Below are 115,343 nucleotides of genomic sequence, written 5' to 3' on the forward strand. Positions count from 1 at the left end.
ACTGTAATTTGGTATCTCACTCTTTTGTTTTTATACTATTTTTTGATATAACTTATTCACGGATTAATAGTGTTTATACCAACAAAAAGGTTGTTTAGGCAAAAGATTCAATGAATAGTTAAACTATAACTTTATAATCGAGTGGGTATCAATTGATTTCTGGGCAGCTAGGGCTAACTTAGCAACAATGGTGCTTGTGGTTAGATTTGATAAAGGCTGTTTACCTGATTTTATTGATTGAATGAAATCTTCCAATTGCTCTTCATCACCAGCTTCCATTTTCAGTTCTAAATGTTTATTTTTATAAATGAACTCATCTCTTCTTACGCGATCATAAATCCTAATTTCGTTGGAACTATCATCAAAACGAAGTTCTCCTTTAGAGCCAAAAATTGTAAATTCACGTTTGTAATATGCATCAAACAGACAAAGCTGATATGATAGTTGAACACCGTTTTTATATTCAACGCCTACTGTTTGATGATCATCTATATCAATTTCATTATTGAAAACACAGCTGTCTGGCCAACTATCTGACCAGCAGATATTTTTTTCGAATTTAAGATTCGCAATACTTTCTTCACATTCTTTACTAATGGAGCAAGTTGAACAGTGGAGGGTATCTGGTACCTCATGACCAAATTTTTTAAGAGCTCCTGCTTTTCCCATGGTAGATAAGTTTCCAAAAGCAAAAACAGAGATTGGATAGGAATCAGCATACCAATTAGCCAAATCAAGTGAGTGCGTTGCTTTTTGTAATAGAATACTTGTTGCTTGTTTTCTGGTCCTGTGCCAGTCGTGGAAGAAAGCATATCCACCATATGGAATATGATCTATAATATTTATCATTAAAACATCACCAATGATACCTTGTGATAAAAACTCCTTAACTTTATTGAAAGAGCGTGCATATCGTAAAACATAACCAATTTCAACAGTATTATTATAATCTTTTAGTTTACTACATAAGTCATCTAAACTATCGTTAGTTATCTCTAGTGGCTTTTCACATAAAATATGTTTCTTTTTTTGGGCTGCTGCTAAAATAATCTCTCGATGGGTGTTATCAGGTGTGGCAATAAATACAGCATCTATTTCAGGATTGTTAACAATGTCATGGTAGTTAGTTGTGTGACTTATACCAGGGAATTTATCAAAATTGTTTTTTTTATAATCGCATACGGCTTCAATGGTGCATTCTTTATGTGACTTAATGATACTTGTTGCGTATTTGAATCCTCTGTTTCCTAAGCCAATAATCCCAAATTTAATGGTCATAATTTTCTCCCCTTAATTGATTGATGGCATTTTCCACCAATGTATTTTCTTCGTTCTCAATTGATTTTGAATATTCACTTGGTGACATTCCTGTACATTGTTTAAATGCATAAGAAAAATGGTGTATTGAATTAAAAGCTAATAAATCAGCAATTTGTGTGAAATTTAAGTTACCTTCTCTGACTAGTCGCTTTGATAACTCTATTTTTAATAATTTGAAATATTGCATTAACCCTATGCCAGTGGTTTGTTTAAATATTTTTTGTAGTTTTGATTTATTCAAAAAAAACTTTTCGGAAAAGTCATCTAAACTCAATTTTTTTTCTAATGAATCAAGCATAAAGTCTATGATTGCTGCAACTTGCTCATCTGAGTAACGCATATTCAATAGATTTTCGTTTGTCTTGTTCTTATTAGAAGAAAAAAATGTACTTAATATCAGTAATAATAATTCCTTTAGTTTAGTATAGATGCTATCAATTTTTAGGTAAGTTTCAATGTTTTGAATATAGTTGCTTGGAACATCAAGATATCCAAAATGATTAAATGTCGTATGAACTAGGTTAAGATAATCTCGAATAATCTGTTGCATTTGTGAAGTCGCTTTAATTTGTACGTTTTCTAATGTGTGTATAATTGGCGAATCAGTTGTAAAGGTCACAACTAAAACATTGGATGCTTGAACACCATTAGAGCCGATTTCATGAAATTCATTTGGTTTATGAAAAATTATTTCTTCTGTATCTAAGATGATTTTTTTACCATTCACATAAACTTCTATAGGGCCGCGGTCTACATAAACCATTTCCCAGAAGTCATGACGTTCACCAGGAAAATGATAGTTTTTCGAAAATTCAAAATAATACGTAGTAATAATCGAGTTTATTTTAAGAACGCTTTCATAATTTTGCTTGATTATCTTTTTATCAAAACTTGTTGGCATATGATTAGTGCTCCTTTTCTATAGTTAAGTTAGAACATTATTACTTGTTAAGCAAGTCTTTTTCTTTTTTTTGTAAGAAACCGTTTCATTTTTATAAATATTAATTTCTCTTTTTAGTATATTCTTTTTTTAAAGAGATAAAAACTCTTTGAAATATGAATATGGGAGGGATTACCATTTTTAAAGAAAAAATAATTCAGCTTTGTCAGCAAAGAGAGATAGACAATATTGATTTTATTCGAATGACTTATTTGTTTCCTGAAGGAACCCCTAACGAAATAGACGAATACTTAAATGCTTTAGTGCAGTCAGCCTTTTCGATTTATCAAACTGTTACAAAAGCACAGGTCGAATTTAAGGATTTAAAAATTCTGAAAAATGAGAAAGCCTCTTTATTGCTAGGAGTGATAGGCAAAGATTGCTTTATAAATTTAAGTGTAGCAACATACTATGGAACGCAAAATCATAACCTACACATAGAAATTAGTAGTAACCAAGGACTAATTGAGTTTGACCCTGAAAATGATAAGGCTTTCACTGGGCCAAATGAATTATTTGATTATTTTGAAGGGACAAAAACAAATAAGTTATGTATGCATGATTTTATTAAGGCAGTAAGGGAGTGATTAGATTTTGAAGATAGGTATTTTGGGTATAGCACATATGCACGTGAACAGTTATGTTGATATTTTAAAAAAACAAGGAGTTAAAATTGTAGGGGTATATGATCATAATGAAGTAGCGGGAAATAACTTTTGTCAGCAAGAAGGATTGGAATTTTATCCATCGCTAGAAGAATTATTAAATCTTGATTTTGATGCAGTCTTGATTTGCTCAGAAAATGTCTATCATAAAGAATTATCTTTGAAAGCTTGTTCGGCAAAAAAACACATTTTAGTTGAAAAACCGATGGCATTGAATTCCAAAGATTGTCTAGAAATGATTGTAGCAGCAAAAAAAGAGAATGTTCAACTAATGGTTGCCCATCCAGTTCGTTTTTCCAAACCGGTAAGGGATTTAAAGAAAATCGTAGATAAAAAAATGTTAGGATGTGTTATTTCAATCAATACATCAAATCATGGGAAAAATCCTGGTGGCTGGTTTATTAATCCAGTTCTTTCAGGAGGTGGTGCATTAATTGACCATACGGTGCATATTTTGGATACTATCAATTATTTATTTGGATTATCGCCAAAATATGTAAGCGCTTTTTATAAAAAAAGCGATCCTTCCTTGCAAGTTGAAGATAGTGGGTTGGTGGGTATTAGTTTTTCGGATGGTGTTATTTTATCTCTAGATACTTCATGGAATCGGCCGAAAAGTTATCCAGTTTGGGGAGATGCTGTTTTAGAAGTTGTTTTCGAAAAGGGTTATGTAATCATTGATGGTTTTGGTAGAAAGATGAAATTTTTTGATAATCAATCAATGGAAATCTCTGAAGTGTTTTATGAAGAAGATATGGATAGTTTAATGATTGACGGATTCATAGAAGCAATTAAAAACAATACAGCTGTTCCAGTGACAGGAGAAGATGGGTTATATACAGTAAAAATCGCTGAAACTGCATTAAAATCAGCGACGCAGCAAAGAACAATTCCAATAAATTAAATGAGGTGTATTTATGAAAAAAGGAATGAACGTTTGGTCGTTGCCAGAAACATTATCGTTAGAACAACAATTTTCTATTACTAAAAAGGCAGGCTTTGATTCAATTGAATTAAATGTCACTGAAGAAAGTCTATCCGCTAGTACTGTGATTACCAGTGATTTAGGATTATCTGAAAAAAAAGATCTTATTTTAAATACTTCACAAGAGCAATTAGATAGGATTAAGTCATTGGCTAAAAGTTATAATCTGACAATCGAAAGTTTATCCACTGCGCTACATTGGCAATATCCTTTAACCTCAAAAAATACTGAAATCCAGAGTAAGGGAATCTTAATAGCCAAAAAAATGATTGACTATTGTGCATTTTTTGGTGGAAAAACGGTTTTGATTGTTCCAGGGATAGTTACCGCAGATCAAGGGTATGATCAATGCTATGCATTAGCTAAGAAAAACATACGGTTATTAGGGGAATATGCAGCAACAAAAAAAATTGAAATAGGTATCGAAAATGTTTGGAACAAGTTTTTACTGTCTCCGTTAGAATTTAGGAATTTTATTGATGAAATTGACAATGAATATGTTGGGGCATATTTTGATATTGGAAATGTTTTACAGTATGGCTATCCAGAACAATGGATTGATATATTGGGCACTAGGATAAAAAAAGTTCACGTCAAAGACTTTAAGACAAGCATCGGAAGCATTCAAGGATTCACTTCTTTGTTACAAGGTGATGTCAATTGGAAAAAGTGTGTGCGCAATCTGAAAAAAATTGGTTATGATGGACCACTTACATGTGAGCTAGAACCATATAAAATAAATGGTGAGCAGTTAGCAGTAGATACAGCAGCAGCACTTGATTATATTATAGATTTATAAAATTGGAGGAAAAATAATTATGTTAAAAGTTGGATTAGTTGGTTTAGGCTTTATGGGAAGCTCTCATTTAAGTGTTTATAAGCAGTTGATGGATGAAGGATACCCAGTTAAATTAGTAGCAATCTGTGATGTAAATGAAGAAAAAAGAACTGGTAAATTAACACAAGGAAATATTGATGTTAGTGATAAGAGTATTGATTTTACAGAATTTTCTTTTTATACAAATATGGAGGAAATGATTGAGAATGAAGAACTTGATTATGTAGATATTTGTTTGCCAACATACTTGCATGCACCATATGCAATTAAAGCTATGGAAAAAGGCTTACATGTATTTTGTGAAAAACCAATGGCTATAAGTACGAAAGCTTGTCAAGAAATGATTGATGCACGAAATAAATATAATCGCTATTTAATGATTGGTCAAACATTAAGATTCTTTCCATCTTACCAATATATTAAAAAAATTATTGATGACAAGACTTATGGCGAGTTAAATGAAGTAGCGCTATTTCGTGGAGGAACTACACCGCTTTGGTCTTGGGATAATTGGTTACTTGATAAAGAACGTTCGGGTGGATGTTTATTAGATCAACATATTCATGATGTAGATACAATCAATTGGTTGCTTGGCACACCTAAAGCTGTCTATACAAATGGGAAAGTATATTTTGATGGTAGTGGCTATGATATGGTATCAACGAATTATATTTTTGATAATAAAGTTGTTAATGCGCAGGATAACTGGACAATTAATAATGATGATTTTGGATTTGAAATGCGTTTTCGTTTTTCTTTTAAGAAAGGTACAATCATTTTAGAAAATGGGAAACTAACAGATTATCCCAATAATAAAAAGAGTTTTGCACCACAAATTGATGAGAGAAGTGGATATTATTTAGAAATCAAGCATTTTGCACAATCTATTTTAGACGATGTAGACCCACAATTAGCTTGTCCTTTGGAAAGTACAATGGAGACAATTCGCATTGCTGAAGCAGAAATTGTATCAGCTGATACTAATAAAATTAATTTTCTAGATAAGTAATTTAATATAGGCATGCAAGTAATGTCTATAATCAAAAAGCTTTTGGCTTATTTAGATTATAAGGGGGTGAAGGTAATCAATCTTTTGAAAAGGGATTGATTATCACAGATTATGAAAATAAAATATTTAGGGACCGGTGCTGCAGAGAGAGTACCAGCAATCTTTTGTAAATGTGCTGTTTGTCAAAACGCATGGGAGAAGCAAGGAAAGGAAATGCGAACCCAGACACAAGTACTGATAAATGATGGGGATTTAATGATTGATTTTCCTGGGGACAGTTATCATCACATGATGAAATATAATCTATCATTTAATGATATTGATTCTTTGCTTCTCACTCACTGGCATTCAGACCATTTATATGCGGAAGATTTAGCTTATCGTATGAGTGACTATGCGCAGAAGCTTACAAATAAACTTGATGTATATGGAAATGAAGCCGTAAAAGACTTCTTTGACCGAGCATTTATATTAGAGCAAGCTACGGATAACGAAAGAATTCAATATCATAAAAGAGCAAGCTATGAAAAATTTCAAATAAAAGATTACCAGATTTATAGTTTGCCAGCGCAACACGGTCACTTTGAAGAAGATTGCTTTATTTATGTTATTCAGCATGAAGGAAAAACACTTCTCTATATGCATGATACAGGATATCCAACAGAGGAAATGTTTAATTACTTGAAATTCAATGAATTCAAATTTGATCTAGTTTCAATGGATTGTACAAGTCAAAAGATGAATGCAGGTAAAAGTCATATGAATATTGAGCAAAATCTTCAATTGATGAATCAGCTAAAAAAACTAGGACTAATAAAAAGAGAAACACTTTTTGTTGCAAATCATTTTTCGCATAATGGAGGAGCCACCTATAAAGAAATTAAAGAAGTTTTTGATAAATATAATGTAATAGTTTCTTATGATGGCATGGAACTTGAGTTTTAAAAAGGGGGGGTAAGTAGTGAATACCAAGGGCAATCTCTTTACAACTTTTAAAAAAATGAAAACGCTACCTTTGACATCTAGGCAGCTTGAAGATTATTTACTCGTAGTGGGTGGAGTAACTACTATTTATTTAGTAATTGGTGTTCGAGATGTACTGTATGAACCATTTAGGTCATTGTTAAGTGTGAGTAATACGCAATTAGGTATTTTATTAAGTGTTTCTGGTTTTGTGCAAATATTTGGATATCTACTTTTTGGTTGGTTGCTTGATTCAGCAAATGTTCGTAAACTATTTACTATTGACTTAATTGGCTATGCATCAACGGGGATATTTTTAGCTTGTTTCCACGGATTACCATTTCCGGTTTTAGTTGGAGCGTTCATCTTATTCGGCTTTTTTGGAGATGCGATTTATTGGCCAGTAGTTCAAAAAGCTATAAAATATTTAGGCGGACAGCATAACCAAGGAAAAGCTTTTAGTATTATGGGGCTTTTTCGTTCGTTAGGTGGAACTGTCGTTACAGCAATCGATGTTTTCATCTTTTCGCTATTTACAAGTGCATTGTTTGGGATTAAAGTAGCTATGATTTTTAATGGGACGATTACAATCCTATTTGCAATTTTAATTTGGTTTAGAATGCCTGATGATTTTATGGCAGATGGAAGATCAGATAAAGAAAAAAAGAAAAAAGCTTCTCTAACATCATTAGTAAAAGTAATGAAAATTCCTATTGTTTGGACGACAGGGATAGCCTCTGCCTGTATTTATGTGACAAGTATCGGAATCACCACGTATTATCTTCCTTTTTTACAACATAATTATCATGTGTCTGCATCAGTTGTTGGTGCAATTGGTGTAGTAAATGGTTTAGCAGGAATGATGATTGGGCCATTATCTGGGATTATTTCAGATAAGTATTTCAAAAGCAGTGCTTCTTGGATGTCTTTGAGTTATGCTGTTTTGATGTTCTTTTTAGCTGGGATAATTATAATGCCTAAAGGAAATGAATACATGTATCTAGGCGTTGCAGGATTATTTTTATCTACAATTGGTTTAATTATGGTAAAGGCAGTTTACTATGCTCCGTTAGGGGAATTCGGAATTGATCATAATATATCTGCTACAGCCATGTCCCTCAGTTCGTTTTTAGGATATAGTCCATCATTTTTTGCTTATCCGTTAATTGGGAAGCTTTTGGATTCATATCCTACACAAAAAGCATATCATATTTTGTTTGTTTGTATGTTAATAACAAGTGGGATAGGGCTTGTCATCAATTTATATAACTCTAGTGTGATAAAAAAAATACGGCAAAAAAATAAAGTATAAATTGTTACTATAATGGAAATGTGAGCGTAAAGTTTTTCGATTAACTAACGGCGTTTTAGAGCATAAACAAATCCGTTAAAGGAAAAATATAATTACTGAATTAGTATGAAACTATTTAGTAGTAAGTAGACGATAAAAGTAATTAAAACATTAGGTGTTTTTGAGCAGTACGCTTTCAATATATAGGATATAGTTCCTCGTAACCGTATGTTTAAGAAATAGAATTCGGTTAGGAGGAACTGTGTTGTCTAAATAAACTTCTTGTTTGAAATGCCCCATTCTTACGATAACAGCTGAAGATTAAGCATAATTTTGATGATAGTTTACTACATTCAATTTAAACTATGGCTAATCAGAATGCTTAGTTTCTCTTTAATTTAAATATCCTACTTTTTTTACAATTTATAGAGTTCATTTTATTAAATGATATGAATAAAAGTTGCTAGAATATTATTTTTTTAAATTATTGCTGGCTTATTTTAGGTGTTCTGTGTGTATTTATCCCTTGAAATGAATGATAAGCCTTTCTACTATGTAACTGTTTAAATATACTTAAAAAGTTACTGAACCTATCATAACAATGTTGACAAAATTAAGATAAGGAAGGTTGTGAAGCAAGTTATAATAAACTATTTAAAAATATAAAGACTAAATCTATTTACAAGGTTTGTGCGGTATTAGTAATAATACGGCTAACAATCCATTTCCTTAAATTATTATTATAATGATAGTATCGTTGATCACTAAATTATATATGCTGAAAAAATAAGTTTAGATATTAGTTTTACAATAAGATAAGTCTTCTTTTTTTGAATTTAAGCTATTTTGGTAAATTAATAATATTAAATTGAAAGTACTTTTTTGGCACTTAAAAGGTAAAAATCCGATTGTCCCTTGTTATTGAGGAAGACAACCGGATTTTTGAATTTTAGCATGAATAATTTGAGTTATTGGTGAAAAATCAAGAAAAGCCCTTAAGTAAAGTATGATATGCCTTTCCTATAAACAAGGCTAAGAGAACTTGACTATGGGTTCTATATAATATATTATAATAGAGTATAATATATTATAAAAATTACAATACTTAAGTATCAATGACTAGTTATTGATGGGCAAAAATGCGGGGACAAATAACTAATCTGTAATTAAAGTAGCAATAGTAAAAAAGATAGCAGTTAGATTTCAAAAAGGGGAAATGTAATCGTTGCCAATTTGATGGCTAGCAATAGTTATGATAATTGTCCCACTGGTTACAAGGTATACATTATGGAAAATAAAATACGTGTTGGTATTTCTTGTGGATTTTTAACAGACTCTGGAGGAATGTTTCCAGGCTATAAACGTGATTATGTTAATGAAGATTACATTACATCGATTATTCAAAACGGTGGCTTACCTATTTTACTACCAATTTTAGATGATGAAGATGATATTAAACAACAAATTGATGGAATTGATGCATTACTATTATCAGGCGGACATGATATCGATCCAGTGAATTACAACGAAGAGCCTACTAACAAACTAGGTGATACTTCATTGAGACGAGATTCCTTCGATTTAGCTTTAATAAAATATGCTCGTCGCAGACAAATACCAATTCTAGGTATTTGTCGTGGTTGCCAAGTCATTAATGTTTTTAAGGGAGGCACTATATATCAAGACTTTGAGTATCGCCCAAAACAAAGCATTCGGCATTGGCAAGATCATAATCCAGCGCAGCCATCTCACAATATTACTTTTGAAAAAAATGGGTTGTTAAATAAAATTACTGGTATGAATACATGGCGGGTTAATTCGTTTCATCATCAAGCAATTAATAAACTTGGTAAAGATTTAAAGATAATTGCACAAGCTAACGATGGTGTAGTGGAAGCCATTGTTGATACTCAATATTCATGCATGATTGGCGTTCAGTTTCATCCAGAAATGTTATCATCAGTTGATGAAAATATGAATAAGTTGTTTAGGTATTTCATTCAACAAGCGGAGGGGAATTAACATGAAAAAAAAATTAGGTTTCTGGTCAATCGTATTGCTGGCTGTCAACTCAATTATTGGATCGGGAATTTTCTTGTCGCCAGGTGCAGTCGTTAAACTTGCTGGGACAAAAACCATTTATATCTATATTATTGCCGCTATTTTTGCCACAGTCTTAGCAATAACTTTTGCGGCGGCAGCTAAATATGTATCACATAGTGGTGCTGCCTATATTTATGCTAAAGCTGGATTTGGAGAAAATATAGGGTTGTATGTTGGTGTAACACGCTATATAGCTTCATGTATTGCGTGGGGGGTTATGGCGACGGCAGTTTCTAAAACAATCTTATTGATATTAAAACGGAATCCAGATAATTTTATGTCGACTACTAGCACCATCGCACTCATTATGCTATTTGTTTTAATCATAAATGTATTAGGACCAGTTTTTTTTAAATTTATAAACAATTTAGCAACGATTTGTAAAATATTAGTCCTTGTAATCTTTATTTTATTTGGTTTGTGGTATGTAATGACTAGTCATGTTAATCTCTTTTCGACAATTGATACTCTGACTGATGCTAACGGTCAAGCTTTAATTGCAAAGAGTAATTCGACGTCTTTAGTGATGGCGCTACTCTCAGCATTTTACGCATTTACAGGATTTGAATCCGTTGCTAGTGGTGCTGATGATATGGATAATCCTGAAAAAAATTTACCCTTGGCAATTCCATTATCTATTGCCATTATTGCTGTTATCTATGTCTGCGTTATTGCTGTATCGATGGTCGCTAATCCGAGTGCCCTAGTTGAATCTAAACAAGTTGTGGCCTTGGTTTCAGTATTTAATCAACCAATAGTTCAAAATTTAATTCTATATGGAGCTTTAATTTCAATGTTAGGTATCAATGTTGCTGCTTCGTTCCATTCACCAAGAATTTTGGAATCAATGGCGATACAAGGTCAATTGCCAAAATTCTTCTGTAAGAGAACTAAAGGTGATGTTCCATTAGTCGCTTTCTTAGTGACTGCTATCATCTCGATTGTTTTACCAATGACTTTTCAATATGATATGACTTCAATTATCGTACTGAGTTCAATATCAAGATTTATTCAATTCTTAGTAGTCCCTGTTTGCGTGATTAAATTTTTCTTTAAAAAAGGTGACACAAGTTTAATTAACCAAGTGACTACAAATAAATATACTGATATTATTGCACCAGTTTTATCGTTAATTATGACTGTTGCTTTACTCATTAAATTTGACTGGAGTGGGCAATTTACTATTTCAAATGGAACTACTACTAATCCGAATTGGTTTGCAATTAGTGCAATGATTGTCGGTTATTTATTTATCCCATTTGCAGTTATCGCTTTTAATTTTAAAAATAAGGAAGGTAAAGAAAATGCTTAAACGATTAACAAGTAAGAAAGCACCTAAAGCAATTGGTGCTTATTCTGCAGCAACACAGGTCAACAACTTAATTTATACATCAGGGCAATTACCAATCAAAGAGGGAGTTATTCCACAGGGAATTATTGAGCAAACAAAAGCATCAATGGATAATATTCAAGGTATATTAACTGATAACGGCTCTTCGGTTGATTATATTGTTAAGACAACTGCATATATTACAGATTTTGCAGATTTTGCAGATTTTGATAAAACTTATCAGGCTTACTTTAAAGAAGGTTTTCCATCTCGAACGGCTGTTTTAGTTTCAAAGTTACCTAAAGATGCTTTAATCGAAATTGAAGTTATTGCAAAAATGAAAGAGGGAAACTAACATGCAAATGAATACCAAATTATTACATGGATACCCCGTTATTGATCCTGCTACAGGAGCATCATCAATTCCTAAGTATCAAGCATCTACATTTAATAGCCCTGCGCTGGGTGTCAATCATGATTATATGTATACCCGTTTTGGTAATCCTACTGTGCATGCGCTAGAGGAAGGAATTGCTAGTTTAGAAAATGCAAAATACGCCTATGCTTTCAGCTCTGGTATGGCTGCTATTTCAACAACATTGATGTTATTAAAACAAAATGAACATATAATATTACCAATTAAAGTGTATGGTGGTACTGGAGAATTTGCACATAGCTTTTTATCACGATATGGAGTTGAAGTTTCATTTGTTGATTTTAGTGATATTAATAAAATTGAACAAGCAATTAAAGACAATACAGCTTTTATTTATTTAGAAACACCGTCAAATCCGTTACTTGATGTCACAGATATTCAAGAAGTGGTTGCCTTGGCTAAAAAGTATAATATTTTAACGATTGCCGATAACACATTTATGACACCGGTATATCAAAAGCCACTTGACTTAGGATGTGATATTGTTATTGAAAGCATGACTAAATTTATTAATGGACATAGTGATGTTATTGCTGGTGCAGTTGCTACTAACAATTCGCAGATTGCTAAAACATTATATGATTTCCAAAAAGAATTTGGCGGTATTTTAGGAGTGGAAGATGCTTGGTTAATCCTTAGAGGAATGAAAACACTTGGTCTTCGAATGTCGCAATCTGTAAAAAATGCGCAAGCAATTGCGGAATTTTTGCAAAAATCAGATAAAGTTAATAAAGTTTATTTTCCAGGCTTAGCTACTAGCAATGATTATGCTATTCAAAACAAACAAGCTAAAAATGGCGGATGTGTTCTTTCGTTTGAATTGAAAAAGTGTGATAAAATTAGCTTAAATAAATTTATTCATGCTTTGAAAATACCGATTTTTGCAGTTAGTCTTGGTGGGGTAGAATCTATTTTGTCACATCCTGCGACAATGTCACATGCTTGCTTATCGCCAGAAGAACGTGAAGCGCAAGGTGTCACTGATGGCTTATTGAGACTTTCTTGTGGTATTGAAGATACAGAAGATTTATTAGAGGATTTAACAAACGCTTTACAAAGTATTGATGACTAATTCACAAACGGAGGTGTGAATATGGTAATTACAGACTACATTCCCTTCTTAAAATTTCTTGCCGAATATCTTGGTGATTCAACTGAAATTATCCTTCATGAGATAGAGAATAACAATGGAACTTACACATCATCTATTAAATATATCGGTAACAATCTTTCCAATCGTAGTCTAAATTCGCCAAGTACTGATTTTATACTGAAAATAATTCATGGGAAGATATATGTAGACAATGATTATATGACAAATTATAAAAGCAAAGCGATGAATGGATCTATTTTAAATGCAACTAGCTTTTTTATTAAAGATGATAATAATCAATTGATTGGTATGATATGTTTAAACCATGACAACACTAAAGAGCAGGAAGTTAAAGCAGCCAGTATTAATTTAGCAAAACTACTCAATCCAACCATGACAATTGACCAAAATCAGATTCTTAATGATGTAAGCACATCAGAAAATTTATATATTCATGATGAAGATGCTATTGCGCAAGCTACTCTCGAAATAGCAGGGAGTCTTAAGCAACCTAAAAAATTATCAAAAGATCAAAAATTGATGATTGTCAAACGATTATATAATGGTCATTATTTTGATCTGAGAGATTCGATTGTCAAAGTTGCTGATTATTTTGGTATGGCACAAGTCAGTATTTACAAATATATTCAAATAATTAAAAAGGATAACGAATAGCCGTGATGTAGTACAAGAATTGAGCTAGATAATTACATTTGTAATATTTTGGTAAAGATTAAGAAATATAAATGAAATATTAGTGCAAAATATATATACTTATTCTTGGTTATTAACCAGGGGGAGGATATCTATATGAAAAAAGTATTAAATTTAGTATTATTAGCTTTTCTAACATGTTCAATGGCAATGGTTCCAGTTTCTGTATCTGCAAAAACGACGGTATCAGCTAAAAAAGGACAAATAAAAACGACGTATAAGTTGATATCTAGCGATTTTTATAAGAAAGCTAAGATATATCATACTAAAAAAACTAAAGTGCCAGTTTATACAGCATTAATTTCAGCGGATCGGCCTAAAGTAACACTTACAAAAGCAAGTACTTTGAAGGCTAAAACTAATTATAGCTTTACCAAAGAAATTAAAGTGAAGATTAGTAACCATAAGCAGCAAACATATATGTATGCTAAAGGACACGGCTGGGTTGTTAAAACAAGCTTGGTTTCTGGTAAATATTAACATTTTTAACGCGGTATCACCTTTAATAAAACTAACTTCTCATGAAATTAGTTTTATCTTAATTAATACATGCGAATAAACCACAAGTTTTACTTGTGGGGGTGAAAAAAGCTTTAGCGTAAAAAACTCCCTTTCGATATAATAATTTCGGCTACCACCCAAAACTATATCGAAAGGGAGTTTTTATCTTGCCACAAGATGGTAATAGCTTATCACATACAAGATGGAATTGTAAGTATCACATTGTTTTTACACCAAAATATCGACGGAAAAATATTTATGGTGAGTTAAAGAAAGCTATTGGTCGAATTCTACATCGATTGTGTGAATTAAAAGATGTTGAAATTATAGAGGCTCATGCAATGCCAGACCATATTTATATGTTAGTGCGTATTCCACCTAAGATGAGTGTTTCAAGTTTTATGGGATACTTGAAAGGTGGAAGCGCTGTTATTATTCATGAGAGACATGCACATTTAAAATATAGCTATGGTAAACGAAGCTTTTGGGCGCGTGGCTATTATGTTAGTACAGTTGGTTTAAATCAAAAAACAATTCAAAAATATATTCGAGAGCAAGAAGCAGAGGATCAACTCAATGATAATATTAGCAAAAGAGAGTATATAGATCCATTTAAAAGATCAAATATAAAGTAAATAAACGAGTTAGCGGTTGGTAGTGTTTTGAGGGACTAATTGCGTTGGCCCAAGCCCTTCTAGGACTATAAAAAATGGTGGATGCTTACTAGTCAACTATAAGTATTATCAATTGAACACCCCGGTGACATGGGGAAATAGTTAAACTTACGGCTCAAAGGTGATATTCATCAAATGCATTTTGACTGCTTTACACTAACCAGCAGCTCCTTAACGTTTAATATTGATGTCATCACTTGCCAATGATAAAAACTTTTCAAACAGCGATTGTCGGTTGCCAACATGATTAGCTAATTATTTGGCAAAAGGGTAATACGATTTATCAGTTGCAAACACATACGCCACAAACAGTTTTGAAAATGGTAGTTAGCATAAAATAAAATTTTCATTAAATATACATTAGCTATTTACATTGTGCACAATTGATTCTATAATAGGCGGTGGAATTAGAAAAATTCTAAATCACTATTAAAGGAAGGGTGCTCTTATGAACTTTATCAATCAAAAGTTAACCGACTTTAAGGTTAATGCTTATCAACAAGGTGAAACACATCCCGTAACTTTACAAGACGTTTTAGGTAAATGGTCGGTTTTCTTCTTTTATCCAGCCGACTTTTCATTTGTTTGTCCAACTGAATTAGGTGATCTGCAAGATCATTATGCTGAATTTAAACAAGCAAATGCGGAAGTTTATTCAGTTTCGGAAGACACTGAATTTGTTCACAAAGCTTGGGCTGAAGCAACCGATACGATTGGCAAGGTTCAGTACCCAATGTTAGCTGATCCAGCAGGAAAGTTGGCACGGTTCTTTGGCGTTTTGGATGAAGAAGCTGGTCAAGCGTTTCGCGGTGTGTTTATCGTTGATCCAGAGGGACAAGTTAAATCTTATACAATCAATGATATGGGGATTGGTCGAGATGCCGGTGAAATTTTACGAACTTTACAAGCAGCTCAATTTGTCGAAAAGCATGGCGATAAAGTTTGTCCTGCTCATTGGCATCCGGGTGACGACACAATTACTCCAAGCTTAGATTTGGTTGGCAAAATTTAAGAGGACTTGATGATGGCAGATAAAGAAATTTACGATACTGTGATTATCGGTGCTGGGCCAGCTGGATTAAGCGCAGCAATTTATGCGGGTCGAGCAACGATGGACACCTTAGTGATTGAGGCGAATCAAGTGGGCGGTCAAGTAACGACTACTTCGGTAGTTTGGAACTATCCAGCAGTCGAAAAGATTGATGGCACGGCTCTCATGAATCAGATGCAGCAGCAAGCTGCCAATTTTGGTGTTCAAATTGTCCATGATCAAATTACTGATTATGAATTAGAAGGTGATTTGAAAGTTTTGCATGGTAGGCATGATTATTATGCACGTAGTGTGATTATTGCCGCTGGTGCTAAACCGCGAGAACTTAGCTTCCCTGGAGAGCAACAATTTCGTGGACATGGGATAGCATTTTGTTCAACTTGTGATGGTGAATTATTTACGGGCCTGCAAGTTTTTGTGATTGGCGGCGGATATGCTGCTGCTGAAGAAGCTGATTATCTAACACGTTATGCTAAACATGTAACGGTGATTTCACGTGAAGCAGAGTTTACTTGTGCCCCCCTAACTGCGGCCCGTGCTTTAAATAATCCCAAGATAGATGTTAAATTTAATACGGAGATTGTTCGAGTTACTGGGAAAGATTATTTGGAAACAGCTGTTTTTAAAAATAATCAAACTGGAAAAGAGTTTTCTTACCAACCTGATTCAAGTGAACAGACATTTGGTATTTTTATTTATATCGGTACCCAACCAGCAACAGCTAAGTTGACTAAAATATTAAACCATGATGAACATGGTTATTTAAAAGCTGATGCTGCTTTGGCAACTAATTTGCCAGGTGTCTTTGCTGCTGGTGATATTGTTGTTAAACCATTGCGGCAGATTGTTACTGCAGCTAGTGATGGAGCAGTTGCGGCAACTAGTGCAGAGCATTATGTAACAGCGCTTAAACAACGGCTACAGATTCCGATTGAAAGAAAGCAAAAATCGGCAACTAAACCAGTTGGACAAACAACCAGATTGGCGGAAAAATCAACCGCAATAGTTCATCAAGGATCTTGGTTTGATGCTAAGTTGCAGCAGCAATTAAAATCAATTTTTGAAAGATTAAGTCAAAAGGTTACTTTGCAGGTTTTGAGTGATAGTAGTCAGAAGAGTCAAGAATTGCAAAGCTTTGTTAAAGAGTTCTGTGATTTAGATCGGCACTTGGACTATCAAGTTCGAACTGCTACGGGTGAAGAAAACTTTTTACCTCTGCTGGAGCTGTTAGACCAGCAACAAAATGCGACTGGTATTCGTTTTGCAGGTATTCCAACTGGCCATGAACTGAATTCGTTGGTATTGGCAGTTTATAATTTAGCTGGACCCGGGCAAGAATTAGCTCCGGAACTTATTGAACGGATTAAAGCTTTGCCTGTGACAAAGATAAAAATCGGGGTAGCTTTAACTTGTCATTTTTGTCCTGATGTAGTATCAACTTGTCAGCATATGGCAGCTATTAATCCAAATGTTTCGGCAGAAATGCTTGATTTACAGCTTTTCCCTGAACTTCGGCAAGCAAAACACATTATGAGTGTTCCAGCAACCATGATTAACGATCGGCCAGTAATTTTTGGCAGTCAAACTGCTGAACAGTTAGTAGCTGCTTGTGAATCAGCGACGGTTAAGTAATTAGTATTTTGGAAAAGCGATTTGATACTGAAGTTTGGCAGTATCAAATCGCTTTTTTGCTGATAGGTTTGTTAGTTTTTTTCAGCCTCTTTTTATTTGCTGATTATTAGTATCTATACCTGTGATTGCTAAAAATGAAATCAGTTTTTAGTATGAATCGACCTCCTAGAATTAGCTTTTAGGGGTTATTTTAGTATAAATAATTGTGATCTAGTCGCTTTTTGAAATTTAGTAGGAATAAAAAGTAGTATAATATTTTTAAAATCTAATGTTTAATTTAGGATAGGTGAGTAATTTGCTTTTATTATTCTTACTACTTTTACAAAGACTAGGAATTATTTTAGTCTTAGCATTTTTACTTGTAAATAACCATTTTTTTCGCCAGATTATCCAAGAACGCTCTCGTCGTTCACAAGTGATTTTAATTTTGATTTTTGGTGTTTTTGTAGTGATTGCTAATTTAACTGGAGTCGAGATTACCAATACGCAAGCTCTTGTAGAAAAACCTATTTTAACAGGTATTTCACATACAGATTCATTAGCAAACACAAGAACGCTAGTTATTACATCGGCAAGTTTAGTTGGTGGCCCAATGGTTGGTGCGGTTGTTGGCTTGATTGGTGGTATTCATCGCTATATTCAAGGTGGCTTTTCAAGTTCTTTTTATATTGTTAGTTCAGCTATTGTAGGCTGGATTATTGGTAAAGCGGGGGATTGTTTAAAGGGTTCACAGTTGTATCCAAGTGAAATGCAAGTGGCTTCTTTAGGTGTTTGTGCTGAGCTAATACAGATGGTATTTATTGGTATTTTTAGCGGCTGGGACTTAGTCAAGCTGATATTTATTCCCATGACGTTATTGAATAGTGTTGGAGCAACAATCTTTTTGATGATTTTAAAGACATATTTATCTAATGAACAGCAATTGCGCGCGGTGCAGACGCGTGATGTGCTTGAGTTAACGAATGAAACATTGCCATATTTGCGGCAAGGATTAAATCAAGCTTCAGCAAGACATGTGTGTGAAATCATAAAGAGCCATACAAATTTTGATGCAGTTGGGTTAACTGATCGAGTTAATGTTTTGGCTCATGTTGGTGCAGGGCAAAATCATCACATTGCTGGTCAACCGGTAAAAACCGATTTATCCAAGAATGCAATTGCAAAAGGTATGACTCAGATAGCATATTCGAAACAAGAAATACGCTGTCCAGATGATGCATGTCCGTTGTGTTCTGCAATCGTAATTCCACTAAAGATTAATAGTAAAACAATTGGTGCGTTAAAAATGTATTTTGTAGATACCGAAAAATTAACGGTTGTCGAAAAAAATCTAGCGGAAGGATTAGCACAGATTTTTTCAGGTCAGTTGGCAATTGGAATTGCGGAAGAAAAAACTAAATTAGCCAATGATGCTGAAATAAAAGCCTTACAAGCTCAAATTAATCCGCATTTCTTTTTCAATGCGATTAATACTATTAGTGCATTGATGCGTTTTGATGTCGAAAAGGCGAGAACAGCGCTATTTCAATTAAGCACATTTTTTAGAACTAGTTTACAGGGTGGTCAGGAAAAGGAAATATCTTTAAAACAGGAAAAAAGTCATGTAGATGCATACATAGGCTTAGAACAACTCCGCTTTCCGGATAAATATCAATTAAAGTATGATGTTCATGTTTCTGAGAATGTTTTATTGCCGCCATTTTTTTTACAAATTCTAGTCGAAAATGCGGTTCGTCATGCATTTAAAGAACGAAAAAAAGCTAATTGTATTAATGTAACAATTAAGCCTAAAACAGATACATTTATTGTCCAAGTTTCTGATAATGGAATAGGCATCAAGCCTGAGATATTACCACGATTGGGCGAAAGTATGATTAAAGAAACAACCGGAACAGGGACAGCGCTAGTGAATTTGAATAATCGGCTAACAGTATTGTATGGCAGTCGAAGTCGGTTACATTTTGAGAGCAGTTCAAGCGGAACAAAAGTCTGGGCTGAATTGCCAATAAGAGGTGAAAATGTATGAATATTCTAATTGTTGATGATGAGGCCTTAGCGCGAGAAGAGCTGAAATATTTAGTTAAACAAAGTCTAAGTATTAAGGATAAGGCTATTTTTTTAGCTGAGGATGTCCATGAAGCACAAGATATTTTGTTAAAAAAGAAAATAGATTTGATTTTTTTGGATATCTCTTTAAATGACGAAAATGGTTTTGATTTAGCTGACGAGTTAAACCAGTTAGCGCATCCACCGTTAGTGATTTTTGCGACAGCGTATGATGAATATGCTGTCCAAGCTTTTGAGATTGATGCAGTTGATTATATTTTGAAGCCTTTTGAACAAGGTCGAATCGACAAAGCATTGGCTAAAGTTGCTAAACTAATAGCAGTTCCTAAAAAACACGAAGAAGTTGGGCAAACAGAACATAAAACAAATGAGTTTATAACAATTAATCTTGTTGATCGTGGAATTGTTTTAAAAAAGTCAGATATTGTAGCAGGGACAATAGAACAAGGAGAGTTAACATTAACAACACTCCAACACGAATATAAGTTAAAAAATACGTTAGCGTGGTTAAAGAGTCGCTTGACAGATGAAAGATTTATTCAAATTCATCGAAATACTATGGTTAATTTGATGCAAATCAAAGAAGTACAGCCATGGTTTAATCATACAGCACTAGTGATTATGACGACGGGGTTAAAATTTCCAGTAGGTCGTTCATATTTAAAAAAGTTAAATATGAAATTGGGCTTGTAACCGTTTCATTAACCCTTGAGATTTTGCATTTCAAGGGTTAATTTTTGTATTTCAGAAGCAATCCGCACTCTTTTTGCACAATAAGCTGTAAGCTAAAAATGTAAAAGATACAGAAAGGATTGATTAAGATGAATAACGACAAACAAAAAACTAAAGCAGCTCCTATTTTGGCTCAAATGGCTATTTACGCAAGTATCTTATTTGTTTCAAATGTAATTTCAAGTTTAATGCCAAGTTCATTTCCAGTACCAACCCCTGTTATAGGATTAATTCTATTGTATATGCTATTAAATTTTAAAATTATAAAATTAGCGTGGGTAGATTCACTAGGAACTTTTCTAATTAGTTTGATTGGCTTTTTGTTTGTTCCGTCAGGAATTTCATTAGCCGCAAACCTTAATATTATGGCAACAGAAGGAATTCAATTAGTAATTGTCATTGCTTTATCAACAATTATCATGTTGGTTGTCACGGCTTATACTGCAAGAACGATCATAGCCTTTAAAAAGCATCTGCAAGAGACACGTAACAAAACAAGGAATACAAAAGTACAGGTTACAGTGTCACATGCGAAGGGTGGTAATTAAAATGACTGCGGCTATATACACTCCAATTTTTGGAATAGGACTATCACTAGTATTGTATCTTTTAGGACAATGGATTTTTAAAAAAAGTAAAGGATTATTTATTTTTCAACCCTTGTTTTTCGCAATGGTTTTTGGTATTTTAGCATTAGTAATCCTAGCTAGACTTTTTAAGACGGATACGGCTACTTTCTATACTAAAGCTTACAAACCAGGTGGTGATATCATTTTTTGGTTTTTAAATCCAGCGACGATTGCATTTGCTATTCCTTTGTATAAGAAAAATGATGTTTTTAAAAAATATTGGAAAGAGATATTTTTAAGCCTAATTATTGGAATGATTGTTTCTTTAGGAGCAATTGTAGTTGTATCTAAAGCGGTAGGGTTAAATAAAGTAGGTATTGCTTCAATGCTTTCTCAAGCAGCAACAACCGCAATTGCATTGCCAATTTCAACGGCAATTGGTGGTAATTCAGCAGTTACTGCGATGGCATGCATTTTGAATGCAGTTATTATTTATGCACTGGGTAAAAAATTAGTTAATTGGTTCCATCTAAATGACACTCCGATAGGTGCAGGTCTTGGATTAGGAACAGCAGGGCATACCGTTGGTTCTGCATTTGCATTAGAATTAGGTTCTGTTCAAGGAGCGATGGCAGCTGTCGCGGTAGTTGTTATTGGGTTAGTAGTCGATATAGTAGTTCCAATTTTTGCTCATATGATTGGAATATAGTTACAGTGGTGACATAAAAGAGAAGAAAGATTGAGTTGAAAGACTTGAGAAAACAATTATATGTTAGCTCAAGTCTTTTTGTAGTATTAATATAGATATAATGTGAAGGTATCCCCAAAACAGAGCGTATCTAAAAAAGGTAATAACAAATTCTAGGCTAAATTAATATTTAATGCTATAATAATACTATTATTTAGTAAGAAAAGAGGGTGCTAAAATGAATCAGGGAAGTACGCAAAAAATGATGATGTCATGTTCATGTTGTGCGATGTGCAACATGCCTTTTTGTGCTTTGGTTCTAAAAATTGACACCCATTTAAAATGAAGACTAAACTAAGTTGAAATTTATTAGAGGGATCAGTTTTTAGATAAACTGGTCTCTTTTATTTTTTGCAAAGGAGAATTATTATGGGAAAATATGTTGTTAATTCTAGTTTAAGGAACATTGGTTATCAAGTTGGTACACAAGCAGGAGTTCATCGCTATATAATGGATGAACCTACGTCTTCTTTAGGAACAGATGCTGGGCCTAATCCAGTTCAATATTTAATTGGGGCAGTTAATGGATGTTTAGCAATTACAGCGCGTGCTGTTGCGAGAAAGCATAAAATTAAGCTGGAAAAATTTGAGATACGCTCAATTGGAAACGTAGCTAAGTATGCTGATGGAACTTCAGCTGTTGATGAGATTACAGTTAACGTAACCTTTAAGGCAGACATTAGTGGTACGGACAAAGAGGAATTCATTAATGAAACACTAGCTAAATGTACGGTGCATAAGACACTAGAGGCAGGCGTTAAGTTTACATTTAATTTTGAACAGGAAGAATAGAAACGGGGATTTTTAAGTATGAACAAAAGTATAATTAAGTTTATTGCTCCAATAATGATTGGTATGTTTTTCTTAGCGGGATGCTCATCTAAATCAGCAACGACAAGTAAAAAAACAACGTTAAATTTAATGCAATCTTCTGATTTAACCACGCTAGACAACACCAATCAAGCAACAATGTCGGAGTTTTCGACTTTAACGAATTTAGATGAGGGCCTCTATAAGCTTAATTCTAAGAATAAAGTGGTTCCAGCCATAGCTAAGTCAATAGCGAAACCAACTAACAATGGGAAGACTTATACAATAAAATTACGCAAAAATGCGCGTTGGTCAAACGGAGATAAAGTGACAGCTCAGGATTTTGTATACTCATGGCGGCGGTCAGTAGACCCAGCGAATAATCCGGTATACACATATGTTTTTAGTGGAATTAAAAATGCGGACGCAATTGTCGCTGGTAAACTAGCCCCAACTAAGTTAGGCATAAAAGCTAAGGGTAAGTATACATTAGTAATTACCTTGGAGCATCCAATGCAATCATTTAATAAACTAGTGACAATGCCAGTTTTCTTACCACAGGATAAGACATTTGTTCAAAAAGTTGGAACAAAAAAATATGGAACAAGTGCTAAATATACAGTTTCTAATGGAGCATTTAAGATTACAAATTGGACAGGAACTAATAGCTCATACACCTTGGTTAAAAATGAGTATTATTATGCTAAAAAGAAAGTTGCGTTAACCAAGATAAACTATACAACTGTTAAGGATGATAATACGGCCTATAATTTGTTTAAAACAAATAAATTAGATGATGCTACGGTTTCAGGTGTGATTGCTCAAGGATTACAAAACAATAAGAATCTAAAAAAAGTTAGCCGCGCTTGGACATATTATTTGCAGGTAAATCAAAGTAGTAACTCACCATTAGCAAATGCTAAACTAAGAAAAGCAATTTCATTGGTTATTAATCGAAAGCAATTAACCCAAAAGGTTCTCGCTGATGGTTCTACTGCTGCTGGAAGTTTTGTCAGCCCTAAAACAGCAACTGATCCAACTACAGGTAAAGATTTTAGTGAAGAAACAGCAACTTCAACGACAGCCGATGTTAAAAAAGCTAAAAAATTATGGAAAGAGGGCTTAGCGCAAATCGGTAAATCTTCGGTAACACTTAATTTAATTGCTGAGGATACAGATACACAAAAAAATGTAGCTGAATATATTCAAAGTACTATTCAAAGTAAATTAAGTAATGTGACGGTTAAAGTACAAAATCTGCCGGCTAAATCATTATCCAGCAAGAAATCGGCTGGTGATTTTGATTTGAGCCTCTGGTATTGGTTAGCTGATTATGCTGATCCAATAAATTATTTAGGTATTTTAACAAGTGGTAATTCAATGAACCCAGGTAAGTATTCGGATAGCGCATATGACACATATATTGCAAAAGCGCAAACTGCACAAACAACAGCAGCATATTGGTCTAATCTTAGAAAAGCAGAGAAACAATTACAAGAATCGACTGGAATTATTCCACTGTACTATGTTAAGGAAGATCATTTAGTTCAATCAGGATTAAAAGGTGTTATCTATCATACCGCTGGTTTTGCTGATTATACGAGAGCGTATTGGAAATAAGTTAAAGAGATACAAGAAGAGTCCGAGATGGTTGTCTCGGACTCTTCTTGTATCCAAATGTTGTGTGCCTATCAAGGCAGCAAGGTGCGTTTAACGGTATAAATGTAGACAGTCTAAGTCCAGAACTTATTCAGGTAATACCTAGTCGACCGTCTTTTGTTTTTTTCATTAAACCTTGTTTATTTCCAATAGAAGTTCATCAGTAATATCAGCCAAGCTTATTTTTCGCATTTCTTTTTCAGCTGCAAGTTGAATACGGTTATATGTGTCATTTAATACAGGCGAGATATTGCTACCGATTGGACACTTTTGATTAGTTGTTGTATCGACATGCAGAAGATTTTCATCTGGATTAATGGCGGTATAGATATCTAAAAGCGAAATATCTTGTGGTTTAGAAACTAAGGTAGGATTAGCAATACCTTGTTGCGTGGTTAGAAGATTGTTTTTAGTAAGTTGAGTCATCAGTCTACGGACTAAACTAGGATTTGAGTTAATACTGCGTGCAATAGCTATGCTAGATAAGTTGTCATCTTTACATATTACTATATAGGCTAGAATATGGATGGCATCGCTTAGTCTATGCGAATATTTCATGTGATTACTTCGCCTCTCTTCATAGTTAGATTTCAGAGATAGCCTCTGTTAATGGTGTAAGTTTACGGCCTAAAATATCTGTTAAATCACTCGTTTTTTCGGTTAATTCACCATCGCGAATTAGTTTTTCAATCATTAAAATTACATCTGCAGCTTCACCGAGACCGTTTTTTTCAAGTTCTTGGCGGTATTTATCATCTGATAGTGATTTGATAGCAAAGGGATTATTTGAAATTTTTTTGATAGTTTCACCCAGTTCAGCAAAGGTTAAAGCTGGACCAGCAAATTCATAGATCTCTTTAGGATTATCGTGAATTAGTACTTTAACTGCTCCTTCAGCATACTCCCTTTCTAGAGCCCAGCCAACACGGCCTTCACCAGCTGAATATAGGAATGGTTGACCTGAAAGAGCACCTTTGATGAGGTCTTTTTGATTTTCTAGATACCAGTTATTTCTTAAAAAAGAGTGGGCAATTCCGCTGTCTAATAGTGCATTTTCAGTAATTTTATGGTCAGCTGCAAGAGGACTCTCAGCTTGGTTTGCATGGGGGAAACTAGTATATGCAATGAATCCAACGCCAGCAGCTTTAGCAGCTTGGACGACATTCAAATGTTGTTTGTCACGTGGATAATCACCACCAGGAAGAGATGAGATAAACAGCAAACGATCAATACCATTAAAAGCTTTTTCTAAACTAGCTTCATCTGTATAGTCAGCTTGACGGATTTCGATACCAGTAGGTAAAATCTCAGTAGCTTTTTTGGTATTTCTTGCAAATGCCACAATATCTGTTTTATCAACAAGATCGGAAAGGAAGGTAACAGCTTTTTGACCAAATTTGCCAGTTGATGCAGTAATTCCATATTTCATAGATAGAACCTCCAATATGAATAATATAATTCTTTTTGATGTTATTTATAAAGTAACATGAATGATTCAGGAATTCAATGAATATGATTGCAGTTCCATAAAGTTAATGTAATAGCGGATAAACCGTTTTATTGAAAGAATATTAAAATAGCTTTGCTTTTCAAAATGAACTATAATTAGGCGTTAAAGTATAAAATTTATATAAAAATGAGATAAGGAGAATTTTTATGGTAAAACTGACGGCACGTCAACAGAAACTGTTAACGGTCTTGACTGAAAATGAAAATGGCGTGTCATTAAAAACAATTGAATTTTTACTCAAAGTTAGTCGCCGCACAATCTATCGTGAATTTTCTGATTTGAAATTATATTTGCAAAGTCAAAATATTGAAATTGAAAATGTAAATGGATCATATAAACTTACAGGTGCAGTAGGCAGTATATTGCCAGATGTTTCAAAGCAACAGACAACAGATAATATTTCAACAGGACGAAGAGAAAACGTCTTAGCAAGTCGATTATTACTAGAAAACCAGCCTGAGAAAATAATTACGTTTGCTTTGGATTTAGATGTTAGTGAAGGTACAATTCAGCGTGATCTAACTAAAATAGAAGATTCATTACAAAAATATAATCTGCAGATTACGAAACAAAAAGGCGTTGGTGTTTATGTTGTAGGTTCAGAAAAAATGCGACGTCAAGTTTTATGTGGAATTTTGATGAATGAATTAAATGAGTATTATTTTTTACGCTATGTTCAAACAGATGAAGAAGTTAGGCAAGTACACAGCTTATTTGCCGGTTTGTTACCACGTGAATTATTACAGGAAGTCTATAGAGGCTTGCAGAAAGTGATTTTTCCTGTTATTGAAATTGCTTCAGATAGGAAAATGATTCAATTGATACTAATTACAGCAATCAGTATCTATCGTGCACAACAAGGCAATCATGTGAAAGTAAAAAAGAATAAGGATAGTTTACGTTATATTGCTAAAGTTTATGAGTTATTTGCAGCTTTTTTAGCGGATATGCGCACTAACTTAACGACGGATGAAGCATTATATATTGCTAGTCAAATTGAATTAAGAGATTATACGGTACAGGATTTTGATTTAGTAGAAGAAACAGAGTTACCAGTTTCTTTGCAAGTCCGCGAGTTTATTCGAAACGTTTCTGATGAGTTTGGTTGGAATTTCCAACGTAATCCAGATTTTTTTAAGCGATTATTGCGCCATATTTTAAATCTAGAAAAGAATAGTAAAGAACGTTTACCAAACGGGCATATTGAGACGCTGCAAAACTTAACAGTTAAATATAAAGCACTCTATAATGCGATTCTTAATTGTTGGAGTAAAACATTTGATATTCATCTAGTAATTCCTGAATACCAACTATTATTATTATATTTTGCAAATGAATATACAAATAGGAATTACGTGCGAGATGTAGCCGCGTTAATTGTTTGCGAAAATGGAATTGGAACAGCCAATATTTTAGCTAGTAGACTAAAAAAGGAACTGCCAGAAGTAAAAAAAATTGATATTTCACATTTAGCTCAATTAGCCCAATTAGATATTAAAAAATATGATCTTATTTTAGCTACTTTAGAGTTACCAGGGTTTCCAAGAGAATATCAGATTGTAAGTCCTCTACTATTAGATGATGAAGTCGCAAGGCTAAAAGATTACTTGAATAACTACCAACGACCAGATTATGATGATGTTAAAAGTACTTTTGTAAAACGAAAGAATGCTTCAGAGAAACTTGATCAGTTATATGAGTACACAAGATTAACAGCAGAACTAGTTAGGAACACTAAAGTCCATGAAATAAAAAAGGAAAGTGACAATATTACTGATTCTATTGTAACTGTATTGGATGTGCTAGATGATAACCTTATCTCAGATAAAGAACAAGTCAAAAATGCATTAGTCCATCGCATTGAATTGGCACCTATTGGAATTCCTGACACGAAGCTAGCGTTATTGCATACTAGTAACGCAGCAGTAAAACGATGCTACTTTGCTGTTTTTGAATTAACGCAATCTATCGAGATGTTAGGCATGGATAAAGAAAAAATGGCGGTTTCACGCTATACATTTATGATTGCTCCAAAAGAAATTACTCCATTTGAGCAAAAGGCATTAGGCATAATTAGTAGCGCTATTGTTATGAATAGTGAAAATACAAAGATTTTTGAAAAGGGAACGACAAAACAAATTCAAGAACTTTTGGCCAATCAGTTTTTAAATGAAATATTTACGAATTAATAAGGTATACCAATTCTACTTGACAACCATTGAATAAAAGATTATATTATTTATGTTTAAAGCGTTTATACAAAGGGATAACTCCTTTAAATTGTATATACCAATTTTAGAAAGATAATATTTAAAGAAATGAAAGGTTGATTCTTATGTGTGGAATTGTTGGTGTCACAGGTAATCCAGATGCTGTTGAAATTTTATTGGGCGGTTTAGAACAATTAGAGTATCGAGGCTATGATTCAGCCGGTATTTATGTCAATGATCAAGCTGGAACAGATTACTTGGTTAAAGAAAAAGGGCGTATCGCTGATTTACGAGCTGAAGTAGGAGCAGATGTTCACGGCTCAACTGGAATTGGGCATACACGGTGGGCTACTCATGGTGTACCAAGCAAGGAAAATGCACACCCACATGTATCAAACGATAAGCGGTATTATTTAGTTCATAATGGTGTTATTGGTAATTTTACTGAATTGAAAGAAGAATATTTACAAGATGTAACTTTAGTAAGTGAGACAGATACAGAAGTTATTGTTCAGTTAGTTGCTAAATTTGCACGTGAAGGCTTGGACACAGAGTCAGCCTTCAAAAAAGTTTTAAGTTTAGTTGATGAAAGTTCATCATACTCATTTTTACTACTTGATCGCAAAGACCCTGATACACTTTTTGTTGCAAAAAACAAAAGTCCATTGTTAATCGGAGTTGGAGACGGCTTTAATGTTGTATGTAGCGATGCAATTGCAATGTTAAAGGAAACGCATGATTTTATTGAACTGGTTGATGGTGAAATTGTAATTGTAAAACCTAACTCAATTGTTATTAAAAATCCAGCTGGTGAAATTATGCAGCGCAAGCCATTCCATGTGGATACAGATCCAGCGCAAGCACAAAAGGGTGCTTATCCATATTACATGCTAAAAGAAATTGATGAACAACCTGGTGTGATGCGCAATCTTATCAAAGAATATATTGCAGCAGATGGCTCAATCAAGATTGATCAAGATTTACTTAAAGAGATGTCTGCAGCTGATCGTTTATATATTGTAGCTGCAGGAACAAGTTATCATGCTGGTCTTGTGGGTAAAGAACTATTTGAAAAATTAGTTAAAGTGCCAACAGAGGTGCATGTTGCATCTGAGTTTGGTTATAATACACCATTGTTATCGAAGAAGCCTTTCTTTATCTTTTTAACACAAAGTGGTGAAACAGCAGATAGTCGTCAAGTTTTAGCACAGGTAAATAAAGATGGTTATCCAAGCTTAACAATAACAAATGTTATGAATTCAACTCTATCACGAGAAGCAACATATACATTATTATTATATGCTGGACCAGAAATTGCAGTTGCTTCTACTAAAGCATATACAGGTCAAATTGCATTAGAAGCAATTTTAGCAAAAGCATTAGGTGTTCATAACAATGTTCCTACGATTAAAGACTTTGATGTAGCAGGTGAATTAACTAAAGCAGCCAATGGTATGCAAGAATTAGTTGATGAAAAAAGTGAAATTGAAAAGATTGCAGCAGCTTTATTAAAAGATACCCGAAATGCATTTTATATAGGACGTGCAATGGATTATGCTATTGTGCAAGAAGCTGCTTTAAAATTAAAAGAAGTTTCCTATATTCAAACAGAAGGTTTCGCATCTGGAGAATTAAAGCATGGAACAATTGCTTTAATTCAGGAAAATACACCTGTGATTGCAATTATTACAGATAAAAGAACAGCTGCGCATACAAGAAGTAATGCACAAGAAGTAAAGGCTCGTGGAGCAAATATTCTGTATATTGCAAGTCGAGAAGTTGCAACGCCAACAGATCAAATTGTATTACCAGAGATTACACCGCTTCTTTCAGCATTAGTTGCGATTGTACCAGCTCAGTTATTAGCTTACTATGCAAGTATTCAACGGGGATACGATGTAGATAAACCACGTAATTTAGCTAAGAGTGTTACAGTTGAATAATTAGATAGATTTTATTAAAAAGCTTTCTAAACTACAAAATATATAGTAATTTTCAAGGATTAGTTGCTATTTAACCATATGAAGGTTCCTAACGTATGAATTTGTAGATTAGATGGCTTTTTTGCTACATTCAAATAAAGAGTGAGAGTGAACCATTCGCGTTGATTCAGGGACAGTTTATGCTAGATGAGCAGATTTTTGAAGATAAATATGCTATCATGAAACGGGAAATTACATAGTTAGGATGGGGTAATTTAGTATGAAAAAAGTAAAGGTAACGGTTGTAGGGTTAGTCGTTTTTTTTGTGATAATTGGAGCAGTTTTACTATGGCGCGGACATACACAAAAGAGTACGGAGAATAAGCAAACAAATAAATATAGTACAGAAAAAGCGGAGAAGGTAACAGCACTAACGCTAAGTGGGCGAGTGAGTCCTAAGGAACAGCGCAGTTTTTCAGTTACCAAGAAAAACTTGGCGGCAATGAAGGTCGAAGACGGTCAGCAAGTTACATCAGGCCAAGTTCTATACACTACATATAATCAAACTAACGCAACACAGTTGGCAGAGTTGAAAACAACATTGGCTAAGGAACAACGTGAGAAAACGGAAGCCACACAAAAGTTGCAAACAGCAAAAAATACATTGAGTAAACTACAAAAAAGTGATGATGGATATACAGATGCCCAAAATGATGTAACGAGTGCTAGCGATAGTTTGGATGATGCTAATGATAGCATTTCTTCCACACAAACTAAGATAAATCAGGTTTCAGATGAAGTTTCACCTAGTGCTACGGCCCCATTTGCAGGAAATGTAACAATAACATATGACAACAGTGGCAATGCTAAAGTAACTGTAGCCTCAACTGACTTACAAGTTATTGCACAAGTTTCCGAATATGATTATGCTAAGGTGAAAACAGAAGCTAGCGTAAGTGTTAAAGCTGTTGCAACAGGTAAAAAACAAGACACGATTGTTACTTTAGTATCACTACATCCAACAAGTACAAATTCAGCAGCTGGTTCAAAATATAACGTGTATGCTGACTTAGATGGTAGCAAATTTATTGATGGTCAGACGGTAAAAGTTACTGTCCCACAAAGTGGAGTAGTGATTTCAAAGAGTAGTGTTTATCATGGAAAAGTTTATGTAGTTAAAAATAACAAGATAGTGGGCCAAAAGGTTTCAGGTAAAAATGAAGACGGAACATATGTGGTAAAAACGGGTCTCACAGCTGGTCAAAAGGTAATCACTAACCCTGACAACAAGCTTAAAACGGGGGAGAAGTGGCCACAATGATTTCTTTGAAAAATATTAATAAATACTATAAACAAGGTGAACAAGAAGTCCATATCTTACATGACATAACGTTAGATATTCAGCAAGGTGAATTTGTTGGGATTATGGGACAATCAGGTTCAGGAAAATCAACCCTAATTAATATTATTGGTTTTTTGGATCGTGAATATAAAGGAGACTATGTCTTCAAAGAAGACAATATTGTTCATTATACGAATAAGAAATTCACATATTTACGGAACAAGAATGTTGGTTTTGTTTTCCAAAATTTTAAGTTGATTAATAATTTGAGTGTTGCGGAAAATGTTGCTTTGCCGCTAATGTATGCTGGTGTAAAGAAAAAAGAAGTTACGCAGCGAGTTAGTGAAGTTTTAGAAAAAGTGGGTCTTGGGGGCTATGAAAAGAGTATTCCCTCGCAACTTTCAGGTGGTCAACAACAAAGAGTATCAATTGCACGTGCAATTGTAGGAAATCCCACCTTTTTAATAGCAGATGAACCTACAGGTGCTTTAGATAGTCAAACATCTGCCGAAATAATGGCATTATTCAAACAACTAAATACGCTCAATCATACAACAATAATTATTGTGACGCATGATCCTAATGTTGGCAAACAAATGGATCGGCTATTAACGATTCTTGATGGACGTTTGATTTCGGATACGGAGGGAGAATAATGAACTATAGTGATTTATTTAAAGTAGCATTTAAATCATTATTAGCGAACAAGCGACGAAGTTTGTTGACAATGATTGGGATTGTCATTGGAATTGCATCGGTTATCACGATAATAGCTTTAGGCAATGGCGTTAAACAAAAAATGATTTCAGAGTTTAAAACAAGTAACTCTGGTGAACAAACAACGCAAATTACTTTTAGTGGCAAGGAAGACTCTACACAGGGATTCACTACAAGCGATATTGCAAAGATAAAACAACAGTTTTCTAAACAATTGACACAGGTTAAATTTAAAAAAGATTCTAGTGATATTTCTGTAAGTGATGTGAGTGTTGGAAATGCAACACTTAGTGGAACGGTAACACTTTTGAAAAAGCCAATGCCTAATAGCAAGTTAAAGTATGGTCATAATTTGACGCAAAGTGATTTAGATTTAAATCAGAAAGTAATTCTATTGAGTAGTGATTATGCTAAAAAAATCTATAAATATAGTCAAAATGCTATTGGAACAGCTGTTATTATTAATGGTATTTCGTATAAAGTGAAGGGGATTTATAAATCCGAAAGTTATACAAAATACAGTGCTAACTTTTTAGTTTCGAAGAAAACCTACTATGCAGGTAAAAAAATGGATCAGAGTAACACTTTGAAATTAACAGTAGCTAAGGGAAATGGTGCATCTAGCGTTACCAAAAAAGTAGTCAAATACTTAAAAAAGCACGGCGAAAACCGCCATCTTGGAAGTTATTCATATTTTGATGAAGGGGCTATTTTGAAGTCTATTTCAACTATAATGGATGTTTTAACATATTTCATTAGTGCAATTGCAGGAATTTCACTTTTCATTGCAGGTATTGGAGTAATGAATATGATGTATATTTCAGTTTCTGAAAGAACCCAAGAAATTGGTATTCGTTTGGCTGTTGGTGCAACCCAGAAGAATATTTTATGGCAGTTTTTACTAGAAGCAGTAATGCTAACGGTAAGTGGCGGAATTACTGGATTCTTGATTGGATGGGGGATTTCAAGTGTTATTTCGTTAGCAATACCGTACCATATCCATGCGGTGGTTACATTTAGCAATTTCTTATTAGCATTTGGTGTTTCATCAGCAGTAGGAATAATTTTTGGTATCTTACCAGCAACCCAAGCATCAAAACGGAATCTAATTGATATTTTACGTTAGTAATAAACTACGAGACTTAGAACGCAGAAGATTAATTTTTAGCGTTTTAAGTCTTTTTCAACCTATTCTCCAATGGAATAAGATACTATAATAATTCTAATTTTGGAATGTTCAAAAAAATCAATATATTTCATTGACATACTTTAAATTTAGATTATACTTATCATCATAAACTAATTTTCGAGAGGAGTCCTTTAAGTGATAGCAGTTAAAAAACAAAGTAAGATTGTAAGTGTTGAAAGCTTACTAGCCCTATTGCTACTACCATAGAAGGACTTTGACATTTTGGTCAAGTCCTGTTTGATGTAGAAGAGATAGGGCTTGATTGAGAAAGAATTATTGCATTGCTGATAATTTGTAAGATTAATACCCTATTTCTTGATTTAAGGAATTTGGGTATTTTTTATTGGAGGGAATCAGTAATGGAGCAAACGATTAATCAACAAATAAATGATAGAACAAAAGAAGAACAGTTACGAACACGAATTGATAAGGTTCAAGTGACACCAACTTTCAAAAGAGTTTTTGTATTGGTTGCAGCAGGAATGTTTCTTGACGCAATTGATGTATATTTAGCAAGTGGAGTTAGCAGTTATTTATTAAAGGAAAAATGGTCAACATTGGCCTTAAATTCAACTTTTCTTTCTGTAGGTTTTTTAGGTTTATTTATCGGTTCGATTACAGCTGGATTAGTTGGTGATTTTTTTGGACGTAAGAAAGCATATCAGTTAAATTTAATTGTTTTTGGCTTTTTTACATTGATTGGTGCTTTTGCGCCTAATATGATGTTTTTAATTGCCTGTCGCTTGATTGCAAGTATTGGCTTAGGCACTGAGATAGTTACAGGATATGCAATGATTAATGAGTTTGCACCTGTTAAACAACGGGGAAGATGGTGTGCGATGACATCGTTTGTAGCTAATTGCGGAGCGCCAATTACTTTATTATTATGTACAATCTTAATACCGCTGTTTACTTGGCGAGTTATGTTTATTATTTCAGGAAGTTTAGCACTTGTTTTATGGTATTTTAGACGCAGTTTGCCAGAATCTCCACGTTGGAATATAACACATGGAAACTATGGGGCGGCAGAAGACACTATTTCAGAAATTGAAATGGAAATGAAGGAAAATGGTATTAAACCAGAACATACAGATGAAGAAGTAATAGATTATACAAAGGCAAATGAGATGGATAACCACTTTATTAGAAATTTATTTGTAGCTATTGTTGCTGTTACAGCAACCATTGTTTGTCAATATACGTTTACTTCATGGGTACCAACATTGTTAGTTAAACAAGGAATTGATATTGTTTCGTCATTAGGCTTTTCAACCGTTATGATGATAGGTGCTCCTGTTGGTGCATTTATTGGTGCAATGATTGTTGATCGAGTAGGAAGAAAGCCAACAATTGTAGCTGCTTTTATTTCTGCAGCAATCTTGGGAGTTATGTATGGTCATGAAACAACAGCTATCGGTGTTATGATAAATGGCTTTTTGTTGACAACCTGTTTTTATATTTTGATGGCTTCAGTTGTTGCTGTATATACATCAGAACTTTTTTCAACTAGATATCGTTTTCGTGGGGCAGGTGTTGCTAATGGTATTTCAAAGTTAGTAACAGTTGGAATGCCTTATGCAGTTGCTTGGATGTTAACAGTTACTGATTCGGGAATGATTTTTACTACTATTGGAATTTTTGCTTTTATTGCTGGGGCAGTTGTTTTTCTTTTTGGCCCTGAAACAAATAATAAAATAATTTAAGAGAAGGGTTTGTAATAGATAATGGAAAAGAAAAAAATTGCGATTTTGCAAGGTGATTATTCGGGTCCTGAAATGATGCAAGCAGGTTTAGCTGTTTTAGATGCTGTTAGCCAAAATACTGATTTTGAATATGAATTAAATCAATATTATTTTGGAGGTGAAGCAATTGATGCAGTTGGTGAACCTTTACCTAAAGAAACAGTAGCTGGATGTAAAAAAGCTGATGCAGTTTTATTAAGTGCAATTGGTGGACCAAAATGGGAAAAAGAAACGAATTCACCAGAAAAAGGGTTGCTGCAAATTCGAAATGAGTTAGGGTTGTTTGCTAACATTCGTCCAACTAAAGTAATCAAAGCGCTAGAAAACCATTCACCTTTAAAACAAGATATTATTAGTGGAACAGATTTCGTTATTGTACGCGAATTAACTAGTGGAATATATTTTGGAACACCAAGGGTAGAAGAAAAAGATTATGCAGTGGATACTACAAGTTATACGCTAGAAGAAATTACGCGGATTTTAAAAGTTGGATTTGAGATGGCACAAAGACGTAAAAAACATGTCACTATTGTAGATAAAGCAAATGTTTTAGCTACTTCACGTTTGTGGCGAAAGACAGCAGAAAAGTTTAGCCAAGATTATCCAGATACTACAGTTGATTATATGTATGTTGATGCGACTGCGATGAAAATAATTACAGAACCAACTTTCTTTGATGTAATTATTACAGCTAATTTATTTGGGGACATTTTAAGTGACGAAGCAGCTGTCTTGACCGGCTCATTAGGCACTATTCCATCTGCTAGTGCAGGAACTAAAGGCCCTCGCCTATATGAACCAATTCATGGTTCTGCACCTACTTTGGCTAAGCAAAATAAAATTAATCCTCTTTCAATGATTCAAAGTATTGAGTTGATGTTAAGAGATTCATTTGAAAGAGAGGATTTAGCTAATCGTATTAGTAGGGCGATTGTAAAAACAATTGCTGAAGGGATAATAACAGCAGATATTGGGGGGCAAGCATCGACAACTGAAATGACAGCGGCAATAATTGAAAATTTGAAGGGATGAAAGTAAAAATGGCAAGTACAATTTTTGATAAAATATGGCAAAATCATGTTATTGAAGGCAATGAAGGGGAACCGCAGCTGTTGTATGTAGACTTACATCTGGTACATGAGGTTACATCACCGCAAGCATTTGAAGGTTTGCGTGAAAATAATAGAAAAGTTAGACGTCCAGATAAAACTTTTGCGACTGTTGATCATAATGTACCAACTAATCCTTCACCAGTAGATTCAATTGAAAACATCCATGATAAGATATCAAGATTGCAAGTAGAGACATTACAAAATAATTGTCAGGAATTTGGAATTAAAATGGCTGGTATTGGTGCAAAGGATCAAGGGATTGTTCATGTAATTGGACCTCAATTAGGATTAAGTCAACCAGGAAAGATAATTGTTTGTGGAGATTCGCATACGTCAACTCATGGTGGATTAGGTGCAATTGCATTTGGAATTGGTACATCAGAAGTAGAGCATGTTTTAGCGACTCAAACAATTTGGCAAATGAAACCTAAAAATATGGGAATTAAAATTCAAGGCAAATTAGCTAAAGGTGTTTCATCTAAAGATATTATTATGCATTTGATTGCTAAATATGGTGCAAATTTTGGGGTGGGATATGCTTTAGAATTTTATGGTGATACGATTGAAGACCTATCGCAAGAGGCGCGAATGACAATTACAAATATGGCAATTGAAGGTGGGGCCAAAGTAGGCATTATAAAACCAGACGAAAAAACTTTTGAATATGTAGCTGGTAGAAAATATGCACCTGAAGATATGGATGCAGCAATTGCATATTGGTCTCAATTATATACGGATAGTGAAGAAGCTTTCGATAAGATTATTACAGTAGATGCAACACAACTTGAACCATATGTTTCATGGGGGACCAATCCCGCAATGGCAGTATCTTTCAGTGAGAAATTACCTAAAATAACAGATAGTAATATAAAACAAGCCTATGAGTATATGGGGCTTGAACCAGGAATTAAAGTAGAAAATATTCCAGTAGAATGGATTTTTATAGGCTCTTGTACCAATGGAAGATTGGAAGATTTAAAAAAGGCAGCAGAGGTTATTAAGGGGCATAAATTAGCGCCAAATGTGACAGGTTGGGTTGTTCCGGGATCACGTTCTGTAAAAACACAAGCAGAAAAATTAGGACTAGATAAAATATTTATTGATGCTGGCTGTGAATGGAGAGATCCAGGTTGTTCAGCATGCTTGGCAATGAATCCAGATAAAATTCCAGCAGGAATTCATTGTGCTTCAACAACAAATCGTAATTTTGAGGGCCGCCAAGGTGCAAATGCACGGACGCATTTAGCAAGTCCTGCAATGGTTGCTGCAGCAGGAATTAATGGTCACTTTGTAGATATTAGAAAGATTAGCTAGGAGGAAGAACAAATGGATCCTATTACAGTTCACACAGGACGTACAGTTGCGTTAATGAATGACAATATAGATACAGATCAGATTATCCCAAAACAATTCTTGAAAAATATTTTGAAAACAGGATATGCAAATTCACTGTTTTTTGATTGGCGTTATGACGATGCTGGTAAGCCAAATAAGGATTTTGAATTAAACAAACCTGAGCGGCAAGGGGCGTCAATTCTAATTACAGGAAGTAATTTTGGATGTGGTTCATCTCGTGAGCATGCTGCTTGGGCTTTAAAGGATTGGGGCTTTAGAGTTATAATTGCAGGTGGTTATAGTGATATTTTTTATATGAACTGTACAAAAAATGGAATTTTACCAGTTGTCCTGCCACAAAATGCACGAGATTATTTGGCAAAAATTGCATCTCAAGAAGAAATTACGATAGATTTACCTAATCAGGAAGTATGCTGTGGTAAGGAAAAGTATCATTTTGATTTTGATCAGACTTGGAAACAAAAGTTTATTAATGGTGATGATGATATTGATATAACAATGGCATATCAACAGCAAATAGAAGAATATGAACAAAAGCTACCTGTTTTTTGGCAATAACAAATAGAAGAACAATAAGTGTCTTTTGGGTTTCAATATTAAAATTGATACCCAAGAGGCATTTTTTAATGTTAAAATATAAATGTATATATTTTTTTAATTTTTAAAAGTAACTGTTTAAAACTGATAGAAAGTTTATTATGCTATAGTAATAGATAATGCTATCAAATATATATCATAGGGGGATACAGTATGGCTTTAAAAGTTTTAGATCACACGAAAATATTAAAGGCAGCAATTTCGCTCATAGATGCTGAGGAAGCTTTAACTTTTAGCAGACTAGCGACGGTTTTAGGGACCCGCTCGCAAGCACTATATAATTATTATCCAAATGTTAGTGCAATTAGAGTAGCAATGGTTGACTATTTTTATAGTGGTTTATTTGAAACATTACAAAAAAGATTAGGGGAACTAGGAGATAAAGCAGATATTATTGAATATGGACTGATATGCAGAAAATATAGTCTTGAACACTATTCATTAATGCAACTTGCGTTAGCAACACCGGGAAAGAAAATACGAAAAACGAAACAGCAACAAGAATTACGTAAGAAATATTTGGCACTATTCAATTCGCTATTGGAACCACTGAATTTGGAGTATGGAGATTACTTGATAATTAGTAGAGCTTTAAGAAACCTAGTTGTAGGAGAAGTAAGTAATGTGGGAAGTGGTTGGTTTAGTAATACGAAGATGAGTTCAGAGGAAACTTTTAAAAAGACAATTGAATTGCTAATAAGAAATTGTAAGAAAAGAACTAAGTGAACATTTATTTAAAAGAATAAAAATAAGGCAATGTAGTCTAAACTAAAAAGTAGGGCTATTTGCCTTATTTTTAATGTGTTTTTAGATACATAAAAGTAGATAATACTTCTTGATTGAAAATAATGCGCGCTGATATTACAATATGTAATACAACCGAATTACAATATGTAATACAACTATAATCAATTAAATATATCAAAATTAAAAAATTAATTTAATTTAGTTATAAATGTTTTGGATTATAGAAGCATGAAATGTATGAAAACAGCGGCGAAACAGGGACTTTTGTTGCTTGGAGTATAGAAAAAAATAATGGAGTTGGCGAGGTGAACGAAATAAATGGTTTTTCATTTTTAACATTTTTAAAAAATGGAAAACTCCGCACGTGTAAAAAGATAATAACATATAATTGTGGGTATTATCATGATGTAATACGAATTTCAACTTTGATATTACAAACATATAAAATATCCTTTTGGATTAGCTTAACTAATCTTGGTCTAATTAGGAAGACCAAAAAAAATACTACAGTATTTAAGGGGAGTGCTAATATGACAGTCTTTGAAGTAATAAGGAACTTAGCAAGACAACACGACAAGAACTTACAGCAGGTGGCTGAAGATCTGAACTTTAGTAAAAATTTATTGTACAGATGGCAGGTAACGCAACCTAAGGCAAGAGATTTAGCTAAAGTAGCGGATTATTTTAATGTGTCAGTTGACTATTTGCTTGGACGTAATAACAGTGCTAGTAGTGTAGAAATAAGTGATAGGAGGGTTTCTATGACATACCATGGTATGCCACTTAATGATGAAGATAGAAGAATAATATTAAGAGTCATGCACGGGAAATAAGTTGAAAATTACAATTATTAGCTTGTAATTTAAGGAACATACTTCGATAATACAAAATTTTATTAGGAATATATACGTTTTTATAAGCTTAACTATTTTAAACTAACTAATTTATTATTTTGTAAAGTATTGTAATACGGTTATCTATAAGAAAACATAGCGATGTTTAAAGTCGATATATATATAGTTAAGTGGGGGGATAATATTGGAAATTTTAAATGTACTGAATGATTTTGAAAATGAAAAAATAAATTTATTTATTGCAATATTGGATAATCCCAATCGCGAGATTGAAATCAGGACACTTCAAGAAGTAATGGATATGTCACGGTACAAAATTCTAAGTTTGATTGATAGTTTGAACAATGATATTAAATTTTTAACTGACTATAACGGCGTTGTAGTAGATACCAAGATCGTTGTACCGAGTAAATGCTTCTCTAGATATTTGCTCAATGTTATTAAGAAGTACTATTTTGATTTAGCTCCTATAAAAGTTTTGATGCTTGAGACGCTTGAAGGTGGGGACTTTCCAAGCTTTCAGAAGATTGAAATAAAATATTCGTGGTCAAAATCATATTTTTATCAACAAAAAAATAAATATGAAGAGCTTTTAAGGGAAGTAGTATCAAAAGGAGATTTTGATAAAGAAGCAGCGTTGCGTTACTTTTTCTATGGTATTTTCGATTTTTTTAACTATTTTCCATATGATGCTGATACATCCTTAGATAAGGTAATTATAAATCGTAATACTTTGGATAGACTAGCAAATACACAAAGACATAAGGCAGAGTTAATGCTGTGGATTGTTAAAAAGAGAATTTTAAATGGTAAGCATATTTCTAAAAACAGTTTAGTTCTCAACGATGATTTTTCAAATTATATTAAGCTAGATTGGTTATCAGTCACAAAAGATAAGAAAGAAGAATTATTTTTAGCGCAATTTTATTATTATATTGGAGTCTTTAATATGAAGAACCTAAATAAAGAATCATTTAGAAAAAAAGAACAACTTGACTTCATAAAAATAAACAATATGGTAAAAAATAAGATAAAAGTAATAGTACAAAGAAAGTATAATCATCATGATAGAAATTTAGATAGATTGTGCCATGAAATTGTGGCTCAGGTTATTTTAGAAAAAGAGTGCTACGTAAAAATTGATAAATTCAGAATAAATGTGCGCTATTTTGCTGAGGTTTATCCGTTTTTAGATAGTGTAGTGAAACAAATAGTGGGTACATTGTCTGAGTATTGGAATGTTCCAGATAGTAGGAGGACATACTTTAATATAATGCTTGCAATGCTGTATTCAGGTGTTCCGTTTACACTAAAGGACAACATTAAGTTATGTATTGACTTTTCAGGTGGGCCACATGTCAACGATTATATTCTAAGATTATTTAAAAGTTATGTGAATATAAATGTTGAAGTTTCAAATAAATTGACGGCGGATACGGACTTGTATTTAAGTGATCAGTATATGGATTATCAAAAAATAGACCAAGTAATCTGGATAAAGCCACCTACACCACTTGATTGGGCTGAATTTGGAGAAAAAGTAGTTGAGATTAAGCAACGTAAATATTATTCGGTACATGGGAGGTAACAATTAGTTCCTGGAGGACAAATAGGTAGTGGGAAAAAAAGAAAAAGTTATTATAATCACAGGATTAACGATGGGGTTAGCAATGACAGAGCTGGCTGTGAATCATGTTCATGCAGCTACTATTGCTAATGGGGATGCTAATTTAAATAGAATAACAACGAATGATAATTACACAATTGTAACACCCGCAAATTTTTTGAAGTATTTTACGCAAAATGGTAATGCAATAAATAATTATGATGATTCAACGGGAATTCAGATTTTTACAACAACTACTAATCAAGTAGGGAATATAACATTTAATGGTGTATTAGATTTAAATGAATCATTCGAGATTAAGGGAGCTATAAATGTGGGACTAGCAACATCTTCGCACACTGTTGCAGATGGCATAGGTTTTGCATTTTATCAAGGGGAACGGGACCAATATAGTGATACAAGTACTGCTAGTAATATCTACGGGGGTAATGTTGGTATCTATGGTGTCCCAAATGTTTTTGGTTGGAAAGCTGATACTTATGCGAATAATGATGGAGTTGATGGGGATTCAGATACGGGATTACCTTCGCCATATGGCGCATTTGTTCAAACAAACTCAAGTGGATATGGAACAATCGACAAAGAATCGGTTAAGAATCTGGCAAATCTAACAGATGGAAAATTTCATCAAATTGATATTAAATACGATGCTTCTACAAAAATGATGCAAATCACATTAAATACAAAACAAGGTGATATTGTATTTAATAAGAATCTTGATAGTATTGTTGATACAAAAAATCCACAGTATTCTTTTTCTATTATAGCATCAACAGGTGCTTTATCTGCTACACAGTCTTTTCAGTTGGAGTCTATGGATTATGTAGCATTGCAGACGGCAACGATTAATTATGTTGATGAGAATACAGGTCAAATTTTAAAAGCTACTCAAATTACAGGAAAAAGTAATGCGGTAATTGATTATCCAACAAAACAAATTGAAGCTTATGTTCAACAAGGATATGAAGTTGACGCAGAAAAAAGCACATTGAATTCAGATTCTCAGTTTGATAAAGACGACACAACGAATCAGAATTTTTATGTATACCTTAAACATAAAACAAGTACAGTTAAGTCTACAAAAGATATTAAGCAAACAATCCATTATCAATATACAAATGGAACGTTAGCAGCTGCAGATATAATAAAAACAATTACTTTTGTCAATGAAACCACTACTGATGAAGTTACAAAAAAGGTAACAGATTCTTGGTCCGCACTGAATGGAGATAAGTTTGCGGAAACAGATTCTCCAATTATTAAGGGCTATACAGCATCTATAAAAGTAATTCCTGAGACAACAACACTTAGTTACGATAGTACAGATCAAGTATATACTGTCACATATGTCCCCAATGATGAGGAAGTAAAAATAAATTTTGTTGATAGCATTTCAGGTAAAAGCTTGTTTGAAAAAACAATTACTGGAAAATACGGAACAGTTGCAAACTATCAATTAGATGACGATTTAAAGGCTTTAGGACAACAAGGATATACTTTAGAAAGTAGTGATATTCCTGTTACAGGTATTCTTTTTAATAGGGATGATGAGATTCAAACGTATACCGTTAAAGTTGTTCCGAAACTAATGAATGCTAATAGTACAGATACGCTCGTTAATAATACATTTTTCTTAAAGAAAGTTGAATTTATTGATGAGTCGACTAATCAAGTTATAAAAAGTGACGAGTTATCAAGACAACAAAATTTTTATCCAATAAAAACAGTTACAGCAGTCCTTGCGCAACGAGGATATGTTGTTAATAGTACTTGGAATGGAACATACAGTTATCAAAATACAGAGCAAGCTAATGTGAAAGTAGCTGTTACTAAGACGCCGATGATTGAAGAAGAAAAGAGGTTATTAAAGAACTTTTTAAATAGTAAAGAGTACGAGACTAATAATAAAGCGATGGTTCAACAAAATAAATTATTGAAGCAATCTTTTACGACTCCTAGTAATGAGGCGGATGTTAATAGAGTATATTTCCCCAAGACTGGCGGTGGGGCTGATGGTACTCAATATGAAGTTGCCAAAATGTTGGCGGTATTGTCTCAAACAGTAAACTTTGGTCAGCGGTGAGACTTAGAAAAAGTAGATAGCTACTATCTTTAAACAAATAACTAAGTAAAGATGATATTTTTACTTATGTTATTTGTTTTACTTTTTCTAAAAATATTGCATAATGATTGAGTAAAATAAATTAGTATAAAAAATACGATTATCTTACTTGCAATAATTTTAGATTGAGGTGAAAAATTTGAAAGAAAAAAGAAAAGAAGTTCCAATTTTAGATTCTGCATTACGCTCAGATATTGTTAAGGCACCTACAGTGATAAAAAATGCTTCAGGAATTAATTTATATGGGAAACGGATTAAAAGTATTATCTACACAATGGATGTTGCTGTGATTGCAAATTGCAATGCCGATGCTGTATTGGCAGTATATCCGTGGACGCCTAATACTAAGATAATTGATGCTATCTCAACGATTTCACATGTGCCAATTCTCGCGGGAATTGGAGGTGGGTTAACCAAAGGCTTGCGTTCAGCCACGGTAGGACTTTTTGCAGAGGAACATGGGGTTCAGGCAGTGGTTTTAAATGCACCAACCACCATTGAAACGATTGCGCAGGTTGATAAATTTGTGGATGTTCCTATAATATACACAATTGTTAATCAAAATAAAGATTTAAAGGCAAGTATTAAAGCCGGCGTACAAGCTTTTAATATTGCAGGCGGTAAAAACACACCACAGCTTGTAACTTGGGTGCGTGAACAAATAAAAGATTATGCACCTAATTTTCCAATAATTGCGTCAGGTGGTAAAACAGAAGCAGATATTCAAGCAACTATTGATGCTGGAGCAAATGCTATTACTTTTACAGCATATGGAATGACAGAAGCAATTTTTCAACACAAGATGGAAGAATATCGAAAATTATAATGCAATAATAAACTTGAGAACCAGACGACAGATGACTGAAAAAATGCATTTTTTTTCTGGTTCTCGTACTCTACATATAAGAGTTTGAAGTGTTGCTTAATTAATGTTAGGGAGATTACTTGTCGTGGATAGTTGAACTTATCAACCAATAAATTAAAATTGCAAAAACGGCAATAGAAGAAATTAGTGGAATCAAAAAAGTAAGTGCGGTTGATAGAAAACCAAAGACAACCAAATGCAACCGTGTTTTATTAATTAGATAACATTTGTGCCGGCTATTGCTAGTTACTCTATTTAATGATACTTGTCCTAATACATAAAGACCTAAGACAGATAAGACATAAATTAAAATGTAGCAGACGCTTGGTGCAACTGCAGTTGGAAATTCACCATGCCATGCAGTTACGAGAGGTAATAAACTAATAGGCAAAAGAAGTAAGATGTTTGTCCATAATAATTTTTTATCAACGGTTTGGACAGGATTTATTATAGTATGGTGACTAATCCAAAAGCTAGCAATAAAAAAGAAACTTAGGATATAGGCTGATAAAGTTGAAAAAAAGGCGGGTTTTAACAACTGTTGCCACGACCCATCTGTAGGTGTTTTTAGTTCTAAAACCATGATTGTAATAAGAATAGCGAAAATACCGTCGCTGAATGCTTCTAGTCTGTTTTTTGACATGAAAATAACCTCATCTAAAATTATATATTTAAGAAAAATTTTAATACATTATAAATAATTTAAAATTACAATATATGGGTAAATAATACAAGTAAAAAATACATCAAATTTATGAAGGTGCAACTAGCTATATGTCTTTTGCCATTCTCTTTAATAGTAATTTTGGAATATAGGCTTATTTCTATTAATCACTCGGATGTTTTCCTGTATAATGAGCAATTGGAAACAAAGTAAAAAAGTGATGCCTTCTTAGAAGTAGCCATTTTAGTGCTGCTTTTAATTTTTTAGTGGTTTAGTCACTTAGAAAAAGAGTGTTAATATAAAAAATGAGTAGTAAACAAAAAGGAATTATTTTAGCAATTCTAGGAGCTTCATTATGGGGAACTTCTGGTGTAGCAGTTCAGTATCTATATGCACATGCCCAGATAAATACAGCGTGGTTGGTTGCGCAACGATTATTGGGAGCGGGAATTTTATTGAGTATTTGGTCACATTACAAATACCCTGGGGAAATTAGCCGAATAATAAAAAAGCGAACGAATTGGATTAGACTAATTCTTTTTTCCTTGATTGGAGTTGGAGGATCACAATTCACATACTTTGTGGCAGTTAGTTTAAGCAATGCACCCACAGCAACAACGATTCAATTTTTATCACCAATTATTATCATTGCATATACAGCTATCGCTAAAAAGGCTTTACCGCGAAGGATAGATGTTTTTTCAGTTGTAATTGCGATTATGGGAACATTTATGTTGATTACGGGAGGACATTTAGATAGGTTATCACTTTCTGTTGAGGCCTGTATATGGGGATTATTAGCTGCTTTTTGTACAGCAATGGAGGTTGTTATTCCAGAAGGTTTAATGCAACGTTATCAAACTGTATCGCTAATAGGCACAGCAATGATAATAAGTGAATTTGCTTTTTTACCAAATCTAGTTTTAAAGCCTTGGCCACAGTTAACATTTTTTGATTGGGGATTGGTTGTGTATATTGTAATTGCAGGAACGTTGTTTGCTTATTTATTTTTCTTGGCAAGCACTCGTTATATTTCAACAAGTTTAACTGGGATGTTAGGTGCTTTTGAACCATTGGTAGCAACAGTTTTAGCTGTCGCTTTGTTAGGTACCAGTCTTAGTGTGGATGAACTCATCGGTGGGGGTTGTATAATAGCAGTTACGATATTACAAGCATGGGCTGAGAAAAAGGGAATCCTTAAACAAAGTAGAGGCAACGCGTAAATGTATAGTAGCTTCCTTAAAAAATTACAACTAGTTTAAAATAAAAAGATAGATGTGATGTTATAAAAAAACTAGCGTTTAACACGCTAGCAGTAGGTAATATTATAGATGTAGATAAGTTGATTAGATAAAATATAAAGCAGCTAGATTTTGGACTTTTGAATTTTATATTGCCAACCTATATAATATGATGCCCATAAGAGAGAAAATAGAATAACAATATAAATACCGAGTGAATTAAGATCTATATTTGCTAGCCAAAGATTTAATTTACTGAGTTTTGTAAAAATAATTGTTCCAGATTGAAGTAGTTCGATACTACCAATAAGAAAAGCAACAATTATAGAAATAAAAGTAATTGTTAAGTTATAATGTAGCTTTCTTTCGGGCATTGAAAAGGCCCAATTATAGGCACCTGACATCATAACAGAATCTGTTGTATCCATTAGCATCATGCCAGCTGCAAAAAGCAAGGGAAAAACCATACTATTCCAACCTAAGGCGAAACGGTTACTTTCAGCAGAAATTGAAATTAATCCAATTTCTGTTGCAGTATCAAACCCTAAACCAAACAAAAAACCAATGGGATACATGTGCCATGCTTTAGTTACCATTCGCAAAAAAGGGGTTAAAATTTTTGTTAGTGGCCCACGGGAATTTAACAAGTTATTAAGCTGGTTTTCTTCAAGGCTGGTATGATTTAGTTGCTTTTTAATATTTAGTAAGATAATTAGGTTATTAACAGCTAAAAATAGTAAAAAAGTTCCAGAGATTATGCCACCTGTTTTATCACCTAAATTAGAAAGAAAAGATATTTTTTCTTTGAATAACGTAGCAGATAAATTTAACAATAATACAATAAAAATAACGACAGTTGAATGACCTAAAGAAAAGTAAAAACCAACTCCAGTAGCTTTTTGTTTTTGGTTAACTAATTTTCGAACAGAATTATCGATTGCGGCAATGTGATCGGCATCAAATGCGTGGCGTAAGCCTAATGTATATGCAACGAAACCTAATCCTAATTGGGTGGGCGATTGTTTAGCAATGATCCAAATCCAAGAAAAGGTGCAGAGATGTAGGATAGCAATTAGTAGATAATAGTTAGAAGATTTTTTAAATAACTTTTTTTTCATAGAATTTTCCTTTCAAAAAAGCAGCTCGGTATAAAGCACTAACCGAACCGCTTTTTACTTAATTAAAAACATTCTGATAGATGGTTGTGGCGGCGGTAGCTCCAAGAATAGGGGCTAAGATAGGAACCCAACTATAAGAGAACTGTGAACTGCCTTTAAGTTTAAAAGGCCATATTGCGTGAAGTAATCTAGGCCCGAAATCTCTAGCAGGATTTAAAGCGGGTCCAGTTGGACCACCAAACGAGATAACTAGACACATAACTAGAAAACCTAGACCGATAAAATCAGCACGTGAATCAACTTTATCAACGGTAATAAATAGCGCACCAAATACTAATAAAAATGTACCGATAAATTCATTGATGAAACCATTTAGTTTACTATGAGCAGCATCAATTGTTGCGAACGTACCTAATATTGCCTCTGAGTTAGTTGTTTTATTGTAATAAGGACTATAAGCTAAGATGATTAGCACCTGCCCCAGAATTGCTCCAAGCAATTGAGAGACAACATAGGGAATAACCTCTTTCCAAGGAAAACTACCTGTGACAGCTAAGGCGATAGTCATAGCAGGATTAATCTGAGCACCAGAAATTGTGGCAAACATCAATGCGGGAATCATAACACCTATTCCATAACCAAAGCCAATTAAAACCCAACCGCCATGAAACCCTTTAGTCCCTTTTAATTCAACGTTAGCAACTGAACCATTGCCTAAAGCGACCATAATAGCAGTACCAAAAAATTCCGCCAGACAACGTATAAATAAAGAATAGTGCATTCGATTATTACCCCACTAAAATACTTTCTTTTTCTGCATTTGAAAGTGATTGATTCATCCGACCACTAGTGAATCCTTGTAGATCAACTGTAATATACTCATAACCTATCATAGTTAACGTTTCAGTTACTTTGGTTCTTTCAGCGATTAATTTTGAAATGTCTGCGGCAGGAACCTCAATTCGGGCAACATTTTGATGAACGCGAACTCTAACGGACATAAAGCCTAGTTCCTTTAAAGCTTTTTCGGCTGAGATAACTTGACGTAACTTTGCACTAGTTAACTTAGTATTGTATGGGAAGCGAGATGACACTGAACAAGATGCAAGTTTGTTCCAGTTTGTAAGTCCTAAATCTTGTGCTAATTTGCGGACATCTGTTTTATACATATCGGCTTGTTGTAGAATTGAAAGAGCGCCTGCTTCATCTCTTGCACGAAGACCAGGACGAAAATCGGAGTTGTCATCCATAATCATGCCATCAAGAACAATATCAGCATTAAATTGCTTAGCTATTGCTAGCATTTGAGTATAGAAAATTTTTTTCATATAATACCATGAATCAGGGGTATTATTACTAATATGCTCATCAGCTAAGTAGTCTAGGTGTACCCCTTTTACTTGAGCACCTAATTTTTTGGCTAAATGGATGGCTTTTTCATATTCATCGTCAGAGAATAACTCTGAATTGGCAACGACAGCTAAAACATTTTCCTTACCAAGGACATCAAGAGCTTCATCTAAGACAAGGGTTGAATCAATTCCGCCAGAAAAGCCAACGATAACACGATTATAACTGGCTAAGCTATTTTGTAATTTTTTTTCTTTTTCGACTAATGTATTCATTTTTAAGATTCCTTTCACACTATTTAATCAGATTGAATAAGATTCATGATTTTAGTTTCTAAATTTTTAATAGGTAATTTATTTTTTTGAGCTAAGCTAACTAGATCATCATGCTCTAGTGAAACTTTTGTTATTCCTGCATAGGATAGGTATTTAACATGTAGATTACCAAACTTTGTTTTAAGTAATTTAAGATCTCGTTGCATAATCTTGCGATCTAGTAATTGTTGCCTGACACCAATTGATGATGTGTGTTCAAAAATGATTTTAGTTAATGTCTCGCTATTAGTCGGATCAGCTAATAAGCAAAGCTTATGAGCTGGACGCCCCTTTTTCATTGTAATTGGTTCGACCCAAGCATCTTTAGCGCCATTTGTAAGTAATATAGCCATGACATCGGATAATTCTTGTCCAGTAGTATCATCAAGATTTGTTTCTATTAAGATAATTTGATCTTTTGAGTGGATAACTTTTTGGTTACTAAGCAATGAATTATAAATACAGCTTCTTAGGGCGTTTAACCCATTTATTTGGCGAGTACCAAAACCGTAGCCAATTTTTTCAAGAATTAGATTTTCAGGAACTTCACCAAATGTTGTTGTTGCACATTTTATAATTCCAAATCCTGTTGGAGTAACCAATTCAGTATCTACATCCATTCTTTGTCTAAAAGGAATGGCACTATTTGTTCGCATTTGCATTACTGCGGGAACGGGGACAGGCATTACGCCATGGGCAACTTTAATCGTCCCTGTTCCATCGACTAAAGGCCCACAAATTAATTTATCTATTTTTAAAAGATTTAATCCAATGAAGAAACCAGTAATATCAATAATAGAATCAATGGCACCAATTTCATGGAAATGAATTTCATCAATCTTTTTTTCGTGGACATGAGCTTCTGCTTTAGCAATTTCTTCAAATACTGTACATGCTGATTTTTTGATGTGAGCATTTAAAGTAGAGTTGTTAATAATGTCTTCAATAGTTGCAAGATTTCTACCGTGATGATGAATTTTTTGTGCACCTTCATCAACATGATGATTTGCAAATTCACTAGTTAGACTAACTTCAAATAGATGTCCTGTAATTGCTGATTTTGTTGTTTTTGTTAATGACAAATGATAGCCGGTTAGTTTAAGTTTTGCTAACTCATTTTTAAACGCATTAAAATCTAATCCAAGATCAAATAATGTTCCAAGGAGCATATTACCACTTACACCAGAAAAAGGATCTAAATATAAAGTTTTCAATTTGTATACTCCCCTAAATGATTTATTTTACTTGCAGAGTAGCCAGCACCAAAGCCATTGTCAATGTTGACCACAGTAACACCGGTAGCACAACTATTTAACATAGTTAGTAAAGCGGATATTCCATGAAATGAGGTACCATAACCAATACTGGTGGGGACTGCAATTACAGGTGAGGTGACAAGTCCACCAACAACAGAAGCTAATGCACCTTCCATTCCAGCAACCACAATAACTACACGTGCCTCTTTGATAGCATCAATTCGTGCAAACAAGCGATGAATTCCAGCAACGCCGACGTCATAGATTCTAGTAACATTATTGCCAAACATTTCAGCTGTGAGTGCTGCTTCTTCGGCAACATGTAAATCTGAAGTTCCAGCAGTCACGACAGCAATTTTTCCTTTTGTTTTTTGCAGTGTATGTTTTTTCCACAATAACATTTTAGAGGAAGTATCATAGGTTAATTCAGGTAAATATTTGGTAACGTCGCTAGCTTTTTGAGGAGTAACGCGGGTCACGAGAATATTATTTTGACTTTGCAACATTGTTGTAACGATTTTAACTATTTGAGAAGCAGATTTCCCTTCGCCATAAACAATTTCAGGGACACCGGTTCGAACTTTTCGTTCAGTATCAACTTTAGCGAAGTCAAGATCAGTGAAACCGAAATTATTAATTATTTTAGTTGCATCTTCAAAAGTTATTTTTTGTTCAGAGAGAAGTTGGAATATCTGTTTTACTTTGTCTATTTCCATGGCTAGTTTTTACCTTTTACAATGACACCGAGTCCATCAGGAATGACAACAACTTTAGCGGCTTTGCCTTCACGCTGAAAGGCCTTTTGCATAGCCTCTTCTAACGATGTTGCAAGTTCCATATGCATGTCAGTTATTAATTTTGGATCTACAAGATCTGAAACAAAGATAACGTGGTGATTTACCAAAATACGTGCAAGAATTTGAGAGGTCCACTGATCAGGGACGGTTTTTAAGCGCGGAGTGTTAATTGCTTTATCTAAAAACTCCTTTGGATCAGCAACGTCAGCAATGTTATGAAAGAAACCTTCACCGCCATGCCCATCTCTACAACCAGCAACCATGATAATGGTTCCGCCAATTTTATTAGTTGCTTCAGCAGCAGTCATCCCTTTGACAGCTTGATAAACATTTTGATCAAGTGGATAGCCGCCATTAGTAGAAATAGTAATATCAGAATCAATAGCAGCAACTTGAGATAAGGATTCTACAAATTCAGTTCCTTTTTTATGGGCTTTTTCTAAATCACCAGCAAAGGAACCGATGATTCTTTTGTCTTCATCAAGAACAACATTTAAAATGAAGGCTAACTTAGCTTTTTTGGCTGCATAAACCATGTCTGCATGGATTAAATTATGGTTTAAATTACCAGTACGAGAATGTTTGTCTCCAATAAATTCACCTGAATGATTGGCCATAATTGTTTTGTAAGATGAGATACCAGGAAGAACAGATTTTCTACCACCTGAGAAACCAGCAAAAAAGTGTGATTCAATAAAGCCTTCAGAGATAAGTAAATCAGCTTCTACAGCAACCTTATTGATGATTAAGTCACCACCAGAAGGTAATTTACCGATTTTTACCATATCTTCATCATGCTCGGAATAGTGCATAACAATTTCTTCGTTAGCTACAATTTCTTTGCCGTATTTATTAATTAGTTCTTCTTTAGTTGAAGGACGGTGAAAACCAGTTGCAACAAGAATTCTGATACGTGCATTTGGTGCAGTCGAACGAAGCTTGCGTAACAAAATAGGGGTAATTATTTTTGAGGGTACAGGTCTAGTATGATCTGAGGAAATAATTACAATATTCTTTTTACCTCTAGCTAAGTCTTCTAGTGTAGGAGAAGCAATGGGGTTATCTAAAGATCTTTCGACTAGTTCACTTTCTGAGTATTTAGCATGATATGTCGCTGCCTGTGAAACTAAGGAACCTGCAAAGTTTTGATCCTCTATTTTTGCAGTGATGGTTCCATGATCATAAGGAAGTTCAATTTCAATCATTTGTACTTCATCTTCTTTCTTTTTTGTACACTAGTAATAATAAATGCTATGTGTAGAGTATTTATTGCCAAGTAATATTATTGAAAGTTGGCATCCTAATATATTATTATTAGATATTATCAAATGATAATGTTATATGAAGATATTCAGCATAGTATTATGTAGTATTAAGTAAAAACTAGGTTTTATAAGGAGACAAAATGACTAATAAGGATATAGATTATTTAGTTAATTTTTTAAAAGATAGGCAAATTTCAACTATTACAAAGGATTATCATACATATTTGACATTCCATGGACTTAAAGCGGCAAGTGTCTTTATATTAAAAGACGGGATAATTAAAACATCCGTTATTTTGCAAGATGGGCGTGAGTTCAATATTTCGTATATTAATCAGCCAGATGTAATTTCATTATTACATGATGAGGCATTGCAGTACGACGAGCAGCCATTCAATGTACGAATTGAATCAGAAAAAGCAACTTTTTACCAGATTAATCGAGTTAATTTTTGGAAGTATGTTAATAATAATTCACAGTTACAAAACTATGTAAAACAATATTACCGCCATCGATTATCTGAAAATTTTTCGCGATTACAACGCCTGACGATGAATGGAAAACTAGGAGCATTAGCTAACTTTTTGCGAGATATGGTTTTGAAGTTTGGAACATCGTTACCGAATAGCTCTAAAATACTAATTGACTTTGATGTTACAAATGAAGATATAGCTGGCTTTTGTGGTATTGCAAATTATGCAAGTGTTAGTAGAATGATGCGAAAACTAAAAGAAGAAGAAGTAATTGAATTTGGTAAGAATAGTAAGGGGAAGCGAAGGATAATTATTCGTGATGTTCAAAAGCTAGATGATTATATTGCATATTAAATTTGGAAGATGAATAAGGACTATTACACAGGATAAAACTACATTTATAAGTATAAATAGTCACAATATAGCATTTTTAATTAAAAATATTTAGTATTTAATCTAGCATGATCTGAGTAGTTCCCAAATGTAACTATTAATAATTGATTAGTATTCTAATAATACATATATATAAATTCACGTAGATTAGGTATTAAAATTTAACTTACGAAAAATGGCTTAACATGGTATTTTTATAGGGTGAGTTAAAAAAACTTTTATTTTTTTTTAAATTTTTTTGGTTAAAATATTTTTAAATAATATCAGAAATGATATATAAAAACAGAAAGTATGTGAAAAAATAAGAGGGAGTTTTTAAAGCACTTGAAATATAAAGATTTTTTTATTAAAAAGCTATTAGAATAGCAATGTGAAGTGTGTAACAAGGTTGCTAAGAACATCAACTTTCGTTTATGTAAGCCCTTGCAACTTCACAAAGTAAATGTTATCATTGCATATGGAATTAGTTAAGTTATATCCGGATTAGCTGACAGTTGCCCAACATGGAACAAAAATTCGAGTAAAATAATGTTGAAAACGATACCTTTTAGGGGTATTATTATTAGTGAAGAAATTCACATTATGATTTTGAGAATTCTGGAGGTAATGTTAGATGGCTGAGAACAAGACAATTAAAAAAGTTTCTACTCCTGAAGATAAGGCAGCAGAAATGGATAAAGCACGTGAATATACGAATACTTTGGTGGAAAAAGCGTTAAAAGCTGAAGCAATTTTTGCAACATATACGCAAGAACAAGTTGATAAAATACTTGCAGCTGCAGCTCTTGCAGGTTCCGAAGCAGCACTACTTTTAGCACACGAAGCAGTTGATGAAACCGGACGTGGCGTTGTTGAAGATAAAGATACCAAGAACCGCTTTGCAACTGAAAATGTGTATCATGCGATTAAAGATGATAAAACGGTTGGAGTTATTGAAGAAAATAAAGCAAAAGGTGAGATAAAAATTGCTGCTCCATTAGGCGTTTTAGCAGGTATCGTACCTACAACAAACCCAACATCAACAACGATGTTTAAATCGTTAATCACACTGAAAACACGTAATGCAATTGTTTTTGCATTCCATCCGCAAGCACAAAAGAGTTCAGCGCATGCTGCAAAAATTGTTTATGATGCAGCAGTGGCAGCTGGTGCACCTAAGGATATTATTCAATGGATTGACACACCGTCATTAAATAATACAACAGCATTAATTCAAAATCCGAAACTTGCTTCTATCTTGGCAACTGGTGGTCCTGGAATGGTTAATGCAGCTTTGAAGTCAGGTAACCCATCACTTGGTGTTGGTGCAGGAAATGGTGCAATTTTTGTAGATCATACAGCCCATGTTGATCGCGCAATTGAAGATTTACTTTTATCTAAGCGCTTTGATAATGGTATGATTTGTGCAACTGAAAACTCAGTTGTTGTTGAAGCTCCTATCTATAAAGAATGGCTAACAAAAATTCAAGAAAAAGGTGCTTATTTAGTACCTAAGAAAGACTATAACAAAATTGCAGATTTTGTCTTCAATGATAAACATGGTGTTAATGGTCCAGTTGCTGGTATGCCAGCAAGCTGGATTGCAAGTAAAGCAGGAGTAACTTTACCACAAGGTAAGGATGTAATGCTATTTGAACTTGATCCTAAAAATATTGGCGAAAAACTTTCATCTGAAAAGTTATCTCCGTTATTATCAGTATATAAAGCTAAAGATCGTGAAGATGGTGTCAGCATCGTAGCTAAGTTATTAGATTATCAAGGTGCTGGGCATAATGCAGCTATTCAAATTGGCTCTCAAGCAGATCCATTTGTAAAAGAATATGGAAACAAGACAAAAGCAGCACGTATTTTAGTTAACCAACCAGACTCAATCGGTGGTATTGGTGATGTGTATACAGATGCTTTACGCGCTAGTTTGACACTTGGGACAGGATCATGGGGGAAAAATTCATTGTCACATAATTTAACGACTTTTGACCTATTGAATGTTAAGACGGTTGCTAAACGTCGTAATCGTCCTCAGTGGGTTCGCTTACCAGAAAAAGTTTATTACGAGAAGAATGCGATTTCATATTTGCAAGATGAATACGAAACAATTACACGGGCATTTATTGTTGCCGATCCAGGCATGGTACAGTTTGGTTTTGTTGACAAAATTTATTCTCAGTTAGATGCACGTGATAATGAAGTTAAAACAGCTATTTATGGGACGGTACATCCTGATCCAACTTTGGGACAAACAATTGAAATTGCAAAACAAATGGAACAGTTTAAGCCAGATGCAGTTATCGCTATTGGTGGTGGTTCCGCTTTGGATGCTGCTAAGATTGCACGCTATATCTATGAATATTCATTAAATCAAGAAGATGGATTCTTGGATAGCTATGAAGCTGTTAGTGAGTTGTTTACTCGTTTACAACAGAAATATTTAGATATTCGGAAACGTATTGTTAAATTCCATCACTCAACAAATACAAAATTATTTGCTATCCCAACAACTTCAGGAACAGGCTCTGAAGTAACACCATTTGCTGTTATTACAGATGATTTAACACATGTTAAATATCCACTAGCAGATTATGAATTAACACCACAAGTTGCAATTGTCGATCCAGAATTTGTTATGACAGTTCCAAGAAGAACTGTAGCATTATCAGGATTGGATTCATTGTCGCATGCGTTGGAATCATATGTATCTGTTATGGCTTCTGATTTCACACGTCCATGGGCATTACAAGCAATTAAATTAGTTTTTGAGAATTTAGTAGATTCCTATAACTATGATCCAAAACAACCAACGCTAAAGGGCGAAAATGCACGTGAAAATATGCATTATGCTGCTACATTAGCAGGTATGTCTTTTGCTAATGCTTTTCTAGGTATTAACCACTCAATTGCACATAAAACAGGTGGTGAATTTGGTTTACCTCATGGATTGGCGATTTCAATTGCGATGAACCATGTGATTCGTTTTAATGGTGCTGCTGGCAATGTTAAGAGAACACCATTCCCACGTTATGAAGTATATCGTGGTCAAAAAGATTACGCAGATATTGCACGTTCTCTTGGGTTGAAGGGTAATAGTGATGCAGAGTTAGTTGAAGCTCTTTGCGCAAAAATAGCAGAGTTAATGAAGCAATTAGATGTAGAACCAAAATTATCTGCAAATGGGGTAACAAAAGAAAAATTTGATGCTTCTTTGGATAAATTAGTGGACTTGGTTTATAACGATCAATGTACACCAGCTAACCCACGTCAACCATATTTGAAAGAGATTCGTCAAATGTTGATTGATCAATTTTAATTAAGTTGTAGTATATGTTCTTTAAGAGAGTCCGTGATTAAACTATCCGGGCTCTTTTGTGTATTTAAAGTTATGTATAAAATAATTGCTCTGAATATTGATCTTAATAGAGCAATTAGGTTTGAGTCAAACGGTCATTGAAACTAATTAATTTTTATTTAATTGGCTCAGTTTTAAATTAATGATAATAGCTAAAAAGGCAAAGAATGCTCCACCAGGGCCGATACCACTTAAACCAGTATGAAGATAGAGAAGACTACCAATGGCTGAACCAGTAGCAATACCTAAATTAGCAAAAATTGAATTGAATGAAGATGCTAAAACAAGTGACTGAGGAAATTTATTTTCTGCAATTTGGAGATAGAACATTTGAGCAGGTGAATTAACTAAGTACATTAGAAAGCCTAAAAACATGATAGCAAATAAGCCGATGTATCTATTAGTCATTGTTAACGGAAGGCTAACTAATAGAAAAAACTGTAACAAAAAAACAATAGACATAGCTTTTAGACCATAATCATCAGCTAACCGCCCGCTGTAAACATTGCCTAATAATGACATAAAGCCGTATGTGAAGAGTAAAAGAGCAATCGTGTTGGTCTTGAAATGCATAGCTTGCGAAAAAAGCGGTTGGAGATAGGTATAAGCAACATAAATAGCAGCCATATTAAGTGCAGGCAAAAAAACACCTAATTTGATGCGATTATCAGTGAAAATTTTTAATTGACTTAAAAAATTGAGAGTTTTTTGTTGTCGCAGATTTCTAGGCAAACATTTTGCAACTAGCGCCAAGGTAATTAGCGCTAAAAAACTTATTATCCAAAAAACATTACGCCAGCTAGTATAGTTACTAAGCCAAGTACCTAAAGGAACACCAAAAACAGATGCGACACTAAAACCAGAAAAAATTAAGGCAATTAAGCTAGATCTTTTATCAAGTGGAGCTAAAAAAGAGCCAAAAGTAATAGCCAAAGAGACAATAGCACCTGAAACAAGAGCGGTTAGAATTCTTGAAAAAGCTAATATAGTGTAGTTAGGTGCTAGTGCAGTTAGTAAATTACCACTGATAAAAATGATTAATAAAAAAATCAAACAGCGATATAAACTATGTTTACCAATTAACAAACTAATGATGGGTGTTGCTATCGCATAAACAATTGCAAATAAAGTAACTAAAAGTCCAACGGCAGCTTCTGATACGTTGAATTGCGTGGCAACATTGTTAAGAATACCAACAATAATGAATTCACTGAAACCTAAGATAAATGATAATGAAACTAAAACGAAACTCTGAAATCTGAGCGTAGTCACTTTAATTCTCCTTAAAAGATTATTGGAATTTTTACGAGCAGTTTAAATATTACACTTATGGGATTACATTTACAACTCATTGTTCTTTTATAGGGAAACCTGTTTTTATCAGCATTGCCAGATGAATGGCAGATTGATAGTAGTGAAGATGTCGCTAATTTTGTAATTAAATATCTATTGGATATAAAAACAACTGGAACTATTTATACTGTTAATGACAAAGATATTGGTTGGTTATTAGAGTGAACCTAAATTGCATAGACTGAAGTTAAACTAGGAGTGATAGAAAATGGAATGGTATCAAAAGTTAGGTTTAAAGTTTCCGCTTTTCCAAGGAGGCATGGCATGGGCAAGTAATCCGGAATTAGTAGTTGCAGTATCAAATGCTGGTGGACTGGGTATTATTGGGAGTGGAGGAAGAAGTGCTGAACAACTACAACAAATGATTCAAAAAACACGCCAAATTACAGATAAGCCGTTTGGTGTTAATCTAATGTTATTAGAGGATAATATTGCAGAATTAATTGAAGTAATTTTTCAGGAGAAAATTCCTGTAATTACAACTGGAGCTGGCAATCCTAAGAAGTATCTAGAAAATTTAAAAAAGCATAATGTACAAGTTTTTCCAGTTGTTCCAAATGCTAAGATAGCACGGAAAATGTTGCAGCTACCAATTGCCGGTTTGATTGTAGAAGGTTTAGAGGCAGGCGGACATGTAGGTACAGAAACGACATTTACATTAGTACCACAAATTGCTAAGTTAACAACGTTACCAATTTTAGCAGCGGGAGGTATTTATGATCATACGACATATGAAGCTGCAAAGGCAATGGGGGCAATTGGTGTTCAGATTGGAACGGCATTTTTATTAGCTAAGGAATGTCAAATCTCACCAATTTACAAGCAAAAAATCATTGCTAGTCAAAATCCAGGGACAAAACTAGCAAAAACGGCGTCAGGGTATTATGCAAGGGTATTAAAAAATGTAGCTGAGACCACAAATCAGTCTTTAAAGGCAGCTGTTCAAAAAGGTGATATCAAGACAGGAGCTTTCATGGCTGGACAAATAGCTGATAGTATAGATGCCGAAATGTCAGCTGAAAAGATTGTTAATAGGATAATGTTTTAATTATTCCTTGTTTTATAAAAAAGCTTTCAATAGAAAATCATATTTTGTTCATACATGTTGGGTAGTATATAAACATACCCAATAACAAAACTTTTTTCATAACAATACTTTCCCCCTCTTCCCCAAGAAAGTTGATGAGAGCTTCAAGCGTTCTCCCCGACAATTGAAGTTAACAAGAAGTAATGGTTACTTTTTGAAAGTATAATAACTCCCTTGAGTCCGTAACATTATGTTGCGGATTCTTTTTGTTTCCCAAAGATCATTGTGAAAATATGTGCTAAGTGGTAGTTAGTCGCACTTAACTCCGTAAATTGGTTAATCAAAATCCCAGGTTGATAACTAATTCCTAGTTGACCATATCTCGATAGCATGCGATACTATTAATGGTGCCAAACCAAGGTGAAGGAATGCGATCGGCGCAAACGCGTTCGGAAGGTCGCTGCATCTCACCACGAAAGAGTCCGAGATTTTATCTTGGGCTTTTTTTATTTCTAAGTTTTTGGTATAAAAGAATATTCTAAAAGGTAGCTAGTGGCGCTTAATCTTTTTAAATCAGAAAACAGCAACTTTTAATTGCTCGATTTAGGACAATAGTACTTTCTAGCTAACTTTTTTTATTTAGAAACAACGCTATTCAAAAATTTGATGAAATGAAGCAAAATAGATTTTCTAATAATAAAATAGTAAAACGTTATGTTTGTTGTCACAGGATAGTCAATAATTATAAAATTAAAAAATAAAAAGTTTTGCTTGACAAAAATAAAAAATGCATTAGAATGAATCACATAGAACTTTTGATCGAGTTAAACATATTGAAGAGTAGAGTACAAAATTTATTTTTTCAGAGAACTTCTGGTTGGTGCAAAGAAGCAAAAAGAGATTTTGGAAGATGGACTCGGAGTGGCAATGGTGAATTTTTAGCTGTTGACGTGGTTGCGGACGTTACAATCGCAGAACTATTCTAATTCTGTAGTTAATTAGAGCAGTTCGCCGAGGCAGTTTTGATAACTGTAAATAAAGGTGGTACCACGGGTTTACCCGTCCTTGTTATAAGGACGGGTTTTTTTGTATCTTGAAAAAGTCGATTAGAAGTAAATTAGGAATGTGGGGGTAAAGCAGTTATGGAAAAGAAAATGTGTTGTTGTAAAAGTGTTGTTTATAGTTAAAAAAATAAATAATTGGGGTTGGTTAACATGAAAAAGAAAAATATTATTATTGGAATCATAGTTATCTTAGTAATTGCAGTTGCAGGATATTTTAGTTTTGGTGGTCAAACAACAACAAAAAGTAAAACAGTTACAATTGGAATTATGTCTGGAGTAAAACAGGATGATAAAATTTGGGCAAGTGTATCTAAAACAGTTAAAAAGAAATACAATATTACGTTGAAATTCAAAAAATTTACAGATTATACACAACCAAATAAAGCTTTAGCAGATGGAGATATTGATTTAAATGCTTTTCAACACTATGCTTTTTTGAAGTCGTGGAATAAAGCTAATAATACAAAGATTGTAGCAATAGGTAAGACATTTATCACACCAATTAGATTATATTCAAAAAAAGTAAGCAGTGTAAAGGATATTCCTGATGGAGCGGTAATCGCTATTCCTAATGACGCTACAAACGAGTCACGAGCATTATATTTATTGAAAAATGCTGGATTAATAACTTTGAAAAAAGGCACAGATTTAGCTACTGTAAAATCAATTAAGAGTAATCCTAAAAATATACAAATCAAAGAATTAGATGCCAGTCAGACAGCACGCTCGTTATCTGATGTTACAGCAGCTGTTATCAATACGAACTATGCACAAGCTGCAAACATTAACTATAAGACAGCCATTTACGTTGAACCTGTTAATAAAGATTCAGAGCAATGGATTAACATCATTGCAGCCAATAAGAAAGATAAGGACAAGCAAGCTTATAAGGATGTTGTTAAAGCATACCAAACAGCTAAAACAAAGAAAATAATTAAAAAAGAATATGGAACCGCTGAAATTCCAGCTTGGGATATTAAGTTGAAATAATAAAGAAACAACTAGAATATGAGGTGTACTATGAGTGAGGAAATCATTAAATTGGATAAGATTAACGTTACTTTTGAGCAGAAAAACAAGAGAATTGATGCTGTAAAAGAAGTAACATTGCATGTGAATAAAGGCGATATTTATGGTGTCGTGGGTTATTCTGGAGCAGGTAAATCAACTTTAGTACGCGTTATTAATCTGTTGCAACTACCAACCTCTGGGCGTGTTGAGATAGGTGGAGCAGTTTTATATCAAAAAGATGAGCAGACAGAAAATATAATAGATACAAAAACATTACGTGAAAAAAGGCGTAAAATTGGAATGATTTTCCAGCATTTTAATTTGCTTAATGAGCAAACAATTATCCAAAATGTAGCTTTTGCACTTAAACATAGTGGCCTTAAAGAAAAAGAGATTCAAGAAAAAGCGCAGAATTTATTGAATCTAGTGGGGTTAGATGGTCGAGAAAATTCCTATCCGGTTCAGCTGTCTGGTGGGCAACAGCAACGGGTTGCAATTGCTCGGGCATTGGCTAATGATCCAGAAATCCTAATTTCTGATGAGGCAACTTCAGCTCTTGATCCTAAAAATACGATTCAAATCCTAGATTTGCTAAAGGATTTAAATGCAAAACTTGGACTAACAGTTGTTTTAATAACTCATGAAATGGATGCAGTAAAAAGAATTGCTAATAAAGTAGCTGTAATGGATAGTGGTGAAATTGTAGAACGCGGAGATTTATTACAGATTTTTACTAATGCAAAAGAAAAAATAACTCGTGAATTTATTGGTGGTTCAGCTAAAGCTATTGCAACGTTACAAGATTATCAGCTAGCAAAACTACAGCAAGATGAGCAAATATTCCAACTGACGTATAGTGATAAAAATGTTAGTGAACCAATATTGATTAGGCTATATAAGGATTTTGGAGTTGAAGCCAATATTATTTATAGTAATATTGAGGTTTTACGCGGAACTCCTGTGGGCACACTTTTTGTTATTATTAAAGGTTCTCTAGAAAATCAGAAACAGGCACTTGAATATTTGAAATCACAAAGGATAATTATAACTAAAATTTCTGAGCAAACTCTTGTAGAAGGGGGCAGTGCTAAATGAGTGAATTATTTGCTAAATATTTGCCGAATGTAGTTTTTCAAGGCTGGACAGGTGATGGCGGATGGCTACCAGCAATTGGACAGACATTATATATGACATTTTGGTCAGCTTTGTTTGGCGGAGTATTAGGATTCATTTTTGGAATTGGACTTGTATTAACCGATGAAGACGGAATTTCAGCTAATCGCGGTTTGTTTAGTTTTTTTGATAAAGTTGTATCATTATTTCGTGCAATCCCATTTATTATTCTGTTAGCTTTTATTGCGCCACTTACTAATTTGATTGTAGGAACACAAATAGGAACAACAGCAGCTTTAGTTCCATTGTCGTTAGGAATTTTTCCTTTTTATGCTCGTCAAGTTCAAGTAGCACTGAAAAGTGTTGATCAAGGAATCATTGAAGCAGCACAGTCAGTTGGTGCAACTTTTAGTGATATTGTGTTTGATGTTTATTTACGTGAAGCTCGTTCAGAGTTAATTCGTATCACTACAGTGACATTGATTAGCTTAATTGGACTTACAGCAATGGCTGGAGCGATTGGTGCGGGTGGATTAGGGAATATGGCAATTGCATATGGATATAATCGTTTTGCTAATGACACTACGTTTGTAGCGACGCTACTAGTATTAATACTTGTTATAATAGTGCAATTAGTTGGTGATTTTTTAGCCAAAATTTTTAACCATAAAAATGCCTAAAGAAGGTGAGTTATTGGATAAAGAAGCTAAGTTAAAGGTATTAACAGATTTGATTGCTATTAATTCAGTTAATGGTAATGAAATTAAGGTCGCACAATATTTAGCAAGTTTTTTAAATAGCTATGGAATTGAAACTAAAATTGATCGTTTTGCTGAGAATAAAGCAAATTTAATTGCCGAATTTGGAAAACAAAGGAATAATAAAGTTTTTTGTTTAGCAGGACACCAAGATACTGTTGCGGTAAATGATGAAACTAAATGGCAAACTAATCCATTTAAAGCTCGAGTTGTTGGAGACAAAATATTTGGGCGAGGTAGCGCAGATATGAAAAGTGGGTTGGCAGCTGAAGTAATAGCATTGGCTGAATTGATTGAAACAGGCTGGCAACCAGATGGCATTGTACGCTTTGTTGCTACGGCGGGGGAAGAATTCGGAGCTCCAGGAGCATATCGATTAGCCAAGCAAGGCGTGCTTGATGATGTTGATAGAATGATTGTAGGAGAGCCTACGAATGGCCAAATCGTATATGCACATGCAGGAACAATTAATTACCAAGTTAAAAGTTATGGGCGAGCAGTTCATAGTTCGTTTCCAGAATCTGGAATTAATGCGATTAATGGATTAGTGAAATATATTGATGCAGAAAATACATTGTTTAATCAAGATCCAGGAGATGAGACTCTAGGAAAAGTAAAGCATAGTATAACGCTAGTTAACGGGGGTTCACAGATTAACATAATTCCTGATTATGCCGAATTATCTGGAAATATAAGACCGACACCTTCTTTTTCTAATGAACAAATAGTTGATATAATTGCAGAAAAAATAGCTCAGATTAATCAACAAACGGATTATAAATTAGTTTTTTCAGTGTTACATAATTTTTATCCAGTTAAAGTTAATCCACAAAGTAAATTTGTACAACAAGCAGAAAAAATAGCTGCTAAGCATTTTTCAAAGGCAATTAATCTAAAAGTAATTAATGGAGCGACTGATGCAAGTGTATTTACACAACGTAATCCGCAGATTCAAACTATTATCTTGGGGCCAGCTGCATGGGAAAATGCACATCAGATTAATGAGTTCACAACAATCTCAAGCTTTTTAGCAACGTGTGGAACCTATCAGGAAATAATAAAAGCATATTTTGAATAAAAATCTAGTCTAGTGATTTAATAAAATGACAATCTTTATTAGAAATTGATTCTATTAAATTTCACAAACAATTCATAGATGTTAGCTACTATATAAACATACCCAATAACAAAACTTTTTTCATAACAAAACTATTTCCCCCCTAAAGAAATAGATCGTAATTTTCAAGTGTTCCCCCGATACTTGGAAGATACTACAATAATAACTCCTTTTCTCCGTAGTTTTCCCGGCTACGGAGTTTTTAATGCGTAACGGTAAAAAAATTATAATAAAATTGAATTTACAGAATTAAAAGTAATAAATAGTAAAAAAACGAGTTAATATTACTGAATTTTTACTAAAAACTATTGCATTTGTTTTTGAAATCGTTTACTATAATCATTGTAAAGAAACTATATAAAAAGGGGACGGATATTATGGAAAAATCCAGTCAACTCGAATCTCCAAAAGGTAATAGTGCTCAATCAAGAATAGCGTATTCATTTGGGGCTTTTGGTCATGATGTCTTTTATGCGACATTATCAACATATTTTATTACATTTGTTACCTCACATTTATTCAACACAGGTAATGCAACTCAAAACGACCGAATGGTTTTATATATAACTAATATTATAGCCGTTTTGCGAATTATTGAATTAGTTATCGATCCATTTATTGGAAACGCTATCGATAATACACGCACACGTTGGGGAAAGTTTAAACCATGGGTTGTCATTGGTGGATTCATTAGTTCGGTAGCATTGCTAACGTTATTCACAAATATGGGTGGTTTAAACAAGACTAATCCAATTTTATACTTAATATTATTTGCTATTATTTACATTACAATGGATATTTTTTATTCGTTTAAAGATATTGGTTTTTGGTCAATGATTCCAGCGCTATCTTTTGACTCACAAGAGCGTGAGAAAACAGCAACATTTGCTCGTATTGGTTCAACTATTGGTGGGAATATTGTTGGTGTTGTAATTATGCCGATTATTTTATTCTTTTCTATCAATAGAAATGGCGGTGCAGGCGATAATAGAGGTTGGTTCTGGTTTGCTTTTATCGTTGCCTTAATTTCATTCTTAACGGCTGTTGCAGTTGGTTTAGGCACGCATGAAATAGATTCTGATTTACGTAAGAACACGGAAAAGACAGGCTTTAAAGATGTTCTACGTGTTTTAGTAAGTAATGATCAATTAATGGCAATTGCATTGTCATACGTGTTATATACAACGGGGGTAAGTATTCTAAATTCTTCGGAACTATACTACTTTACGTACGTTTTGGGTCATGCAGCTGAATTTTCAATCTTAGGCACAATAAATACGTTAGTCGGCTTGTTGTCAGTTTCACTTTTCCCTAAATTGGCGAATAAAATAAATAGACGAAATTTATTCTTTATTTGTATTACAATCATGCTTTGTGGGATTATCGTTTTTGCTTTCGCCGGCAAATCACTTGCAATTGTGTTAGTTGCAGCTGAATTATTCTTTATACCACAACCATTAGTTTTCTTAGTTGTATTAATGACAATTACTGATTGTGTTGAATATGGGCAATTAAAATTAGGACATCGGGATGAATCTTTGACATTATCTGTGCGTCCCTTATTAGATAAATTTGGTGGAGCTGTTTCAAACTCTGTTATTGGGGTTGCAGCAGTTGCCGCAGGTATGACAACGGGAGCAACTGCTTCAACAGTTACAGCACATGGCATTTCAGCATTTAAATGGTATGTTTTCGGTGCACCGTTCATCTTAATTATATTAGGTGGTTTGGTCTTCTTCTTTAAAGTTAAACTAACAGAAGAAAAACATGCACAGATAGTTACAGAATTAGAAGCAACGTGGGATGAATATCTTAGCGAAGGTGAAGAAACGAGTGTTGTTGAAGGTACCTTAAGCGTCAACTCACCAATTGATGGAACATTAATGGAACTTAGTGAGGTCAAGGATGAAACATTTGCATCTGGTAAATTAGGAAAAGGTTTTGCAGTTAAACCAAGCGATGGTCGTGTCTTTGCACCATTTGATGCAACTGTTCGACAAGTGTTTACTACTCGTCATGCGGTTGGCTTAGTTTCTGAAGATGGGATAGTTTTATTAATTCATGTGGGCTTAGGTACCGTCAAGTTAAAGGGTACAGGTTTTGTTTCATATGTCACTGAAGGACAAAAAGTTAAAAAAGGTGATGAGATACTTGAATTCTGGGATCCTACAATCAAAAAAGCTGGCTTAGACGATACTGTAATTGTTACAGTAACAAATTCAGATGAATTTAAGACGATAGATTTGGAACATCCTTCGGGAACTAAAGTAAGTTTTAAAGACACTATGTTGCATTTAGAAAGTAAATAAAATGAAATTATGTCTGGAAGTATCAAGACAAGAGTAACTAGTAAAGAAGGGCTTGGGATTTTTATCCCAAGTCCTTCTTTTGTTATAGTGTTGAGAACAACTAGAAATAAGTTTCTGAATGCGTAGGGGGGATTTTAGACAACAAAAAAGACTTAGAAATACTAAGCCTTTTTAGTTGATGCTACTACCACGTAAGGTTAATTTAGTGGAAATTTTTACCATTCGAGGGACCTTAGAATCATAACCATCTAAAATACGTTTTAGCAAGTCAACAGCAGTTTCGCCCATCTCTTCCGTGAAGACAGTAATTGAACTTAATGAGGGATAGACATATTTTGCAATCGAAGTGTCATTGAATGAAATTAGGCTAACACGGTTAGGAACTGCAATTTGTTCTTCTTGTAAGGCACGTAAAGCACCAACAGCTAAAGCATCATTAGCAGCAAAGAAAGCTTGTGGCAAATCTTCTTTTAAATCTTTAATAGCTTGTTTCATCATGTGATAACCAGCTTCTGTTGTAAAAGAATCAACATAAATATAGCGAGGGTGGTAAAGGCCTTGATCTGACATATAGTTTTTAAATGTGTTAAACCGAGGATCAATTAAAGATATTTTACCATCAGCTGTTGTTTCTTCACCGGCAAGCATTCCAATTTTTGTCTGTCCATTATTTAAAAAGTGGTGCAAAACGTTAATGACAGAATTATCAAAATCGGTACAAACACAACTATGACCGGCATTTAAAGTATCACTATCTACAAAAATAAGATTCGAGTTTATATTTTCAAGCTGTTTAATTTGGTCAGGACTAAATTTTCCAATAGCAATGATACCGTCAGTGTTTGCTAAATTTATTAAGGGTGCATTATTAAAGACACGAATAATATCAAAGCCTAACTCTTGAGCATGCTTTTCAAGACCCACGCGAATTGAATAGTAATATAAATCATCGAGTTCTTCTTTTTCAGTATACCATTGAACAATGGCGAGTTTATTCGTTGCTTTTATGGTTGGAGTACTTTTTTTATGTTTGGTGTAGTCTAATTTTTCAGCAATGTCAAAAATCCGTTTTTTCGTTTCATCACTAACCGACATAGACTTATCGTAATTTAAAACACGCGAAACAGTAGCTGTGGAAACGTGGGCTTGTTCAGCGATATCTTTAATTGTAGCCATAAGTTAATTGCGCCTCTTTTTCTGTTTTTAAAGTATTGTAGCATAATAAAGTAAAAAAAAGAAATGATTAACTAAATTTGTTGTTTTTTTAAGTAAAATATAGTAAAATAATCACGTAAAAGCGTTTTCTTTCAAGCGTATTCTTAGGAGGTTTAGCATATGCAAGATTTAATTGAATTTGACGAACAAAGAAAAGTATTTCATTTGCACAATACAAAAATATCATATTTATTTTCGGTAGAAGACGGTAATGTTTTAAGTCATTTGTATTTTGGAAAAGCAATTACGAAGTATCATGGACAATTGCGCTATCCGCGAATTGATCGTGGCTTTTCTGGGAATTTGCCAGGATCAACAGATCGTGGCTTTTCGCGAGACACTTTACCACAAGAATATAGTAGCAATGGTACAGGAGATTATCGAATTCCAGCAGTAATTATTCAACATAACAATGGGTCATATGCAGATGCTTTTTGTTTTAAAAATTATAAAATTGAAAATGGTAAGCCGCAATTAGAAGGGTTACCTCAAGCTTATGTAAAAAATCCTAATGAAGCTCAAACATTAACAGTTACTTTAGAAGATCAAATTAATCAAATTGAAGTAGATTTATTATATACGATTTATCGAAATCGTGCTGTAATTACCCGGGCTGCATGTGTAAAAAATAATAGTAAAGATAGTGTTACTTTAGAAAAGGTCGCTTCAATGCAATTAGACTTTGTAGCTAAAAAGTTTGATTCCATTTGTTTACCAGGGGCACATGCTAATGAGCGACATTTTGATCGTGCAAAAATAGATTATGGTGTTAAGTCCTTTGAAAGCCGGCGTGGAACTTCAAGCCATCATATGAATCCTTTTGTAGCTTTAGTAGACGAAAAAACGGATGAATTTAGTGGGGAAGCATATGGTTTTAATTTTGTTTATTCCGGGAACCATGCATTTCAAATTGAAAAGGATCAAATTGGACAGACTAGAATAGTTGTTGGAATTAATGACTATGATTTTAGTTGGAAATTGGATGCAGGCAAAACATTTCAAACACCAGAAGTATTGCTAGTTTATTCAGCTAACGGATTAAATGAAATGAGTCAAGAATATCATCACATAATTCGTGAACGAGTAGTACGCAGTAAGTTCAAATATCAAGAACGACCGATCTTAGTAAATAATTGGGAAGCAACTTATTTTGATTTTGATGAAGAAAAGTTAAAACCAATTGTAGATGAAGCAAAAAGTTTAGGAATTGAAATGTTCGTCCTTGATGATGGTTGGTTTGGAAAACGCGATGATGATACAAGTTCTCTGGGAGATTGGAAAGTATACCATAAGAAGTTCCCACAAGGATTGAAACACTTTAGTGATTATGTACATGAACAGAAGCTAAAGTTTGGTATTTGGTTTGAGCCTGAAATGATTTCAATTGATTCAGATTTGTATAGGGCACATCTGGATTATCTGATGCAAGTTCCAAAGAGAGATCCAAGCCCATCACGAAGTCAATTTGTGTTGGATATGAGTAGAGCGGAAGTTAGAGATAATATTTATACTCAAATGGTAGAAATTCTAGATGAAGGTATCGACTATGTTAAGTGGGATATGAATCGGCATTTATCTGATGTTTATTCACTGGGATTGCCTCCAAAGCAACAAGGAGAAGTTTATCATCGTTATATTTTAGGTGTATATGAATTATTAGAGAAGTTAACGCAAAGGTATCCAAATATTCTGTTTGAAGGTTGTTCAGGTGGCGGTGGACGTTTTGATGCAGGGTGGGCATATTATATGCCGCAATCATGGACGAGTGATAATACAGATGCTATTGCACGTTTAACAATACAGTATGGAACATCGCTAGCATATCCTATTTCAACTATAACGGCACATGTTTCAGCTATACCTAATCATCAAACCGGACGTAAAACACCGCTAAAAACTAGAAGTGATGTAGCAATGAGTGGTGTTTTTGGATATGAACTGGATCTTACGCAGATGACTTTGCAAGAAAAAAATGATGTTAAAGAGCAAGTTGCATTTTATAAGAGTATTAGAAAGTTAGTTCAATTTGGTGATTTTTATCGCTTAAAAAATCCGACAAATGGTAATCAAGCTGCTTGGATGTTTGTCTCTTCTAACCGTGATGAAGTGATGGTATTTGTTTTTCAAATATTGGCATTCGCGCAACCGGAATTTACTAAAACGATTTTAGTAGGATTAGATGAAGATAGGACATATCAAGATGTTGTTACTAAAGAAGAATTTACAGGGCTAGAGTTAATGAACTTAGGAATATATGATCCTGTAGCACAAGAGGATTATACATCTAAAATATATCATTTTAAGGCTTTAAAATAGGAGGATGTTACGATGAAAGAAAATGCACCTACGCTAGAATGGTTAGAAAATCCAGAAGTATTTGCGGTCAACAAAATATCAGCTCATTCAGATCATAAATATTATCAAACTTATACAGAAGAACAAACGGGGAAGATGCGCTTACGCCAATCTCTAAATGGAACATGGAAATTTAATTTTGCGAAGAACCCTTCTTTACGGGTTAAAGACTTTTATAAGCTAGATTTTGATGTGAGCGGATTTGATAATATTCAAGTCCCAGGCCATATTCAAACACAAGGATATGATAAAAACCAGTACATTAATACAATGTACCCATGGGATGGATTAGATGAATTACGCCCTCCTTATATTTCAAAAGAATATAACCCAGTTGGGTCGTATGTAAAAGAATTTGAAGTAAATGATGATTTAAAAGACAAGAAGACATTTATTTCATTTCAAGGAGTGGAAACGGCATTTTATGTGTGGTTGAATGGTCATTTTATTGGGTATGGAGAAGATGCATTTACACCTACGGAATTTGAAATTACAGAGTTTTTACAAGCGGGGACAAACAAACTAGCAGTTGAGGTTTATAAAAGAGCAAGTTCTAGTTGGATAGAAGATCAAGATTTTTGGCGTTTTTCTGGAATTTTTCGTGATGTGTATTTGTATGCAATACCTAAGACGCATTTACAAGATATTTTTATTAAGCATGAATTGACTAGTGATTATACCATAGGCAAACTGGCTATTGATGCAAAAATTCAGGGTGAGGTAAGTGAAACGACGATCTCTTTTATTTTACGAGACGTAAATAAAAAAGTAGTCTATGAAACTTATGTAGAAGGCAAAAATGAAGTTAAGTTAACTGCAGATATCGGGGAAGTTTTACCGTGGAGTGCAGAACAACCTAATTTGTACACACTAGAGACAGCTATTTTACATGATTCGGAGTTAATTGAAGTAGTTTCACAAAAGATTGGTTTTAGAACTTTTGAGATGAAAGACGGTATAATGCTACTAAATGGCAAACGGATAGTTTTCAAAGGTGTAAATAGGCACGAATTTGATTATAAACGTGGGCGGGCAATTACTGCTAAAGAAATGTTGTGGGATATTAAATTTATGAAGCGGCATAATATTAATGCAGTTCGAACTTCACACTACCCAAATCAAAGTCTATGGTATGATTTATGTGATGAATATGGAATTTATCTAATTGGTGAAACTAATCTTGAAAGCCATGGTTCATGGCAAAAATTAGGTAAATGTGAGCCTAGCTGGAATGTTCCAGGCAACAAACCAGAATGGAAAGAAAATGTTTTAGATCGTGCAAATAGTATGTTTCAACGAGATAAAAATCATTCGGCGATTTTAATATGGTCGTGTGGAAATGAGTCTTACGCAGGAAGCGATATTTTAGCGATGTCTAACTTTTTCCATGCTGTCGATGATACAAGGCTTGTACATTACGAAGGGGTATTTTGGAATCGTGATTACAACGAGACTAGTGATATGGAAAGTAGAATGTATGCTAAACCAGCTGAAATAGAAGAATATTTAAAAGCTAAGCCGAAAAAACCCTATATTTCATGTGAGTATATGCATGCTATGGGTAATTCAGTTGGTGGTATGAGTTTATATACTGATTTAGAAGACAAGTATCCGCAATATCAGGGAGGATTTATTTGGGATTACATTGATCAGTCAATCATGAAGCATAATGAGTTTGGACAAGATGTGCTAACATATGGTGGCGATTGGGATGATCGTGCTACTGACTATGAATTTTGTGGTGACGGAATTGTTTTTGCTAATCGGACGCCTTCACCCAAAGCGCAAGAAGTTAAACAACTATACGCTAACGTTAAATTAACAGTTACACCTAAACTAGTTACTATAAAAAATGAAAATTTATTTAGCGATACAAGTGCAACTTATTTCCATGCTAGTTTGAAATTAGATGGGCATCTGATTTGGAGTACTAACTTTGATTTGAATGTAGCGGCTGGTCAAACAAAAACACTAGCGTTAGATTTTCCTGAAGAAAAGCAGGCGGGAGAATATACGTACGAAGTGAGTCAATGCTTGCGCAAGAATACGTTATGGGCTGAAGCAGGCTACGAATTAACATTTGCACAAAAAGTGATTCAAGTGAAAAAAGAAGTTACAAATACGAGCCTGCCAAAACTTAAAGTTGTTCATGGCGATGTGAATATTGGAGTACATGGTGCTGATTTTAGTGTGTTATTGTCAATAGCAGAAGGCGGATTGATTTCGTATGTTCATGCGGGAACAGAATACATTACCCGCACACCGAAAACTAGTTTTTGGCGTGCTATGACAGATAATGATCGGGGTGTAAAACATGGATTTGACCGTGGAATGTGGTTAGGTGCAGGCTTATATCAAAAACATGTTGATGTTGATGTCAAAGAAGATGCTGAAAGTGTGACGGTAACGTTTAAGCATCAACTGGCTTTGCCAGGAGAAATTTTCCATACGGTAGCATATACAGTTGATGCAACTGGAAAGGTAACAGTTACAGCGAAGTATCCAGGGTACGCTAATTTACCATCAATACCGGCATACGGGATGGACTTTAAACTTAAATCACCATATCAAAATGTACATTATTATGGTTATGGTCCAGAAGAAAATTATTGTGATCGGATGCAAGGTGCTCGTTTAGGTATTTTTGAAACAACAGCTAGCAAAAATAAAGCTCCTTATTTAGTACCACAAGAAACAGGGAATCATGTTGGAACACGTTGGCTCGAAGTGACAGATGATTTAGGTCATGGCTTAAGATTTAAAGCTGTCAAGACGCCATTTGAAATGAGTGTTTTACCAAATAGTGAATATGAGTTAGAAAACGCAACTCATCAAGAAGAGTTACCGGCAGCCCATTTTGTTTGGGTACGTATACTAGCAGCACAGATGGGTGTAGGTGGCGATGATTCATGGGGAGCACCAGTGCATAAGAGATATTGGTTACCAGCTGATGAGGCGCTAGAAGTATCTTTTACAATTGAAGGCATTTAAATAATAAAGATTCTGTTGTTAGTTGGCGAAAAGTCGATTAATAACAGAATTTTTTGCGTTAAAAAATTAACTAGTAAAAAAAGTTATTATAAGTAAATATTAACTAAAATAATTCTTGAAATTTTACCAAAATAAAGTTAGAATAGAAATGTAAATAAAACGTTTTCTAATGTTAAGGGGATAGAATTATGAATAAACAAGAAATAATGCAAGAGTTTACTAAAGTATTTGGTCAACAAGCAGATGCTGCTTTCTTTTCACCAGGACGCATTAACTTAATTGGAGAACATACTGACTATAATGGCGGACATGTTTTCCCATGTGCTATCACTTTAGGAACATATGGTGCAGCGCGTAAACGTGATGATGATTTACTCCGCTTTTATTCTGCTAATTTTGAGAAACAAGGTATTATTGAAGTTCCATTACAAGATTTGCATTTTGATAAAGCAGATAGTTGGACCAATTATCTTAAAGGAATGATTTTATTTTTACAACAAGCAGGTCATACAATTGATAAAGGGATGGATATTTATTTAAACGGTAATATTCCTAATGCGTCAGGATTATCTTCTTCTGCTTCTATTGAGTTATTGATGGGTGTCATTGCAGAAGAACTATTCTCATTAGATGTGAAACGCCTAGATTTAGTAAAATTAGGCATGAAGACGGAAAATGAATTTATTGGTGTTAATTCAGGAATAATGGATCAATTTGCTGTTGGTATGGGTAAAGAAAATCGAGCTATTTTATTAGACACTAATACCTTAAAATATGACTTGGTACCGTTGGACTTAAAAGACAATGTAATTGTAATTATGAATACAAACAAACGTCGCGAGTTGGCTGATTCAAAATATAACGAACGTCGCAGTGAATGTGAAACAGCTGTTAAGGAATTACAAGCTAAATTACAGATTAAAACATTGGGTGAACTAGATTTACAAACATTTGATGAATACAGCTATCTTATTGCAGATGAAAACCGTTTGAAGCGGGCACGTCATGCTGTGTGGGAAAATCAAAGAACATTACAAGCGCAAGATGCTTTACAAGCCGGTGAATTAGAAAAATTTGGTCGTTTAGTTAATGCATCCCATGTCTCTTTAGAACATGATTATGAAGTTACAGGAATTGAACTAGATACGTTAGCACATACCGCATGGAAGCAAGCCGGAGTGTTGGGTGCGCGTATGACTGGAGCCGGTTTTGGCGGTTGTGGTATAGCACTAGTTGATAAAAATCATGTAGAGGAATTTAAGCAAAATGTCGGTCAAATCTATACTGAGAAAATAGGCTATGCACCAGCATTTTATATTGCTGAAATTGCAGATGGTACAAAAGTGCTATAAGCATTTAACTAGCGGGGTAATTGAGATGGAAGATTTATTACTAGATAAATTTGTAACAGGTGTGATTGAAAATAGCGATTATTTAGAAATGGATCGTATTTATTTGAATAATCGTGTAGTTGCTTTAGTTGGAGAACAAGGCTGTAAGCAACATACCACAAAGACAGAATTGATTGATTTAAAAGAAGAATTAGTAAAAGTTGCGTTCCAAAATGGTAAAGTGGGCGAAACACTTAACGAACAAGATGAACTAGGGGCACAACTAATGAATTTCATTACACCAACGCCTAGCAAGGTTAATTGCCAGTTTTGGGATACGTATGCTAAAAGCTCAGAACAAGCAATTAGTGAATTCTATGCATTGAGCAAACGTAATGATTATATCAAAACAAAGGCAATTGCAAAGAATATCTACTATACTGTAGAGACTGAATATGGCAACTTAGAAATAACGATTAATTTATCAAAGCCAGAAAAAGATCCTAAAGCAATTGCGGCAGCAAAAAAGATAAAGGCCACGGGTTATCCAGCTTGTCAGTTATGCATGGAAAATGAAGGCTATCAAGGTCGAATTGATTATCCAGCACGTGCTAATCATAGAATTATTCGTTTTGATATGAATGGAAAACCATGGGGCTTTCAGTACTCACCGTATGCCTATTTCAATGAACATTGTATTTTCTTAGATAGTATCCATGAGCCTATGAAAATTAGTGATAAAACGTTTGGGCAACTGTTAAACATTGTTGATCAATTTACCGGTTATTTCGCGGGGAGTAATGCAGATTTACCAATTGTAGGCGGTTCGATTCTAACGCATGAACATTATCAAGGTGGGCGCCATGTTTTTGCGATGGAAAAAGCACCAATTGAGTTACCATTACATTTTACAGATTATCCAGAAGTAGAGGCTGGAATTGTTAAATGGCCAATGTCTGTAATTCGAGTAAGTAGCAAAAATAAAACACAATTGATTGAACTAGCAACTAAGATTTTATCTAAATGGCGAACCTATTCAGATGAAGATTTACAAATCAAGGCTCAATCTGAGGGCGAATTGCACCATACAATTACACCAATTGCACGAAAAAAAGAAGACAAATTTGAGTTAGATCTTGTTCTAAGAGATAATCAAACATCAAGTCAATATCCGGATGGAATTTATCATCCACATAAGGATGTCCAGCATATTAAAAAAGAGAATATTGGGTTGATTGAAGTTATGGGGTTAGCAATTTTACCACCGCGGCTAAAAACTGAGATGCATGAAGTTGAGAAATATTTATTGAAACAACCAAATGAGATGGCAGCATACCATAAAGTTTGGGCAGACGAAATTGCACAAAAGCATGCTGAATTAAATGCTGAAAATGTAACGGCAATCGTTAAAGAAGCAATTGGACAGGTCTTTAAGCGAGTGTTGGAAGATGCAGGTGTTTATAAGCAAAATGAAGAAGGAAAAGCGGGCTTTTTACGCTTTGCCCAGTTTGTTGGATTAAATAAAAATTAATTATAACGTACTAGCGGTTATAATATGTATTAGTTTTAATAGCTAGTAAAAAATAAAAAAGTATATTCTACACAAAAAATCGTCTTTTATTCTGCTTTAAAAGACGATTTTTTGTACTTGTATTAATGTTATCTTTAGTGCGTAAAGCCATATGGTTTAAGTTCTTTTTTCTTATGAAAAACAATATGGGCGTGGTTAAGATCTGTAATAGCCTGCTTCATATCTTCTACGTAATCATGGGCCATTCCCATTCCAAAGTCTGCACGGACAACTAAGCGTTGCACCTCAATGTTATCTAAGTTTGTTGGTAATGGATAGGCAGGAACTTGCCACCCTTTCATTGCTAAGCGATCAGCAAGATCGTATAATGTCCATTCAGCTGGAGGTGTTTGTTTGTGGCGATAACAAATAATTGGCAAATGGGTACCATCATTTATCAATTCAAAGATTCCAGTTTTTTCAATTTCTTTTGCTAAGTAGGTTGCAACATCATGAGTGCGTTTATGGATTTCATGGTAACCATCAAAGCCGTAGCGCACAAAATTGTAATATTGACCGATTATTTGGGCGGCACTACGGGAAAAATTAATCGCCATAGTTGACATTTGACCACCTAAATAACTAACTTTGAAAATGAGTTCTTCTGGTAAAAAAGCTTTGTCACGCCATAAAATCCAACCGATACCAGGATAAACTAAGCCATATTTGTGACCAGAGGTATTGATTGAAATGACATTTTTTAGTTTGAAATCCCAATTAACTTCTGGTTCCATAAAAGGGGTGTATAATCCACCTGATGCAGCATCAACATGAATGTATACCTTATAGTCGGTTTGCTGGTTGTAACTTTCCACTAATTTATCAAGCTGTTCAATATTATCATATTCACCAGTATACGTAATGCCCATAATGCCAACAATTCCAATTGTATATTTGTCAACATAATTCATAACAGTTGCCATGTTTAAGGAGTGATGGGTATTATCCATTGGAACGGTACGTAATTCAATATCCCAATATTTGCAGAACTTTTCCCAACAAACTTGATAGCCGGAAGATATAACAAGATTTGGCATCTTAGCATTGATATCTAAGCCTAATTTTTTAACACGATTGCGCCATGAAAATTTCATTGCCATCCCACCAAGCATGCAAGCTTCAGAAGAGCCGACGGTTGAAGTGCCCATGAATTCATCATGTGGTTGTGTATGCCAGAGATTAGCAATCATATTAACACAACGATTTTCAATTTCAGCAGTTCGGGGATATTCAGATTTATCAATAGCATTTTTTTCAAGAGATTCGCTCATTAATTTAGTGGCTTCGGGTTCCATGTAGGTTTGACAAAATGTGGCTAGATTTAAACGTGCATTTCCTTCATCTAAAAGCTGGTCTTTAATTACTTGATAGGCTATACGCGGTGCTACTGCGCGCTTATCTAACTTATACTTGGGCAAATCATGATCTTCACTATAAGAACCAAAGATAGGGTCGACGACTTCACGGTTTTCACGATCTTTTTTTCCATACAATGTCATATACATCTGTCCTTTCTCATTAAAAAAATGCTTTGTGATATCGCTATCAAAAATAAGAACAAGCTAACTTATAACCTACAGCTAAGTTACTTAGTGACGTGCTGAGTGATAATTGTGGGCACTTTTTATTTTATGTGTATGTTGCTTAAATTTAGGATGTTGTGTTTCAGTCAAGACAAAGTTTTTCATCTTACCAGTAAAAGGTTTATTTTGAACACGAATTTGTGTCCAGCTTTGCATCGCAGTAATCATCGCATTAAGACTGGCTAACTGTTTAGGATTATTTTCTCGAATGGCTTCGCGATAAATATCACTTTGTAGTCGTTGGATAAGGTTGGTATGGTAGTTTAGTAGTTCCTTAGTTAATGGAGCATGGCGATATTGATTAAATAATTTTTGGATGGTTTCCATAGCATCATTAACATTTTGTGGTTTTACATAACGGTTTTGCATCTAATAGAAATGCTCCTTCAAGCTTTTCTTTAAGTGTACCGCAAATAATAAGAAAGATAAATTTATCTAGTGGATATTTGAAAATTATTAATTTAGAAAAGCGATAACTCTGTTTGTTAGATATCTTATATGTTATTGAATTGTGTTAAAAAATGGGCCATGAATTAGATTGTGAATAACTAATTTTTAAAAAGGCTATTCTTATAGGAACTTGAAGGGACGATTAAAATTTGTATAGAATTATTGCAAAAAAATGTTGACAGACAAAAATAAGCCGTGTAGTATAGCACACATAGAATAAATATATTCTAACTTGGCTTTAATTATTCCAAGAGAAGGCAGATATAATTATCTAGCTTTAAAAGATTTTATAAGTTTTTAAGTTGTTAAATAGAAAATCAAATTAATTTGAAAGGAGTTAAATCACATGCGCAGCCCAATCAATGGTATAGCTTTAGTAGCTAACATCGTCATTATTAGCCTAGTCATTATTACCACATGCGAGTGTGATTTAATGCCTAAGCAACTTTGAGTTATCAAAGTTAAGGTATAAAACCCACCGCATTGGTTTTTAATTGCGGTGGACAAGAAGCATCCATCGCAATTGATGGGTGCTTTTTTTGTAGCTAGTACAAAAATTAAAGGAGGTGATGCTAGAGTACCAAGCATTTTAGTTTAAACAAGGAGGTGATGATTTGTCACAATTGGAAGAAATAAAAACAGTTAGTACAGTTGAACAAAATGGATCAGAATTACTTTTAACAGAATTGGAAAAACAAGGTGTAGAGATCGTTTTTGGTTATCCAGGTGGAGCTGTATTACCACTTTATGATGCAGTTTACTGTAAAGCATTTCATAACATTTTAGTCCGACATGAACAAGGTGCGGTTCATGCGGCTGAAGGTTATGCTAAGTCGACTGGGAAACCAGGAATCGTTTTTGTTACCTCTGGTCCAGGGGCAACTAATGCAATTACAGGAATTGCTGATGCTAAAAGTGATTCAGTTCCATTAATAATTTTTACTGGACAAGTAGCAACAAAGGCTTTAGGAACTGATGCATTTCAAGAAGCAGATATTGTTAACATAACTAGACCAATAACAAAGAAAAGTTTTCAAGTAAATAATGCAACAGAATTACCTAAGATTGTTAGAACGGCTTTTGGAATAGCAATGAGTGGCCGTAGTGGTCCAGTTGTTATCGACTTACCCAAAGATATCATGTCTCAAACGGTAGAAAAGCCACAAGCATTTGAGTTACAAGTACCAACCGGACCAGATCTTCCAGCCGGGGCAGTAGCAACTTTAGCTAAAAGACTTTCAAAAGCGCAACGACCATTATTGTTAATTGGTGGTGGAGTTGCAGCTGCCAACGCTGCTAGTGAGGTTCGACAATTTGTAAAGAAGTATCAAATACCGGTTGTCACAAGCTTGCTGGGATTGGGAATTATTCCAGCAGATGAGCCTTTGTTTTTAGGTATGGGTGGTATGCATGGTACATATGCTGCTAATATGGCATTAGCAAATTGTGATTTGTTGTTAAACATCGGCTCGCGTTTTGATGATAGGTTAGCAACTAAACCGACAGAGTTTGCTAAAAATGCTTGGATTGCACATCTAGATATCGATCCACATGAATTAAACAAAATTGTTTCGACAGATTTAGCTTTGGTAGCAGATGCTAAGTCAGCACTTCAAAGTTTATTGGCTGCTGATTTTGAACCACCGGCAGCTAAAAAATGGTGTCAACAGATAAAAAAGTGGCAGCTTGATTATCCGTATCGCTATCAAACAGAAGTTGGAACAATTAAACCGCAAGAAGTTGTTGAGGAAGTTGGCAGACTAACTCATGGAGATGCAATTATAGTTACTGATGTTGGTCAACATCAAATGTGGGCAGCTCAATACTATCCGTTTAAACACCCCCGTCAATTAATCACAAGTGGGGGGCTAGGAACAATGGGATTTGGTTTACCAGCAGCAATGGGAGCTAAAATCGCAAATCCACATACGGAAGTTGTTTTATTTGTTGGTGATGGTGGAATTCAAATGACCATCGAAGAATTGGCAGTAATTAAGCAGTACGACATAGATATAAAGATTATTCTATTAAATAATCAGGCATTAGGAATGGTCCGTCAGTGGCAGGATTTATTCTACAAAAAAAGACGTTCTCAAACAATTTTTAATAGTCAACCAAATTTCATTACATTAGCCCAAGCATACGGCATAGAAAGTTTAAAATTCAATCCCAATAATTGGAAAAAAACATTGGCAGATGTTTTTTCAAAAAAGCACTGTGTTTTGGCAGAAACGCAGATACCACAACTTGAAGAAGTGACACCAATGATAGCACCAGGATCACCTAATCAGGCCATGATGGGGATTGATTAAATACAATCTGTGTAAAGTAAATTTAGTTTGAATTGAAGAAAATCAATTCATAAAAATTATTTTAAAAACGTCACGATAGATAATTAAGGACTTAACTTCAAACGCTAATCATGGTTAAATGCGCTTAAAAATCAATCTTAGGTACATTCTACATGATTAGAGCAAAAAATTAAAGTTTAATACCCAAATACTAGGAGGAATTTAGAATGAGTGTAGAAATGTTATATGAAAAAGATGTCAACACAAACTATTTAGCAGGAAAGAAAGTAGCTTTTATCGGTTATGGTGCACAAGGACATGCTCAAGCTAACAACTTGCGCGATTCAGGTGTAGACGTAATTGTTGGTATTCGTCCAGGTAAATCATACGATAAAGCTAAAAAAGACGGCTTTGAAGTTTACTCAGTTGCAGATGCAGCTAAGCAAGCTGATTGGGTACAGATGTTGACACCAGATGAAGTTATGGCAGATATCTATAAAAAAGAAGTTGCTCCATATTTGGAAGCTGGAAATGTCTTGGGCTTTTCTCATGGTTTTAATGTATATTACAAGGAAATTGTTCCACCAGCAGATGTTGATGTTGTTATGATGGCACCTAAAGGCCCAGGTAACTTATGCCGTAGAACTTATATGGAAGGCTTTGGGGTACCAGCACTTTATGCAACTTATCAAGATGTATCGGGGCATGCTGAAGACTTAGCAAAAGAATTTGCTAAAGCTAATGGAGCAGCTCGTGCAGGATTATTGAAGACAACTTTCAAAGAAGAAACAGATGAAGATTTGTTTGGTGAACAAAATGTATTGATGGGCGGGGTTACAGCCTTGATTGAAACTGGGTTCGAAGTATTAGTTGAAGCAGGTTATTCACCACAATTGGCTTACTTTGAAGTTGAACATGAAATGAAATTAATCTGTGATTTAATCTATGAGGGCGGCTTTGCAAAAATGTATAACGATTGCTCAAATACATCCGAATATGGTTCATATACTCGTGGACCACGTGTTGTTAATGCTGAATCGAAAAAGGCAATGGAACAAAACTTGCGTGAAATCCAAGATGGTACATTTGCTAAAGAATTCATGGCCGATTATCGTGATGGCTTCAAGAAACTTTATGGTTTCCGTGAAGAAATGCAAAAATCACAGTTACAACAAGTTGGTGAAGAATTACGTGCGAAGATGCCATTTGTTAAAGAAGCAGATAAGTATAGTGACTAATTAAAAACATAAAGAGAGCGCAAAAAATTATTTATAAAGCCACATATAGCAATTAAGCAGCAAAAAAGCTTTATATAAAAACTAATTTTTAAAATGCGATAAAAGCTGATAAATCAGATTTTATAGGCAAAAGCCTCTCTCGCATACATATTTGAATATTAAAAGAAAGTTGGTGTAGTAGTGGATATATTAACAGAGAAAAAATTGTTAGATAAAAATAGTGTAGAAATGGCTTATAAGGTGTTACAACCGATTATTACGCAAACGCCGCTCCAATATGATGCATATCTCTCGCAAAAATATCATTGTCAGGTTTATCTAAAGCGTGAGGATTTGCAAATTGTTCGGTCTTTTAAGTTACGAGGAGCCTATTATGCAATTGCACAAACACCAGAAGAGGTAAGGAAAAAAGGTGTTGTTTGCGCAAGTGCAGGCAATCATGCTCAAGGAGTAGCCTGGACATGTCATCAAATGCAAGTACCTGCAATTATTTTTATGCCAACTACTACACCCAAACAAAAAATTGAACAGGTTCGTTTTTTTGGAAAAAAGCAAGTAACTATTAAATTAATAGGTGATACGTTTGATGCAGCAGCAGCGGCGGCACAAGAATACTGTCAACAAAATAATTTAACCTTCATCGCTCCTTTTAATGATTTAAAAACGATGGCAGGGCAAGGTACGATAGCTGTTGAGATTTTTAAAGCAGCTAAAAAAGCTGAGTTAGAAGTTGACTATTTGTTTAGTGCTATTGGCGGTGGCGGACTAATAAGTGGAGTAGCGGCGTATACAAAAGCAGTTAGCCCGCAGACTAAAGTAATAGGAGTTGAACCCACTGGGGCAGCGTCTATGGCTGCGGCATTTGAACTTGGACATCCCGTGACATTAGCAACAATGGAAAAATTTGTTGATGGTGCAGCAGTTAAAACGGTTGGAGAGCTAACATACCTCAATGCTAAGAACTATGTTGATCAACTAACAACGGTAGCAGAGGGACATGTTTGCACAACAATTTTAGAATTATACAGCAAAGAAGCAATTGTAGCCGAACCAGCTGGTGCATTAAGTGTTTCCGCACTTGATAATTTTAAAGATGAACTTGTTGGAAAAACGGTAGTTTGTGTTATTAGCGGAGGAAACAATGATATTGGACGGATGCAGGAAATTAAAGAGCGTTCTCTAGTTTACGAAGGGGAGCAACGGTACTTTGTTGTTAATTTTCCACAACGACCAGGAGCATTAAAAGAATTTGTTAACCAAATTTTAAATCCTGATGATGATATTACGAAATTTGAATATACAAAGAAAGTAAACCGAGGAAAAGGTCCTGTTTTGATAGGTGTTCGTCTAGGCAATCGGAATAATACTGCAAGTTTACAAGCTAGATTGCATGAGTTTGATCCTCATTATATTGATCTTAAAGAAAATCAAATGCTTTATGAAATGATGGTTTAAGCAAGGAGGAATAAGCTTTTGGATGAGATTTTAAACTTTGAGCAAGTGTCCTTGCAGCGAAAAAATCGATTTATTTTACAAAACATTAATTGGCAAGTAAAGCCTAAAGAAAACTGGGCAATCTTAGGATTAAACGGTGCTGGGAAAACCACACTTTTAAAAATGATTCATGGAGATTTATGGCCGACAAGTGGGCAGCTAACCGTTCTAGATCAAGTTTTTGGAAAGACAAATATTCCAGCATTAAAGCGTAGAATCGGATGGGTAAGCAGCGCTTTACAAGACTGGTTACATCAAGGTGATTTGGTTGAACAAATAGTATTATCCGGGAAATTTGCCAGTATAGGCTTATATGAAAAGTATACTGCTAAAGAAATGCAAGAAGCTAAAACAACGCTTGAGCGTTTAGGCGGGACAAAACTTTTGGGGAAAACATATCAAATTTTATCACAAGGTGAACGGCAATTAGTTCTAATCGCTAGAGCATTGATGGCTAAACCAGAATTATTGATTTTAGATGAGCCTTGTAACGGATTAGATTTGTTTGCTCGCGAACAACTGCTAAATAAAATTACGATGATAGCTAATCAAGCTGATAGTCCAGCTCTACTAATGGTTTCGCATTATACAGAAGAACTTTTACCTTGTTTTGATCATTTAATGCTCTTGAAAAAAGGGGAAATTTATAAACGGGGCAAACGAGCAGAATTATTAACACCAGAAGTCTTAGGTGACTTTTATGGAGCACCAATTAAGCTATTAACAGCCGCAGACAAACGAGTAATTGTTTATCCAGGTTAACAATCGAGGAGTGAAATAAAAATGAATCAAGTAATTGCAACAACTAAAGCACCAAGTGCGCTAGGACCATATTCGCAAGCTGTTAAATGTGGAAATACAGTATATTGTTCGGGTCAAATAGGACTAAATCCAGGAACAGGAGAGCTAGCTTCTGGAGTACAGAATCAAGCTAAGCAGGCATTGAGTAATTTAAAAGCTGTTTTGAAAAAAGCGGGCTTTGCTCCAGCAGAAATTGTTAAGGTAACAATATTTATGACAGAAATTGCTAATTTTCAATTGGTCAACCAAGTTTATGGAGAATTTTTTGCTGATAGTAAAGTTTTACCAGCACGGTCAGCAGTTGGAGTTCAAGCTTTACCAGCGGGAGCATTAGTTGAAATAGAAGCAATTGCTGAAAAAAATGAAAAGGAGACAATGTGATGAGTGATACTTTAAATTTTTCAATTGACGGTGATGAAATCAGAAAACGGAGCGATACGATTACAGAAGGTGTGGATCGAGCACCTGGACGTAGTTTGTTATATGCTACCGGGCAAGTTAAAGATCCAGCAGATATGAAAAAACCATTCATTGCAATCTGTAATTCATATGTTGAAATTATTCCTGGACATGTACATCTGCGTGAATTAGCTGAGATTGCAAAAGAAGAAATTCGTAAAGCTGGAGGTGTTCCTTTCGAATTTAATACAATTGGTGTTGATGATGGGATTGCCATGGGTCATATTGGAATGCGTTATTCTTTACCGAGCCGAGATCTAATTGCCGATTCTGCCGAAACAGTTATTAATGCTCATTGGTTTGATGGGGTACTATATATGCCAAACTGTGACAAAATCACACCCGGAATGTTAATGGCAGCCGCTCGTACAAATGTTCCAGCTGTTTTTGTTTCCGGTGGGCCTATGAAAGCAGGACTAGATCCACATGGAAAAGCTGCGACATTATCGACTGTTTTTGAAGCAGTAGGAGCATTTAAAGATGGAAAAATGAGCAAGCAAGATTTCTTAGAACTTGAACAAAATGCTTGTCCCGGTTGTGGTTCTTGTGCAGGAATGTATACTGCAAATTCAATGAATTCATTGATGGAAGCGATGGGAATGGCATTACCTTATAATGGAACAACTTTGGCCGTTTCTCCAGAAAGAAAGGAATTAGTCAGAAAAGCAGCTCGACAAGTAATGTATAACGTTGAACATAATATACGACCAAAAGATGTAATGACAAAAGAAGCATTTGATGATTGTTTTGCTCTAGATATGGCAATGGGTGGCTCAACTAATACTGTTTTACATGGATTGGCAATTGCACATGAAGCTGGAGTTGAATACAGCGAAGAAAGAATCAATGAGATTGCTAAGAAGACACCACATCTTGCTAAAATTGTGCCATCTTCAGTATGGACAATGGAAGATGTTCATTTAGCTGGTGGAATTCCTGCGATTATGAACGAATTAATTGAAAAAGGTGGAATTTTACATCCAGATCGAGTTACCGTTACTGGTAATACAATTCGTGAAAATGTTGCTGGAGCACATACCTTGAACCCAGAAGTAATTAGACCGCTAGATAATCCTTATTCACAGCAAGGCGGACTCTCAATTCTATATGGAAATATTGCTAAAGATGGGTCTGTAATCAAGGTCGCTGGAGTTGATCCTGATATTAAGAAATTTGTTGGTAAAGCTATCTGTTTTGACTCGCATGATGCAGCAGTAGCAGGGATAGATGACGGCACAGTTAAAGCTGGAGATGTTGTAGTTATTCGATACGAGGGACCAAAAGGTGGACCGGGAATGCCAGAAATGTTAAATCCAACTTCAAATATTATTGGACGAGGGTTAGGCAGAACAGTTGCTTTAATAACTGATGGTCGTTTTTCAGGGGCCACTCACGGAATTTGTGTAGGTCACGTTTCACCAGAAGCAGCTGCTGGTGGTGAGATTGCTTTAATTAAAGATGGGGATCAAATTACAATTGATTTGGAGAAACGGACATTGGATGTGGAGGTTAGTGCCGCTGAATTAACCGCAAGACGTAAAGAATTGCGACCATTTGAACCTAAGGTCCGTTTTGGATATTTAGCGCGTTATCAATATTTAGTAACTTCAGCTAATACGGGGGGGATTTTAAAAGGAGCCGATGAACTATTCGGAGCAGCAACTAAAAAGCAGCAAATTGCAGATAATTCGCAGTGCAGATGTAAGAAATAATTTAAAATGAAGAGGAGAAAAGAATGGATAAAATTGAAAAATTTGGGCGTTTTGTAGGTCGTTGGTTTACATTATTAGTTGTACTATGGGCAGCTTTCAACTACGTTTTACCACAAACAAGTCTGTGGATAGTACCTAAAACAGCGTATCTATTAGGAATTATATTATTTGGAATGGGCTTAACGTTAAAATTAGAAGACTTTGAAAGAATTATCAAAAAACCCATTCCAGTTATTGCGGGAACGGTTGCGCATTATGTAATAATGCCAACACTAGCTTGGTTGCTGTGCTTAATTTTTCAACTAAAAGGTGCCACTGCAGCAGGTGTTATCTTAGTTGGCTCATGTCCAAGTGGAACATCATCTAGTGTAATGGCATATTTAGCTGGTGGTGATGTAGCGTTAGATGTTTCGATAGAAACACTATCAACACTATTAGCACCTTTAGCTTTACCAGGACTTTTATTATTGTTTGCTGGAAAATATGTTGCAATTCCAACAACGTCTTTGTTTGTCAGTACGATAGAAATAGTGTTAATCCCGATAATTTTAGGGGTAGTTATCCACTCTGTTTTTGGAAGAAAGATTGAACGAATAACTAAAGCTTTGCCGCTAATTTCGCAAGTTGCTATTTTAATGATAATCGGTGCAGTTATTTCAGCTAATCATGCGAATCTGTTTACTGCATCAACAGCGCTAGTAATTCCAGTTGTTATGTTGCACAATCTTTCAGGCTATGGTTTGGGGTATTTGTTTTCAAGGGTAATTCGGTTACGTGATCCGCAAAGAAAGGCAATTACTTTTGAAGTTGGAATGCAAGACTCAAGTTTAGGAGCAACACTTGCGATGAAGTACTTTGCACCAGCTGCAGCTATCCCATCAACTATTTTCAGTATTTGGCATAATATCTCAGGTTCAGTTTTATCATCATATTGGCGAAATAAAACTGATAATAAAGCCAAGTCTAATAGTGAAAAAGAGCAGACTTTCGTACTAAAAAATGAAAACTAGTTTTGAAGTTAGGTATATTGTGCTTAACGAAGATATAGTATTTGCTAAAAATAGTTATCGTGAGTATTAAAATAATAAAAAGAGTTCGGATTTTGAGACATATCACAAAGTTAAAGTGAAAATCACTTAACTTTAGAGGTATACATCATCTTTCCGGACTCTTTTAACTATTCAATTGTTTTTCATTAATACCACGGTGTAAGCTTTTATTTTTTATATTAAACCTCTACACAAACAGAAGATTAATTTAAATCTGCACCATCGGTTTTGATGACCTTTTGATACCAGTAAAATGAGTCTTTGCGACTACGCGCAAGATCGCCATTACCCTCATCGTCTTTATTAACGTAGATAAAGCCATAGCGCTTAGACATTTGACCAGTACCTGCAGAAACTAAGTCAATGCAACCCCATGGTGTATAGCCCATTAAATCAACTCCATCTAATGTAACAGCTTTCCGAACTTCTTCTAAGTGAGCACGTAAATAAGCAATTCGATATGGATCATGAATGCTACCATCATTTTCAACCTTATCAACGGCACCTAAGCCATTTTCAACAATGAAAAGTGGTAAATGGTAACGGTCGGTTAATGCATTTAGGGAATAACGTAATCCGACAGGATCAATTTCCCAATCCCAGTCACTCTTTTCAACGTAAGGATTTGATACGATTACATCTTCTGGATCAGATAAGTCGTCAGGAGCAACTTTATCAGCGGAAACAACCATTGATTGATAATAACTAAAACCAATATAATCAACAGTTCCCTCTTTTAGAACAATGCGATCTTCTTCAGTGATATCAGGACGGAAATCGTTTCGTTCAATATAAGCTTCAACGTTAGCGGGATAATAACCCCAGCATTGAACATCTGAGAACCAATTGCGGCGTTGATCTGCACGTTGTGCCATTAAAACGTCAGCTGGCTTTGAAGTTGCAGGGTAAATTGGTGTAAAGTTAATCATTGTACCAATCATAAAATCAGAATTAATTTTTTTACCTTCTTTAACTGCTAAGGCACTTGCGACTAATTCATAGTGGGCAGCTTGATACATAGCTGCTTCATTATTAGAGTCATTATTAAGTAATAAACCTGAGTTGGTACACATTAAAAAGTCATTGTTGAAGCGACTTTGATTATCAATCTCGTTGAAGGTCATCCAGTACTTAACTTTATTTTTGTAACGTTTAAAACAAGTTGTGGCAAAGCGAACAAAGAAATCGATAACTTTGCGATTTGCAAACCCACCATATTCTTCAACTAAATGATAAGGCATTTCAAAATGGGCTAGTGTAACAACTGGTTCAATGTTGTATTTCAAACATTCATCAAATAAGTCATCATAGAATTGCAAACCAGCTTCATTTGCTTCTGATTCATCGCCTTGTGGAAAAATACGAGTCCAAGCAATTGAAGTTCTGAAACATTTGAAGCCCATTTCTGCGAAAAGTTTTACATCTTCTTTATAATGATGGTAAAAGTCGATACCATCATGGTTAGGATAATTTTTACCTGGAATAACACCTGCTGTAATTTCACGTGGAATCTTGTTGGCACCTGCTGTCATAACATCGGCGACACTGACACCTTTACCACCAGCTTGCCAAGCACCTTCTAATTGATGAGCAGCAACTGCACCGCCCCAAAGAAAATTTTTAGGAAATTTTGCTTCTGTCATTATAAAACTCCTCTCGGTTAAAAACTATTTTCATAAATTAAAAACGCTTCCTACACGCTTATTCTATGTTATTGGTACAAATTAGTCAAGTTCCAATAACAATAAAATTTAATTAATAATTTCGACAATATAGATATCCAAGATATGTGGAAGAAATCAATGGAATTTACTTGACTAAACGGGTTAAAGCAAGCTAGAGTTGATGTATAAATTATTAGTGTAAAACAGAATTAAGATAACTATTTTTAAGAATAATAAGGGGAAATTTAAAATGACGACTAAAGAAGACAAAGAGCGGCAAGCTAAAATTAATGCACTTATTCACCGTTTGGACAATATGGATGAAGATGGATGGGAAAAAGAGCATAAGAAAAATGTGCAAACGTGGGTGGAACATTCTTTGACAAAAACAGTTCCAATGGAAAATGACAAACAAGACAAATGATAGTGAATATTAATAGTCTATTTAGTTATGTGTAGACTGAAAAAAATTCAGGGTGCACATAGCTTTTTTGTTTTTTCTAAAAAACAAGTAAAAACTTTAATATTGATTAAAACAGGGTAAGTTCATTACATAAAAATGTTATATTATAGAACAAATAAGTTAAGGAGCTAAAGAAATGACAGTCTATAGTTTTAATTTAGGCATTGGTTGGGCTAATAGTGGGGTTGAATATGCTGAAGCATATAGAGCCAAATTATTGCGAAACTTAAAGATCCCAGCTAAATTTATTTTTACAGACCTAGTATTAAATGAAAATATTGAGCACCTAACTGCAAATTTAGGTTTAAAAGACGAAGAAATTATCTGGATGTATTCATATTTTACAGATATTAAAATTGCTAAGACAACGTATACACTTGAAAAGCTAAAGGATAGCCTTGCTGCTAAAATAGTTGATGAAAGACGCGATGGAGCTGTTATTCACCTATATTTTGAAGGTGAGAATAACTGGGTAGCGGCATATATGAAAGATCCAACTAGTTCATATGTCGAGCGAGCTGAATTTGTTTCTAATAATTGTTTATATCGTAAAGACTATTATTCATATACAAGAGTACTTACAGAATACTACACGCCCCGTGATAATCGAGCTTATCTTTATCAACGACGATTTTTTAATGAAGATGGAACAACGGCTTATGAAGAGCTTTTAGATGGGGATAGTGAATCTCTTTTTCGTTTTCCTGATAAGGTTATTTATTCTAAAGCAGAACTTGTTGCCTATTTCATTGCCCAATTAAAGATGAAAACGGGCGATATTGCTTTATTAGATAGAGCATCAGGAATTGCACAACAACTTTTTGAAAACAAAGGCCAGGCTAAATTAGGCGTGATGATTCATGCTGATCATTTTAGTGAAAATTCAACGGATGATAACTATATTCTATGGAATAATTATTATGATTATCAATTTAATAATTCAGAAGTTGTGGACTTTTATGTGGTGGCAACTCAAGCGCAAAATGATCTTTTAACCAATCATTTTAAAAAGTATCTGCATCAACAACCTCAAATATACACTATTCCAGTAGGTAGTATCGAAAAATTAAATAAGCCAACGAAACCGCGGAGAAAATTTGCTTTAATGACAGCTTCACGTTTATCAGCAGAAAAGCATGTCGATTGGTTGGTTGAGGCGGTAGTTCAGGCGCATGAAAACTTACCTAAATTAACCTTGGATATTTATGGCGAAGGAGAAAGTCTTGAACAAATAAGAGAATCAATTGAAAAGCAGCAAGCAGGAGCGTATATTCACCTGTTAGGTCATCAAGATATACAGGATAAATATATAAACTATAGTGCATATGTGACGGCATCAACAACAGAAGGGTTTGGATTGTCATTACTAGAAGCACTTGGCTCAGGACTGCCATTAGTAGGTCTAAATGTCAGATACGGGATGCAGACATTTGTTGATAATGGTCAAAACGGCTTTGTTTGTCCATGGAGTGAAGCAGTAAGTTCACCTGAAGTAATTAAAAATTTGGCAGCTGAAATTTGTAAATTATTTGAACAAGATTTACAGAAATTTGAAAGCAATTCTTATACTAAAGCGAAAAATTTCTTAGAAGAAAAGGTTCAGGCTAGCTGGAAAGAACTTATCTTAGCACAAGGAGGTCAAAACTAATGTTAAATCTATTTGAGAGCTACACAGATGAAACCGCCATGCTATACAATTCTTTGCAAACAGCAGGATTTACGCAAGCAACGGTTGTTGTTGAAGACAATGGTTTTTTGCCAGATGAAGTTGAGTCACCTTATAAGTATTATATAGAAAAGACGGAACCCTTGAAAAAGGGGAAACCGTTATTTTTTAATCAAGTAAAGATACCTAAATATTGGGAAATAATTGGCGATTCAAAAGAAGCTGGTATATATGATTTAGGAAAAAAGCGCGCTAATATTAATTACACAGAGCCTAAAGATCGGCGTTTAGTTAAAGAAGTTGCTTGGTTAGATGATAAACAAAATATTCGGTTGGTGGAACATTATAATAAATACGGTTGGTGTTATGCCAAGACAAGTTATAATTTACGAGCAGAACCGATAACAACTGCTTATTTCACTGCTTCAGGTAAAGAAATAATCGTAGAAAATCACGTCACAAAAGATATTACGCTTGCATATGCTGGAAAAATTTATAATTTTCCTTCTAAGACTGATTTTGTGGTACATTATTTGAAATTACGTAAATTTGATTTAGAGCGGATATTTTACAATTCTTTAGCGGTACCTTTTTTTGTTGTTTTACGCTTATCGTCTGAAATGGAGAATCAAGCACTTTTATTTTGGCAAGAAGCAATCACTGAAAAAATTCCAGACAACATGAAAATGATTTTGAATGCAGAAGAAAAGAGCACGCAAAAGATTATTTTAACAGATAGGATTGCTTATTTACGCTTACGAAAGCTTGTACCAATTAATGTTAAAAGCCGGATAAAGCAGTTAGGTTATATTTATAAGATAGTACGAAAAAATCAGTTACGTCCTGTTACATTAACCTTAACAGACACAGATCAGGTAGAAAAACTTGAAGAATTGGTTAGCAGTACACCGGAAGTTACATTTAATGTTGCTGCGTTAACTGATATGTCTAATAAACTATTGCGTTTATTGAAGTATCCTAATATTGTTTTATATCCGAATGCAAATACACAACGACTTAAAATTTTATGGGATGAAGCAGATATTTATCTGGATATTAATCATAGTAATGAAGTTCGAGATGCGACAAGAAGAGCATTTGAAAATAATATGTTAATACTTGGGTTTGAAAATACAGTGCATAGACCGCAATTAATTAATGAGGAAAATGTTTATGCTGTGTCGGATGCACAATTAATGGGTAAAAAGCTACAAAAAATTGCCCAAACTCCAGAGTTTATGGAAAAACTATTGAAAAATCAAGAGGAATATTCAGATGAAATGAATATTAGCAAGTATCAGGAAGTTTTAAAGTAAATACTAGAAAAATTCAGTGAGTGAGGAGTAAAAGGCGGTTAGTTTGAGAGCATTAGCAGTGTAATCTGGATAGATTCTGGATTGCGGGGTTGAGTGCAACTAACGGCCTTTTTGATGTATATTTTAGCGCTATGAGAAATAGTAATAAGGCTGAAACCTCTGTCTGAGAGTCTGCGATTATTTAGTTTTTCTAGTTCTATATTTAAAAACGTAAAAACTAAGTGTACAATAAAGATAACGATTTCAATAATGATAAGGGAGGAGTTAGCCGTCATGGTAGCAGATGCGACATACTGGGCAGATCAATTGCGTTTAGGTAGAGTTAGTTTTGAAGAAATGATACAAATGTTGCAACGCAAAATTGCAAATTTAAATCCGCAGCTCAATGCATTAGTTAGTTTCAACCCCGTGGTCGGGAAGAATACTTATCAACAGATGTTGGATGTTAATGACCAACTTTTTGCTGGGCTACCAGTACCTACGAAAATATTAAGTCAAGCAGCTACAGGCTTACCAGTGACTGCAGCGACTAAGTTATTTAAAGATGTAGTTGCCAAAGAGGATACAAATTTTATTAAGCAAGTAAAAAAAATTGGTCTTGTTCCTATGGCAACAACAAATGCCCCAGAGTTTGGCTTTAAAAATGTGACTGATTCGGTATTATATGGAAATGCATGTAATCCATGGAACTTAGCACATACACCAGGCGGATCTAGCGGTGGAGCTGCAGCAGCAGTTGCAGCTGGGATATTTCCATTAGCATTAGCAAGTGATGGTGGTGGGTCTATTCGAATTCCGGCTTCTTTTAATGGATTAGTGGGGTTAAAACCAACTCGTGGAACAATACCAGTTGGACCAGACAGTTGGCGTAGTTGGCAAGGAGCTGCTATTGATTTTGCACTAACAATCTCAATGCGTGATACCAAGCGCTTGTTTTATGGTTTAAGGTCTCAGGCAGATACAGCACCTTATCAAGCACCGCAAACAGAATGGATGCATTTTTTAGATGATGATTTTAGCACACGACCATTACGTGTAGCAATAAATACAAAATCTCCTGTAGGAACTCCAGTCGATGCAGCAGCTGTAGCAGCGGTAGAAAAAGCTGCTTCTTTTTTACAGTTAGAACTTGGTTGTGAGATAAAAGAAGATACACCTAAAATTGCTGGTCATGCCTCAATGGAAACATATTACGCAATGAATGGTGCTGAAACAGCGGCAATGTTTGATGAAATAGCGCAAAAAATTGGGCGAACGGTAACTCAAAAAGATGTTGAGCCGTTAACATGGGCACTTAATCAATATGGACAGCGACTTAGCGCTAAAAGTTATATCCAGACCTTGAATGCCTGGGATACTGCTGCGGATAAAGTTGATAGCTTTTTTACACAGTATGACTTGTATCTAACGCCAACAACAGCACAAACAGCACCTAAATTAGCTGCACGTACGGAAAATATTGTTCCAGAGTTGTTAGCGCCACAAGATATTTCAATAGAAGAAAATGCTGCTATGATTTATGAGATGTTTGAACCAAGTTTAGCAGTTACGCCATTTACACAACTGGCTAACCTAACTGGTAATCCAGCATTAAGCTTGCCGATAGCTATAAGTAAAAAAATGCCTTTAGGGGTTCAATTGATGGCTGCCAAAGGAAGAGAAGATGTTTTATTTGAAGTGGGCCATGCTTTTGAAGAAGCAGGAATGTTCAAGCTACCGCCATTCTACAATGGAATTGTTAATTAAGGGTGGGATGTTTGTTGAAAACTATAGCTATATCACGTATAGTTTACATAAGTACATTTCAAAGAAAGAGGCAGCAAGATGAAACTACCTGAATTTGGTGTAGAAGCATGGTTAAATAAATGGGAAACTAAGGCAACTTATGATATTTCACAAAGCTCAATTAAGGCACTAACCTTAGAAGAATTAATCGGTTTAGATGGAACTAGTGTTGCAGAATTTTTCAATAATTATGCAAAGCAACCATTAGATTATGGTGCAATTGAAGGCTCGGAAGAATTTAAAAGATTAGTAGCTCAGTTATATCAAAATATTAAACCTGATAGTATTTTACAAACAAATGGTGCAACAGGTGGGAACTTGTTAGCTTTATATGCACTTGTTGAACCTGGTGATGAAGTAGTATCCATGGTACCAAGTTATCAACAACTATATGATATTCCTAAGTCGTTTGGGGCTAAAGTTAAATTTGTCCATTTGCAAGAAAAAAATGGATGGCAGTTTAATATTAATGAGTTAAAAGAATTAGTAACAGAAAAAACTAAGATGATTACACTAAACAGTGCAAATAATCCCACTGGAACTTGGATTAAGAGAAAGGACCTTGAAGAAATAGTGGCAATTGCACGTTTGGTAGATGCATATGTATTAGTTGATGAGGTCTATGAACCGTTATTGCAAAAAGAGGATTTTGTTTCAATTGCTGATATTTATGAAAAAGGAATTGCATCTAATTCGATGTCAAAAACGTATTCGTTACCAGGAATTAGGATTGGATGGACGGCATCGAGTCTCGAAGTAGCCGATATTTTACGTAAGTATCGCGACTATACTATGATTTGTGGTGGTGTTTTGAACGATGCTTTAGCTATTCAGGCATTAAAAAATCGTAGGCAAATTATTTTACGTAATCAGCAGATAATCCAAAATAATATCGAAATAGTAAAAAACTGGGCGACAACAGAGCCTAAGGTTTCACTCGTCTTACCTCAAAATGTATCCACAGCGTTTATTAAACTAGAATTTGAAGAAGAAGATTATAGCTTTTTTACACGCTTATTAAAGAAAACAGGTGTCTTATTAATTCCAGGTGCTGCATTTGGATTTCCTAAGCATGCACGCTTGGGATATTGTTGTGATCCAGAGACATTACGTGTCGGTTTAAAAAAACTATCATCTTTTTTGCATGAAAATGATTAGTTAGAAAATAAAAGCAGAGTTTGGAACTTTTATTCCAGACTCTGTTTTTATTTTTGAATATATGAGTGTGTTCAAAGGTAGCTAGTCGTACATAACTTCGTCTACCTTAATGATCCTAATTACATTTTTAGTAATCGTCTTTGTTCCGTTAAGTAGCACGTACTATATTTATTTGATAGCCACAATAGCTTGGTATTTAGCTAGATGAAGCGAAGTATTTGTTTGAGTAACTGTAGATGAATTATTTAGGATAATTTTTCCAACAGAAACAGAAATATCGTAATGACAAGCTGAGAGGTTTACCAATACAAAAATTGTCTTGTTATCCAAATTACGAGTATAACCAATGACATTTTCAGGTAGTTCTTGGATTTCGTTAAGAGTGCCATCAATAAAAATGTCATTGTATAATGGATTGTTTCTAAGTTTGGCAAGCTGGCGATAAAAGTTCAGAGTTGAACTAGGATCTTTTTCCTCAGTAGCGACATCAATACCAATAGTATCTGTTCCCATAGCAAGCCAAGGAGAAACTTTTGAAAAACCAGCATATAGTGTATTGTTCCATTGCATAGGTGTTCTGGCGTTGTCTCTTGAGCGAGCATTGATGAGTTTAAGCGCATTAGATTTACTATAACCCTTTTTAAGTGCTATTTCATAGTTGTTAATTGAAGAAATATCATTGAATTCAGAGATATCCAAACGCTTAAAGTTTTTCATGCCAATTTCTTGTCCTTGATATATAAACGGAGTTCCTGGTAAGAAATAGTACATTGTAGCTAATGCTTTGGCTGCTAATGGAGTTTGCTCCTTTTTATTTTTGATTAACTTAGAAAGTACGCGCGGTTGATCATGATTTTCAAGGACATTTGCGGTCCAACCTTTTGCAGTTGTCGTAGCTTTATGAAAATCAAAAATAGTTTGTTTTAATTCTTTTACCTTCCAATCTGCACTACCACGATACCATTCATCTACATCTTTAATGTCGATGTTCATATAGCTAAAATCAAAAATCATAGAAAAATATCCGTTAGGGCCAATGAATTTAGGTAAATCACTATCGGGGACACCATATGCTTCACCTACTGTCAAGGCGTTATATTTATCAAATGTTTTTTCTTTAAGCTCATCTAAAAAGACATTCAAACCGGGCCGATTTTGGCCTTTTTTGGTTACTGAGACGAGACCATCGTCGCCATCAGCTGGCAAGCTAGCCCAATCAAGATCTTTCTTTAGGTGTGTGATAGCATCAATCCTGTAGCCAGCAATTCCTTTTTCAAGCCACCAATTAATCATTTGATAGATTTCAGCTCTTAGTTTAGGATTCTCCCAGTTAAGTTCTGGCTGCTGAGGAGCAAATGTATGGAAATAGAAGGTATTTGGTTCATTTGGAACTTTTGTCCAAGTCGAGCCACCAAAAATACTACGCCAATTATTTGGAACATTGCCATCAGTAGTCTTTTTGAAAATATAATAATCACGATAAGGACTGTTTGGATTTTTAAGTGCTTCTTTAAACCAGCTATGTTGATTTGAAGTGTGATTAACAACTAAGTCCATAATAATTTTGATTCCGAGTTGTTTACTTTTAGCCAGTAGTTCATCAAAATCAGCCATAGTTCCAAACCGTGGATCAATGGCTTGATAGTCTGAGATATCATATCCCATATCGACCATCGGTGATTGATAAATAGGTGAAATCCATAGCATAGTAACGCCTAAGGATTTTAAGTAATCTAAGTGAGCAATGATTCCTTGTAAGTCACCGATTCCATCGGCATTCGTATCTTGAAAAGAACGTGGATATACTTGATAAACTAATTCATTTTTCCACCAACGAGTATTAGACATAAAAAATCCCCCTTATGCTTTTTCTTTAATAATTAATACAGAAAAGCTTCCAATTAACATTAAAATACCAGAAACTAGAATCATTGCTTGAAAACTACTTCCTAATGCAGGAAATAAAGCAAATGAGAGTACAGAAGCGACTATTTGAGGAAGGCAGATTGAACAATTAAAGAGGCCTAAATAGGTTCCAGTATGTGAGTATCCTTCAAGTGCATTTGTAACCATTATAAATGGATATGCCATCATTGAGGCCCAAGATATTCCAATTAATATAAATGAAATAATCAAACCATACTGTGAATGTACGAAAAAGACAGAGGCAAATCCAATAGAGCCTAAAAGAAGTGACGTAAAATAGCCAAATTTATTTCTGGTTGCTGGAATCTTCGATAAAACAAGAGACCATACTACAGCTGCAATAGCATAAACAGCAGATAAAACACCAAACCAATTAGCACCTGCTTGATAACCACTACTTGCTGCATTGGAAGAATGGTAAACTGTTGCGGCTATTGTACCAGAACCATATGTCCAAAGATATTGAAATGCCATCCAACAAAAGAATTGGGTTAATGATACCATCCAAAATGTCTTTGGTGCCTCTTTCAATAGCTGGAGGATATTCTTCTTTTGACTATCTGCGGAATCATTTAAAGCAACGCCATGATATTTTTTATAAGTATCATTATCATATTCATGTACTGAAAATACAGAAATTAAAGAAAAAATAACTAAAACAATTGCTCCTACATAAAATGATATTTTAACTGAATCTGGCACATTCCCAGCGGTAGCCGTATTAGCAACACCAATTGCTGTTAACACATATGGGAAAATTGTTGCTAAAACAGAACCTGTATTTGATAAGAAACTTTGAATAGAATAAGCGTAAGATTTTTGTTTTTCATTTACCATATCTCCAACAACCATTTTAAATGGTTGCATAGCAACATTAGAGCTTAAATCCATGAATAAAATAGCAATTGCTCCGAACCATAAAGCGGTAGAAGTTTTAAAACCGAAACTCCCAGAATTTGGCAATAAAAACATAACAATTACTGATACTATAGCTCCAACAAGTAGGTAGGGCATTCTACGTCCCCATCTAGCGCTCCAAGTTCTATCAGATAGGTAACCTACTATTGGTTGAACAATCATACCAGCTAAAGGAGGTAAAATGAAGAAAAATCCTAATTTGGTTGGATCAGCACCTAGGGTTTGAAATATACGACTCATTTGCGAACTTTGAAGTGAAAAAGCCATTTGAACACCAAGAAAACCAAAGCTTAACATCCATATAGTGCCTAAAGATAAATCAGGTAAAGTATTTTTTATTTTATTACTATTCATAAATTAGAACTCCTTGTTAAGATGTTGAAATCGATTTCACAAAGCAATTGTAGCATCTAGATTATTTTTGATAAACCCTTTTATCGATGTTAGCGCTAACATGATTTTTGACTATATAGTAATTTGTTGCTTAGTTAATTATACTAGCATGTAGATGGGTTTTTAATAAGCTAGAACTTATTTTTGAATATTTTCTTTGTGAGAGCCGTAATAATTTTGATAGTGTATATTAATAATGAAAGGGTGATATTAATTGATAACTTTAACAGATGTAGCTAAACGAGCGCATGTTTCCACAATGACTGTTTCACGTGTATTGCATCATCCAGAACAGGTCTCTGAAGAAATTAGGCTTAGTGTTCAAAAGGCAATCTCTGAATTGGGATATAAGCCAAGTAGGGTGGGACAGGCTTTATCAAAACAAAGGCAATTCGTGATCCAGTTTTTAATTTTAGAAGATGTTAAAAAAGTCGATCCATACTATGCTAAATTACTACTGTATATTGCAGATTTTTTAAGAAATGAAGGCTATACATTAGAAATAAATCATGATGCAACATATCATGCAAGCCAAGTAGACGGGACTTTTGTAAGTGGTGCAAGAAAGAGCGATTTAAAGATGTTAACTGAATTACCGTATCCGATTGTTTCATATGGTAAAGTAGGGCAAGAAATTCCATATGTAGATATAGATAATGCAAAGGGCACATTTATGATAACTAAATACTTAATTTCTGTAGGTTATCAAAATATTATTTATATAGGATTAAATCTAAAAGAAGATTTTTCACTTGAGCGTAAAAAAGGTTATGAGACTGCTATTATAGAAAATAAAAGAAAAGCACATATTTTTATGATTAATAATGATGAACATGAAGCTGCTGCGCTTGTTAACCAACTAGACTTAAAGGAAAAAACAGCAATTGTTTCGGCAACAGATAGGATTGCTATTGGAGTATTACAAAGGATTCAAGAATGCGGAATTGCTGATGTTGGTGTTACAGGCTTTGATGGAGTATTTATTAGTCAGTTTTCGTTACATAAGTTAACGACAGTTGAACAGCCGCTTAAGGAAATTGCAAGAACAATGGTGGAAATGATGTTAAAACTAATTAATAAAGAAAATGTGAAATCAACTTTGATAAAGCCTAGGATTATTATAGGAGAGACGACAAGAAAACAGAAAGTTATTAGGTAATTTGAATAAAAAATAAGAGAGTGATCCAAGAAGTTACTAGATAACCGCCTCTTGGCTCACTCTCTTATAACTATACAAAAGTGATACACAGATTGTTTTTTATTTATAACTGTTAATTAAGCCTTGTGTTCCTTGATCACCAAGATGACATTCATCAACCATTACTTCATATAGACGTTTAGCTTCAGTAGTAGCAGGCAAAGTTAGGTTCATTTTATCTGCTTCATCTAAAGCAATGCGTAAATCCTTTAGAAAATGGCGTGCAAAGAAGCCAGGCGTGTAGTCATCTTTTAAAATACGAGGACCATAATTGGATAAACTCCAATTAGCAGCACTACCACCACCAACCGTGGCTAAAACTTTGTTTAAATCCAAGTTGGCAGCTTTTGCATACAATAACATTTCAGTTAATCCGGTCATGGTACCGGCAATCATGATTTGGTTAGCCATTTTAGTATGTTGACCAGAACCAGCAGGACCAAAATAGTTAACGGTTTGACCAATTTCTTTAAAAATAGCTTCGATTTGGTTGAAAACGGATAATTCACCACCAACCATAATAGTCAAAGTGGCATTTTTAGCGCCAATATCACCACCGGAAACAGGTGCATCAAGTGCAAAAATAGCATGGCTTTTGGCATAACTATAGATTTTTTTAGCCAGATCGGGACGACTTGTGGTTAAATCAACAACTGTTTTATTAGCTGTAAGACCAGCAAAAATCCCATCGTCATTAAAATAAACATTTTCAACGTCTGTAGGCATACCAACCATAGTAAAAACAAGATCACTTTTTTGAGCAACTAACTTAGGTGAATCAGCCCAAGTAGCACCTAAATTAACCAAGTTATCTGTTTTACTTTTGGTACGATTAAAAACGGTTAACGTATGTCCAGCTTTAAGTAGGTTAACAGCAATGGCGTTGCCCATCACACCTGTTCCAATAAATCCAATTTGCATAGCAAAAGACCTCCATTTTTTTGATATATTACACAGTAAAAATTACCGTGGTTTTAGAGCATTAATAACAAGTTTGCTAGAATATGTAATTTCTTCATCTAAGCTTCGTGGTTTGATTTCCATAAGAAGCTTTCCAAAATACACTGCAAATTGTCCTAAAAAAAATTGTACTATAACATCATTAGGTAGGTTAACCAATTTACCTTCTTCTTTTAAACGTTCAATAGTTGGTGTAGCTTCTACTAACAATTCGTGATTAAAAACATCTTTTAATAATTGCAAAAATTCTTTGTTAGTTAGCAGTTGACCAAACATAATTTTTATTTCTTTGAAGTTGTTATTGATATAAGTTATTCGATCAGAAAGCAAAGATGTGACAAAGGAGTCTAGCGATTCATAATGTACGCTAAGCGTATTAGTTACAAATTCGCTGATTGAACGTTGAAATGCTGAACCAAATAAAGGGGTTAAAACTGCAGCTAATAGGGCATGTTTATTGGGAAAATGTTGATAAACCGAACCAAGGGCAACGTCTGCTTTTGCAGCGATTTGTGAACTAGAAGTTGCATCAAACCCTTGAGTAGAAAAAAGCTCAAGCGCAGCTGCTAAAACTTTGCGTTGCTTGGGAGTTAAATCAGACATTTTATTTAGAGATTCACTATAAAGATCACTAAAATTCTTTTCTATCATAGCAGAAACCTTTCTACATAAACAAAATAATTAAATTATAAAGACTAAAAATTTGGTAATATCGTCAATCTTCACTAATATGTTCTTTGACTTGTTGAAAAATCATGATGATATGTTTATCAGCTAACTCGTAGTTGATTTTTTGACCAGCACGAATTCCTTTAACTAGTCCTGTTTGTCGTAAAATTTTTAGTTGGTGTGAGATAGCAGATTGAGAAAGACCAATTATATCTGCAATTTCGTTAACTGAAAGTTCATGTTCAAACAGTAAATATAATATTCGATAGCGAGTTTGATCGCCAAAAGCTTTAAAGATTTGAACACTACGCTCTGTTTCTCCATCAGTTGGGAGTGACGCGTTTTTTTCTACCATAATATATCCACCTAGTATAGTTAATTTACACAAGATAATTTTACGCTAAAAAATTTACCTACGCAATGAAAGTTCACTTGAATTTTTAGTTTCTTAATGATATACTATTGTCAAAAGATATGAGCATATGTTCATATGTTCAAAAAGGAGGTTATCAAAGATGCTATTTTCATTACGCGATTTAAATGAGAAAAATAAGAAGGCATTATTGCAAGTAATAATTAGTGCTGGAATTTTAGTTTTCTTATATGTAGTCAATGTGAACTTTATTCTTAAAGTTATATTATATGTGGGAGCTTATTTAATTGTAGGGGGACCGGTTATTTCAAAAGCAATCAGAAATATAATGAAGGGTGATTTCTTTGATGAAAATTTCTTAATGACTATTGCAACAATAGGTGCACTTGCAATTAAGCAATTTCCTGAAGCTGTTGCAGTGATGCTGTTTTATCGTATTGGCGATTTCTTCCAAGACATGGCAGTTTCACAGTCAAAAAAATCAATAACATCATTACTTGATTTGCGTCCAGATTATGCAAATTTGAAATTAAAAGAAGGTTCTTTTGAAAAAATAGCACCATCAGAGGTAAACGTTGGTGCAACGATTATTGTTCATCCAGGAGAACGGGTTCCATTAGATGGAATTGTTTTAACGGGTAGCAGTTACTTAGATACATCTGCTTTAACAGGTGAAACCAAGCCGCGTTTAGTTGAAAAAGAACAAGAAGTCTTAAGTGGAAGTATAGTAAAAAATAGTACTTTAGAATTGAAAGTTACAAAAGCATTTGGAGAATCAACTGTGTCTAAAATCTTGCAGCTTGTAGAAGAAGCAAGTGAGAAAAAGGCAGTTACAGAAAACTTCATTACGCGCTTTTCTAAGATATATACACCTGTAGTCGTAATCGTTGCGATGATGTTAGCAATTGGAGTTCCGTTGTTACTAGGTCAACCATTTGTACCTTGGATTTATCGTGCCTGTGTCTTCTTAGTTATTGCTTGCCCATGTGCGTTAGTTCTTTCGATTCCATTAGGCTTTTTTGGTGGAATTGGTGCATCTTCTCGTGCAGGTGTATTAGTTAAAGGAAGCAACTATTTGGAAGCTTTAACTAAAGTGAAAAAAATTGTTTATGATAAAACGGGAACTTTAACGCAAGGAAAATTTAGTGTAACACAAATAGTTCCAGCACATAATCATACTGAAGATGAAGTATTACTATTAGCTGCATTAGCAGAACAAACATCACCACATCCAATTGCTCGATCAATTGTGCAACATTTTTCGGGTGATATAAAAGAATATCAAGTTGATAATGACAAAGAGCTTGTGGGTCTAGGTGTTCAAGTCGACTATAAGGATAAAACAATAAGTGTGGGTAATATTAAATTACTTACAGAATTAAAAATAGTTCCACCTAAATTAGATATTGCAGCAACAATGGCATATGTTGTTTATGGAAATGAATATATAGGTGCGCTTGCCATAGCAGATACTTTGAAACCAGATTCTAAAGAAGCTCTTTTACAAGCTAGTGAACTTGGTGTAACTGAACAAGTTATGTTGACCGGAGATTCTGCTATCGTAGGACAACAAATAGCAGATGAGCTAGGAATTACGGTTAAAAGTGAATTGCTTCCACAAGATAAAGTGACAGAAGTTGAAAAATTAAAGGATACATTAGCACCGGGAGAAAAATTAGCTTTTGTAGGTGATGGATTAAATGACACACCAGTTTTAGCACAAGCTGATATTGGTATTGCAATGGGGGCACTTGGCTCAGATGCAGCGATTGAAGCCGCAGATATAGTATTAATGTCTGATGAACCTAGTGCGATTCCACATGTTATAAAAATAGCAATGCGCACTAAAAAAATTGTATGGGAAAATATAATTTTTGCGCTAGGTATAAAAGTTATTTTCTTAACTCTAGGAGTTATAGGAATTGCAACAATGTGGGAAGCAGTATTTGCAGACGTGGGTGTTACTTTAATCGCTGTAATGAATGCATTAAGATTGGTACGTGCACACAAAGATAAAGTATATCCACCTAAACAAAAGTTTGCATAGATAATAAGAGAATAGAGCAAAAGGCAGTTAGTCGGAAAGCATTAACGTCATAATCGGATAATTCGGATTGTAATTATCTAGATTACGGGGTTAAGCGCAACTAGCTGCCTTTTTGGTGCACGTTTTCAGGAGATAAGTAAAGCCTGGGACTTTTTGTCTCAGACTTTACTAAATTGCATTATTTAGCTTTTTTTCCTAGTTGCATAATTAAATCAAAAAAAGCATCATGCTCTACATCATATACAAGTTTTATTGGACGTCCAGAATCTTTTAAGTATGTGCGCCCATCACTTGGATATATAGTGGAAACATCACAGTTGACAATTTTTGTTTTAACTAACTCGGGTTTATAAAAATAACAAGTTGTTAAAACATCCCAGAGGTAGTAAGTAGAGTTTGTTTCAAATAAACCAAGTTCAGGAACAAAAGCATAACTATTTGCAATAAAGTCTATTCCTAAGAAATTCCGCTCTGAAGCCCACATAGAGCGGATTTTTGGTGTTAAGGGAACATTATTCGTACTTTCTAAAGCAACCATAGTTATGTCTATAGGAGAATCAAAAACCGTTTTAACAGCTTCAGGGTCATAAAAAGCATTCCATTCTTGGGTTCCATCACTATCTGGTTCGGCAACATTACCATGTTGTAAAAAGGTGCCACCCATCCAAATTAATTCCTTAATGTTTTTACAAATTGAACTATCTGCTAAAAGTGCTGAAGCTAAATCGGTGAGCGGTCCGGTAAACAAAAGCGTAATTGGCTCTTCTTGTTTTTTTAACTTAGTAATTAAATCAAGATAAGCAGGATTAGATGCAACTGGTGTTACAATTTTTCCCTTTTCATTTAAAATAGGCAAAGAATTTTCAGAATAAGCATCTAAGCGCCATTCTTTAGGAAAAGGATGGACAGGTCGAGCATTGGATGCAGCTACTTGAATTTTTAAGCCATTACCAAAACGATCGATGACTTTGCGGCTAGCTTCAAGTGCTGGATGAAGATAACTATCTGCCCCCATAACACTAGTACCGATTAGTTCAATATCTGGCATTTGCAATAATAAAAATAATGATATTATATCGTCTACGCCACCATCTTGGTTAAAGTATACTTTTTTCAAAAAAACACCCCTTAAAGACAAATATTTAAATTTACTTACATATGTAAACTTTTTATAAAGTTCGTTTTAGATACGATTATAAGTATATCACGAAGCCTATATCTTTGTAAATTATATAAAAAGCGAACTATTTATACTAAACAAGCAAAAATATATTGATTTAATTTTAAAAAAATGTAATACTTAGAAATATAGTAATCATGAAAAAACATTTTGGAGGGTATTACCAATGAAAAAAAGAGTAGCTGCTATGCTCGCTGCAACTGTGATGTTAGGGACATTTTTAGTCGGTTGTGGTAATTCAAGTTCTTCAAGTAAGGGTACAAAACACACTGTTGCTATCGTAACTGATGGTGGTGGGATTGATGATAAGTCATTTAATCAATCAGCATGGGAAGGTTTAAAAGCTTGGGGTAAGGAACACAGCTTAACTAAGGGTATTAATGGTTATAACTATGCACAATCAAGTTCAGATTCAGATTTTTCACCTAATATCAACAAGTTAATCAAGGCGGGTTACAAAACAATTGTTGGTACAGGTTATAAGTTAGATAGTGCAATCACAACTGCTGCTAAGCAAAATAGAAAAGTTAATTTTGTAATTATTGATTCAGTTATCAAACAAAAAAATGTTGCTTCTGTAATGTTTAAAGCAGAACAGTCTTCATTTTTAGCTGGTGTCGCAGCTGCTGAAACAACTAAGACAAACCACGTTGGCTTTATTGGCGGAGTACAAAGTGATGTTATTACAGCCTTTGAGAAAGGTTATATTCAAGGGGTACATTCAGTTAATCCAAACATTAAAGTTGATGTTAAGTATGTTGGCTCATTTTCAGAAGCTGATGTAGGACAATCACTTGCAACAGCAATGTATAACTCTGGTGCAGATGTTATTTTTCACGCTGCCGGTGGTTCTGGTTCTGGCGTTTTCACTGCAGCTAAAAACTTACGTAAAAATGGTAATAAAAACGTTTGGGTAATTGGTGTTGATCAAGATCAAAAAGCTGATGGTAAGTATTCAGGTGGTAATGTTACTTTAGCATCTGCTGTTAAAGAAGTTGGTACAGCAGTTAAAGATCTTTCAAATAAAGCCATGAAAAACAAGTTCCCTGGTGGAAAAACAGTTTATTATGATCTTAAAGACAATGGTGTTGATTTGGTAAATGATAATTTATCAAGTAAAGCTTGGAAAGCAGTTAAAGAATATAAACAAAAAATTGTTAATGGGGATATCACAGTTAAAGATAATTAATTCAAAAACTGGAGCGTAGTTTTTTAAGTAGATATATTTTTACTACACTCTCCCTAGCATGAAAAATGGTGAAGCGTTGGGAGACCAATACTTCACCATTTTAGTATATTCAAAGGAGGAGCTATAAAATGACAACAACAGTTGTTGAAATGAAAAATATTACCAAAAAGTTTGGTAAATTTACGGCTAATGATGATATTTCGTTAACATTGAAAAAAGGTGAAATTTTAGCATTACTTGGTGAAAACGGGGCAGGGAAATCAACTTTGATGGGAATGCTATCTGGATTGTTGGAGCCGACAGCAGGCCAAATTTTTATAGATAACAAAAAGGTAATTATGAATAGCCCTCGAGATGCTAAAGCTTTAGGCATTGGGATGGTACATCAACATTTTATGTTAATCCCAGCATTTTCGGTACTTGAAAACATTATTTTGGGTGATGAACCTAATAAAAAAGGACGAATTGATTACAAAAAAGCAGCACAGGATATTGAAAGACTAGCAGATAAATATCATTTACAAATAGATATTAATGCAAAAGTTGCTGATATCACAGTAGGTATGCAGCAACGAGTTGAAATCATGAAAGCATTATATAGAAATGCGCATGTTTTTATTTTTGATGAGCCAACAGCAGCGTTAACACCGCAAGAAATTGGAGAGTTAATGAAAATATTTCGAGCCCTTACTGATGAAGGAAACTCAATCATTTTTATTACGCATAAATTAAAAGAGATAAAAGATGTTGCACATAGATGTGTTGTTATTCGAGCTGGAAAGATAATTGATACAGTTGATGTTGACAATACAGCCGAGGAAACAATGGCAGAAATGATGGTTGGTAGAAAGATTGATAATTCAATAGAAAAAGCAGAAATAACTGAATCTAAACTAATGCTAGAAGTCGAAAATGTGAGTGTCGAAAAAGCGGGCCATACAGCGGTAAAAAATTTGAGTTTGAACGTTAAAAGTGGTGAGATTGTTGGAATTGCTGGAGTCGATGGCAATGGTCAAAGTGAGTTAATAGATGCATTAACAGGATTACGTAAAGTTAAGACAGGTAGTGTAAAAATTAACGGGGTTGATATGACTAATAGTCCAACACGAAAAATCACGGAAGCACATGTAGGCTATATTCCAGAAGATAGACAAAATGTCGGCTTGATTTTACCGTTGTCGATAGCTGAAAACTTAACTCTAAAAAGCTACTATAAAAAACCATTTAGTAAATACGGTTTTTTAAACCATAAAATAATCAATCAAAATGGACGTGACCTGATAAAGGCATTTGATATTCGCTCACAAAGTGAAAAAGAAAAAGTGGGTTCACTTTCCGGCGGAAATCAGCAAAAAGTAATAGTTGCACGAGAGATTGCTAGCAATCCAGATATATTAATTGCGGCTAATCCAACTCGTGGTGTGGATGTGGGTGCAATTGAATATATTCATGAAAAAATTAATGAGCAACGAAATCAAAAAAAAGGTGTTTTGTTGATAAGTTTTGAGTTGGATGAAATTTTAAAACTTTCAGATCGGGTCTTAGTTATGCATGCTGGTGAAATTGTGGGTGAAATAGACCCTAAAAATACATCAGCAGAGGAACTTGGTTTGATGATGGCTGGGAAAAAAGTTACCAATATTCAAAAATAAGGAGTGACAGTTGTGTTTAATAAGACTAAGTTATCAGCAATTGCAGTTCCAGTAATGTCAGTTATTGCAGGTTTTATTGTTGGTGCGATTGTAATGTTAATCTTTGGATATAATCCAATTGTTAACTATGGCAGTTTATTTTCAGGGGCTTTTTCGGGGGCCTATTCTATTGGTGAAACGTTAAGAGACATGACACCCTTAATCTTAACAGCATTAGGTTTTGCAGTGTCGAGCAAAGCTGGCTTCTTTAATATTGGCGGATCAGGTCAATATCTGTTGGGGTGGTTTGCTGCAATTTTGGTAACTTTGAAATTTCATACGTTACCAGGGCTTGTATTAATTATCTTTGCAATTCTTGCAGCTGCGCTTGCAGGTGGTTTGTGGTCTGGAATTGCAGGTTATCTACGAGCTTATTTTGGGACAAGTGAAGTTATTACAACGATTATGTTGAATTATATCGCATTTTATTTTGTGAATTTTGCAGTCAAAAATTGGTTAACTGCAAAAGGAGAAGATTCTTCAGCAAATATTCCAAGTAAAGCAAGTTTAAGGACCCCTTTTTTAGAAAACCTGACACAAAATTCTACGTTTCACTGGGGCTTTTTTATAGCTCTTTTAGTCGCTGTAATTGTGTGGTTTTACTTTAATAAAACTAATTCGGGTTTTGAGTTGCGTAGTGTGGGAACAAATGAAGCAGCTTCTCGGTATGCTGGAATGAGCGTCAAAAAGACGATTATTGTTGCAATGTTTGTTTCTGGGATTTTAGCTGGGTTAGCAGGTGGCTTAGATGGATTAGGTAATTATCAAAATATTTCCGTTTCAAATTCTTTACCACAAGTAGGTTATGATGGAATGGCGGTTGCTTTGCTTGCTGCTAACAATCCGTTGGGAATTTTATTAGCTGCTTTGTTATTTGCCGCTCTGTCTATTGGCGGATTGAGCATTTCAGTTTTTTCGACCACACCTACAGAAATTGTTAGTATTGTAACAGCCTCGATTATTTTCTTCGTTGGGATTAAATATGCTTTTGAATACTTGATAAATAAATTTTTGACCAAAAAAGAGCTAATAAAGAAATTAAATTCAGCTAAGGGGGATAAAAAAGCATGAGTTTTACAACATTATTAATGACGGTTTTTTCAACCACGCTAATTTATGCAGCACCATTAATTTTTACAGCCCTCGGAGGAACTTTTTCGGAACGTAGTGGGATTGTTAACGTTGGTCTTGAAGGAATGATGGTTGTTGGAGCTTTTAGTAGTTCTGTTTTCACATTAAGCTTTTATAATATGTTTGGAAATGCCACAACTTGGATTTCCTTATTAGTAGGAGCAATTTTTGGATTAATTTTTTCAATTTTACATGCAGTTGCAACAATTAATTTGCGAGCAGATCATATTATCTCAGGAACTGTCCTAAATTTAATGGCACCGGCTTTATGTGTTTTTTTGACAAGAGTTTTATATAATCAAAAAGGGCAAACCCCCATCATTAAGCAAGGATTAGGGACATATACTTTTCCAGTCTTGTCAAAAATTCCGATAATTGGCAAAGCATTATTTACACAAACATCATTGATAGCTTATTTTGCAATTTTGTTAGGTATTGTTAGTTGGTATTTTCTTTATCGCACAAATATTGGATTGCGGTTGCGATCTGTAGGTGAAAATCCTGTTGCAGCAGATACTTTAGGGATTAATGTGTATAAATATCGCTATTTAGGTGTTTTAATGTCTGGTTTTCTAGGCGGCTTTGGTGGAGCTGTAATGGCTCAATCAATTACATTAAACTTTTCAGCTTCGACAATTTCTGGACAGGGATTTATGGCATTAGCAGCTATGATTTTTGGTAAATGGAATCCATTAGGTGCGACTGGTGCAGCTTTGTTTTTTGGATTAGCACAAAGTTTACCAATTGTTGGTGGCTATATTCCCTTTTTAGCGCATGTTAATTCATTCTGGTTTCAAGCAGCACCATATATTATTACAATCGTAGTATTAGTAATATTCTTTGGCAAAGCTGTTGCACCTGCAGCTGATGGAGTAAATTATATAAAAAATAAGTAATTGTGGTATATATAATAGAAGTAATTTTAAAAAAATAAATTTAACAGAATTAAATATTTACGGTATCCCTATGGTTGGAAAGAAGTTCATCCAATCGTGGGGATACAGTTGCTTAAGAGAAAAAAATTTTGAGCGTTAAACACTAAGTAAATAAGGAGATATAGAGCTGTCAGCATAGAATCCAACTTGAGAAATCGATTTCAATAGTTTATATTAATCTGTGTATAATACAAAAAAGGGTGGGGGCACGACATGCGATTACTAACCTTAAATTGTCATTCGTTACTTGAATATGATACAAAAAAACAAATTAAAGAAATTGTTGATTTCGTCGTCAGAGAATCGATTACAATCGTTGCATTACAAGAGGTAAGTCAGTTAGTAGCTAATAAAAGTTTAGAACAAGCATCATTAGCTGAAAGTGGTTTTGTGATGCCCGCAGAGACAGATATTCCTGTAAAGGAAGGTAATTTTGCGTATTTACTGGTTCAGGCATTCAAGAAGGTGAAACTTTCTTTTTCGTGGACATGGACAGCAACGCATATCGGATATGATAAGTTGGATGAAGGTATAGCACTTTTGACATTAAAACCGTTAAGTGATGTTCATGCACCAGTAATAGTGGCAAGTTCAGAGTATGATCAGTATACAGATTATAGACGAAGAAAGCTGTTGTTTGGAAAAGTTGGAGATGCAAAAGGATCAGTAGTGGCTACAGGACATCTAGACGGTTGGCAAAAAGATATTTTCTACGCCGAATGGGATCAGGTATTAGAAAATCTGGCTGAATTTGCTGATTCTAAGGCAGCAGTATATTTATTAGGTGATTTTAATGTAGATGCTGAAAAAGATGAAACAAACTACGCACATATTTGTCGCAAATTTATCGATACGTATGAAGTAGCCCTTTCTCGTGGAGATGGAATGACAGTACGTGGTTCTATTGATGGTTGGGAAGATAGTGATGTTGCCAGAAGGATTGATTATATCTTAACGACAGATTCCAAAGAAGTAGCATACAGTCGAGTTTGTTTTGATGGACAAGAAACGCAAAGAATTTCAGATCATGCAGGAATTGTGGTAGAAATGGCTACTCCAGTAACTGTGCAAGTAACTGCCAATAGCAAAAGTGCGACAGCCTAGTCTCATGGTGGTAAAATGTAGTAAACACATTGGGAGGAATTAATATGGCTAAAAGATTTGCAGTAATGATTGCTGATGGATGTGAAGAAGTTGAAGCATTAACGCCAGTTGATGTTTTTAGACGTCTTAATCAGGATGTAGATATGGTTGGACTTGAAAGCACCGAAGTTTTAGGTGCTCATAATATTAAACTAACATGTGACAAGATTTTAGATGAATCTCTTTTAGACTATGATGTCGTAGTCTTTCCAGGTGGAGGTCAGGGTGCAGCTAATTTGCGCGCTAATGACAAGCTGATGGGATTGATGCAAAGAAGAGCTAAGCAAGGAGCATGGAATGCGGCTATGTGTGCTGCACCAATTGCTTTTGCCCGTTATGGATTATTGAATGGAGCAAATTATACTTGTTATCCAGGAATAAATGAAGAGATTAAAGATGAAGTTGAAGCTGGAAGTTTTCAAGAGGACATCGTAGTAGTAGATGAAACAGCGCACTTAATTACTAGTCGCGGACCCGCAACAGCTTTGGAGTATGCTTATAAAATTGCTGAAACTTTAGGCATCCAAACTAAGGATTTACGTAAGGCAATGTTGTATGACTTTTTAGCAGAAAATATCTAAAACTAATGAAAAAAGAAGCTTAAATATTGAAATGACGCTTAAAGTAGAGTTGAAAAACTAACTTTAAGCGTCATCTTATTAGGCTTCTTTTTTATTAATTAGATTACGAAATCAAACTGTATCTTATTTAGCGGCAACATCAACGGTAACTGTACCCAGATTGTTGTCAAAGGTAGCTTGCCATTTACCGGCACTTAGCGTTGGAGGTAAAAGAAATGTTCCGGAAGATACAACTGTATTAGCTGTAAATGTTTTACCTTGCTCTGCTAGTTTTTCGACTAACCACTTTAGAGAATTAAGTGGATTGCCAAGGACCTCGGATGATTTACCGTCTAACAGCTTTTTATTATCATGGTAAAGTTCGCAATTAACGTTGGCTAGAGCAGCTGGGGTTTTAAAAGCTTTATTTGTGTCGAATTCTTTCCCATAGACAACTAAGCCACCTACTGCGCAATCTGACATTACCATATATTTTGATAGACTTGGAAACCAGTCAGAAAAACGAGCATCTGGTACTTCAACTGCACCAGCAACTGTTGTTTTGTTGAATAAGTCTTCTAATGTGTCTGTAGCCGCTAAATCTTCTTTGGCTCGAAAGGCAAGTTCTACTTCGACAAGCGGTTCATTAAGCTTTTTTAGTTCTACATGTGCTGGGGATTTGAGAAAACGATCTGCAACCTGAGCACCATAGAGTGGTGAAGTTGAAGCAAACATTTTTTGGGTTTCTTCACTTGTAAGTGAAACTTTGTATCCTCCCACCGGCTGATTTTTTAACTCCATTACGCGAGCTTGCACACGACAAGCTGTAGCATCATCTAAAACCCGTTCTTTCCAATCGTCTTCATTAAGAGCACCAACATTAACGTACGTTTTATAGAGTGCTTGGGCAAATTCTTCTTGGGCAGTTGTTAATTTAACGGGTGTATTTACTGTTGTTTTAGTCATATTAAGTTCCTCCATCTTGGATGACAACTTACATGTTTATATTGGTAAGTGTCATTATACTGTTTTTTATAGAATGTAGCTGTATAAATAATCGTAAAATACTAATCTGATCTGTATCCTTAATCTCACTAATGCCACTGTCTGACATGACACTCACCTCTACTTTATGATTAATTTAAATTAAATCCAAAAAACGTCCTTTGATTAAAATTTCTTAATTGAAAAATTAATCAAAGGACGTTAAAAACGCGGTACCACCTTTTTTTGCAAATAAAATTTGCCTCACACGAACAGCTGATTAACTAGCGATTCGCTGGCACGTTAATGGGTGCACCCAACATACTCTCCCTAAATAGTTTGGTATGTAACTCGCGGATGATTTTCACTATGGTGGGTTAGCCGATTCACAGCAAATATCAGCTCTCTGAATAACCCAAACAATAATTACTTTTTCCGTTCAAAGCTTTTAATTCTCATCTGTATTTAATCTATGCCAGTATATTAACGCGCTATTAGATGTCTGTCAATACTTTTTTAAAATTAAAATTATAAAAATTAGGAAATGGTGATTTTTATGATGATTTACTAATGAGACAAAATTATTTATCTATTCGCTTTGGTGGCTATTTTTCAACGTAATTGTACTAAAACTGGTTTTTGTATCAGGTGTAAGGTAAGTATATGCTTGCCAAACTTGCAAAGAATGAGTCTGTGATAAAGGTGTGGCGCAGACATAGAGAATGCCTTGACCTTGAGTAACCGTTTTAAGATGATGTGTTTGAACATCAATTCCAACGGCATGTTGAGAAGATGCTAGCTTAAGATTAGCTCCGATACTAGCTGCAGTTTCAGCTAAGACGGTATTAAGACCGCCGTGCACTAAACCAAAAGGTTGCAAGTGTTTAGAAGAGATGGGCATTTGTAAAAGGACTTTGGTCGGAGTTGAGGTCATTATTTCAATATTTAATAATTCTAATAAGTTCATAGAATCGCTCCTTAAATAAATTGTGCAAAATGTTATAATGAATTAATGTAAGTATAACATTTTAAGGAAGTGTAGCATAAATGACAGATACAATGTGGGAAAACATCAAAACTTATTCAGAAATTATTTTTGAACGTACGGGTAAAATAGCAAAAATTACGATGAATAGACCAGAAAAATTAAATGCATTTACACCTACAACTATTCAGGAAATGATAGATGCATTTACGATTTGTCGTGACGACAGTTCAATTGGAGTCGTCATTTTAACTGGAGCAGGTGAAAAAGCTTTTTCTTCTGGCGGAGATCAAAGTGTTCGTGGAAATGGGGGGTATGTTGGACCGGATAAAATTGCGCGGCTGAATGTTTTAGATTTGCAACATTTAATTCGTATTATTCCTAAACCAGTAATCGCGATGGTTAAAGGCTGGTCTGTTGGTGGAGGTAATATTTTACAGTTAGTGTGTGATCTAACTTTAGCAGCAGATAATGCAAAATTTGGCCAAACTGGTCCCAAAGTAGGTAGTTTTGATGCGGGATATGGTTCGGGTTATTTAGCGCGAGTTATTGGTCATAAGCGGGCGAAAGAAGTTTGGTTTTTAAACCATTTTTATTCAGCTAAAGAAGCATATGAGATGAACTGGATTAACAAAGTTGTGCCACTAGAAGATTTAGAAAAAGTAACACTTGAATGGTGTGAAGAAATTTTGCAAAAATCACCTACTGCAATTCGTTTCATTAAAGCAGCAATGAATGCAGATACAGATGGCTTGGCAGGATTGCAACAGTTAGGTGGAGATGCAACAATGTTGTTTTATACAACAGATGAAGGCAAAGAAGGGCGTGACGCCTTTAATGAAAAACGCAAACCTGATTTTGACCAATTCCCTAAGTTTCCTTAAGTAAATATGGAAAATTGGTTAGAAAAACGGATTGCATTATCACCGGATAAAACAGCGATTGTAACTAAAGAAGACTCGCTAACCTATCGGGAATTAGGAAAACGAGTCGAAATTTGGATGCGGCATTTAGCAACTGTTATTGAAAAGGATTCTTTTGTAGGCGTCTTGGTAAATAATAGTTTAATGGGTTATATTACAATTTTGGCATTACAACAGTTAAACTGTACGCTGGTAATGCTAAATAAACGATTATCAGCAGATGAATTACAGTTTCAAATAAATGATACTAACCTCAAGGTAGTTATTTATGAAGACGGACTTTTGAAAAACAAGCGATTAACCATGGTGAATTGTTTTAGTTTTACAGCAATTGAAAATTTAGCAGTAACACCAGTAGCTGCGGTTGCGGATTTTAAAGACGAGCATGTAACAACTTTGATGTATACATCCGGCACAACAAGAAAACCTAAGGGAGTTTGTCAAACTTTTCGAAATCATTTTTATTCGGCTGTGGGTTCAGCTTTTAATCTGGGACTAAGCACGGATGATAACTGGCTTTGTGTAGTACCTTTATTTCATATTAGCGGTTTTTCAATCATGATGCGGGCACTGCTATATGGAATGACAGTGACTTTAGTTAATCAGTTTGACGCTAAAGCAGTGAATAAAATATTAGTTGAAAATAAAATAAGTGCTATCTCAGTAGTTCCAACGATGTTGCAACAATTGATAATAAATCAAAACTTGCAAAAGTACAATCCAAAGTTTAGATTTTTCTTGCTAGGTGGAGGACCAATTGATTTACATCTACTGGAGATTTGTCAAAAAAGAAACTGGCCGGTTATTCAATCCTATGGGATGACAGAAACAGCTTCGCAAGTGGTAGCGCTGAACTTTGAAGATGCACAGCAAAAAATAGGCTCAGTTGGAAAGACACTTTTTCCCGTAGCTTTAAAGATTGCAACTGATGGTGAAATTTTATTAAATGCACCTAATATCACACCCGGATACTATCAATTACCTCTGCAAAATAAAACTAGTTTTGAGAATGGTTGGTTTAAAACGGGCGACATTGGTTACTTAGATAAAGAAGGTTTCTTGTATTTACGCGGACGAAAAGGCGATATGATTATTTCTGGAGGCGAGAATATCTTTCCAGATGAAATAGAAGCAGTTTATTATAATTTGAAAGATATTGTTCAAATAGTGGTGGCTGGTGTGCCAGATTCAAAGTGGGGCAGTGTGCCTGTTGCATTCATTCAGACTAAAGGCATGATGAGTAAAAGTTTTTTGCGTGACTATGGTTACCAGCATTTAGCGCACTTTAAAGTACCGCATAGATTTTATCTAGTTTCTGATTATCCACGAACAGCAAGCGGTAAAATAAAACGTCAATATCTGAGCCAACATAAACAGTATTTCTCAAACGAGTTATATTAATAGTTATGGTTAAAATAAGGATATTAGTATGTTTACAAATTAATGGAGAACTAGAGGCTCAATTAGGGACAACTGTTACGTGGATTAAGTAATTGGTTTTGAATATACATCATTTAGAAAATATTCTTATATACAAAA

Annotated in this window: 95 protein-coding genes and 2 other annotated features; of the genes, 71 read left to right on the plus strand and 24 right to left on the minus strand. The window is 34.5% G+C overall.

Going from position 1 to position 115,343, the window contains the following annotated elements; genetic code table 11:
* Positions 1–123: 123 nt before the first annotated feature.
* Complete coding sequence (locus LB941_RS00290; protein WP_253358443.1) at positions 124–1,278, minus strand: Gfo/Idh/MocA family protein; 1,155 nt, start codon at positions 1,276–1,278, stop codon at positions 124–126.
* The gene (locus LB941_RS00295; protein ID WP_253358445.1) at positions 1,268–2,221 is read right to left on the minus strand and encodes a helix-turn-helix domain-containing protein; all 954 of its coding nucleotides are present in this window, start codon (positions 2,219–2,221) and stop codon (positions 1,268–1,270) included. Before LB941_RS00295 ends, LB941_RS00290 begins: the two co-directional genes overlap by 11 nt.
* A 161-nt stretch (positions 2,222–2,382) precedes the next feature.
* On the opposite strand from LB941_RS00295, the gene LB941_RS00300 reads away from it, so the two are divergent.
* The 21 genes from LB941_RS00300 to LB941_RS00400 all read left to right on the plus strand — a co-directional run bounded on the left by LB941_RS00300 (position 2,383) and on the right by LB941_RS00400 (position 24,091).
* The gene (locus tag LB941_RS00300) at positions 2,383–2,847 is read left to right on the plus strand and encodes a hypothetical protein (protein WP_253358447.1); all 465 of its coding nucleotides are present in this window, start codon (positions 2,383–2,385) and stop codon (positions 2,845–2,847) included.
* A gap of 7 nt (positions 2,848–2,854) precedes the next feature.
* The gene (locus LB941_RS00305; RefSeq protein WP_253358449.1) at positions 2,855–3,829 is read left to right on the plus strand and encodes a Gfo/Idh/MocA family protein; all 975 of its coding nucleotides are present in this window, start codon (positions 2,855–2,857) and stop codon (positions 3,827–3,829) included.
* Between the two features lie 13 nt (positions 3,830–3,842).
* On the plus strand, positions 3,843–4,709 hold the full coding sequence (locus LB941_RS00310) for a sugar phosphate isomerase/epimerase family protein (RefSeq protein WP_253358451.1): 867 nt from the start codon (positions 3,843–3,845) through the stop codon (positions 4,707–4,709).
* A 19-nt stretch (positions 4,710–4,728) separates the two neighbouring features.
* Complete coding sequence (locus LB941_RS00315; RefSeq protein WP_253358453.1) at positions 4,729–5,757, plus strand: Gfo/Idh/MocA family protein; 1,029 nt, start codon at positions 4,729–4,731, stop codon at positions 5,755–5,757.
* A gap of 111 nt (positions 5,758–5,868) precedes the next feature.
* Positions 5,869–6,702, plus strand: a complete 834-nt coding sequence (locus tag LB941_RS00320; RefSeq protein WP_253358455.1) for an MBL fold metallo-hydrolase — start codon at positions 5,869–5,871, stop codon at positions 6,700–6,702.
* A gap of 16 nt (positions 6,703–6,718) precedes the next feature.
* Positions 6,719–8,032, plus strand: a complete 1,314-nt coding sequence (locus LB941_RS00325; protein WP_253358456.1) for an MFS transporter — start codon at positions 6,719–6,721, stop codon at positions 8,030–8,032.
* Positions 8,033–9,298: 1,266 nt separating this feature from the next.
* Complete coding sequence (locus tag LB941_RS00330) at positions 9,299–10,033, plus strand: gamma-glutamyl-gamma-aminobutyrate hydrolase family protein (RefSeq protein ID WP_253358457.1); 735 nt, start codon at positions 9,299–9,301, stop codon at positions 10,031–10,033.
* 1 nt (position 10,034) lies between these two features.
* Entirely contained in the window at positions 10,035–11,426 is a 1,392-nt protein-coding gene (locus LB941_RS00335) for an APC family permease (protein ID WP_253358458.1), read from the plus strand.
* Positions 11,419–11,799, plus strand: coding sequence for a RidA family protein (locus LB941_RS00340; RefSeq protein ID WP_253358459.1), 381 nt, complete (start codon positions 11,419–11,421; stop codon positions 11,797–11,799). The genes LB941_RS00335 and LB941_RS00340 overlap by 8 nt, the downstream gene beginning before the upstream one ends.
* Position 11,800: 1 nt before the next feature.
* Complete coding sequence (locus LB941_RS00345) at positions 11,801–12,952, plus strand: trans-sulfuration enzyme family protein (protein ID WP_253358460.1); 1,152 nt, start codon at positions 11,801–11,803, stop codon at positions 12,950–12,952.
* Between the two features lie 21 nt (positions 12,953–12,973).
* Positions 12,974–13,648: a helix-turn-helix transcriptional regulator gene (locus LB941_RS00350; RefSeq protein ID WP_253358461.1), complete on the plus strand. Its 675-nt coding sequence runs from the start codon at positions 12,974–12,976 to the stop codon at positions 13,646–13,648.
* A 135-nt stretch (positions 13,649–13,783) separates the two neighbouring features.
* Complete coding sequence (locus LB941_RS00355; RefSeq protein ID WP_253358462.1) at positions 13,784–14,167, plus strand: hypothetical protein; 384 nt, start codon at positions 13,784–13,786, stop codon at positions 14,165–14,167.
* A 188-nt stretch (positions 14,168–14,355) separates the two neighbouring features.
* Positions 14,356–14,823 (plus strand): IS200/IS605 family transposase, encoded by a 468-nt coding sequence (gene tnpA, locus LB941_RS00360; RefSeq protein ID WP_253358465.1) that lies wholly within the window; start codon positions 14,356–14,358, stop codon positions 14,821–14,823.
* A 487-nt stretch (positions 14,824–15,310) separates the two neighbouring features.
* Positions 15,311–15,874, plus strand: coding sequence for an alkyl hydroperoxide reductase subunit C (ahpC, locus tag LB941_RS00365; RefSeq protein WP_253358467.1), 564 nt, complete (start codon positions 15,311–15,313; stop codon positions 15,872–15,874).
* Between the two features lie 12 nt (positions 15,875–15,886).
* Positions 15,887–17,545 carry an FAD-dependent oxidoreductase gene (locus LB941_RS00370; protein ID WP_253358469.1) on the plus strand — a complete coding sequence of 553 codons (1,659 nt, stop codon included), beginning with the start codon at positions 15,887–15,889 and terminating at the stop codon, positions 17,543–17,545.
* A gap of 295 nt (positions 17,546–17,840) precedes the next feature.
* On the plus strand, positions 17,841–19,571 hold the full coding sequence (locus tag LB941_RS00375; protein WP_253358471.1) for a LytS/YhcK type 5TM receptor domain-containing protein: 1,731 nt from the start codon (positions 17,841–17,843) through the stop codon (positions 19,569–19,571).
* A complete protein-coding gene (locus LB941_RS00380) occupies positions 19,568–20,305 on the plus strand; it encodes a LytTR family transcriptional regulator DNA-binding domain-containing protein (protein ID WP_253358480.1) in 738 nt (245 codons plus the stop codon). The genes LB941_RS00375 and LB941_RS00380 overlap by 4 nt, the downstream gene beginning before the upstream one ends.
* Before the next feature lie 128 nt (positions 20,306–20,433).
* A complete protein-coding gene (locus LB941_RS00385) occupies positions 20,434–20,892 on the plus strand; it encodes a CidA/LrgA family protein (protein WP_425270463.1) in 459 nt (152 codons plus the stop codon).
* 1 nt (position 20,893) lies between these two features.
* On the plus strand, positions 20,894–21,622 hold the full coding sequence (gene lrgB, locus LB941_RS00390) for an antiholin-like protein LrgB (RefSeq protein WP_253358481.1): 729 nt from the start codon (positions 20,894–20,896) through the stop codon (positions 21,620–21,622).
* A 408-nt stretch (positions 21,623–22,030) separates the two neighbouring features.
* Complete coding sequence (locus tag LB941_RS00395; RefSeq protein ID WP_253358482.1) at positions 22,031–22,453, plus strand: OsmC family protein; 423 nt, start codon at positions 22,031–22,033, stop codon at positions 22,451–22,453.
* Positions 22,454–22,471: 18 nt separating this feature from the next.
* The gene (locus tag LB941_RS00400; RefSeq protein WP_253358483.1) at positions 22,472–24,091 is read left to right on the plus strand and encodes a peptide ABC transporter substrate-binding protein; all 1,620 of its coding nucleotides are present in this window, start codon (positions 22,472–22,474) and stop codon (positions 24,089–24,091) included.
* 168 nt (positions 24,092–24,259) lie between these two features.
* On the opposite strand, the gene LB941_RS00405 is transcribed toward LB941_RS00400, so the two are convergent.
* Entirely contained in the window at positions 24,260–24,688 is a 429-nt protein-coding gene (locus tag LB941_RS00405) for an Rrf2 family transcriptional regulator (RefSeq protein ID WP_253358484.1), read from the minus strand.
* Between the two features lie 25 nt (positions 24,689–24,713).
* On the minus strand, positions 24,714–25,559 hold the full coding sequence (locus tag LB941_RS00410) for an SDR family oxidoreductase (protein WP_253358485.1): 846 nt from the start codon (positions 25,557–25,559) through the stop codon (positions 24,714–24,716).
* A gap of 227 nt (positions 25,560–25,786) precedes the next feature.
* Here LB941_RS00410 and LB941_RS00415 point away from each other — a divergent pair, with 227 nt between their 5' ends.
* From LB941_RS00415 to LB941_RS00480, 14 genes are all read left to right on the plus strand, one after another.
* Positions 25,787–27,829 carry a BglG family transcription antiterminator gene (locus LB941_RS00415; protein WP_253358487.1) on the plus strand — a complete coding sequence of 681 codons (2,043 nt, stop codon included), beginning with the start codon at positions 25,787–25,789 and terminating at the stop codon, positions 27,827–27,829.
* 146 nt (positions 27,830–27,975) lie between these two features.
* On the plus strand, positions 27,976–29,793 hold the full coding sequence (gene glmS, locus LB941_RS00420) for a glutamine--fructose-6-phosphate transaminase (isomerizing) (RefSeq protein ID WP_253358489.1): 1,818 nt from the start codon (positions 27,976–27,978) through the stop codon (positions 29,791–29,793).
* Positions 29,794–30,052: 259 nt separating this feature from the next.
* Positions 30,053–31,093, plus strand: coding sequence for an efflux RND transporter periplasmic adaptor subunit (locus LB941_RS00425; RefSeq protein WP_253358491.1), 1,041 nt, complete (start codon positions 30,053–30,055; stop codon positions 31,091–31,093).
* On the plus strand, positions 31,090–31,770 hold the full coding sequence (locus LB941_RS00430; protein ID WP_253358493.1) for an ABC transporter ATP-binding protein: 681 nt from the start codon (positions 31,090–31,092) through the stop codon (positions 31,768–31,770). Before LB941_RS00425 ends, LB941_RS00430 begins: the two co-directional genes overlap by 4 nt.
* Positions 31,770–32,957 (plus strand): ABC transporter permease, encoded by a 1,188-nt coding sequence (locus LB941_RS00435; protein ID WP_253358496.1) that lies wholly within the window; start codon positions 31,770–31,772, stop codon positions 32,955–32,957. The genes LB941_RS00430 and LB941_RS00435 overlap by 1 nt, the downstream gene beginning before the upstream one ends.
* A 422-nt stretch (positions 32,958–33,379) precedes the next feature.
* Positions 33,380–34,723, plus strand: a complete 1,344-nt coding sequence (locus LB941_RS00440; protein ID WP_253358498.1) for an MFS transporter — start codon at positions 33,380–33,382, stop codon at positions 34,721–34,723.
* Between the two features lie 21 nt (positions 34,724–34,744).
* Positions 34,745–35,794 carry a 3-isopropylmalate dehydrogenase gene (gene leuB / locus LB941_RS00445; protein ID WP_253358499.1) on the plus strand — a complete coding sequence of 350 codons (1,050 nt, stop codon included), beginning with the start codon at positions 34,745–34,747 and terminating at the stop codon, positions 35,792–35,794.
* A gap of 8 nt (positions 35,795–35,802) precedes the next feature.
* A complete protein-coding gene (gene leuC / locus LB941_RS00450) occupies positions 35,803–37,188 on the plus strand; it encodes a 3-isopropylmalate dehydratase large subunit (RefSeq protein WP_253358500.1) in 1,386 nt (461 codons plus the stop codon).
* 12 nt (positions 37,189–37,200) lie between these two features.
* Complete coding sequence (gene leuD / locus LB941_RS00455; protein ID WP_253358502.1) at positions 37,201–37,788, plus strand: 3-isopropylmalate dehydratase small subunit; 588 nt, start codon at positions 37,201–37,203, stop codon at positions 37,786–37,788.
* A gap of 192 nt (positions 37,789–37,980) precedes the next feature.
* Complete coding sequence (locus LB941_RS00460; protein ID WP_253358504.1) at positions 37,981–38,553, plus strand: TetR/AcrR family transcriptional regulator; 573 nt, start codon at positions 37,981–37,983, stop codon at positions 38,551–38,553.
* A gap of 551 nt (positions 38,554–39,104) precedes the next feature.
* Positions 39,105–39,407 (plus strand): helix-turn-helix domain-containing protein, encoded by a 303-nt coding sequence (locus tag LB941_RS12575; protein WP_425270466.1) that lies wholly within the window; start codon positions 39,105–39,107, stop codon positions 39,405–39,407.
* Positions 39,408–39,612: 205 nt separating this feature from the next.
* Positions 39,613–41,016 carry a hypothetical protein gene (locus tag LB941_RS00470; RefSeq protein ID WP_253358508.1) on the plus strand — a complete coding sequence of 468 codons (1,404 nt, stop codon included), beginning with the start codon at positions 39,613–39,615 and terminating at the stop codon, positions 41,014–41,016.
* A gap of 28 nt (positions 41,017–41,044) precedes the next feature.
* Positions 41,045–43,138 carry a lectin-like domain-containing protein gene (locus tag LB941_RS00475; protein ID WP_253358510.1) on the plus strand — a complete coding sequence of 698 codons (2,094 nt, stop codon included), beginning with the start codon at positions 41,045–41,047 and terminating at the stop codon, positions 43,136–43,138.
* Positions 43,139–43,316: 178 nt separating this feature from the next.
* Positions 43,317–44,003, plus strand: coding sequence for a hydrolase (locus LB941_RS00480; RefSeq protein WP_253358512.1), 687 nt, complete (start codon positions 43,317–43,319; stop codon positions 44,001–44,003).
* A 115-nt stretch (positions 44,004–44,118) separates the two neighbouring features.
* Here the strand turns inward: LB941_RS00480 and LB941_RS00485 are convergent, their stop codons facing one another.
* Positions 44,119–44,685, minus strand: coding sequence for a TMEM175 family protein (locus LB941_RS00485; RefSeq protein WP_253358514.1), 567 nt, complete (start codon positions 44,683–44,685; stop codon positions 44,119–44,121).
* 326 nt (positions 44,686–45,011) lie between these two features.
* On the opposite strand from LB941_RS00485, the gene LB941_RS00490 reads away from it, so the two are divergent.
* Complete coding sequence (locus LB941_RS00490; protein ID WP_253358516.1) at positions 45,012–45,929, plus strand: DMT family transporter; 918 nt, start codon at positions 45,012–45,014, stop codon at positions 45,927–45,929.
* Positions 45,930–46,072: 143 nt separating this feature from the next.
* Here LB941_RS00490 and LB941_RS00495 read toward each other — a convergent pair whose 3' ends face one another.
* Genes LB941_RS00495 through larA form a run of 6 tightly spaced genes read right to left on the minus strand, consistent with a single transcriptional unit; the run spans position 46,073 to position 51,987 of the window.
* On the minus strand, positions 46,073–47,065 hold the full coding sequence (locus tag LB941_RS00495; RefSeq protein ID WP_253358518.1) for a HoxN/HupN/NixA family nickel/cobalt transporter: 993 nt from the start codon (positions 47,063–47,065) through the stop codon (positions 46,073–46,075).
* A gap of 58 nt (positions 47,066–47,123) precedes the next feature.
* Positions 47,124–47,846, minus strand: a complete 723-nt coding sequence (locus LB941_RS00500; protein WP_253358520.1) for an MIP/aquaporin family protein — start codon at positions 47,844–47,846, stop codon at positions 47,124–47,126.
* Between the two features lie 7 nt (positions 47,847–47,853).
* Complete coding sequence (gene larE, locus LB941_RS00505; protein WP_253358522.1) at positions 47,854–48,690, minus strand: ATP-dependent sacrificial sulfur transferase LarE; 837 nt, start codon at positions 48,688–48,690, stop codon at positions 47,854–47,856.
* Positions 48,691–48,713: 23 nt separating this feature from the next.
* A complete protein-coding gene (larC, locus tag LB941_RS00510) occupies positions 48,714–49,943 on the minus strand; it encodes a nickel pincer cofactor biosynthesis protein LarC (RefSeq protein WP_253358524.1) in 1,230 nt (409 codons plus the stop codon).
* Positions 49,940–50,701: a nickel pincer cofactor biosynthesis protein LarB gene (gene larB / locus LB941_RS00515; RefSeq protein WP_253358526.1), complete on the minus strand. Its 762-nt coding sequence runs from the start codon at positions 50,699–50,701 to the stop codon at positions 49,940–49,942. The genes larC and larB overlap by 4 nt, the downstream gene beginning before the upstream one ends.
* Before the next feature lie 2 nt (positions 50,702–50,703).
* A complete protein-coding gene (gene larA, locus LB941_RS00520) occupies positions 50,704–51,987 on the minus strand; it encodes a nickel-dependent lactate racemase (protein WP_253358528.1) in 1,284 nt (427 codons plus the stop codon).
* A 200-nt stretch (positions 51,988–52,187) separates the two neighbouring features.
* Between larA and LB941_RS00525 the strand changes: the two genes are divergently transcribed.
* Positions 52,188–52,874 (plus strand): Crp/Fnr family transcriptional regulator, encoded by a 687-nt coding sequence (locus tag LB941_RS00525; protein WP_253358530.1) that lies wholly within the window; start codon positions 52,188–52,190, stop codon positions 52,872–52,874.
* A 709-nt stretch (positions 52,875–53,583) separates the two neighbouring features.
* The gene (adhE, locus tag LB941_RS00530; protein ID WP_425270467.1) at positions 53,584–56,217 is read left to right on the plus strand and encodes a bifunctional acetaldehyde-CoA/alcohol dehydrogenase; all 2,634 of its coding nucleotides are present in this window, start codon (positions 53,584–53,586) and stop codon (positions 56,215–56,217) included.
* Between the two features lie 147 nt (positions 56,218–56,364).
* Here the strand turns inward: adhE and LB941_RS00535 are convergent, their stop codons facing one another.
* Positions 56,365–57,528 (minus strand): MFS transporter, encoded by a 1,164-nt coding sequence (locus LB941_RS00535; RefSeq protein WP_253358534.1) that lies wholly within the window; start codon positions 57,526–57,528, stop codon positions 56,365–56,367.
* Between the two features lie 114 nt (positions 57,529–57,642).
* Here LB941_RS00535 and LB941_RS12505 point away from each other — a divergent pair, with 114 nt between their 5' ends.
* The 7 genes from LB941_RS12505 (at position 57,643) to LB941_RS00565 (ending at position 66,008) form a co-directional block, all read left to right on the plus strand.
* Positions 57,643–57,774: a hypothetical protein gene (locus LB941_RS12505; protein ID WP_275979964.1), complete on the plus strand. Its 132-nt coding sequence runs from the start codon at positions 57,643–57,645 to the stop codon at positions 57,772–57,774.
* Positions 57,775–57,817: 43 nt separating this feature from the next.
* Entirely contained in the window at positions 57,818–58,657 is an 840-nt protein-coding gene (locus LB941_RS00540) for an NAD(P)H-dependent flavin oxidoreductase (RefSeq protein ID WP_253358535.1), read from the plus strand.
* Between the two features lie 803 nt (positions 58,658–59,460).
* Positions 59,461–59,706 (plus strand) — a binding site (T-box leader).
* A 144-nt stretch (positions 59,707–59,850) separates the two neighbouring features.
* Positions 59,851–60,690 carry a MetQ/NlpA family ABC transporter substrate-binding protein gene (locus tag LB941_RS00545; protein ID WP_275979965.1) on the plus strand — a complete coding sequence of 280 codons (840 nt, stop codon included), beginning with the start codon at positions 59,851–59,853 and terminating at the stop codon, positions 60,688–60,690.
* A 30-nt stretch (positions 60,691–60,720) separates the two neighbouring features.
* Positions 60,721–61,806, plus strand: a complete 1,086-nt coding sequence (locus tag LB941_RS00550) for a methionine ABC transporter ATP-binding protein (protein WP_253358538.1) — start codon at positions 60,721–60,723, stop codon at positions 61,804–61,806.
* Complete coding sequence (locus tag LB941_RS00555) at positions 61,803–62,504, plus strand: methionine ABC transporter permease (RefSeq protein ID WP_253358540.1); 702 nt, start codon at positions 61,803–61,805, stop codon at positions 62,502–62,504. Before LB941_RS00550 ends, LB941_RS00555 begins: the two co-directional genes overlap by 4 nt.
* Before the next feature lie 13 nt (positions 62,505–62,517).
* Positions 62,518–63,660 carry an ArgE/DapE family deacylase gene (locus LB941_RS00560; RefSeq protein ID WP_253358542.1) on the plus strand — a complete coding sequence of 381 codons (1,143 nt, stop codon included), beginning with the start codon at positions 62,518–62,520 and terminating at the stop codon, positions 63,658–63,660.
* Positions 63,661–64,076: 416 nt separating this feature from the next.
* A complete protein-coding gene (locus LB941_RS00565; RefSeq protein ID WP_253358544.1) occupies positions 64,077–66,008 on the plus strand; it encodes a sugar MFS transporter in 1,932 nt (643 codons plus the stop codon).
* A gap of 171 nt (positions 66,009–66,179) precedes the next feature.
* Here the strand turns inward: LB941_RS00565 and LB941_RS00570 are convergent, their stop codons facing one another.
* Positions 66,180–67,184 carry a LacI family DNA-binding transcriptional regulator gene (locus LB941_RS00570; RefSeq protein WP_253358546.1) on the minus strand — a complete coding sequence of 335 codons (1,005 nt, stop codon included), beginning with the start codon at positions 67,182–67,184 and terminating at the stop codon, positions 66,180–66,182.
* 159 nt (positions 67,185–67,343) lie between these two features.
* On the opposite strand from LB941_RS00570, the gene LB941_RS00575 reads away from it, so the two are divergent.
* The 4 genes from LB941_RS00575 to galT all read left to right on the plus strand — a co-directional run bounded on the left by LB941_RS00575 (position 67,344) and on the right by galT (position 75,431).
* Positions 67,344–69,539 carry an alpha-galactosidase gene (locus tag LB941_RS00575; RefSeq protein ID WP_253358548.1) on the plus strand — a complete coding sequence of 732 codons (2,196 nt, stop codon included), beginning with the start codon at positions 67,344–67,346 and terminating at the stop codon, positions 69,537–69,539.
* A gap of 12 nt (positions 69,540–69,551) precedes the next feature.
* A complete protein-coding gene (gene lacZ, locus LB941_RS00580) occupies positions 69,552–72,569 on the plus strand; it encodes a beta-galactosidase, LacZ type (RefSeq protein WP_253358549.1) in 3,018 nt (1,005 codons plus the stop codon).
* 188 nt (positions 72,570–72,757) lie between these two features.
* Complete coding sequence (locus LB941_RS00585; RefSeq protein WP_253358550.1) at positions 72,758–73,921, plus strand: galactokinase; 1,164 nt, start codon at positions 72,758–72,760, stop codon at positions 73,919–73,921.
* A 25-nt stretch (positions 73,922–73,946) separates the two neighbouring features.
* Complete coding sequence (gene galT / locus LB941_RS00590; RefSeq protein WP_253358551.1) at positions 73,947–75,431, plus strand: UDP-glucose--hexose-1-phosphate uridylyltransferase; 1,485 nt, start codon at positions 73,947–73,949, stop codon at positions 75,429–75,431.
* 134 nt (positions 75,432–75,565) lie between these two features.
* Here galT and gad read toward each other — a convergent pair whose 3' ends face one another.
* Both gad and LB941_RS00600 read right to left on the minus strand, forming a co-directional pair.
* Positions 75,566–76,969, minus strand: coding sequence for a glutamate decarboxylase (gad, locus tag LB941_RS00595; protein ID WP_253358754.1), 1,404 nt, complete (start codon positions 76,967–76,969; stop codon positions 75,566–75,568).
* A 90-nt stretch (positions 76,970–77,059) separates the two neighbouring features.
* Positions 77,060–77,422: a hypothetical protein gene (locus LB941_RS00600; RefSeq protein WP_253358552.1), complete on the minus strand. Its 363-nt coding sequence runs from the start codon at positions 77,420–77,422 to the stop codon at positions 77,060–77,062.
* A 704-nt stretch (positions 77,423–78,126) separates the two neighbouring features.
* Here LB941_RS00600 and ilvB point away from each other — a divergent pair.
* From ilvB to LB941_RS00635, 7 genes are all read left to right on the plus strand, one after another.
* Positions 78,127–79,815 carry a biosynthetic-type acetolactate synthase large subunit gene (gene ilvB / locus LB941_RS00605; protein WP_253358756.1) on the plus strand — a complete coding sequence of 563 codons (1,689 nt, stop codon included), beginning with the start codon at positions 78,127–78,129 and terminating at the stop codon, positions 79,813–79,815.
* A 206-nt stretch (positions 79,816–80,021) separates the two neighbouring features.
* On the plus strand, positions 80,022–81,032 hold the full coding sequence (ilvC, locus tag LB941_RS00610; protein ID WP_253358553.1) for a ketol-acid reductoisomerase: 1,011 nt from the start codon (positions 80,022–80,024) through the stop codon (positions 81,030–81,032).
* Between the two features lie 180 nt (positions 81,033–81,212).
* Entirely contained in the window at positions 81,213–82,487 is a 1,275-nt protein-coding gene (gene ilvA / locus LB941_RS00615) for a threonine ammonia-lyase IlvA (RefSeq protein ID WP_275979966.1), read from the plus strand.
* Between the two features lie 18 nt (positions 82,488–82,505).
* Positions 82,506–83,288, plus strand: a complete 783-nt coding sequence (locus tag LB941_RS00620; RefSeq protein WP_253358554.1) for an ABC transporter ATP-binding protein — start codon at positions 82,506–82,508, stop codon at positions 83,286–83,288.
* A gap of 21 nt (positions 83,289–83,309) precedes the next feature.
* Positions 83,310–83,708: a Rid family detoxifying hydrolase gene (locus LB941_RS00625; protein WP_253358556.1), complete on the plus strand. Its 399-nt coding sequence runs from the start codon at positions 83,310–83,312 to the stop codon at positions 83,706–83,708.
* The gene (gene ilvD / locus LB941_RS00630; RefSeq protein ID WP_253358557.1) at positions 83,708–85,498 is read left to right on the plus strand and encodes a dihydroxy-acid dehydratase; all 1,791 of its coding nucleotides are present in this window, start codon (positions 83,708–83,710) and stop codon (positions 85,496–85,498) included. The genes LB941_RS00625 and ilvD overlap by 1 nt, the downstream gene beginning before the upstream one ends.
* A 23-nt stretch (positions 85,499–85,521) precedes the next feature.
* A complete protein-coding gene (locus LB941_RS00635) occupies positions 85,522–86,508 on the plus strand; it encodes a bile acid:sodium symporter family protein (protein WP_253358558.1) in 987 nt (328 codons plus the stop codon).
* A 242-nt stretch (positions 86,509–86,750) separates the two neighbouring features.
* On the opposite strand, the gene LB941_RS00640 is transcribed toward LB941_RS00635, so the two are convergent.
* Positions 86,751–88,190, minus strand: coding sequence for a 6-phospho-beta-glucosidase (locus LB941_RS00640; RefSeq protein WP_253358559.1), 1,440 nt, complete (start codon positions 88,188–88,190; stop codon positions 86,751–86,753).
* A gap of 271 nt (positions 88,191–88,461) precedes the next feature.
* Here LB941_RS00640 and LB941_RS00645 point away from each other — a divergent pair, with 271 nt between their 5' ends.
* From LB941_RS00645 to LB941_RS00665, 5 genes are all read left to right on the plus strand, one after another.
* Positions 88,462–88,635 carry a hypothetical protein gene (locus LB941_RS00645; RefSeq protein ID WP_253358560.1) on the plus strand — a complete coding sequence of 58 codons (174 nt, stop codon included), beginning with the start codon at positions 88,462–88,464 and terminating at the stop codon, positions 88,633–88,635.
* A gap of 175 nt (positions 88,636–88,810) precedes the next feature.
* The gene (gtfA, locus tag LB941_RS00650) at positions 88,811–90,322 is read left to right on the plus strand and encodes an accessory Sec system glycosyltransferase GtfA (protein WP_253358561.1); all 1,512 of its coding nucleotides are present in this window, start codon (positions 88,811–88,813) and stop codon (positions 90,320–90,322) included.
* Complete coding sequence (gene gtfB / locus LB941_RS00655) at positions 90,322–91,656, plus strand: accessory Sec system glycosylation chaperone GtfB (RefSeq protein ID WP_253358562.1); 1,335 nt, start codon at positions 90,322–90,324, stop codon at positions 91,654–91,656. Before gtfA ends, gtfB begins: the two co-directional genes overlap by 1 nt.
* A 273-nt stretch (positions 91,657–91,929) precedes the next feature.
* Positions 91,930–93,402 carry an amidase family protein gene (locus LB941_RS00660; RefSeq protein ID WP_253358564.1) on the plus strand — a complete coding sequence of 491 codons (1,473 nt, stop codon included), beginning with the start codon at positions 91,930–91,932 and terminating at the stop codon, positions 93,400–93,402.
* Positions 93,403–93,480: 78 nt separating this feature from the next.
* A complete protein-coding gene (locus LB941_RS00665) occupies positions 93,481–94,599 on the plus strand; it encodes an aminotransferase (protein ID WP_253358566.1) in 1,119 nt (372 codons plus the stop codon).
* Positions 94,600–94,767: 168 nt separating this feature from the next.
* Here the strand turns inward: LB941_RS00665 and LB941_RS00670 are convergent, their stop codons facing one another.
* Together LB941_RS00670 and LB941_RS00675 are read right to left on the minus strand one after the other, a co-directional pair.
* Positions 94,768–96,447 carry an alpha-glucosidase gene (locus LB941_RS00670; protein ID WP_253358568.1) on the minus strand — a complete coding sequence of 560 codons (1,680 nt, stop codon included), beginning with the start codon at positions 96,445–96,447 and terminating at the stop codon, positions 94,768–94,770.
* Positions 96,448–96,459: 12 nt separating this feature from the next.
* Positions 96,460–97,797, minus strand: a complete 1,338-nt coding sequence (locus LB941_RS00675; RefSeq protein ID WP_253358570.1) for an SLC45 family MFS transporter — start codon at positions 97,795–97,797, stop codon at positions 96,460–96,462.
* A gap of 253 nt (positions 97,798–98,050) precedes the next feature.
* Here LB941_RS00675 and LB941_RS00680 point away from each other — a divergent pair, with 253 nt between their 5' ends.
* Positions 98,051–98,995 carry a LacI family DNA-binding transcriptional regulator gene (locus LB941_RS00680; protein WP_253358572.1) on the plus strand — a complete coding sequence of 315 codons (945 nt, stop codon included), beginning with the start codon at positions 98,051–98,053 and terminating at the stop codon, positions 98,993–98,995.
* A gap of 99 nt (positions 98,996–99,094) precedes the next feature.
* On the opposite strand, the gene LB941_RS00685 is transcribed toward LB941_RS00680, so the two are convergent.
* The 3 genes from LB941_RS00685 to LB941_RS00695 all read right to left on the minus strand — a co-directional run bounded on the left by LB941_RS00685 (position 99,095) and on the right by LB941_RS00695 (position 101,018).
* Positions 99,095–99,955, minus strand: coding sequence for an NAD(P)-dependent oxidoreductase (locus tag LB941_RS00685; protein WP_253358574.1), 861 nt, complete (start codon positions 99,953–99,955; stop codon positions 99,095–99,097).
* A gap of 42 nt (positions 99,956–99,997) precedes the next feature.
* Positions 99,998–100,645, minus strand: a complete 648-nt coding sequence (locus tag LB941_RS00690; RefSeq protein WP_253358576.1) for a TetR/AcrR family transcriptional regulator — start codon at positions 100,643–100,645, stop codon at positions 99,998–100,000.
* A 64-nt stretch (positions 100,646–100,709) separates the two neighbouring features.
* A complete protein-coding gene (locus tag LB941_RS00695; protein WP_253358579.1) occupies positions 100,710–101,018 on the minus strand; it encodes an ArsR/SmtB family transcription factor in 309 nt (102 codons plus the stop codon).
* 160 nt (positions 101,019–101,178) lie between these two features.
* Here LB941_RS00695 and LB941_RS00700 point away from each other — a divergent pair, with 160 nt between their 5' ends.
* Positions 101,179–103,083, plus strand: a complete 1,905-nt coding sequence (locus LB941_RS00700) for a heavy metal translocating P-type ATPase (protein ID WP_253358581.1) — start codon at positions 101,179–101,181, stop codon at positions 103,081–103,083.
* Between the two features lie 178 nt (positions 103,084–103,261).
* Here the strand turns inward: LB941_RS00700 and LB941_RS00705 are convergent, their stop codons facing one another.
* Positions 103,262–104,200 carry a nucleoside hydrolase gene (locus LB941_RS00705; protein ID WP_253358583.1) on the minus strand — a complete coding sequence of 313 codons (939 nt, stop codon included), beginning with the start codon at positions 104,198–104,200 and terminating at the stop codon, positions 103,262–103,264.
* Between the two features lie 229 nt (positions 104,201–104,429).
* Between LB941_RS00705 and LB941_RS00710 the strand changes: the two genes are divergently transcribed.
* The 6 genes from LB941_RS00710 (at position 104,430) to LB941_RS00735 (ending at position 110,933) form a co-directional block, all read left to right on the plus strand.
* Positions 104,430–105,452, plus strand: coding sequence for a BMP family lipoprotein (locus tag LB941_RS00710; protein WP_253358585.1), 1,023 nt, complete (start codon positions 104,430–104,432; stop codon positions 105,450–105,452).
* 128 nt (positions 105,453–105,580) lie between these two features.
* Complete coding sequence (locus tag LB941_RS00715; protein ID WP_253358587.1) at positions 105,581–107,104, plus strand: ABC transporter ATP-binding protein; 1,524 nt, start codon at positions 105,581–105,583, stop codon at positions 107,102–107,104.
* A gap of 54 nt (positions 107,105–107,158) precedes the next feature.
* Positions 107,159–108,214 carry an ABC transporter permease gene (locus LB941_RS00720; protein WP_253358760.1) on the plus strand — a complete coding sequence of 352 codons (1,056 nt, stop codon included), beginning with the start codon at positions 107,159–107,161 and terminating at the stop codon, positions 108,212–108,214.
* Positions 108,211–109,170, plus strand: a complete 960-nt coding sequence (locus tag LB941_RS00725; protein ID WP_253358589.1) for an ABC transporter permease — start codon at positions 108,211–108,213, stop codon at positions 109,168–109,170. Before LB941_RS00720 ends, LB941_RS00725 begins: the two co-directional genes overlap by 4 nt.
* A 252-nt stretch (positions 109,171–109,422) precedes the next feature.
* A complete protein-coding gene (locus LB941_RS00730) occupies positions 109,423–110,313 on the plus strand; it encodes an endonuclease/exonuclease/phosphatase family protein (RefSeq protein WP_253358591.1) in 891 nt (296 codons plus the stop codon).
* Positions 110,314–110,357: 44 nt separating this feature from the next.
* Positions 110,358–110,933 carry a DJ-1 family glyoxalase III gene (locus tag LB941_RS00735; RefSeq protein ID WP_253358599.1) on the plus strand — a complete coding sequence of 192 codons (576 nt, stop codon included), beginning with the start codon at positions 110,358–110,360 and terminating at the stop codon, positions 110,931–110,933.
* Positions 110,934–111,056: 123 nt separating this feature from the next.
* On the opposite strand, the gene LB941_RS00740 is transcribed toward LB941_RS00735, so the two are convergent.
* Both LB941_RS00740 and LB941_RS00745 read right to left on the minus strand, forming a co-directional pair.
* Positions 111,057–111,878, minus strand: coding sequence for a 2-keto-4-pentenoate hydratase (locus LB941_RS00740; protein ID WP_253358602.1), 822 nt, complete (start codon positions 111,876–111,878; stop codon positions 111,057–111,059).
* Between the two features lie 230 nt (positions 111,879–112,108).
* Positions 112,109–112,348: a binding site (T-box leader), on the minus strand.
* 137 nt (positions 112,349–112,485) lie between these two features.
* Entirely contained in the window at positions 112,486–112,863 is a 378-nt protein-coding gene (locus LB941_RS00745) for a PaaI family thioesterase (RefSeq protein ID WP_253358604.1), read from the minus strand.
* Between the two features lie 80 nt (positions 112,864–112,943).
* On the opposite strand from LB941_RS00745, the gene menB reads away from it, so the two are divergent.
* On the plus strand, positions 112,944–113,765 hold the full coding sequence (gene menB / locus LB941_RS00750; protein ID WP_253358606.1) for a 1,4-dihydroxy-2-naphthoyl-CoA synthase: 822 nt from the start codon (positions 112,944–112,946) through the stop codon (positions 113,763–113,765).
* A 6-nt stretch (positions 113,766–113,771) separates the two neighbouring features.
* On the plus strand, positions 113,772–115,205 hold the full coding sequence (locus LB941_RS00755; protein WP_253358608.1) for an o-succinylbenzoate--CoA ligase: 1,434 nt from the start codon (positions 113,772–113,774) through the stop codon (positions 115,203–115,205).
* Positions 115,206–115,343 lie beyond the last annotated feature (138 nt).

It is taken from the genome of Ligilactobacillus ubinensis, assembly GCF_024160875.1.
Lineage (GTDB): Bacteria > Bacillota > Bacilli > Lactobacillales > Lactobacillaceae > Ligilactobacillus > Ligilactobacillus ubinensis.

Coding starts and splice junctions, on each gene's coding strand:
- LB941_RS00290 (WP_253358443.1), bottom strand. CDS start 1,278: ATGACCATTAAATTTGGGATTATTGGCTTAGGAAACAGAGGATTCAAA.
- LB941_RS00295 (WP_253358445.1), bottom strand. CDS start 2,221: ATGCCAACAAGTTTTGATAAAAAGATAATCAAGCAAAATTATGAAAGC.
- LB941_RS00300 (WP_253358447.1), top strand. CDS start 2,383: ATGGGAGGGATTACCATTTTTAAAGAAAAAATAATTCAGCTTTGTCAG.
- LB941_RS00310 (WP_253358451.1), top strand. CDS start 3,843: ATGAAAAAAGGAATGAACGTTTGGTCGTTGCCAGAAACATTATCGTTA.
- LB941_RS00315 (WP_253358453.1), top strand. CDS start 4,729: ATGTTAAAAGTTGGATTAGTTGGTTTAGGCTTTATGGGAAGCTCTCAT.
- LB941_RS00320 (WP_253358455.1), top strand. CDS start 5,869: ATGAAAATAAAATATTTAGGGACCGGTGCTGCAGAGAGAGTACCAGCA.
- LB941_RS00330 (WP_253358457.1), top strand. CDS start 9,299: ATGGAAAATAAAATACGTGTTGGTATTTCTTGTGGATTTTTAACAGAC.
- LB941_RS00335 (WP_253358458.1), top strand. CDS start 10,035: ATGAAAAAAAAATTAGGTTTCTGGTCAATCGTATTGCTGGCTGTCAAC.
- LB941_RS00340 (WP_253358459.1), top strand. CDS start 11,419: ATGCTTAAACGATTAACAAGTAAGAAAGCACCTAAAGCAATTGGTGCT.
- LB941_RS00345 (WP_253358460.1), top strand. CDS start 11,801: ATGCAAATGAATACCAAATTATTACATGGATACCCCGTTATTGATCCT.
- LB941_RS00350 (WP_253358461.1), top strand. CDS start 12,974: ATGGTAATTACAGACTACATTCCCTTCTTAAAATTTCTTGCCGAATAT.
- LB941_RS00355 (WP_253358462.1), top strand. CDS start 13,784: ATGAAAAAAGTATTAAATTTAGTATTATTAGCTTTTCTAACATGTTCA.
- ahpC (WP_253358467.1), top strand. CDS start 15,311: ATGAACTTTATCAATCAAAAGTTAACCGACTTTAAGGTTAATGCTTAT.
- LB941_RS00370 (WP_253358469.1), top strand. CDS start 15,887: ATGGCAGATAAAGAAATTTACGATACTGTGATTATCGGTGCTGGGCCA.
- LB941_RS00380 (WP_253358480.1), top strand. CDS start 19,568: ATGAATATTCTAATTGTTGATGATGAGGCCTTAGCGCGAGAAGAGCTG.
- LB941_RS00385 (WP_425270463.1), top strand. CDS start 20,434: ATGAATAACGACAAACAAAAAACTAAAGCAGCTCCTATTTTGGCTCAA.
- lrgB (WP_253358481.1), top strand. CDS start 20,894: ATGACTGCGGCTATATACACTCCAATTTTTGGAATAGGACTATCACTA.
- LB941_RS00395 (WP_253358482.1), top strand. CDS start 22,031: ATGGGAAAATATGTTGTTAATTCTAGTTTAAGGAACATTGGTTATCAA.
- LB941_RS00400 (WP_253358483.1), top strand. CDS start 22,472: ATGAACAAAAGTATAATTAAGTTTATTGCTCCAATAATGATTGGTATG.
- LB941_RS00405 (WP_253358484.1), bottom strand. CDS start 24,688: ATGAAATATTCGCATAGACTAAGCGATGCCATCCATATTCTAGCCTAT.
- LB941_RS00410 (WP_253358485.1), bottom strand. CDS start 25,559: ATGAAATATGGAATTACTGCATCAACTGGCAAATTTGGTCAAAAAGCT.
- LB941_RS00415 (WP_253358487.1), top strand. CDS start 25,787: ATGGTAAAACTGACGGCACGTCAACAGAAACTGTTAACGGTCTTGACT.
- glmS (WP_253358489.1), top strand. CDS start 27,976: ATGTGTGGAATTGTTGGTGTCACAGGTAATCCAGATGCTGTTGAAATT.
- LB941_RS00425 (WP_253358491.1), top strand. CDS start 30,053: ATGAAAAAAGTAAAGGTAACGGTTGTAGGGTTAGTCGTTTTTTTTGTG.
- LB941_RS00430 (WP_253358493.1), top strand. CDS start 31,090: ATGATTTCTTTGAAAAATATTAATAAATACTATAAACAAGGTGAACAA.
- LB941_RS00435 (WP_253358496.1), top strand. CDS start 31,770: ATGAACTATAGTGATTTATTTAAAGTAGCATTTAAATCATTATTAGCG.
- LB941_RS00440 (WP_253358498.1), top strand. CDS start 33,380: ATGGAGCAAACGATTAATCAACAAATAAATGATAGAACAAAAGAAGAA.
- leuB (WP_253358499.1), top strand. CDS start 34,745: ATGGAAAAGAAAAAAATTGCGATTTTGCAAGGTGATTATTCGGGTCCT.
- leuC (WP_253358500.1), top strand. CDS start 35,803: ATGGCAAGTACAATTTTTGATAAAATATGGCAAAATCATGTTATTGAA.
- leuD (WP_253358502.1), top strand. CDS start 37,201: ATGGATCCTATTACAGTTCACACAGGACGTACAGTTGCGTTAATGAAT.
- LB941_RS00460 (WP_253358504.1), top strand. CDS start 37,981: ATGGCTTTAAAAGTTTTAGATCACACGAAAATATTAAAGGCAGCAATT.
- LB941_RS12575 (WP_425270466.1), top strand. CDS start 39,105: ATGACAGTCTTTGAAGTAATAAGGAACTTAGCAAGACAACACGACAAG.
- LB941_RS00485 (WP_253358514.1), bottom strand. CDS start 44,685: ATGTCAAAAAACAGACTAGAAGCATTCAGCGACGGTATTTTCGCTATT.
- LB941_RS00490 (WP_253358516.1), top strand. CDS start 45,012: ATGAGTAGTAAACAAAAAGGAATTATTTTAGCAATTCTAGGAGCTTCA.
- LB941_RS00495 (WP_253358518.1), bottom strand. CDS start 47,065: ATGAAAAAAAAGTTATTTAAAAAATCTTCTAACTATTATCTACTAATT.
- LB941_RS00500 (WP_253358520.1), bottom strand. CDS start 47,846: ATGCACTATTCTTTATTTATACGTTGTCTGGCGGAATTTTTTGGTACT.
- larE (WP_253358522.1), bottom strand. CDS start 48,690: ATGAATACATTAGTCGAAAAAGAAAAAAAATTACAAAATAGCTTAGCC.
- larB (WP_253358526.1), bottom strand. CDS start 50,701: ATGGAAATAGACAAAGTAAAACAGATATTCCAACTTCTCTCTGAACAA.
- larA (WP_253358528.1), bottom strand. CDS start 51,987: ATGATTGAAATTGAACTTCCTTATGATCATGGAACCATCACTGCAAAA.
- LB941_RS00525 (WP_253358530.1), top strand. CDS start 52,188: ATGACTAATAAGGATATAGATTATTTAGTTAATTTTTTAAAAGATAGG.
- adhE (WP_425270467.1), top strand. CDS start 53,584: ATGGATAAAGCACGTGAATATACGAATACTTTGGTGGAAAAAGCGTTA.
- LB941_RS00540 (WP_253358535.1), top strand. CDS start 57,818: ATGGAATGGTATCAAAAGTTAGGTTTAAAGTTTCCGCTTTTCCAAGGA.
- LB941_RS00545 (WP_275979965.1), top strand. CDS start 59,851: ATGAAAAAGAAAAATATTATTATTGGAATCATAGTTATCTTAGTAATT.
- LB941_RS00550 (WP_253358538.1), top strand. CDS start 60,721: ATGAGTGAGGAAATCATTAAATTGGATAAGATTAACGTTACTTTTGAG.
- LB941_RS00555 (WP_253358540.1), top strand. CDS start 61,803: ATGAGTGAATTATTTGCTAAATATTTGCCGAATGTAGTTTTTCAAGGC.
- LB941_RS00565 (WP_253358544.1), top strand. CDS start 64,077: ATGGAAAAATCCAGTCAACTCGAATCTCCAAAAGGTAATAGTGCTCAA.
- LB941_RS00570 (WP_253358546.1), bottom strand. CDS start 67,184: ATGGCTACAATTAAAGATATCGCTGAACAAGCCCACGTTTCCACAGCT.
- LB941_RS00575 (WP_253358548.1), top strand. CDS start 67,344: ATGCAAGATTTAATTGAATTTGACGAACAAAGAAAAGTATTTCATTTG.
- lacZ (WP_253358549.1), top strand. CDS start 69,552: ATGAAAGAAAATGCACCTACGCTAGAATGGTTAGAAAATCCAGAAGTA.
- LB941_RS00585 (WP_253358550.1), top strand. CDS start 72,758: ATGAATAAACAAGAAATAATGCAAGAGTTTACTAAAGTATTTGGTCAA.
- galT (WP_253358551.1), top strand. CDS start 73,947: ATGGAAGATTTATTACTAGATAAATTTGTAACAGGTGTGATTGAAAAT.
- gad (WP_253358754.1), bottom strand. CDS start 76,969: ATGACATTGTATGGAAAAAAAGATCGTGAAAACCGTGAAGTCGTCGAC.
- LB941_RS00600 (WP_253358552.1), bottom strand. CDS start 77,422: ATGCAAAACCGTTATGTAAAACCACAAAATGTTAATGATGCTATGGAA.
- ilvC (WP_253358553.1), top strand. CDS start 80,022: ATGAGTGTAGAAATGTTATATGAAAAAGATGTCAACACAAACTATTTA.
- LB941_RS00625 (WP_253358556.1), top strand. CDS start 83,310: ATGAATCAAGTAATTGCAACAACTAAAGCACCAAGTGCGCTAGGACCA.
- ilvD (WP_253358557.1), top strand. CDS start 83,708: ATGAGTGATACTTTAAATTTTTCAATTGACGGTGATGAAATCAGAAAA.
- LB941_RS00635 (WP_253358558.1), top strand. CDS start 85,522: ATGGATAAAATTGAAAAATTTGGGCGTTTTGTAGGTCGTTGGTTTACA.
- LB941_RS00640 (WP_253358559.1), bottom strand. CDS start 88,190: ATGACAGAAGCAAAATTTCCTAAAAATTTTCTTTGGGGCGGTGCAGTT.
- LB941_RS00645 (WP_253358560.1), top strand. CDS start 88,462: ATGACGACTAAAGAAGACAAAGAGCGGCAAGCTAAAATTAATGCACTT.
- gtfA (WP_253358561.1), top strand. CDS start 88,811: ATGACAGTCTATAGTTTTAATTTAGGCATTGGTTGGGCTAATAGTGGG.
- gtfB (WP_253358562.1), top strand. CDS start 90,322: ATGTTAAATCTATTTGAGAGCTACACAGATGAAACCGCCATGCTATAC.
- LB941_RS00660 (WP_253358564.1), top strand. CDS start 91,930: ATGGTAGCAGATGCGACATACTGGGCAGATCAATTGCGTTTAGGTAGA.
- LB941_RS00665 (WP_253358566.1), top strand. CDS start 93,481: ATGAAACTACCTGAATTTGGTGTAGAAGCATGGTTAAATAAATGGGAA.
- LB941_RS00670 (WP_253358568.1), bottom strand. CDS start 96,447: ATGTCTAATACTCGTTGGTGGAAAAATGAATTAGTTTATCAAGTATAT.
- LB941_RS00675 (WP_253358570.1), bottom strand. CDS start 97,797: ATGAATAGTAATAAAATAAAAAATACTTTACCTGATTTATCTTTAGGC.
- LB941_RS00685 (WP_253358574.1), bottom strand. CDS start 99,955: ATGCAAATTGGATTTATTGGAACAGGTGTGATGGGCAACGCCATTGCT.
- LB941_RS00690 (WP_253358576.1), bottom strand. CDS start 100,645: ATGATAGAAAAGAATTTTAGTGATCTTTATAGTGAATCTCTAAATAAA.
- LB941_RS00695 (WP_253358579.1), bottom strand. CDS start 101,018: ATGGTAGAAAAAAACGCGTCACTCCCAACTGATGGAGAAACAGAGCGT.
- LB941_RS00700 (WP_253358581.1), top strand. CDS start 101,179: ATGCTATTTTCATTACGCGATTTAAATGAGAAAAATAAGAAGGCATTA.
- LB941_RS00710 (WP_253358585.1), top strand. CDS start 104,430: ATGAAAAAAAGAGTAGCTGCTATGCTCGCTGCAACTGTGATGTTAGGG.
- LB941_RS00715 (WP_253358587.1), top strand. CDS start 105,581: ATGACAACAACAGTTGTTGAAATGAAAAATATTACCAAAAAGTTTGGT.
- LB941_RS00720 (WP_253358760.1), top strand. CDS start 107,159: ATGTCAGTTATTGCAGGTTTTATTGTTGGTGCGATTGTAATGTTAATC.
- LB941_RS00725 (WP_253358589.1), top strand. CDS start 108,211: ATGAGTTTTACAACATTATTAATGACGGTTTTTTCAACCACGCTAATT.
- LB941_RS00730 (WP_253358591.1), top strand. CDS start 109,423: ATGCGATTACTAACCTTAAATTGTCATTCGTTACTTGAATATGATACA.
- LB941_RS00735 (WP_253358599.1), top strand. CDS start 110,358: ATGGCTAAAAGATTTGCAGTAATGATTGCTGATGGATGTGAAGAAGTT.
- LB941_RS00740 (WP_253358602.1), bottom strand. CDS start 111,878: ATGACTAAAACAACAGTAAATACACCCGTTAAATTAACAACTGCCCAA.
- LB941_RS00745 (WP_253358604.1), bottom strand. CDS start 112,863: ATGAACTTATTAGAATTATTAAATATTGAAATAATGACCTCAACTCCG.
- menB (WP_253358606.1), top strand. CDS start 112,944: ATGACAGATACAATGTGGGAAAACATCAAAACTTATTCAGAAATTATT.
- LB941_RS00755 (WP_253358608.1), top strand. CDS start 113,772: ATGGAAAATTGGTTAGAAAAACGGATTGCATTATCACCGGATAAAACA.